A 115,073-nucleotide genomic window follows, 5' to 3' on the forward strand; every position below is an offset into this window, starting at 1 on the left:
GGCGACCGCGACGCCTGGCAGGCCGAGTGGAAATGGGATGGCATTCGCGGCCAGCTGATCCGCCGCGCCAGCGAATGTCACTTGTGGTCGCGAGGTGAGGAACGTATCACCGACCGGTTTCCCGAGATCGTCGACGCGGCAGGCACGCTGCCCGACGGCGTCGTGCTCGATGGCGAAGTCGTCGCGTGGAAGGACGGACGGATCCAGCCCTTCGCTTTGTTACAGCAGCGCATCGGGCGCAAGAAGCTCACCGCCGCGATTCTGGCCACCGTGCCCGTGCAGTTCCTCGCCTATGACTTGCTCGAATTCAACGGCGAGGATCTTCGCGCGGCACCGCTTCGAGAACGCCGCGCTCACTTGGAAAAACTGCTGACGAACGCGTCGCCCATCCTGCAGGTCTCGCCCTTGGTCACCGCGCCGAGCTGGGAAGAACTCGCTCTGGCGCGCGCCGACTCACGGCAACGCAACGTCGAAGGCTTGATGCTGAAAGCGCTCGACTCGAGCTACGGTACCGGCCGTCAACGCGGCGCGTGGTGGAAGTGGAAGATCGAACCGCATTCATTCGATGCGGTCATGATCTACGCCCAACCCGGTCAAGGGCGCCGCTCGAACCTGTACACGGATTACACGTTCGGCGTCTGGCGGGATCGAGAGCTGGTGCCGGTCGCGAAAGCCTATTCAGGCTTGAGCAATCCCGAAGTGGAACAGCTCGATCGCTGGATTCGTGCTCACACCGTGGAGAAATTCGGCCCGGTGCGTTCCGTCGAGCCGAGCCAGGTGTTCGAGCTGGCGTATGAAGGCATCGCCGCTTCCGGCCGTCACAAATCCGGCATCGCGCTGCGTTTTCCACGAATTCTGCGCTGGCGCACCGACAAACCCGCCAGCGAAGCCGACACACTCGCGAATCTGCAAGCCGTGCTCACGCCGGCGCCCGACGCACCGGCTAACATTCGATAACAGGAGGCGATCATGAAATACACAGGCAGCTGCCATTGCGGCGACGTCGCGTTCGAGTTCGAGGGAACATTCGACGAGGTGATGGAGTGCAACTGTTCTCACTGCAGTCGCAAAGGTTATCTGTTGACCTTCATCCCGCACGAACAGTTGACAGTGAGCAAAGGCACCGAGAGCTTGAGTACCTACACTTTCAACAAGCACGTCATTCAGCATCACTTCTGCCAGAAGTGCGGCTGCGCGCCGTTCGGTGTAGGCATGAACCCGAAGGGCGGCAAGATGGCCGCCATCAACGTGCGTTGCCTGGAAGAGTTCGATCTGGCGGGCATCAAGCGCAAGCCAGTGGACGGCAAATCGTACTGACCGGCACATCGAACGAGGGATCGGGCATTCTGCCACGCCCCTCGTGCGAGTCGGCAAAAGGCGCGACTTTTGCCTCTCGCCGCCGCCTGCGGCGTCGAGGTACATCCATGTACCCGGTGGTGCTTCTCAGCTCAGGATCGCGGTCTGATAGTTCTGGGCAAGCGGCATCGGCTCCATCGCCAGTGCCAGCGCCTCGCGCGCCAGTTCGACCAGGCGCCGCGTGCAGTATTCGTACTCGCCGCGAGTGACGATGATGGACCAGGACACCGCGCCGGCCTGCTCCGTCACACGCAACATCGCCCGGGCCGGATCGAGGCGGGCCGGATCGCGGCCCGCCGTCTGCGCGGCCCGCGCCAACCCCTTCAATTCCCGATACAACGCCGAGCCGGCGCCTGCTTCCATCAAGCCGGCAAATGTGAGTGTCGCGGCTTCGATGTCGATGCGCAGCCTGCTGACACGGCCGTCCGGCCATTCGATGTCGATGGGCATGCGGCCGACGCGCAACTTGCCTTCTTGAAAGCTTCGCAGCTCGCCGCGTTCCACCAGGACGCGCAGGGCCGCGCAAACCGCCTTGACCTCTTTCGAGCGGCGGATGGGCGCGACAAAGTCACAGGAGTGGGTCATGTCCGTGGTGATTACTCATAACCTGATTCGCCTACCGATTGGTAGACGACGCATAGGATAGGCTGTCACGGCGGCCGGCTCCAGTACCCTTTCGCAACTTGTATCCAGACCTGTGGGAATGGAATACAGTGGCGCCCCCAAATCTGCATGAATTTATCTCCAGGTCAGCAAGAGTTCGGGTGAATGAGTCAAGACAGCTCCTTGTCAGCAAACGCGCGCGATAATCTCCGCCAGGCGGCCCTCGCCTACCACGAGCACCCGACCCCTGGAAAACTGGCCATCACGGCCACCAAGCAGTTGACCAACCAGCGCGATCTGGCGCTGGCGTATTCGCCCGGCGTGGCCGCGGCGTGCGAAGCAATTGCCGACGATCCTCTGGCGGCATTTCGTTACACCGCCCGCGGCAATCTCGTTGCGGTCATCACCAACGGCACGGCAGTGCTCGGTCTGGGCGCCATCGGCCCGCTGGCCGCCAAGCCGGTGATGGAAGGCAAGGCGGTGCTGTTCAAGAAATTTGCCGGTATCGACGTGTTCGATATCGAGCTGGACGTGAACGATCCGGACCGGCTGGTCGACGTGATCGCCGCGCTCGAGCCCACGTTCGGCGGCATCAATCTCGAGGACATCAAGGCCCCCGAGTGCTTCATCATCGAGCGCCGCCTGCGCGAACGCATGAAAATCCCGGTGTTTCATGACGATCAGCACGGCACCGCCATCATCGTCGCCGCCGCCGTGTTGAACGGTCTGCAAGTGGTCGACAAGGACATCAAGTCGGTGAAGCTGGCGGTCAGCGGCGCCGGTGCCGCCGCGCTGGCCTGCGTCGATCTGCTGGTCGACATCGGCCTGCCCCGCGAAAACGTCTGGCTCACCGATCTCGCCGGCGTCGTGTATGCGGGCCGCAAGGAATTGATGGATCCGGAGAAGGAGCGCTTCGCGCAGCCGACCGACAAGCGCACGCTCGCCGAGATCATCGTCGACGCTGACATATTCCTGGGCCTGTCGGCCGGCGGCGTGTTGAAGCCGCCCATGGTCGCCACCATGAAGCCGCACCCACTGATTCTTGCGCTCGCCAATCCGACGCCGGAAATCCTGCCGGAAGAGGTCGCGGCCGTACGTAGCGACGCGGTGATGGCCACCGGCCGCACCGATTATCCGAATCAGGTGAACAACGTGCTGTGCTTCCCGTACATCTTCCGGGGCGCGCTCGATGTTGGTGCAACGACGATCACGCGCTCGATGGAAATCGCCGCGGTCCATGCGATCGCGGAACTGGCCCGCCAGGAACAGAACGACATCGTCGCCAGTGCCTACAACACCGAAAATCTTACCTTCGGTCCCCACTACATCATCCCGAAACCGTTCGATCCGCGGCTGATCGTGAAGATCGCGCCGGCGGTCGCGAAGGCGGCGATGGACAGCGGCGTGGCGAGCCGGCCGATTCAGGATTTCGACGCCTACAGCCAGAAGCTGCAACAGTTCGTGTATCACAGCGGCACCTTCATGCAGCCGGTGTTCGCCGCGGCCCGCCGCGTCGATCGCCAGCATGCACGCATCATCTTCGCCGAGGGCGAGGAAGAGCGCGTGCTGCGCGCCGCTCAGATTCTGGTCGATGAAAAGCTGGGGCAGCCGATTCTGATCGGCCGTCGCGCCGTCATCGACAAACGCATCCAGAAGTACGGCCTGCGCCTGAAGCGTGACGAGCACTTCACCAATGTCGATCCCGAATACGATCCTCGCTATCGCGAATACTGGGAAGAATATCGTCAGCGCATGGGCCGCGAAGGCGTGACCGCGCAGTACGCCAAGCTCGAAATGCGCCGACGCACGACACTGATCGCGGCGATGCTGCTGAAGAAGGGCGAAGGCGATGGCTTGATCTGCGGCACGATCAGCAGCAGTGGCCGACATCTGAAATACGTCGATCGCGTGCTGGGCAAGAAGCCTGGAACCACCGTGTACGGCGCGATGAGCGCGCTGGTATTACCCGGCCGGCAGCTGTTCATCGTCGATACGCACGTGAATCTGGATCCCACTGCCGAGCAGCTCGCGGAGATCACGGTGCTCGCCGCCGCCGAAGTCAGAAACTTCGGCATCGAACCGAAAATCGCGCTGATCTCTCATTCCAACTTCGGCACCAGCAATGCGCCGTCGGCGGTGAAAATGCGTCGCGTGCTCGAGCTGGTGCGCGCGGCTGCACCGGAGCTGGATATCGATGGCGAAATGCACGGCGACTCGGCGCTCGACGAAGCGATCCGCAAGACCGCGCTGCCCGAGTCGACGCTGCATGGCTCGGCGAACCTGCTGGTGCTGCCGAACCTCGACGCCGCCAATATTTCTTATAACTTGCTGAAGACCGCGGCCGGTCAGAACGTGGCCATCGGGCCGATTCTGCTGGGCTGTGCCGCGCCGGTCACCATCCTGACGCCGTCGGTGACGGTGCGCCGGATCGTGAACATGGCGGCGCTGACCGTCGTGCACGCCAACGCCGCGAAGCAGGTTCAACTGGGGCTGTCCTCGCCCTGAGCTGGATGCGCGGCGGTCCCTCCCGGATGGGAGGGACCCGCCTGCAACGTTACTTGCGCCAGCGCTTGTGATCGTCGTCCTCGTATTTATGTGACAGCGTCTCGCCATTGCGGCGATCGATCACGATCTCGATCTCACGGCCCTGCGCGTCATAGCCCTCGACCTTGGCAATCAGATCGCGGACCTTGATCTCCTTGACCTTGATGCCCTGGGCGCTGAGCCGGCTCTCGATGTCGCCGATGCTCAAGGCGTTGGCCGGCACGCTGACCACGCCCGAAGTCGGGCTCTGCGCCCAGGCCGAGGCGCCGGCCACACCCGCCAGCGTCACCACCGCCGCCATCACCAGCGCTCGCGCGCCGCTCGTTCCAATAGTCATATCTGCGCTCCTGTGTAAAACTGCCTGAATCTTGGCGACCCGACGCCGCAAACGATCGATTTCGGGCTGCCATGGCGACGTAATCTACGTGCCGCACGCTGACGACAGCCCGTCAGCCATCGTCAGCTTCACGTCAGCGCCTGGCAGTCACAGTAGTGCCATGAAATCCAGACACTGGGTCACCCTCGCCTTGCTGCTCAGCGCCCTGCCGCTGGGGATGTCCACGGGGCTGGCCGACAAGAAGGACAACGAGCGCCAGATCGTGCGAGACGCCCTGCTGCGCGGCGAAGTGCTGCCACTGGTGAAAATCCTGGCCATCGCCAACCAGCAGGTGCCCGGCGACGTGATCAAGGTCGAGCTCGAGCAGGAAAAGATCGGACTGATCTATGAAATAAAAATACTCACTGGCACCGGCCGGGTCCGCGAAGTGAAAATAGACGCGCGCACCGGCAAGGTGATCAAGATCGAGGACGATTGATTGCGTGCCCTGGTGATCGAAGACGAGGCGGCGGTCGCTCAGGACGTAGCTCAGGCCCTGTCCGGCGCCGGCTTCGTCGTGGACATCGCCACTGAAGGCGAAGACGCCTGGTACAAAGGCAGCGTCGAAGACTACGACGTCGCGGTACTGGACCTCGGCCTGCCTCGCATCGACGGCCTGTCCGTGCTGAAACGCTGGCGTGGCGCGCAGCGCACCTTCCCCGTGCTGATTCTCTCCGCCCGCAACGACTGGACCGAAAAGGTCGCGGGCATCGAAGCCGGTGCCGACGATTATCTCGGCAAGCCCTTCGAAATGGGCGAGCTCATTGCACGCATTCGCGGCCTGGTCCGGCGCGCCGCGGGCCGCGCCTCCTCGACCATCGAAGTCGGCGAGCTCGTGCTCGACACGCATCGCATGTCGGCCACGTTCGCCGGCCGGCCGATCCGATTGTCACAATTGGAATTTCGGTTCCTCGACTATCTCGCTCACCAGAGCGGCCGCGCCGTCTCGGCCGGCGAGCTTGCGGAACATTTGTATGGTGCCGACGAGCCCGGCGATTCCAACGCCATCGAAGCTCTGGTCGTGCGGCTGCGGCGCAAGATCGGCCCGCAGGTGATCGAGACCCGGCGCGGCTTTGGCTATCTGCTCGCGGGTGACGGTGGGTGAAACCCCGATCCCTGCGCGTTCGGCTGCTGCTGAGCGCCGCGATCGCCATCTTCCTCGCACTGGCCGCCGCCTGGATGGCCATGACGGTGCTGTTCGAACGTCACATCGAACATCGCATCGAAGCCGATCTGATTCGCGACGGCTTGCAGCTGGCCGCGGCGCTGTCCGTCGGCGCGGACGGCACGCCGGCACTGGAGCATGAGCCTGGCGACTCCCGTTTCTTCGAGCCCGCGAGCGGCCTGTATTGGCAGGTCTCCACACTGCAGGGAGCATTGAACTCACGCTCGCTGTGGGATCAGCATCTGCCCGAGCCGAAGAATGCGACTTCGCTGCAATGGAAGAGCCGCACCGTCGAGGGGCCTTTCAATCAGCAGGTGCTGCTGGTCGAACGTTACATCCGCCCCGAACGCGCCGGCGCCGACGTGCTGGTCCAGCTCGCCCACGAGCAAAAGTCGCTGCACGAAGCGCGAGAAGAATTCGGCGAGGAGCTGGCGCTGTTCCTGGCGATTCTGTGGTTCATCTTGTCCGCGGCCGAGTGGGTGCAGGTCGAACTGGGATTGCGACCGCTGCGTCACGTGCGCAACGAGGTGGAAACATTGAAGCGCAACCCTCGCGAGCGCATGGCCGCGGCACACGTTGCAGAGATCGAGCCGCTGACGCTGGCAATCAATGAGCTTGCCGATGCCCGCGAGAAAGATCTGAGTCGCGCGCGTCGACGCGCCGCCGATCTCGCTCATGGATTGAAGACACCGCTGGCTGCGTTGTCGGCGCAGAGCCGCCGGGCTCGCGAGGCCGGCGCGACAGACGCCGCCGACGGATTGGATCACGCTATTGCCGCAGCCACGTCGGCCATCGAAGGTGAGCTTGCTCGCAGCCGAGCCGCCGCCATTCGTGCGGCTCCGAGCGGCGACACCACCATTGCGCTGCCATTGATCGAGTCGCTCGTCGGCGTCGTGGAGAAAACCGAGTTCGGTGCGCGGCTGGTGTTCGAAGTGAACATTCCCGAGGAGCTGCGCCTGCCGGTGGCCGGTGAAGATTTACTCGAGATCGCCGGCGCTCTGATCGAGAACGCCGCGCGCTATGCACGCCGACGCGTGCGTATTACGGGACAGGCGGTCGAAGGGGGCGTGTTGTTGGTCGAGGACGACGGCCCGGGCATCGAATCGGAAAAGGTCGCCGAAGCACTGATGCGCGGCGGACGACTCGACGAAGCCGGCCCGGGCCACGGCCTGGGCCTCGCCATCGCTCACGATCTCGTCGACGCCACGCGCGGCGCCATCACGCTGTTACGATCGGAACTCGGCGGACTCAAGGTCACTGTCGCCTGGCGAGCGCCAGAGCTCGTCACCCGCGGCCAAGAAAGCTGACGATCCAGCTGGCTATTCTCAGCGCGACGCGCTGAGGAAGTTACGAATCCATCCCGCCACGCGCCCGCCATCGTTCGGCTTCTGCAACGACGCCACCGCCGCGTCGGCGAAATCCTTCTGATAACGCGTGCCCCGACGCAGATCGATCAAGGCCGTGGCGTACTCCGGCGAGAACTCCGGATGGCCTTGAAATGAAATCGCACGACGCTCCGGATACTCGAGCACCGCGTACGGCGTGAACTCGCTGGCGGCGAGCACCTTCGCGTCCGGCGGCAGATCGATGATCTGATCCTGATGCGATACCGGAATGCTCAGCGTCAGCTCGGCATCCGAATTCATCCAGTCGGCGCGGCGTGTGATGTCATAACGGTGCAGCCCGGCGCCCCACCCTTTCGGCGACTTGGTCACATGCCCGCCGTAGGCTTCGGCCATGATCTGATGACCGAAACAGATGCCGACCACGGGCGCATGCCCGGAGGATTGCTGAATGAACTGTTTGAGCGGCTCGATCCAGGGCTCGCCGTCATACACACCGGCGGCGGAGCCGGTGATGAGATAGGCGTCGTGGCGCCCCACCTGCTCGGGCAGTTTCCCGCCGCGCACGTCGTAGTACGAGTAGTGATAGTCCGGCCCCAACATCTGCCGGAACATGTCGCCATACGAGCCAAAATGGTTCTTCAAATCGGCCGGCGGAGCGCCGGTCTCGAGAATGCCCAGGTCCATCGCGATCCCAAGAAAAGGACGATGGCCCATAGCTTAGCAAGCCGACAGCCCGCTGCGCCTAAGACATTCCCCGCGCTCACGGACAGCCCCATCCTTCACCGCCTTCGGCGGTGGGATGTATCGTTTTGGTTGCGGCGTGGAGCTGCACGCTGCGCCGCTGTGGCTTCGGTGCCAGCCATCGCGAGCGTGAGCCCGCCGGCGGCACCGAGAAATGTTCGGCGATCAAGATCGGATTGTGACTCTCGACTCATCGTTGGTTGTTCCTAGTACGACAGCGTCACTCGAATACCACCGTAGCGCCACCTTCGCCATGTCCGCGAACTCATGCACACCGGCGCTTTCCATTTGGCCTTCGGACACGACCGAGACAGCGAGCGGCACGTCCTGCACATTCTCGACGCGCTTCTGCGCCGTCACGGCCACCTCTTCGAGCTGGCGGCCGGACTCTTGATTGGTTTGAGCTTGAACCGGGACCACGACGAGGGCGCACGCAACCGCGCCCGCTCGCACAGCGAACTTATTCATCTTTTGTACCCCCTGGCTCGAACGACCTCATGTCGTCCTTTGGCGAGCCGGTCCTGCGCATCCATGCGCTCCCGGCATTCGGGCATCCTGCCCAGCACGGACCGTGGCAGTTGGCCTGACCAATTACAAATCTAAGGTAAGGCCGATACCCAGGACCGCCTCTAAACGAGCAACCCTTGGTACCGGCCATTCAGCGGAATTTGCCGAGCCGGCCGCTTGTGGCAATTGGTCAAGCCAGCAATAATCGACCCCTCCACGACTACCGGCCGACGCCTGACGAAAATGCCAGCAGACACTCAGCGACTGTACGAGCGCATCGCTCAGAAGCTGGCGGCCGGCATCGCGCGCGGCGAGTACAAAGTCGGCCAGCGCTTGCCTTCGGAGCGCGAGCTTGCGCAGTCCTTCTCGGTGTCGCGCCCGACCATTCGCGAAGCCATCATCGCGCTGGAACTGGATCGTCTGGTCGAGGTGCGCGTCGGCTCCGGCGTGTATGTCATGAATACCGAGCCGCCCGGGGGCAAAGCGGGCGCGACCGACATCGGCCCGTTCGAATTGCTCGAAGCGCGACGCTCCATCGAAGGCGAGGCTTGCGCGCTCGCCGCCACTCGCATCGACGATTCGCAGCTCGCCGAGCTGGCGACGCTGGTCAATGAAATGCGCACGGAAAACGAGCACGACGTGGTGCTCAGCGAAGACGCCGATCGGCGTTTTCATGAGCTGATCGCGGCCGCCACCCAGAACAGCGGCATGATCGCCGCGGTGAAAATGCTTTGGGATGCGCGCACCCGTTCACCGCAGAGTCGCTCGCTGAGCTCCAAGGTCCGCGCCACCGGCGTCAAGCCTCGCATCGACGAGCACACCGCCATCTTGAAAGCGCTCAAGCAACGCGATGCCGATGCGGCTCGCGAGGCCATGCGCGAGCATCTGTCGCGCGTCATCGACGCCCTGCTGAAAGCCACCGAGGTTCAGGAGCTGGAACGAGCCCGTCAGCAAATCGCCGAGCAGCGCAAGCGCTACGCCACGAAAAACTGAGGCGATCTTCTCATCGGTGAAAAAACCGTGAGCTGGCCGTGGGTTGGAGGATGCCGGCGTTGACATCGGGGATTGGTCAGGCCACAGTGGCATGACCAATATTCAACCCGACCCGCGACCCCGACCGCATGCACACCATCGTCGACGCCCGCGTCATCATTAGCTGCCCGGGCCGCAACTTCGTCACTCTCAAGATCACCACCAAGAGCGGTGTCCATGGCTTGGGCGACGCCACGCTCAATGGCCGCGAGCTCGCGGTCGCGAGCTATCTCACCGACCATGTGATTCCTTGCCTCATCGGCAAGGACGCGCGACAGATCGAAGACATCTGGCAATTCTTTTATCGAGGTGCCTATTGGCGCCGGGGGCCGGTCACGATGACCGCGATCGCCGCCGTCGACGTCGCGCTGTGGGACATCAAGGCCAAGAACGCGAACATGCCGCTCTACGATCTGCTCGGCGGCGCGAGTCGCACCGGCGTGATGGTCTACGGCCACGCCAACGGCAACGATCTCGACGAGACCATCGCGCAAGCGAAGAAGTACCAGGAGCTGGGCTACAAGGCGATCCGCTTGCAGAGCGGCGTGCCCGGCCTGGCGTCGACCTACGGCGTTTCCAAAGACAAGCTCTACTACGAACCGGCCGACGCCGCGAAGCCGACGGAAAACGTCTGGTCGACCAGCAAGTACCTGCCGACCGTGCCGAAATTGTTTGCTGCCGCCCGCGAGGCGCTCGGTTGGGACGTGCATCTGCTCCACGACGTGCATCACCGCCTGACACCGCTCGAAGCAGGCCGCCTCGGCAAGGATCTCGAACCGTTCCGTCCGTTCTGGCTCGAAGACGCCACGCCGGCGGAAAATCAGGCCGGCTTCCGCACGATCCGCCAGCACACGACGACGCCGCTCGCGGTCGGCGAAGTGTTCAATTCAGTGTGGGACGCGAAGCAATTGCTCGATGAGCAATTGATCGACTACATCCGCACGACCATCGTGCACGCCGGCGGCATCAGCCATGTCCGTCGCATCGCTCACCTCGCCGAGCTCAACAATGTGAGAACCGGGTTCCACGGCGCCACCGACCTGTCGCCGGTGTGCATGGGCGCGGCGCTGCATTTCGATCTGTGGGTGCCGAACTTCGGCATTCAGGAATACATGCGCCACACCGATGAGACCGATGCGGTGTTCCCGCACGCCTACACGTTCTCGAAAGGCGATCTGCATCCGGGTGAAGCGCCCGGACACGGCGTCGATATCGACGAGGCGCTGGCCGCGAAATATCCCTATCGCCCGGCGAGTCTGCCGGTCAACCGGCTCGAGGACGGCACGCTGTTCAATTGGTAACGGTGTCGGTCTCGGGCGTCGAGAGCGGCAGCGTGAAATGCACGGCCGTGCCTTTGCCCAGCTCGCTGTCGATCCAGATGCGCCCTTCGTGCGCTTCGACGATGCGCTTGGTGATATACAACCCGAGGCCGGTGCCATTGCGCCGGTTCTTGGCGCCCGAGAAATAGGCGTCGAACACCAGCGGCAGATCCTCGCTGGCAATGCCCGGCCCCGTATCGATCACCGACGCCTGCATCTCATCGCCGATGCGCTGCACGCTGACGCGAATCTGATCACCATGACGACAGAACTTGATCGCGTTCCCCAGCAGATTGGAGAACACCTGCAGGATGCGCTCGCGATCGCATAACACGACGGCGGCAAGCGCATCGCACTCGGCGACCAGCCGAATGCCTTTCTGCTGAGCCAACGGCTCGTGCACGGCGACGGCCTCATTCACCAGGTGCGCGGCAATCTCAGGGCGCAATTTCACCTCGATACGACCGGTACGGATGCTCGCCATGTCGAGCAAGTCCGCGATCACACGACTCATCAAATCGACGGTGCTCGACAGCCGGCCATGAATCGCCACTCGGGCATCGGCGCCGAGCTTCTCCGGCGGCTTGTTCAACATCTGCACGCCACTCTTGATCGCCTGCAGGAAGTTGCGAATGTCATGCGAGACCACCGCTAGCACGTCTTCGCGCGCCTGCACGGCGTCGCGTAGCAATCCCTCGCTCTCCTGCAACTGCTCGTATTGCTCAGCGAGCTTCTTGCGCTGCTGATCCAGACCGATGAAAGTATCGGTCTTGTGACGCAGGATGTTCGGATCGACCGGCTTGAACAGAAAGTCCACCGCGCCGGACTCATAGCCGCGAAACACTCGATTCGCTTCGCCCGTGCCCGCGGTCAGGAAAATGATCGGAATGTATTTGGAACGCTCGGTGCCGCGCATGTATTCGGCCAGCTCGAAGCCGTTCATCTCCGGCATCTGCACGTCGACGAACGCCAGCGCGAACTCATACTGCAGAATCAGCTCCAGCGCCTCGTTGCCCGAGCGGGCGGTGACGATATCGGCATCGTCCCGGCGCAGCAGCGCTTCCAGCGCGACCAGATTCTCCTCGATGTCGTCGACCACCAGGATGCGTGAACGCTCGGTCACGACGACCTCCGGCTCAACAGTTGTGTCAATCCAGAGGCTATCTCGTTGGGCGACCATACGTAGGTGGGCTCGAACAGGGCCAGCGCGGCCGCCGGCATGATGGCGACCTCGGCGGAAAGCGGCGATTGCACGATGGTCGTGCCACCCGCCGCGTGAATCTCATGTAATCCGGCGGCGCCGTCTTCGCTCGCGCCGCTCAGCAGAACGCCGACCAGCCCGGCGCGATACACGTCGCTCGCCGTCTCGAACAGCACGTCGATGGACGGCCGTGAGAAATGCACCGGCGGATCGACCGAAAGCGCAAAGCTGTCCCGTGACTCCATCAACAGGTGATAACTCGGGGGCGCGATGTAGATCGTGCCCCCGACAATCGGCTCTTTGTCTTCCACCTGCTTGACCGTCAACGACGTATCGGCACCCAGCAACTCGGCAAGACCGCTGGGATGCGGCGGCAGATGAATGACGATCACCACCGGGCAGGCCAGCGACTGCGGCAACTCACGCACTATCATGCGCAACACGTCGAGCGCGCCGGCCGAGCCACCGATGACGACCGCGGCGGCCATCAATCCACCCTCCGGTAGATCCTCTGCTCGCCGCTCAGTTCCTGGAATCGCTGCGCGTAAGCCGAAAATCGCACGGACTCCTTGGTGCCCAGACACAGAAAGCCGCGCCGGCACAGGGCGTCGTTGAACAGGCCCAGCGCCCGATCCTGCAAGGTCCGATCGAAATAGATCAGCACGTTCCGGCACGACACCAGCTGCACTTCGGAGAAAATGCTGTCGGTCGCGAGACTGTGATCAGCGAACGTGATGCGCTGCTTGAGCGTCGGCGACATCACCGCGCTGTCCTGAACCGCGTGATAGTGATCGGACAGCGAACCATGACCGCCCGCGCCGCGATGGTTCATCGTGAATTGCTTCATCCGGTCGAGCGCGTACACGCCCTTCTGCGCCTTGCGCAGGCTCTGATCGTTGATGTCGGTGGCGTAGATGCGTGAGCGCTCCAGCAGTCCTTCTTCGGCCAGCAGGATCGCGTACGAATACGCTTCCTCACCGGTACTGCAGCCGGCCACCCAGATCTTGAGCGACGGATAAGTGGCGAGCAGCGGAACTACCTGCTGCCGCACGGCCAGGAAGAACTCGGGGTCGCGAAACAAATCGCTGACCTGCACGGTGAGGTATTCGAGCAGGCGTGGAAATGCGCTCTCATCCTTCAGCAAACGATCCTGAAGCTGCCTCAGCGTGGCGCATTGAAAGTGCGTCAGCGCCTGCTGCAGCCGGCGCTTCAGCGAGGCGGTGGCATACTGGCGAAAGTCGTAATGATAGCGCCGGTAGATGATCTCCAGCAGCTGGCTGATCTCGGACTCTGAGATATCCAGCCTCAACGCGGCGCTCCTCGCCGCATCGGCATCCAGATACGCAGCAGCGACAACAGCTTTTCGATGTCGATGGGCTTGGTGATGTAATCGTTGGCGCCGGCCTGCAGACATTTCTGCCGGTCGTCCGGCATGGCCTTGGCCGTGAGCGCGATGATGGGCAGGTTGGCCCAACGACGTTCGGCACGAATCGCGCGCGTCGCCTCGAAGCCATCCATCTCGGGCATCATGATGTCCATCAACACCAGATCGATCTCGGCATTGCGCCCGAGCACTTCGAGCGCTTCGCGACCGTTGCGCGCGATCTCGATGATCGCACCGTGCGGCTCGAGCACTCGCGTGATCGCGAACACATTACGCACGTCGTCTTCGACCAACAGAATATGACGCTTCTCGAACACGGAGTCGCGGCTGCGCGCCACCCGCAACATGCGCTGCTGTTCCGCCGGCAACGACGCTTCCACCCGATGCAGGAACAGCGTCACTTCATCCAGCAATCGTTCCGGCGAACGCGTGCCTTTGATGATGATGGACTTGGAGTAGCGTCGCAGCTGCTGCTCTTCATCCGCGGACAGCGTGCGGCCGGTATAAACGATCACTGGCGGGAACGAATAGGCTTCGTCGGTCGCCATCTTCTCCAGCAGCTCGTAACCCGAGGCATCCGGCAGCGCCAGGTCGAGCACCATGCAGTCGAATGTCGACGAGCGCAGCTTCTCCAGCGCATCCGCCGCCGAAGCGACCGCCACGGTCTGCACCTGCTCGGAACGCAACAGATGTTCGATGCTGTCACGTTGCATGGCGTTGTCTTCGACGATCAGCACTGCGCGCGTGGCGTCGTTGGCTTTGCTCGCCAGCTTGGTGAGCGAGCCCAGCAGCTCCTCGCGCTCCACCGGCTTTCTCAGCACGTTGGCGGCACCCATTTCCAACGCGACGTGCGTGTAGTCGTGACCGGAGATGACCTGCACTGGAATGTGCCGCGTGGCCGGATCGTGCTTGAGCCGGTCGAGCACGGTCAGGCCCGTGTGATCCGGCAAGCGAATGTCGAGCACGATGGCGGTCGGCCGATGTTTGAGCGCCAGCTCGATGCCTTCATCCGCGGTGTGCGCGATCATGCATTCGAACTGCAGCCCGGAGGCGAGCGTGGCAATCGTATGCGCGAACGTCTCGTCGTCTTCGACGATGAGTAACAGGCGCGCGCCATTGGAGACGGTCGGCGCCGACTCATTAGTGCGCTCCACGAGCCGGCTTTCGCGAGTCCGCACTGGCACGCTGGCCGGCGGTGGCCGCGGAGTATCGAGATCCGCCTTCCCTTCCTGCGCCGGCATGGTTCGCGGCAACACCAGAGTGAACGCGCTGCCCACGCCCAACTCACTGTGCAATTCGATATGACCGCCGAGCATCGCCGCCAGCTCGCGCGAGATCGACAAGCCCAACCCGGTTCCACCGAAGCGTCGATTGGTCGTGCCGTCGGCCTGACGGAACGGTTCGAAAATGATTTCCTGCTTGTCCGGCGGGATGCCGATGCCGGTGTCTTCGACCGTGAATGCGATATCGCCCGTGCCGGCCCGCGTGAAGATCTTCAGGCTGACCTTGCCCTGCATGGTGAACTTCAACGCATTCGACAGCAGATTGCGCAGGACCTGGCGCAGCCGCTGCGAGTCGGTCTCCAGCTCGGCCGGCGCATCGTTGGCGAGCGTCAGCTCCAGCTCCACCCGCTTCTGACCCGCCATGGGACGAAACATCTGCCCCATGTTGTCGACCAGCGCCTGCAAGCCGACGCGCTCGCGCTTCAGATCGATCTGGCGCGCTTCGATCTTGGACAGATCCAGGATGTCGTTGATCAGCTCGAGCAGGTCGTTGCCGGCCGAATAGATGTTGCGCGCGAACTTCACCTGCTCCTCGGTGAGGTTGCCCGACGTATTGTCCGCCAGCAGCTTCGCCAGAATCAGCGAGCTGTTGAGCGGCGTGCGCAGCTCGTGCGACATGTTGGCGAGGAATTCGGACTTGAACTGATTGGAGCGCTCCAGCTCCGCCGCCTTGCCCAGCAGCTCGCGACGCGCGGCGTCCAGATCGTCGTTCTGATGCGCCAGCATCTGCATGTGTTCTTCGAGCTGAACGTTGCTCTGTTCCAACTCGGCCTGCTGGTCTTCCAGGCGGGCCTGGCTGTCGCGGAGCATGTTGCCTTGCTGTTCGAGCTCTTCGTTGCTGACGCGCAGCTCTTCCTGCTGAGTCTGCAATTCCTCCGCCTGCTGCTGGGTGGCACGCAGCAGCTCTTCGCGCTCGTTGCGCAGCCGGGCCGTGCGAATCGCAATACCCATCGACTCGCCCAACAGCTCCAGCAATTCCAGGTCGGCGCGACCGATGGCTTCGAGGAAGCCCAGCTCCAACGCACCGACAGCGACACCGTCGGCGATCACGGGACTGACGACCAGCGTCTTCGGCCGGATCGTGCCGAGCGCCCCGCTGATCTCCAGCTCACCGGCAGGCACGTCCTTCAAATGAATGGCCTTGCGCCCCTTGAGCACCTGACCGATCAAGCCCTCGTTCGCCACAATGCTGACGCGGGCGGGATGCGCAGCCGGTATGGCGTAGCCACCGATCAGCACCGCGCCGGTCGCGTCCTGGCGTGCATACAAAGCGCCGACACTGGCACCCAGGTACTCGCTGACGAACGCGGTGATGCGCTCGCCCACATCGGTCAGCGTCAGCTCGCCGAGCATGCGCTGTGAAAGCGTCGACTCCGCGTTCCGCATCCACTCGTCTTTACGTAACGACTGACGCGTGACGATCTGCATGCGCGTCTGAATCGCGAACGCCCAGATCACGACGGTCGCGAACGAGCGGTTCAGCTGGGCCACCCATTCCGTCCCGCCGGTCGGCGAATAAATGTAGTCGACCACGATCAGCACGGTCGACAGCGCCGCCACCAGCAGCGGCGCGCCCGGCCGGGTCAGGAAGATGCAGGCGCCGAGCGGGATGAGATAGAACAGCCACGTGGCTATGCCGATCCGGGTCTGCAGGTCCACCGCAAAGATGGCGAGCATGCTCGCGGCGATGAACACGTACCAACCGTCGTGCGTCTCTTTCTCGAAACGTTTACGCATTTTTTCGCTGGATTTCGTCGGGCCTGTCGCGGCGTCAGGAGCCTGGCCGCGACTTAGTATTTGGCATCTCGCCGAACGAGCGAAACCGTGGAAAAGTTCCCGAGGGCCGGCGCCTTTTTTACGGCCCGGGCTGCAGCCTCTTATAGAAAATGTGAGTGGCGCAGAACGCGCCGTCGGGCATGAGCGCGTAATCGGGAATCGTGCCGCTGTATTGCCAGCCCTGTCGTCGATACAGACGTTCGGCATCGTCGCTCGCCGTATCGAGCACGAGCACGGTCTTGCCCGCAGCCAATGCGCCCTGCTCGGCGGCCGTCAGCAAGGCCGCCCCAACACCGAGCTTGCGCGCCTTCCGATGCACCAACATCTTCGACACGTCACCCCGATGCGGCTGATTTTCCGGCAGGTCGAGCACCACCTGAACCGTGCCGACGATGGCACCTGAACCGTCCTCGGCGGCGTAAATGAGCCGCTCGCCCCGAGCCGCGCTTTCTGCTGCTTTCGCCCAGAAGGCGCGCGCCTTCTCGACCGTCATGGGCCACATGAAGCTCACCGACGCGCCGCCCTCGACGCAATCGATCAGCACGTCGCTCAAGGCTCGAATTTCCCGTTCGCCAATGACTTGCAGGCGACGGATCTGAATGCCATCCGGCACGGAGCTTCCTTTGCAGGCCTGGCCTGCGAGTGCGGAAAAGATATACAGGCGCGGATAGGTGTTCAATGGCTGGCACAGTCGGCGGGCAATGGTGATACTGTATATATCCACAGACTTTCCGTATCCCCATGTCGACCGCGCCGTCCATTGCGAACACAGCCTCCGCGAGCATGTCGGTCGCCGTGCGAGTGTTGTGCCAGTTCACCGCCAAGCGCGGCGATCTGGATTTGCGCTTCACTCCCGCGCCGAGCGCTCGCGAAGGCGTCGCGGGCCACATCATGGTCGCCTCTCGCCGCAGCAGTCGCGACTATCAAGCGGAGATGCCGCTTGAAGGCATCCACGACGGTCTGCATGTGCGCGGCCGCGCCGATGGCTACGACAGCAAGACGCGGCGTCTCGACGAATGCAAAACCTATCGCGGCGATCTCGCCCGCATGCCCGACAACCACCGCGCGTTGCATTGGGCGCAAGCAAAGATGTATGGAGCGATGCTGTGTCGAAAGCAGCAGTTGCGCGAGCTGCGCGTCGCGCTGGTGTATTTCGATGTGGACACCGAGGACGAGACGGTGGTGGCGGAAGATTTCCGCGCCGATGAGCTGGAAGCATTCTTCGAGGAACACTGCGCCAGTTACGGCGTGTGGGCCCGTTCGGAGCTGGCGCATCGTCAGGCTCGCGATCGAGCGCTGCTCGCACTGAGCTTTCCGTACGATTTCTATCCAACGCAACGTCAGCTCGCCGAGACGGTTTATCGTGCCGCTGCGATGAACGAGCATCTGCTCGCCCAAGCCCCGACGGGCGTGGGCAAGACGATGGGCACACTGTTTCCCATGCTCAAAGCTATCGGCGCACGGAAGATCGACCGGATCTTTTATCTCACGGCCAAGACCACTGGCCGTCAGCTCGCGCTCGACGCCTTGCAGGCGCTGGCACCCCCCGATCTGAAGCTCCGCGTTCTGGAGATCACGGCGCGCGAAAAGGTTTGCAGATATCCGGACTCCGCGTGTCACGGCGATTCCTGCCCGCTCGCCAAGAAATTCTACGACCGCTTGCCCGCCGCGCGGACCACGGCGCTGCAGCTGGGCACGATGACCCAAAAGGTCATTGGCAGTGTCGCGATCGAGCACGGCGTGTGTCCTTATTTCCTTTCTCAGGAACTGGCGCGCTGGAGCGATGTGATCATCGGCGACTACAACTATTACTTCGATCAAAGCGCGTTCTTGTATGGGCTCGCCCAGGAACAGGGCTGGCGCGTCGGCGTGCTGGTGGATGAAGCGCACAACTTGATCGAGCGGGCGCGGCGCATGTATTCGGCGTCCATCGATGCCGAGACTCTGCAGCGGGCGAAGAAAGAGGCGCCGACATCGCTGGTTCGCGCGATCGGACGACTCGGCACGGAATTCCATCGCATCGCCAATGCGCAACAGACGCCGTATCAGGTTTATGAGAATCCGCCGAAATCGTTCCTGAAGGCGCTGGACACCTACCTCAGCCAGCAAAGCGCACTGGCCGATCAAGCGGCGCTGTTCCCGGAACACGTGCAGAAGCTGTTCTTCGATGCTCTGGGGTTTTATGGACTCGCGGAGGAGTTCGCCGAGCATTCGCTGTTCGACATCACTCATCCCGAGCATGCGACGTTCACCCTCCGGAACATCGTACCCGGGCCGTTTCTGAAACTTCGTTTCGCGAACACGAGCTGCGTGGTGCTGTTCTCCGCCACGCTGACGCCGCGCCAGTTTTATCTGGACTTGCTGGGCCTGCCGGACACGACCCGCTGGCTGGACGTGGAGTCGCCGTTCACGCCGGATCAGCTCGACGTGCAACTGGTGCCGCACATTTCTACCCGTTATCAGCATCGCAGCGATTCGATCGCGCCCATGGTCGAGCTCATCGTCCGGCAGTTCGAGCGCAGGCCGGGCAACTATCTGGTGTTCGCCAGCAGCTTCGATTACCTGGCGCGGATCGCGGAAGAACTGGATCGGGTCGCTCCGCATATTCCCAATCGGCTGCAATCCCGCAACATGTCGGAGGCCGAGCGCAAACAATTCCTCGACGGCTTCGCTCCCGAGGGCCGCAGTCTCGCACTCGCTGTTTTGGGCGGCGCGTTCGGCGAAGGCATCGATCTGCCGGGCGAGCGCATGATCGGCGCGTTCATCGCCACTCTCGGCCTGCCGCAGCTCAACGAAGTGAGCGAACAGATGCGCCAGCGCCTGGATGAGTTGTTCGATGCCGGCTATGCGTACACGTATTTATATCCAGGCCTGCAGAAAGTGATTCAAGCCGCGGGACGCGTGATCCGGACCCGGCATGATCGCGGGGTCGTGTACTTGATCGATGACCGGTTCGGACAGCGCGAGGTCAGGAAGCTGTTGCCGAAGTGGTGGCGGTTGCAGAAATTGCCGGCTCCCGGCCGGAAAGCGACAAGTTCTGACCGGACGAGTTAATCTAGGCGCATGACGACTGCGCCCAGCACCTTCGCTATCCGGCGTCCCGCGGGCGGGCTGGCGCGCCATGTCAGTCAGTACTGGCTCAGTCTCAACAATACGTCGAGCGTGTACGCGGCCTTGCCGGACGGATGTGTGGATCTGGTGCTCGAAGTCACATCGAGCGGCTATCGCTCGTGGATCTATGGCAGCACGACCCGACCCACCGCGATTCCTTGCAAGGCTGGCACTCATTACCTGGGCATTCGATTTCGTCCCGGGCAGAGTCGTCACTTCATTAACGCCGCCGCGCATGAGATCACGGACGGTCGTGAAGACTTGCGAACACTGATGCGGTTTCCGGCGGCGCGCGTTGCTGCTCACATTGCGAGCGAGGCATTGTTCGATGAGCTCGATGCGATCTTGATCGCCGCGCTGAGCCGCACGCCGCCGGTCGAGAGTTACATCGATGGCATCGTTCAGCACGTCGACGCTCACCGCGGTGTCGCGAGAGTCGATGATATCGCTGTTCGCTTCGGCAAGAGCCGGAGGCAGATGGAGCGCGTGTTTCTGCAGACCGTCGGCGTGCCGCTGAAATTCTTTTGCATGATCTCGCGGCTCAAGCACGCCGCCGATTTGATCGTCCACCCGGCATCGCGCTCTTTGACGACGGTCGCTCACGACGCCGGTTATTCCGATCAAGCCCACATGACCCGCGACTTCACCCGCCTCGCCGGTGTCTCTCCCGGCCAGCTGCGGGTCGATGACGCATTTTTTCAATACCACTCGCCCCGCTGAGCGCATGCTCGCGTTTTCTCCCCGCGAGGTCCCGTCATGCACCTGGAATCCGCCTATCCGGTCATCGTCACCGATGCCATCGGCGCCTGCCGCGACTTCTATGTGCGGCACTTCGGATTCGACGTGGTGTTCGAATCGTCGTGGTTCATCTATCTGGCGTCGAAAGCCAATCCCGTGCTGGCCATCGCCTTCATGTCACCCGACCATCCCTCCTCGCCTCCCGGGCCCGAGCGGTTCAACGGCCAAGGCATGTTCTTCACCTTGCAGGTCGGCGACGCCGCTGCTGAATTTCACAAGCTGCGAACGTCGGGCGCACGCATTTCATATGAATTGCGCGACGAGCCTTGGGGGCAGCGCCGGTTCGGGATGGTCGATCCGTCCGGCACCTGGGTCGATGTGGTCCAGCAGATCGAGCCTGTGGCCGGGTTCTGGGATCCTTATATGAAATAGACGCCGCCGATTGAAATGTGATTGTCCACACACTGAAGGAGTCGCCGCGCGGTCATAATCCCGACAATTCAGGACGAATCGTCAACGGATCAACCATGTTCAAGACCGGCGCTCTGGTTGTCGGCATGCTCGCCGCGGTTACCTGCCAGGCTCACGACGGCACAGTCAACGCCGAAGAGCTGGAGCTCATTCGCAAGGCCAAAGTGATCGTCATCGTCCCGCAGGACAAGGTCCTGGCGGGCTTCACCGAGTCGCGCGCCGGCAAGGACTATGGCCTGATCGGCTTTGCCATCGACGTATTCCAGACCAAGGGAATGCTCGACAAGATGCATGAGGCGCTGAAGCCGGTTCAACAGGCGAGCAGCGACCTGGATTTCCGCCGCGATTTTCTCGCTCAATTGAAGGGCCTGGGAATCTTCGATTCGAGCCGCATCGAAGTCATCTCGAAAGCCCCCGAAAGCAAGTCGCAACGGCTGAAACTCACCGAGGCCGGCGGCGAGCCCGTGGTGCTGATCGACGCCGAATATCAATTCGCTCAGGACACCTACCGGACGCTCATAGTGGAGCTCACGATGACGTTGTGGGCGGACGGCAAGAAGAAGCCGCTGCACACCAACGGCATCAGCCACATCTCTGTGCCCGTGAATCTTTCGCAGGCCTGGGATATCGGCCCGATATCGATGCCGCTTTGGGCCCGAGACGGCGCACGCCGCTATCGAGCGGCTTATGCGGAAGGCATTGCTGGATCGATCGACCTGCTCGGCAAACTGATGGGGACGACGCTTCCACCCCGGGGATCGCCCACGGAGACCCGCATCAACTATTGCGATCTCACGCTCAAGAACGTACAGCGCGGCTTTGTGATCGAGGAGGCGGACGAGCGGGTCGTGCTGTTCGACGATGTGGGCATGACGATGCGATCCCTGCCCGTCGTTCCGACTTTCGCCAAGCGGCAGGCGGATATGAGACCCGTGAAGGATTCCGCCGCACGCGTGTACTTCTACCGGCCGGCGGATTCGGGCGTTTACTTCATCGAGCCGAGCGTCTACGCAAGCGGCTCGAAACTGGGCGAGCTCCCCGTGGCCACTTACGCGTCCATCGATGTCCCTCCCGGCAACTACTCTTTCCGCGTGAAATACGACGGCGATGCCCCGAGCGCAGGCATCGCCCGCAGTCAGATGGACCAGATCGCCCCGGTGACACTCGATGTGCAGGCCGGCAATGAATACTTCATCCAGTTCGAAACCTACAAAGGCATCCGGACCAAGAACGACGTGCTGAAGAGCATGGACCCGGCGGCTGCGCGCGAGGACCTGCAGGCGTTGTTGCCAGTGTGGTGGACGCTTTAGAGCGACTGACTACCGGCACGCTCGGTATGGACCGCTGACTCCGCGTCGCATTCGCCCGGCCATATACGTTACGGCAGGAGTAACTGCCGAAGTGCTCCAGCGTCGCGACCTTCTGCCCGAAGTGCGCCTGCGCGGCGGGTTCCAGAACATGCCGCTCCCATAACGCCAATGAGACCGCCGCCCGGCAGCTCAATGAGAACGGCTTGCCGACCCGGCTCGCTGTTCTCTAGCAAAATCAGTGGGCGCATGGATCGAGAACCCGTGCCCCGCTACAAAGGTTTCATGCGCGGCGCCGCTCGTGGATGCTGATCAGGTTGTTCCCGGCGTCGGCCGATCGCCTCGCAACGCCGCGGCTGCAGGCGTTAACGGGAGATTCGACGGCAACATGCGAAGTACGGCGCGAGCGACGCCACGATCCCTGATCATGACGTGCAGCTGTTCGCCGCGGCCGGCGAAAGTCACCTGCGTGCCGTGGAACAGCGATTTGTAAGCTTCGACTCGTTTGAAGTCGGCAAAGCTCCGCTCGTTCGGTTTGAAAACCTTGAATCGAAGTCCGCTATGGGTCAACCACAGCTTGGGGGAGATGCCGTTAGTCGTATGCCCCCACAGACGGCGATGTATTAGCTGGGACACCGGCACAATCATAGCGCCATCGCTTTCGCGCTCCAGCACCACACCATTCGGCACGTCACCCCAGTCGGGCACGCGACGCCGGTGCCAGCGCACGATCACTACAAATAACGCAACGATGAAGAGCGGCCAGATCTGGGCGATGACGGAACCTGTCACTGCGTCGCACCTGTTCAGTTGGACGCCGCTTCGCGAGCTTGCGTTACGAGACCGGTGATGGCGTCGAGAACGAGCTGCGGCTCATCGAGCTGAATATTGTGGCCCGCCTTGCTGGCGATGATGTGCCTGCCGTCCGTAGAGACAGCAACGAGCTCTCGTTGTAACTGCTGATGCACCGATCCGATGGCGATCTGCCACTCGCGCGGCAATGGATTTTTGTCGCTCGGCGCCTGGGGCGCCGCCGTGAGGACGATGAGCGGAAGGCTGCCGACGCTCATATGATCCCGGAATTGTTCGCCATTCTTCGCGAAATCGAACCATTCGCCGCCCATCGCTGTTCTGCCAGGCCCCTCGCGAAACCCGCGCATCAGCTCCGACTCATCCGCTCGCCGCTCGGGTAGCGCTGCATTCATGCGCGGCAGTTGCTGGGGATGCGAGGAGTCGATCAATACGAGTCCCACAACTTCATCGCGATAACGATTCGCGAATGCCAGAGCGTTCATTCCGCCGAGCGACTGACCGGCCAGCACATAAGGAGGAGCAACTTTCTCGACGGAGAGCAGCGCATGAAGCTCAGTCGCCACATCGAAACTCGTTCGCGCACGCTCCGCCTTGCTGCTGTGGCCGAGTCCGACGCGGTCGTAAACACAAATGCGCGTCAGTGACGCAATCTTCGGCGCGAGGGCGGCCCAGCCGACCGGCTGCTTCCAGGAAAAGACGGCTTCGACGGAGATCCCACCGCCCTGTTCAATGATCACAGTCGGGCGGCCCACGCCTTGACAGTAGTAACGAATCCTCAGGCCTTCGACTTGCGCATCCCGGAAGCCAACGGTCGCGGCGGGCGCCGGATCTGCTGGCGTTGCCAGTGGTACGACGAGCAAAGACAGGGCTGCGATCAACCGGCTCATGTTGGCTCCATTGTCAGGCGCAGACACTTTACTCATTTGCCGCACGCTCCGCCGCTGCCAAAAGAACCGGAGAGCAGCGACGGGCGGCGCGCATCGGCCTAAACCGCCGCGATCTCCTTGACGAAATCAGCATACGTCCGCAAAGGACGTCCCAGAATCGCCTGCACTCGATCCACCGCGTCCGCCGCACCGAGCATGCCGAACTTCTGGATGCCTGCCATCATCAGGCGCATGTCATAGGCCATCCAGGCAGGAGCGAACGCAGCCATCTGCGCTTCGAACGCGGCCACGTCGTCTCCGGCGTAAGTCACATTGCGCCCCAGAGCTGAACTCCAGATCTTCGCCGCTGACTCACCCGTGAGCGGCTCCGGACCGACCACATCCAACATCGTTCGCGGCAGCGGAGCGGGAGCGCGGTCGCGACGGAGCAGTTCTGCTACCGCGATGTCGGCGATGTCTCGCGTATCGACCATCGACACGCCAGCCGAGCCGATCGGCATCGGGTACACGCCGTACCCCTGAATAGCCTGATGAACGCTATGTTCGTTCTGCATGAAGTAGGCAGGACGCAGCACGGTCGCCGGCATGTCGAAACTTTCGATCATGCGCTCGACCGTATGTTTGCTGGTGAAGTGCGGCACATTTGTGTACTGGTCCGCATGGATGACCGAGAGATAGACGACGCGCTCGATGCCCGCGTCGCGAGCCAGGTTCAATGCGATGAGCGCCTGAGTCACTTCGTCGGGCGTCACTGCATTCAAAAGAAACAGCGTTCGTACCGACGACAGCGCGGCGCGCATCGAAGTCACGTCCGTCAGGTCGCCGACAACTTCAGTGACACCAGCCGGGAATGTCAGCTTGTCTGGCTGGCGAACCAGCGCTTTGACGTCCGCACCGGCGGCGGCGAGGCGTTGAACGACGAGAGAACCGACGGTGCCGGTCGCACCGGTAACGAGAATGCTCATGGGAGTCTCCGGGGAAGAAGGGGTTGCCACGGCGATCAAGATAGGCCGTTGCTTTGGTAATACGAAGACGCGAAAATGAAGACAGACCGTTTCAATAATGGAACAGCATGGATCTGAACGCTCTGGCCGATTTCGCGCTGGTCGCATCGAATGGCGGGCTGGGAAAGGCGAGTCGCGCGAGCGGCCGTTCGAAGGCGACCTTGTCCCGGCGCATCGCGGACCTGGAACAGCAGCTCGGCGTGCGGCTCATCGAGCGAAGCGCGCGCGGACTGAAGCTCACCGAAGCGGGACAGTCGCTGATGGCGCGAACCGAAGGACCGATGCTTGAAGTGGCCGAGGCCATGACGGCAACCCGCGAGGGACAGTCGGCGCCTCGCGGACGTTTGCGGGTGGCTTCCCCGATGTTGTTTTCTCAGCTGGCGATGGGCCGCATCAGCGCCGAGTTCTGCACGGCCTATCCAGAGGTCACCTGCGAAGTCGTGGCGGAAGACCGCTTGGTGGATCTCGTCGAGGAACAGTTCGACGTCACCATTCGCATCAACCCACGCCCGGACGGCAACCTGGTCGGCCGCTGCTTCGCCAAGGATCGGCTGGTCGTGGTGGCCGCGCCTGCCGTGACGCGGCCGAGACCCGGCGCGATCAGGCAAGTCCCTGGCATCGTGTTTTCAAATTTTCAACCGACGACCTGGACCCTCGACGGTGGCCGTTTGATCCTGGATCCTCTCCCCAAGCTCAGACTGTCCTCGTTCCTGATGATTCGCGACGCCGCGGTCGCCGGCGCGGGCGCCGCTCTCCTTCCGCAGTCCATCGCATGGAGTCAACTGGCTCGCGGAGAACTGGTTCAGTGGGGAGTGATTTCAGGCGTAGAGATCGAGCTCTGGGTGTTACATACGTCGCGGCGCCTTCCCGCCCCGAAGGTTCGTGCGTTCGTCGACTTCATGTGCGACCAATATCCGGACGTGTCTCTGGTGCTGAAAGGATAGACGTCGCTCAAGTATTCAAACCGCCCGACGTTGATATCCTGCGGTTCGCCGTAGCGTTACGCCGAGCTCGAGGGCGTGGCCCGGTTCGCGATGCGATGCTGGGACGATCGCACACTACAGAAGAAACAAAAGAGTTCGGTTCCATGACAGCCGCTGTCAGCGACCGAACGCTACCATTGCCGGCATGCAAACCATCTACTACGCCGCCGCCACCCTCGACGGCTTCATCGCCACCGAGGACGACTCGTTGGAATGGCTGTTCTGCCTGGGGACTTTGAACGACTCCAGCTATCCCGAGTTCATTGCAGGCGTGGGCGCGTTGGCGATGGGATCGGCGACGTACGAGTGGATGCTCGGGAACGCAGACAAAGTCGCGGCGGAAACAGGTTCCGCATGGCCCTACAGTCAGCCCGCATGGATATTCTCCACTCGCAAGCTGCCCGCGATAGCGGGAGCTGACATCCGCGTCGTCAGCGGAGATGTTCGAAACGTACATGCGGAGATGAGAGCGGCTGCCGGCACCAAGAACCTCTGGATCGTCGGCGGCGGCGATCTCGCCGGCCAGTTCCACGATTGCGGTCTGCTCGATCGACTCATCATTCAAATTGGATCGTGCACGCTAGGCACGGGAAAACCGCTGTTGCCGCGCAGGCTGCTCGGCCCGGCACTGCGCCTGGAGTCTGTTCGTCAGATGGGCTCGGGCATGGCCGAATTGCGTTACGAAGTACGGAAGCCGTGAGGCTGGCTCAGATCAGCGCGCGGATGATGCGTCCGAGTTCGGCGACGGCGTCCTCGACCTGGGGGGTCCAGGGATGGCCGTAGTTCAGGCGCAGACAATTGCGGAACTGCCGGCGCGCTGAAAACATCGGGCCCGGTGCAATGCTGATGTGGGCGTCGATGGCGCGGCGATGGACTTCGAGTGCGTCCACTTGTTCCGGCAATTCGATCCACAGGAAGTAGCCCCCCTCCGGCGTTGCGACTCGAAAGCCCGAGGGGAAATGTTGCTTGAGAGACGCCAGCGCCGCGCCCTGCTGTGAGCGCAACGCCTGGCGCAATTTCTCCAGGTGGCGGTCGTACCCTTCATTGCGAAGCATCTGCGCGATGCCGTTCTGAATGGGCACGCTCGTGGCGAGTGAAGTCGTCACCTTGCGGCGTTGGACCGCCGGCGCGAATCGTCCCGCCGCCGTCCAGCCCAATCGATAGCCGGGCGCGAGACACTTGGAGAACGAGCCGCAGTTGAGCACCAGCCCTTTGCGATCGAACGCCTTCGCCGGCTTGGGTCGCTGCTCGTCGAAATGCAGCTCGGCGTAAACATCATCTTCGATCAACGGGATCTCGTGCTCGGCGAGCAGGTGCACGAGGTCGCGCTTCTTTTCTTCCGGCAGCGAGGCGCCGAGTGGATTCTGGAACGTCGTCATGAACCAGCACGCACGTACATTGTGCTTGGTGATGGCCTGCTCCAACGCACCGAGATCGATGCCCTCGCGCGGATGTGTCGGAATCTCCACCGCTCGCAAGCCCCACGTTTCAATGGCCTGCAGGCAAGCGTAGAACGCAGGCGCTTCAATCGCGACCGTATCGCCGGGACGTGTGACGGTTTGCAAACACAACGTCAGCGCTTCGAGCGCGCCCGAGGTGACGACGATCTCATCCGCCGGCACCCGCGAACCAAACTGCAAATAGCGACGCGCAATCTGACGCCTCAATTCCGGGCTGCCGGGCGGCAGACTCTCAACAGTGCTCCACGGATCCATGTTCCTGGCGCTGCTACCCAGGTGTCGTGCGAGCTTCGCCCAAGGAAACAGCGTCGGACTGGGGAAAGCCGAGCCCAGCGGCACCACATCGCGATCACGCGATGCTTCGAGAATGTTGAAGACGAGATCGCTGACATCGACCTGCGTCGTGCGTGACGACGGCCGCGAGGCGCGCGGCTCGCTCGGTGCCTGTTGCCAACGATTGCTGACGTAGTAGCCCGAGCGGTGACGGCTTTCGACCAGACCGTTTGCTTCGAGTACGTCGTAGGCGCGCATCGCCGTGGCAGGACTCACTCCTCGCTCACGGCACAGCTCGCGCACCGATGGAATCCGCTCGCCCGCTTGCAGCGTGCCTTGCTGGATGAGCGATGTGAGATCGGCGGCCAGCTCCTGATACAGCTTCATGCGCCTGTTGTCAGTTGGGTTCCAGCGCCCCCATGTACCAGCCAATCATGAGGAAGGCAAACAACGCGACCGACAACGCCACGCGCACCGTCAGCGCCTTCACCATGGCTTTGGAATCGGTGGGACCGGACACCATGCTGAACATGGCGTGGCCCAGACTGATGACGATACCGATGATGGTGAGGATGATGAGTTCTTTCATGACTGCTCCGATGCATTCGCCTTGGCTGCAACACGCCGCGCTTCTTCGGCGGCCTCGCGACGGATCGTGTAGACCAGCGAGCTGAAGGCGACCGCGATCAATCCCATCAGCGCCACCATCAGGATCACCAGGCCACCGGCCTGCCGGTACGCCTCGTAAATCGCGCCTGCCACGCCGATGGGCGTCGTCACCAGCAGCAGAGGTTTGGCAATCCGCATCGCTTGTCTCCTTAGGTCGGAGGCCATGGTAGGGCTCATCTGTGCTGCATAACAGATGCAGATCGGCTCAAAAAAAGTGACACAGCAGGCACTGAAATCCCTACGGAACCGACCCCGACGCGGCCCGTTACTCCTGCATCGATCCATGGAGAAACTCCAATGCGCCCATTAACTTACGTTGTAGCGATTGCAGCCCTCGCAGGCTGGGCGAGTGTCTGTGCTCAAAGTACCGGCGGCCCGGGCGGCGCCCAGAACACGGCAAATCCGAATGCGACGCCTGGGGCGCAAGCGCCGGTGAATCAGCCTCAGACTTCCACGCCGCCATCGACGCCGACACCGGCGACCCGCAGTGTGCCTACACCCTCGTCGCAGTCTACCCAGCAGCCTGCGCAGACGACGCCGACGCAACCCACTCAGCCAAACGCAGCTCAGCAGACCCAGCCTGCGCAGCCGAGCTCGACGACTCAGCAGACGATGCCGGCTCAGCGCAATTCGACGCCCCAGCAGACCGTGCTCCCGCCCAACTCACAGAACACGACTCGGAACAATCCCACGACCAATAACTCGGTGAACAATCAGCAGCGCGTGCCGCCAGCTTCGCGCGGCGTGGGTACGACGGCCAATCGACCGGACTGTTCCAGGCTGCGGGGACTCGAGAAATCAGAGTGCGAGCGACGCGACACATCGCGTGACGATCTGCCGGCAGGCGTAACTACGACGCAGCCTGAGAAACCGCAGCAGTAACCGTAGCTACGCCTTCGCTGAAATGATGCCGAGGCGGTAGGCGGCACTGACCGCCTCGGCTCGCGTTGAAACATCCAACTTGGTGAAAATCGCAGCCAGGTGATGATCGATGGTTCTCGACGAGCGATTCAGTCGTTCGCCGATCTCCTTATTGCGCAAGCCTTGTGAAAGCAGGCCCAGCACCTCGATTTCCTTGGTCGTCAGTCCCGCAAGATTGTTCTGCGTGCTCTCCCGCGGGCCTCGCCGCAAGCCACGAACGCCTGCGGAGCGCAGTTTGTAACGCATCCGTTCGATCATGGGCCGCGCACCGAATGACTCGAACACGGTGAGGGCTTCGCGCTGCGCGGACTCATCGCCTTCCATCATCGCGCGCGCCGCTTCGAACGGACACTTCAATTCGCGCCACTTCTCAGCGGCCTCCTGCCAGCGGCCGTGGATCTCCATCGCGAAGGGCATCTGCATGCAGAACTCGGGCATGCCGCCGGGCAGCGAGCCTTCGCCTTGCCAACACCAAAACAATAGCTCCGACGCAAACCACGGATGCTGCTTGCGTACTGCCAGCTCGACGCCGGCGCAGCCTTCACTCGCCGCTTCAGCCGTTCGTCCTTCGAACCACGCCGCCTCGGCACGCGCGGCCTGCATCAGCGCAACTCGTTGCAAGGTTTTGGTATTGCCCGCGAGCTCCTGCGCTTCATGCAAAGCTTCCCACACCGCTGGATCGCCACGACGCGCTCGCACGCGCCCCAGCGCGATCAACGCAGTGATACGAGCAATCACCGGCGAGCGTCGATCGGCGAGCACGACATGCGCCGTACCGGATGCCTCTGTCCACCGCCCACGATACATCCACACCAGCGCCTGCCACGACAGCTGATATAGCCGCGAGAAATCGATGTCGCGCTCGCTGCAAAAGTCGATGCCACGACGAAGATAGTTGTCGGCGAGGTCGAATCGATAAACCTCGCCACACGCCGAGCCCAGATTGACGAAGGCGCTCGCAACCCACGAGTCCGACCGGATCTCCTCGGCAAGGGCACGGCTGCGTTCCAACTGCGCGCAGCCCTCGTCCACCCGACCGGCGATGATCAGCGACGAACCTATCGTGTTCAGACAATGAACGATGGATTCCCGATCGCCGAGTCGTTCGGCGGCCGCCTTCGCCAACTCGCCTTCGTGAATGGCCTGCGTCACGTCGCGATCGAGCATGCGCAGATGTGCCGCCCAACGACGCACCACAACCGCCGCGGCGCCCGACGCGTCGTCCGCGACCAACGACGCCGCCTCGCGCATCGTCACCTCGCTTTCCGCATTCTTTCCCGAAACCACCAGCGCATGCGCGAGCCGCGCAAGCGAGATCGCTTGTTTGCTTCGCTCGCCGAGAGTTCGCCAGAGCTCTACAGCGCTGAGTCGTGCGTCGATCGCATCGCTCACCATTCCGCTGAGCTGACATTCGGACGCATAGTCATCCAGCAATGCCGCGCGCTGAGCGGTCGATGCCGTCGCAAACTTCAGCGCCCGCGCCAGCTGCTGAGCCGCCTGTCGATGCGCCCCCTTCGCCGCCGCTTCACGAGCCGCCGCCGGAGCCAGCTGTAACACGGCATCTTCAAACGCGGCGCCTTCAGCGTGATGCGCGAGCCGCGCGAGATCCGGCGTCGCGCGTGATTGCAGCGCCTGTAACACCATGCGATGCAGGCTCATGGCTTTCGTGGGAGTCAACGCGTCGAGCACGGCTTCGCGAGCCAGCTCATGACGAAACATGAAGGCGCCGTTCTGTGCACACAGCACGCCGGTCGCGAGACATTCGTCGATCCAGCCACTCTCCGCCGCGGTCAACTCCTGCAACAACCACGGCTCGACTCGTGGACCCGCAACAGCAGCGGCATCGAGAATCGCTCGTGCAGATGGTCGCAAGCGGCCAGCGCGCGCAAGCACGGCGTCTCGCACTGTCGCCGGCATTGCAACGCCGCCCGCGGCGACGACTTCAGTAACAAAGAAAGGATTGCCGCCCGTCTTGGTCTGTAACTCAGCGGCATCGACGTCGCGATCGCCAATCAGCTCCTGAATCGCGGCAATCGACAAAGGCTGCAGTGACAGGCGCTTCGCACCGCTGGTGGCAAGATCGCCGAGCACCAGACGTAACGCGTGCGACGGCCCCACTTCGTCGCTACGAAAACTCACGACCAGCAGCGCATGAGTGCGACCGATGCGTCGACCGACATAACGCAGGAAATCCAGCGTCGCTTCGTCGGCCCAGTGCAGATCCTCGAGCACGATCAACGCCGGTGGGCGCGCCAGTTCGGTCAGAAAGCTGCTGAAAATCTGCAGACGCTCGACGTTGCTGTTGAGCGCGATCTGCCATTCGCCCTGGATTTGTGCGGCGATATCGAACAGGGGACCGAGCGGCCGAGGCGTCTGCAGAGCGTCGCAGGCGCCCCAATACACCGGCATCTGAGCGCGCTGGGATTCGGCGAAGGCTCGTAGCAGCGAGGTCTTGCCGATGCCGGCCTCGCCTTCGAGAAACAACAAGCTGCCCTGGCCCGCCGCGGCATTACGCAGCAGTCCCTGTAGCGAGGTCAGCAGTTCATCCCGCTCCAACAGCTTCATGCCCGGGCCCGCCACGCCGACGCCGTCGATCCTCGAAAAGCCTCGGGATCATAGCGCGGCTGACAGTGCCCGGGCGCGAGCCCTCGGGGTCAGTACAGGAAATACGGATCCAGCACCCGGACTTCGGAGATACGGTCGACCGGCAAGCCATTGCGACCGGCCACGGACCGGATCGCCTCGGGTGACGGGCCGTCGTAGATGCAGTAGGTCTTTTTGCGATCCGGGGTCACATAGGAATGGATCCAGGTCACGCCCTCCTGGGCGTTATTGCTGACCACATTCGACGCCGCCTTGGCGCCTTCCGCATTGGTGGGCAGGCCGAGACCGTCCGGGAAAGTACGTTCAATCAGATAACGGGGCATGTTCGTCTCCTCGATAGGGGGATGCCCGGTCACGATACGAATCCACCCCGCCGGCCAATACGGCGGGATTGCCTATATTGCGGACCTTACTTTGGTCAGGCCTCGGGCCCGCAGCGAAATGCCATGCAAACCGGCTTTATTCTTGATCGCGGACGGCGAGCGGCCCAGGGTCGTGGCAATCGCCTCGATCGACAGATTGCGGCCAGCGAGCTCTCTCAGGCGACGAACATCGGCGACGGACCAGGCATTGGGAAGCGCGGCGCGACGTGCCGCCGAACGAGCGTAATCATCGGACCAGAACATCACATCTCCACATCTGCGGTATCCCTCACGGGACCGAAGCCGGGCTTCGTCGCCAAAGTTCTACGGCAGTCGGCCCGGAGCGGCAAGTGAAAATCCCATTAGGTGCGCTCGCGGGAGCGCGCTGGATCTTCAGGAGATTGACGGGATTTCAGGCCGCGGGCCCGCTCATCCGCAGCTTGGCGATGTGGCCGCCGAGCACGGCGGCGGGCAGGCTCAGGATCAGGCCGAGGATTTTGAACCACAGCGGCAGATCGCCGGTGCCGATCATGCTGATGAGCATGCCCAGCACCCCGAAGGCCAGCGCATTGAAATACGGCATGCTGCGTGCGAAGCGGGCGGCGAGATAGCCGCCGAGGACGGTGGACGCTGTGCCCAGGATCATGCCCAACGTCAGATAGCGGACATCCTGCATCAACACCTGATAGGCATGCCGGATTTCCTCTTTCGACAGGTCGGAGCTGAACCCCGGGCCGCCGAACATCTGGGTCAACAGCATGCCCGAGAGGATGTCGACGCCCATGACGGCAAGAGTTGCAAGAATGACGGCGCGGATGCTGATGTTCGGCATACCGCAAGAGTAGGAGCCTGCCGGCGCTTTCGCCAGCACCCGCTAGCCGCGGCCGTTCATCCTGACGCCGAATTCGGCGGCACTTTCAGACAAGGCACGCCAGAAACTTTCGGCAAGGCTGCGGAACACCGCAATTTCGAACACCGCGTGACCGCTCGGGTCATCGTCGAGCCGCCATAGCGTCGCGCCGACATGGGCTGCGACGGTCGCCGCCACAGCGCCGCTGCGAAATATGCGCGGATGCAAATCGATGGGCACGATCTTGCACAGCGCCTCGCGCGCCTTCGGCCCCGACACACGCAACACCGCCTGGCCGTCGCTCTGATCGGAAATGGCGGCGAGATCACCGAGCGCATCGGTCAACGATGTGACACAGCCGTTACTTGCCCTTTCTACTGTCACAATCCACGCACCCGGCCCCGTAGCGATGAACGCGCACCCGCCGGCAGCCGAGCGTCTTGGCCCGGGCGACAGCTCGATACCAAATCGTTCGCGGACCCGCTTCGTCAACGCCTCATGCTGTCCACGCCTGGCCAGCACCGAAGCGATGCCCAACTCATCGCGCTCCTGCACGACCACACCGCTGCCAGGGGCTGTGATCGGCAGATCCGCGAAGGCCGCACGCGGCGTGAGTTCAATCTGTGAGTGAGCCATGCCTTCAACCTTTCAAGCGTGCGCCTTCGGGATCGAAGAACACAGGCGAGACGACCTCGACTTCGATTTCGCCGCTACGCAATGGGTCATACGCGCGCAGCCGTTCGCCGACACGTGCCTGGCCCCGAGCGAGCAAGCCCAAGCCAATCCAGTGATCGAGCATCGGCGAGAACGCGACGGACGTGAGATAACCTTGATCGTTGTTCAATGCCACCGTCGCGCCGCTCGAAAGAAAGTGCGCGCCGGCGAACAATCGTTTGCTTCGATCCACCGGTTTGAGACCGACCAAGGCGGGTCGATTCGCATCCACCAACCCTGGCCGCCCCGCCAGCACGCGCCCGATGAAGTCTTTCTTCGTCGACATCATGCGACCCAGGCCGAGATCGGCCGCGGTCGTCATCCCGTTCAACTCGTTGCCGGCGACATGCCCCTTCTCGATGCGCATGACGCCAAGAGCTTCGAGACCGTACGGAACGACGCCCCACTCCTGGCCCGCAGTCATGAGCGCGCGAATGGTGGCATCGCCGTAGCGCGCGGGCACCGCCAGTTCGAAAGCGAGCTCACCCGAGAACGAGACGCGGAACAGACGGGCTCGCATGCTCTGCCATTGAAACTCGGCGCAGGCCAGATAGGGGAATGCCTCGTTGGACACATCGATGGCGCCGCCGAGCAATCGCTCCAGCAAACGTCGCGAGTTCGGCCCTGCGATCGAGTATTGCGCCCATTGCTCTGTGATTGAGACGATCTGTACGTCCAGCTCCGGCCAGGTCACTTGCCGCGCATGTTCCAAGTGCTGCATGACCTTGCCGGCGTTCACGGTTGTCGTCGACATCACGTAGTGGCCGGGCGCAATGTGAGCCGTCGTGCCGTCGTCCATGACGAAGCCATCTTCACGCAACATGATTCCGTAGCGCGTCTTACCGACCGGCAACGTCGAGATCATGTTGATGTAGACCCGATCGAGAAACGTCGCGGCATCCTTGCCTTGAATATCGATCTTGCCCAGCGTCGATACGTCGCACACGCCGACGCTCGAACGCACCGACTTCACTTCGCGGTTCACCGTTTGCAGCCAGTCGGTCTCGCCCGGCTCGGCAAACCATTGCGCTCGCAGCCATTGCGCGGCTTCAACGAATGTCGCGCCTCGCTCCGCTGCCCAGCGATGACTGGCGGTAAGCCGCGTCGGCCGAAAGTCCTTGCCGCGATGATGCCCCACGAAAGCGCCGAACGAGACCGGCGTGTATGGCGGACGAAACACCGTCGTGCCCACTTCAGGAATGGTTCGTCCGGTAGCGGCTGCCAGCAACGCGAGACCGTTGACGTTGGACGTGCGGCCTTGATCGGTCCCCATGCCGAGCGTCGTGTAGCGCTTCAGATGCTCGACCGACGTGAATCCTTCGCGCGCCGCGAGCGTCACATCGTCGGCGGTCACGTCGTTCTGAAAATCGACGAACGCTTTGCCTCTCGAATCGGCGATGCGCCAGCAGGGCGTGACTCCCGACAGCTCATCATCCACTGTCGGCGCCGACCAGGCTGGCGCGTCATGACCGGTTGATTGAGCCGCCTCGGCGCCAGCTGCAGCGCCTTCTCTGAGCGCGGCAGCAAGCGTGAACGAACCGCGGGCCGCGCCTGCGACGATCGTTCCGCGTAACTCACTTGGCAGGAAGACCGAGAGCTCATCGCTCCAACGCGGGCGGCCACCGAGATGCGTCGACAAGGCGATGTTCGGATTCCATCCGCCGGACATGCACAACGCATCAGCCTTCAGATTCTCCATGCCGCCATCGTGCTTTCGGACCGTCACGCGAGTCAGCCCGTGCGAGCCCTGCGTGGCGACCACTTGCGCGCCCAGCAACGTGTAGATGCCGGTTTGCTTCGCGCCGGAGAGCAGCGACGCCGATATTTTCGTTCGCGTGTCGATGACAGCCCGAACCGCGATGCCGGCACGAGCCAGATCGAACGCGGTCACCCAGCCATCATCCGTCGATGTGAACACGACGGGGCTGTGGCCGACAGCAACACCAAATCGATGAAGATAGGTGCGAGCGGCGGAGGACATCATCACGCCCGGCCGGTCGTTGTCACCGAACACCAGCGGGCGCTCGATCGCGCCGGTCGCCAGCACAATGCGCCTGGCCACGATCTTCCACAGGCGCTGACGTGGCTGATGCGGTGACGGCGTCGGCAAATGATCGGAAACCCGCTCGACCGCACCGAACGTATTGCCGTCGTAAGCACCGAACACGGTCGTTCGACGCATCACTCGCACGTCCGGCAAGGATTCGAGCTCAGCTGCCGCCCGTTGCGTCCACTCCACGCCGCTGCAGCCACCGATCTCGCGACGATCGCCATTCAAGCGGCCCCCTAAAACGAAATCCTCGTCGCAGAGAATGACGCGAGCGCCAGCGCGTGCTGCGCTCAGCGCTGCTGCCAATCCAGCCGCGCCACCACCGATCACCAGCACATCGCAAAACGCATGCGCCTTCTCGTAAATGTCGGGATCGGATTGTTCGCTGGCACGCCCCAGACCGGCGGCCTTTCGAATCAGCGGCTCGTACACCTTTTCCCAAAACGCCGCCGGCCACATGAAGGTCTTGTAGTAGAACCCGGCGACGAAGATGGGTGAGAGCAGCGAGTTGATCGCGCCGACATCGAACCCGAGCGACGGCCAGCGATTCTGGCTGGTGGCTTCCAGGCCATCGAACAGTTCAGCCACCGTGGCCCGCGTGTTCGGCTCGCGACGCGCCCCGGTGCGCAGCTCGACGAGTGCGTTCGGCTCTTCGGAGCCGGCCGTGAGAATGCCGCGTGGACGATGGTATTTGAATGAGCGACCGACCAGTTGGACGCCGTTCGCGAGCAGCGCCGACGCCACCGTGTCGCCCGCATGCCCCGTGAAGCGACGGCCATCGAACTGAAACGTCAGCGCACGCTGACGATCGATCAGGCCGCCTTTGCCGAGCCGATGACCGCTCATGCGCGTGCCGCTTCCTGGTTTGTTTCGGTGGTCGCGTCGTTATACATCTCGACGGTGAATATCTCGTGGGTGCGCGTATCGCGAGTCACGCGCAGCCAGCTGCGACACCCGAAGCCGTGATACCACAGCTCCTCGTGGCGGCCCGCCGGGTTGTCACGCAGGTACACCGCCTCGAAGTATTGCTCCGGCGCACTGGGATCCGGACGGCGCACCGTCGCGTCGCCCAGATAGGTGAACTCGCTGGAATCCCGCTCGCCGCAGAACGGACATTGGATACGCATCAGTGCAAGTTGGGCTGCGCGCCCACTCCCTTTTCGTCGATCAGATGGCCGATGGCGAAGCGGTCGAGGCGATAGTCGCGCCCGACTTCATGCAGTTCATCGCGAGCCAGCAGATGAGCGAAACACCAGCCCGACGCCGGCGTCGCCTTGAAACCGCCGTAGCACCAACCGGTATTCAGATACAGGCCGGACAGCGGCGTGCGATCGATGATGGGCGAACCATCCATCGACATGTCCATCACACCGCCCCATGAGCGCAGCACACGCACGCGCCCCAGCGATGGAATGACGGCCATGCCGCCTTCGCAAACATCTTCGACCGTGGGCAGGTTGCCGCGTTGAGCGTAGGAGTTGTAACCGTCGATGTCGCCGCCGAACACCAGCCCGCCCTTGTCCGACTGGCTCACATAGAAATGCCCCGCGCCGAAGGTGATCACGCCCGGAATGCGCGGCTTGATCGACTCGGATACGAATGCCTGCAGGACGTGACTTTCGATGGGCAGCCGCAGACCGGCCAGATTGGTCAGCCTGGAGGTGTTACCTGCCACCGCAAGGCCGATCTTCGCTGCTTTGATTTCACCGCGCGAAGTGGTCACGCCGGCGATGCGGCCCGCCTCGCGAATGAATCCGGTGACTTCGCAGTTCTGAATGATATCCACGCCGCGATCGCTGGCCGCGCGTGCGTAGCCCCAGACGACTGCGTCATGCCGTGCCGTTCCACCGCGCCGCTGTAGCAAACCGCCCTGGATCGGAAAGCGGGCGTTGTCGAAATCCATGAACGGCGCGATGCGCCGGACCGCGTTCGCATCGAGCAGCTCGGCGTCGATGCCATGCATGCGCATCGCGTTGCCACGTCGCGCATAGGCGTCGCGCTGGGCGTCGGAGTGATACAAATTCAGAATGCCGCGCTGACTCACCATCGCGTTGTAGTTCAGGTCCTGCTCCAGCCCTTCCCAGAGCCGCATCGAGAACTCATAGAACGGCACATTGCCGGACAGCAGATAGTTGGAACGAATGATGGTGGTGTTACGGCCGGCGTTGCCCGAACCGATCCAGCCCTTCTCGAGCACGGCGACCCGGGTGATGCCGTGCACCTTGGAAAGATAGTGAGCCGTCGCGAGCCCGTGCCCGCCACCGCCGACGATGATGACGTCATAAGCCGGTTTGGGAACGGCGTCGCGCCACGCGGGAGTCCAGTCGCGATGACCCCGCAGCGCCTGACGCATGAGACTGAAGATGGAATAGCGCATATGTGTGCTAGGGCTGCGCTTTGCGCCTTGCTGCAGGCGATTGGAGGCGCAACGCAGCCCACCCAATGAGTGTTCACAGGCCTTGCATCTTAGGCAGGGGCCTGCGCGGCAATTGCTCATTTGCGACACGCTCTGTACAGTTTCCGCCATCGTGCCGCGACCCAAACCATTGCCCGGCGAATTGCCAGGGACCGTTCCGCCCGTAGAGTCGGTGGGCTTCCTGTTGATTCCTGGCTTTGCCTTGATGAGCTACGCCTGCGCGGTCGAGCCGCTGCGGGCAGCCAATGTACTGGCGGGCAAGACACTTTATAAATGGTGGAACGCCGCGCCCGCCGATAAACCCGCGCTCGCTTCGAATGGCGCGGCGGTGCTGCCGGACTTCAAGTTCGGTGCCGAGGTGGGTTCGCTCGATCTCATGCTGGTGTGTGCCGGCGGCAATCCGGCGACCTTCAACGATCGGCGGACATTCAGCTGGCTGAAGAAACTGGCGGCACGCGGCATCACCATCGGCGGCATTTCCGGCGGCCCGTTTATTCTCGCCAGGGCCGGCCTGCTGTCCGGCCGCCGCTGCACCGTGCATTGGGAACACATGCCCGCGTTTCAGGAAGCGTTCCCCGATGTGAAACTGACCCGTTCCTTGTTCGAATTCGACCGCGACCGCGCGACGTGTTCGGGCGGCGTTGCCGGGCTCGACATGATGGTGGCGTTGATCAGACGCGATCACGGCCATGAGCTGGCCGCCGCCGTCAGCGATTGGTTGTTACATACGCAGGTGAGAGAAGGCGCGGGGCCGCAACGAATGGATCTGCGCTTTCGACTGGGCGTGGGTGACGCGAAGCTGCTCAAAGCGCTGCGCGCGATGGAGGCGCACATCGAAACGCCGTTATCCCGCGACCGACTCGCGACGCTCGCGGGTGTGTCACTTCGGCAGCTCGAGCGCTCCTTCAACGGCGAACTGGGGCGCGGCGTACACGAGCACTATCTGGTCGTACGGCTGGCCAGATCCAGGCAACTGTTGCGTGAAACCTCGCTGTCCATCCTTGAAGTCGCGCTCGCCACCGGCTTTGCCTCCGCCAGTCAATTCTCGCGGGCGTTCCGCCGCAGCTTTGGATTCACGCCACGCGATGCTCGTGAACGCGAACAACGCGTCATCGATCCAAAGTAAAGCCTTCATCCAGCCAGCCGGTGATGCCGCCGATCATCAGCTTCACGGGGCGACCGAGCCGCGCCAGTCGGATCGCGCCACGGTGCGCGCCATTGCAGTGAGGACCTGCGCAGTACACCACGAAGACAGTGTCGGCCGGATAGTCGCGCAGCGTTGCTTCGATGATCTTTCCATGCGGCAGACTCACCGCGCCCGGCACGTGGCCCGCCTCGTAGAGCGCGTGACTTCGCACGTCGAGCAGCACGAAATCCTGCTTGCCGCTGGCCATCACGTCGTGCACATCCCAGCAGTCCGTTTCAAATTCGAGCGCGGTCGCGAAATGCTTCAGGGCGCGATCGCTGCTGGCAGGAGCGACGGCGGTGACGGCGGTGGTCATAAAATCCTCCAGGCTCGGTCGATGCAGGCATTCTGCGCAAAATCAGCCCTGGAGCCCACTGGCGCCGACGCCATAGATCGGTAACATCGCGCCATGAGCAAGCAATCCCGCTCCAGCCGGCATCGCGTCGTCGCCCTCGCTTACGACGGCCTGTGCACGTTCGAATTCGGCTGTGTCGTCGAGCTGTTCGCGCTCGACCGGCCGGAGCTGGGCGTGGAGTGGTACGACTTCGCGGTGTGCTCCGCCGAGCGCGGACCATTGCGCGCCGCCGGCGGCATCGAGGTCCGAGTACCCAACTCGCTGGCCTTGCTCGATGAGGCCGACACCATCGTGATTCCCGGCTGGCGAAATGCGGATGAAGTGCCGCCGCCTGCCCTGCTGCGTCGGATTCGCGCGGCTCATGAGCGAGGCGCGCGCCTTTGCACGATCTGCTCGGGTGTCTTCGTGCTCGCGGCAGCGGGTGTACTCGACGGCCGGACGGTCACGACCCATTGGCGCTACGCCGAGCGTCTGAGCAAACGTTATCCGACCGTGACGGTGGAACCAAACTCGCTTTATATCGATTCGGGACAGGTGCTCACCTCGGCCGGCTCCGCCGCGGGATTGGACATGCTGCTGCATCTCGTGCGACGGGACTATGGCGCCAGAATCGCAAATCAGGTCGCGCAACGCCTGGTCATTCCGCCTCACCGCGAAGGCGGCCAGGCTCAATATCTGCCGCGGCCCATGCCGCAGGATGAGCGCAATCGTCTTTCGAAACTCATCGACTGGGTTCGCGCGCACCCTTCGCAAGCTCACACGTTGCGAACATTGGCACGTCGCGCCTCCATGAGCCCGCGCACGCTGCAACGTCAGTTTCAGGAAACGGTCGGCTTTGGACCGTACGAGTGGCTGATTCGCGAGCGCGTCGCGCTAGCCAAGGACTTGCTGCAAACGGGCGGCCATTCACTGCCACGAGTGGCCGAGGCGGTGGGCTTCAAGTCACAAGAGACATTCCGGCGCCACTTCCGCCGCGTCGCCGGCACCAGCCCGGCCACCTATCGTCGCCAGTTCGCGAGCCCCTGACGGCCACTCCATGTCACGACCGAACCAGTTATTGCTGGTCCTGAGCTTCGTGGGATTCATCGCACTGGGCCTGCCGGATGCGGTGATCGGTGTCGTGTGGCCCGCGCTGCGCGTCCACTTCGGATTGAATCAGGATGCGTTGGGCCCGCTGTTCATCACAGTGACCGTGGGCTCGGTGATGGCGAGCACGGCCAGCGGCGTCATCCTGAGTCGAATGGGTATTGGCGACCTGCTCGCGTTCTCCTGCGCTCTGACGGCCGTCGCGCTGTTCGGCTATACGCTTGCGCCTTCGTGGACTGTTTTCGTCGCCATTGGGTTGCTGACGGGTTTCGGTGCGGGTGCCATCGACGCGGCAATCAACACTCACGCGGCGACGCGCTACTCAGCGCGGCTGGTCAATGTACTGCATGCGTTCTATGGCGTCGGCGCAGCGGCAGGACCGGCGTTGATGACCACCGTGCTGACGACAGGTCGCCCCTGGCAGCTCGGTTATCAAATCATCGTCGTCGTCGAGATCCTGCTTGCAGTTGCATTCGTTCTGTCGCGACGGCAGTGGCCGCCACCGGTGGCCTCGCATGAAGATCCTCTTCGACCGGCGCGTTTGATCGAGACGTTGCAGCTCGGCAAAGTTCAACTCTCATTGCTGGTGTTCCTGATCTACACAGGTTGCGAAGCTGCGGCGGGCGCGTGGGTATTCTCGTTGTTATACGAGGCTCGCGACATCACGACCGCAGCAGCGGGCACAGCCGTCACCCTGTATTGGGGCGGTTTGTTTGCGAGCCGACTCGGGTATGCGTTCCTGCCCTCGACCGTCAACCCGGAATCGATCGTCAAGCTCTGCATGATCGTAGCGCTTGCCGCTGTCGTGACGTTGCTGCTCGATCTGCACCCGAGGGTGGACACCGTGGCCATCGCCGTGATGGGCTTCGCCGCCGGACCGATCTTTCCCTCGATGATCGCAACCACTCCAGCACGCGTCGGTCCCCGCCACACGGCGAACACCGTCGGCTTGCAGGTATCGATGGGCGCGGTGGGTCTCGCAGCATTGCCCGCGCTGTGCGGCTTGATCGCTCAGTACTGGGGATTGGAGCTGATCCCGGTGGTGCTGATCATAGGATGGACGGTACTGCTGTCGACCTACCTCGCACTGCGCCGCCTATAGATCCAGCACCAGTCGCGACGACTTCGCCCGCGAGCAACAGGGCGTCATCTGATCGTTCCGTGCCCGTTCCTGATCCGTGAGGAAAGAGTCTCGATGATCTGGCACGCCGGAGATCACGCGCGTCAGGCACGTGCCGCACACTCCCTGGTCGCACGACGTCGGGATCTCGATGCCCTGATCGAGCAGCACTTCGACTATAGGCTTGTCGGCGGGAATCACGAACACCTGGCCGCTGCTCGCCAACTCCACTTCGAACTGCCCGGCCGGCGTGGCCGACTGCTCCGCCGGCGCGAAATACTCGCGATGCGTCTGCCCGTCCGGCCAGCCTCGAGCCTTGGCCGTCTGCAGCACATGGCTCATGAAGCCGCTCGGCCCGCACACATAGATATGAGTTCCCGGCAGCGGCTCGCCGAGCACCTGGTTCGCGTCGAACCGTTGCTCGTCCGGGCCATCGTCGAAGTGCACGCAGGCCTGCTTCGCGAACGTCGATTGTCGAATGCGCTCCAGGAACGCAGCTCGCGCCCGAGACCGCGTGCAGTAATGCATCTCGAAGTCGAGGCCGCGACGCGATAGATACTCGGCCATGGCCAGCAGCGGCGTCACGCCAATGCCGCCGGCAAGCAACAAGTGACGATCGGCGTTTGCCGCGAGCGGGAAATGATTCTTCGGCTCGCTGACTCGGATCACATCCGCCACTTTGACAGTATCGTGAAGCGCAACCGAGCCGCCACGCCCTTCAGGCTCACGAAGCGCGGCGATGAGGTAACGATGTTGTTCGCTCGGGTCGTTGCATAGCGAATACTGTCGAATCATGCCCGGCCCGAGCTCCACATCGACGTGAGCACCCGGCGTGAACGGAGGGAGCGCCCGCCCCTGCGGATCGATCAGCTCGAACGAGCAAATCTGTTGCGCTTCCTCACGGCGCGCAGCGACTTTCAGTTGCAGCCAGGAATGAATCATCGTGATACCGCTTGCGCAACCGGCTGCACGAACTGCATCGGTTGCTCACGCCTCGGATAGGGCCCCAGGGAAAGAAGAATCAAAGCGCCGACAGCGAACACCGCCGACGCAACGTAGAAGCTCACATCGTAGCTGGCGGTGCGATCGAACACGGTCGCGAACGCGACGGGAGCGACGCCCGAGCAAATCGCCAGCACCGCATACAGCACGGCGTAGATCTTGGCGTAGTGTTTCAAACCGAAGTAACGCGCGGTCAGGAACGACATCAGATCGAGCTCGGCGCCCGCCGCGAAACCGATCAGCAGCGCCGCGAAGCAGGCCAAATGGAACGACGGCGTTCCCACCAACATGAAACAGCCCACCACTGGCAGACACAACGCGACAGCGGCGACGCCCGGCGCCCAGAAGCGATCGATCAGATAGCCGACGACCAGGCGACCGAGCACGATCGCGAGGCCATACATGCCTTGCACGCTCGCCGCATCGTGAGCGGACATGCCGTTGTCCGTGAGGGCCGGAATCAGGTTGGGACTGATGCCGGACACGGCCATGTACACACATAGAATGGAAATGAACAGGATCCAGAACTTGTAACCGCGGAACGCTTCGCCAAGCGTCAGCCCCCAGCTCGCGTCGGCTACCGGTCGTGCTTTGCCAGCGCCGGCGCCTTCGGGCCGGAAGCCGAGATAAACGATCGGCCCCGCGAACAGAATCGGCAGCAAGGCAAGGCCGATGTACGCCGCCCGCCAACCGAACGATTCAACCAGCCAGACGCCATACTGAGGCGCAAGCACGGCGCAGATCCCCGTACCCGTCAGCGTCAGCCCGAGCGCGATGCCTCGCGTGCGATCGAAGTTGGCGGTGATCGCGCTGGTCCACGTCACTGGCGTGGTCCCGGCGCCAAACACCGCCATCACGCCATACGCGACATAGAGCATCCAGAGCTGTCCCTGGATGAACGCCGCGAAAATGAATCCCAGGCTCAATCCAAACAAGCCGACCAGCGCCGTGCGCCGCGCGCCGTAGCGATAAATGAGCCAGCCTACGACAGGTGCGATCAACGCGCCGAGGCCGGCGCTGAACAGGATCGAAGACTGGAACTGCGCTCGCGTCCATCCAAACTCTGCGGTGAGCGGCTTGACCAGCACACCGATGGAATAGAACGGCAGCACCACCGAGCTGCAGGTGACGCCCGCGCAGGCTGCCAGGATCAGCAGCCAGCCGCGGCGCAGTTCGTCAGTGCGTCCGGTCAAAACGAGTATCCCACCGTCACGCCGTAGCTGCGGGGGGAGCCGCCGAACGCTTGGTAACCCACACCCAACGAGCGAATATCGACGTAGTCCGTGTTGGTGATATTCCGGCCGAACATCGAGAACGACCACGCGCCGAGGTCGTAGCCGATGCTCGCGTCGAGAATGCCGTACTCCGGCATCACCAGCGCGTCGAAATTTCTCACGTCGGTGTCGGCCTCGGCACGACGCTCGTAGGCGAGGCGAGTTGCCAGCTTGCCTGCGCCGATATCGACCGTGTACGTGGCGGCGACATTCGCCTTCCACGGAATCACTCGATCGAACTTCAGATCGGTCGGATCGGTCACGCCGCCGCCGCATGGCGGACAGGTGATACCGAGCAGCGTGTCGTACTTGGCATCCACCGTGCCGTAATTCACATCCAGACGCAGCGAATCGATGGGCAACCAGCTGACCTCCAGCTCCACGCCCTGGATGGTTGCCGCGCCGGCGTTGAACAGGGTCGAGATCGGCGGATTGACGCCCGGCACGGTGCCGGTGCGTTGAATGTCCTTATAGTCCTGATAGAAGTACGCCGCGTTCACGCGCAGGTTGGGCAGCAGATCGGTCTTCGCTCCGATCTCGTAAGCCGTGTTGGTCTCTGGATCGGCCGGCACTGGAATGGCGGCGGCACTGCCGCGAGCATTGTAATTACCGGCGCGATATCCCACTGCGTAACTGAGATAGGTCGTGATATCGCTGTTCGGCCGATATGTCAGCACCGCTCGCGGCGTGACCTTGCTCCACTTCGAAGAATCCTCGATCGGCTGATCGACGCACAGCGCATAGCTTGCGCCGCACGCCGTGAGCGGACGGCGCATGTGGAAGTCCTTCTCGTCCTCGGTGTAACGCAAGCCCGCCGACAGCGTCCATCGGTCGGTGAAGTGATAGTCGAGATTGGCGTAGACCGCCGAGGTCGTGGAGTCCTGATTCCAGTAAGACGCGAAGTGATTGACGATGGTCGAGGTGTTGCTGCGGATCTCGCGCAACTCGGTCACGTCGGACTTGGCATCCATGTAGAAGACGCCGACCAGATAGTCGAGATCGTCGGTGATGTTGCCGTTGAAGCGCGATTCGATGCTGAACTGCTCCGCCTTCTCGACGTTGTCCGGGAAGATGGTCAGGCTGAACGGCGTGCCGTCGACGTTGATGGTCGCCTTGTAGTCGAGGTCACGATGCGCGACCACCGTCGTCCAGGTGCCGGCGTCGAAGTCCCATTGCAGCTCACCGATCGCGTGCCATGCCTCGATCTTGGTGTAGCCGGTCTCGGCCACGTTGGTTTCGTACTTGCCGGGATTCGGCGTGAAGCCCCACTGCGTATTGAGCGCCGTCGTCGCCGCGTCCCCGGGCACGACGGAGCGTGCGACGCCGCCGCCATCGTCGAAGTTCTGATACTGAGTCAGCAACGTGAATTTGACATCGTCGGTCGGCGTGAACACGAACGTCGGGCGCACGATCAAATGATCCTGAGCCGCGATTCTGCCGGTGGAGTGCTGCACCGGAGTGCCGTCGATATTGTTCACGTTGCAGTTCGGCGTTCCCGTCGGACACACCGGCACCGCCGCGTACGTGCCCTTCAGCGTGTTCTTGATGCGGCCGTCATCTTCGTGAGTCATGACGGCGAGACGCGCCGCAAGCTTGTCCTCGATGAGACTGCCTTCGATCGCCGCCTTCACTTCGCGCGTGTTGGCATCGCCGATGGTGAAGTTGATATTGCCGTTGAAATCGCCCGTCGGCCGACGCGAGCGCAGGACGATCGCGCCGCCGGACGCGTTACGGCCGAACAACACACCTTGTGGACCGCGCAGCACTTCGACGCTCTCGGCATCGAACGTATCCAGCACCGCGCCGGCCTGATAGTCGATCACCATGCCGTCCTGGAGAATATTGACCGGCGCGTCGATGGATCGCGTGCTGTTGGTGTTGCCGACGCCGCGGATCACGAAGTTCGAGAAGCCCGGAAAAGTGCCGACCGGATCGAGCTGCGCGTTCGGCACGATGCGGCCGATGTCGGTCACGCTGACCATCTGCGCCTGCTCGATCATGTTCCCGTCGACGGCGCTGACCGCCATGGGCACTTCCTGCACGGCGGTGCCGGCGGCTTTGCGCTCGGCGTAGACCAGCACCTCTTCCAGCTTGGGCGCTTCACTGGCCGCCTCGTCCGCCGCCCATGCCGGCGTGCTCACGGTGCCGCCGACCGCGGCCAACGCCAGCCCCAACAGACCTCTGGTTTGCATCGACATGCCGATCCCCCAATGCTGTTTTCTAGGATTTGAAGCCCGCCTCGTGGGCCGGCCGCCCACTGCGGGCTCGAAGCACAGACTACACTCGTTTACATCGATTTCGATACATCATTTTTCATCGATATCGATATTTATGCGCGCGTAGCGACTTTGTGGCGCCCAGGGCACAGCGGGCCCGGACCGCGTAATCGAGAGTTTCGTGGGCCGTGTTCGGCACTTCGATGCTGAGCGGCACGCCGTCGGGCAACGCGTCCAGGAGCGCCCCCAGTGGCAATGCCCCTTCGCCCGGAGGCAGACGAGCGGTGCGCGCCTCCCGAGCCAATAGCTCGTCGGGCGGCGCAGCGGCCGGCGCGTCGCAAAGCTGCGCAAGAGCGATGCTGTCCGGTGACAGCGTCGCGACTTGTTCGGGAGTGCCGCCCGAGCGCGCCAGGTGCAACGCGTCGATCAACACCTGCACATTCGGCCGTCCAGCGAGATCTATCAGCCGCATGGCGGACTGCAGATCGGTCACAGCGCGAAAACGCATGAACTCCAGCGCAACCCCGGTCTTCGCTGCCGCCGCGATATCGGCCAGCTCGGCAAGTCGATCTGCCGCGCGCCGCGCATCTGAATCCTCGACGACGGTTTGAATGAAGCTGAATCCCAGCTCCGCCGCCACATCGACGACGGCTTGCAGCTGCGCCCGAGTCGAGACTGGAGTGAGACTGACGACTTCGGCATCGAGCAACGAGACTCCAGACTCGCTGCACGCTCGCTTGATCGCGCGTATCAGCGGAACATTGCCGACCACCGCCGGCGCGCCGGCGAGATGTCGCGGCGGCAGAATTCGCAGCCCCGCCGATTGGTAGCCCGCCTCGGCGGCGGCCGCGATGTGTTCCAACGGGCCGGCGCCATCGACGGTCAAATATGCCAGCGAGAAAGCCCCCTGCCGCCACATGTGCCGCTGCGCTCAGCTCTGACGCAGCAGCCGACGTGCGTTGTCGGCGAGCTGCTGCGATATGTGGTGCGCATCCATGTGCTCAGGCTGATCCCAACCCGCGAAGTTCGTGCCCAACACCAGCCGATCGGCACCGACGAGGCGCTCGAGCATTTGTCGTGACATCGGATCGTGAACGTGATCGTCGTACCAGAGGCGGCGCAGCCGCTGCACGAAGGCGTCCTCGTCTCGCAGCGGCCCCTGCGACCATGGCCGCTTACGCGCGGCTTGTGAGAAACGGCCCGCAAGAAACGCAATGGCGCCGCCGCCATGACTGACGCATATGTCCAGATCCGGATGCCGATCCAGTACGCCGCCATAGATCAATGTTCCGACCGCGATTGTTTCCTGCGCGGCGAAGCCGATCAGCAGATCCAGGTCGAAATGACCGACGGCGGGAAATGCCGCCGGGCCATCGATGCCCGCCGGCGCCGGATGCAGGAACAGAGGAACATTCAATTCCACGAAGCGCCGATACAAAGGATCCAACCGCGGCGAATCGAGACGAATGCCGAACTCGGTGCCCACGTAGGCCCCCCACATGCCCAGCTCCCGCACCGCTCGCGTCAATTCCAAAGCCGCCAGCTCCGGCTCCTGCATGGGCAACGCGGCGAATCCGGCGAGGCGCTCCGGATAGCGCTCGACCAGTTGCGCCAGCGTGTCGTTGTGCCGGCGACAGAAGCTCACTGCCGAGGCGGCCTCGACAAAATGAAAGTACGTCAGTGGATTCGGCGACAGCACCTGAAAGTCGATGCCCGCTTTGTCCATGGCGGCGATGCGCAGGTCCGCATCCATGAAGGCGCTGCCACGATAACGTACGCCATGCAGCTCGTAGCCGCCGACGCGAAACAGCGGCCGACCGTCGGGCGCCGTCGTCAGCTCGGGGCCATGGTGGCCCGCCGTGCCGAAAGTTTCTTCGAGCACGGCGTGCGCGTGAATGTCGATGGTGCGTGCGGTCTTGATGGACATGAGATTCAGTGTGCTGGCTTGCCGAGCTGGCGCCGATAGGTATCCATGTCAAAGTAGTCGCGCCAGGCCCTGATCCTGCCGTCCTGGATTTCGAACGTGCCCATGATGGGCAGGCTGACCTCGACACCGCCGATGCTGAAATCGTCGACGCGCTCCGTCAGCACGCGGTCGCCGTCGACCGCGATGGCCAACAGCCGCCAATTGATCCAGTCGAAGCCGCCTTTGCTGGCGAGATACTCCGCGACCGCGCGACGTCCATCGAGCGGCGCGACCGGCATGTTGTGATAGCGGACGTTCTCGTCCAGCAACGCCAGCACGCGATCCATATCGTTGGCGTTCCAGGCCGCGATGAAGTCGTGCACGACTGCAAGCGCCGTCGCCTCGCGGTGTCGATCACGATCAGCCATACGATTGCGCCGCTCCGCCGTCCACCGCTAACGCCGTGCCTGTGAGGTAACTCGCGCGTTCGGAGCTCAAGAACGCCACAGCCGACGCGATCTCATTCGGCTCGGCCAGGCGCCCGAGCGGAATTCCAGAGGCAATGCGAGCCTCGACGGCGTCGACATCGGTGCCGGCGGCGCCCGCCTGCGAAGTGAAGATCTGCTGAACCCGATCGGTCCGCGTCCAGCCGGGACAAACGGTATTCACGAGCACGTTGTCCGCGGCCACTTCGTTCGCCAGCGTCTTCGCCCAGCCCAGCATGGCCATGCGAACGCTATTGGAGAGCATCAGGCCGGGAATCGGTTGTTTCACCGAGTACGACGAGACGTTCACGATGCGCCCCCATCGCTGCTCGCGCATGAAGGGCAGCGCCAGACGAGTCACGCGAACCGCGGACATCAATGTGAGATCGACGGCGGCTTGCCATGCGCTGTCATCAAGCGCGGTGAAGGTCCCCGGACGCGGGCCGCCGACGTTATTGATCAGTACGTGAATCCTCGAGTAGCGAGCAACAACCGCATCGATGAGCTTCGCCGCCCCCGGCTCATCCGAAAGATCGGCAGCTACGGGCAGCACGCGTCCCGTGCGTTCCGGATCGAGCGCATTTGCCGCGGCCTCGATGCTCGCTTGGTTACGCGAACAGATGGCCACGTTCGCACCCTCAGCAACGAACGCGCGCGCCGACTCGAAGCCGATACCTGCGCTCGCGCCGCAGACGATGACGATCTTGCCTTGCAACCCCAGGTCCATGAGTCAGCCCGGTGACAAGCCGAGGCCAAGGCCACCATCGACTTCGAGCACCGCACCGGTCGTCCACTCGGCGCAACTCAGATAGGCGATGGCCTCCGCGATCTCTTCCTCCGTGCCGATCCTTCCCAGAACGTGGCTGCTCGCCATGGCATCTAGCCGCTTGCGAGCCGCAGCGTCGTCGAGCAACCCAGCACGCTGATTGATCTCGGTGAACACCGCGCCCGGAACGACGCAGTTCACCCGAATCTTCTGCGAGCCGAGCTCGGCCGCCAGCACCCGGGTCAGTACTTCAACCGCCCCCTTGGTCGCTGCATACGGCGACGCGCCGGGATAAGCGCGGCGGGTATGCACGGAGCCGATGAAAACAATTGCGCCTCGAGTCCTGGCCAGATGCGGGACGGCAAGTCCGCTCAGCATCATCGCGGAGACTACATTGGAGTTGAACACGTCGAGCAGTTGCCGCTCCTCCAGCTCGACCAACGGTCCGCGATACATATTGCCGGCGTTGTTGATCAGCGCGTGCAGCCCATCGCCATGCGCGATGGCGGCGCCGAGAATGCCGGCGCGATCGTTCGCGTTGGTGATGTCACCCTCGACGAAATGACACGCCGGCCCGATGCTGTTTGCGACCGCCTCGAGCTTGCCACGCCGGCGGCCGCAGATCGTGACCCTCGCGCCACGCGCGGCAAAGTGCCTGGCAGTGCCCTCGCCCAAGCCCGAGCCGCCGCCTGTCACCAGCACTGACATGCCCGCGATATCACGCATGCGCCTCGAGCCCCCGTTTAGCTTCGTTCATCATCGCGGGCTCGAGCAGCCACTGCACGGCGCGCTTCAAAATACTCAAATGGGTCGGCTCAGCGATCGAATCCGGCCCATGCCCCAGAGCGTCGTAGATCACGCGCCCCGCACCATAGCGATAGCGCCACATCACCGGATGAGATTCGTCATCGCTTGCGGCGCGAGCTCGTAACAGTGGCTCGGCTTCCGGCGCGACTTGCAGACCTCGATATACTTCGTCGAACACTTCGAAGGGCGGCGCGGCGGCAACGATGCCGTCACCATCGATCGTGCGCTCCACTCGAACCTTGCCCGCCGGCGGATGAGACGACTGACCCCACACCCAACCGGCACCAAGAATCCTGGCCCATTGCGCCCAGCCGTCGAAGCAGATGCTTGCCGTGTGGAGCCCAAGCAACGAGCCACCCTCGCGCACGTAACGCTCGACGCTGTCACGCGCACCGGACGACAACTCGAACGCATACTGTTCGCGAAGCGGCGCGTACTTCTCATGCTGGGTCATCGTGAACAACAGTGCGTCGATAGTCAGCAGCTCGCAGTTGCTCACATCGATATTGCGCAACGCCGCGTCAGCGCCGGACACAATGGTCGTCTGCACTCCCATGGGCTCGATGGCCCCCGCGAATGCCGCCGCTGTGGCCGCGAAATCGTGATAGATGCCGCCAGTCACCAAGAGTTGTCGCAGAAGCTTCGCCACCCGGATCAGTCCCGGGGCAGTTGCATCAGGATGCTGTTGACCACGCCGCCATCCACGACCAGCTCGTGACCGTTGATGTAGGCCGCCTGCTCCGATGCCAGAAACAGCACTGCATTCGCGATGTCGTCGGCGACGCCGAGCCGGCGCTGCGGAACCGCGCCGCCTCGCAGCTTGCGCACTTTTGGATCCGCATAGATCGGCGCCGACATGCCCGCATCGATAAAGCCCGGAGCGATCGCGTTGATGCGCAACCCCGCCGGCGCCCATTCCAGCGACATGTGCTGGGTGAGCGAGGCCACCGCGGCCTTGCTCGCCGGATACGCTCCGGCACCCGGGCCCGGATGCACGGCATTGATCGATGTAATGTTGATGATCGAGCCACTGCCTCGCCCGACCATGCGTCTGGCCACCGCCTTGGCGCTGATGAAGCAGCCAATCAAATTCACCTCGACCACTTTCTTGAACGACTCCGCCGACTGTTCGAGCAGCGGCCCGAAGCGCACGATGCCGGCGTTGTTCACCAGCACGTCGGGAACCTCGCCGAACTGATCGAGCACAGCCTCGACATCGGCTTCGCTGCTGGTGTCGGCGCGATAGCCGACCGCATTCGGGATGCGAGCGGCAGCGGCCTTGACACGCTGCTCATCGACGTCGACCAGACCGACCCGATAGCCCGCCTGACTCGCGCGCAAGGCGATCTGCTCGCCGAGCCCGCCGCCGGCCCCCGTCACAATCATCGTTTTCATCGCGTGAACACCACGGGGTAGCGGCCCCAATTCGGACGTTGAGTATGTGCATCGGGCACCGGCGGCTGGTCGGGATCCGGCCGCACACCCGCATCGAGCAGCGCGCCGATCAGCAGCGAGATCAACCCGTACTGATGTTTGGCTGGATCGGTATCGGGCTTCGCGATCACACCGCCGTCGAGATCACGGCCGAGACACGTGTGCACACCGGAGCTGAAGGTCAGCCCGAACGGAAAGTGACCTCGCGGAATGACACGCGACGGATTGAACTCGCCCGCATCGGCGCCGTAGATCGACGGATCGCGATTGGCCGAGGCCAGATCGATCACGACCCGATCCTGCTCGGTCAACGCGTCGCCGCCCTGCATCGAGAACGGACACGTCGGCCGGCGCCATGCCACCGGACTGGCCGGATGCAGTCGCAGGCTTTCATGCACACAGCGTTGCAGAAACAGGCGGTCTTCGACGACCCGCTGCCAGTCCTCCGGATGACGCTCGCACCAGAGGAAGATCTCGTGCATCGCATGCGCCAGGGAATTCGACGTACTGTGCGACCCGGCCTGCAGATAGAACGCCATCTCTCGCAACAATACGTCGGGCGGCAATTCGACGCGGTCTTCATTCCGAAGCAGCACAGTGAGAATGTCTCGAGGCAGCTCCTCTTCGGAAAGCTCGCCGCGGCCGAATTTCGCGATCAGCTGTTGTCGTCGGCGGATGGACGGCTGCACGAAGCGCGCATCCAACACCTGCAGCGCCGCTCGCACCTCCGACTCGACTTCACTCTTCACTCGTTTCGAGTGCACGAGCGTCGCGCCCTCGCTGAAGATCTTCACCAGCTCGAACAGCACGGCGGTTTCATCGGCGGAACCCTCCGGACGATCGATGCCCGCAAAATCCGCCGTGAGATTCATCGTGACCCGGCGACCAAAGTCGATCAGATCCATGCGGCCGGCATCGAGATACGACGCCAGCGTCGCGGTCAGCGTCGCGGGAAACACGTCGCGCTCGTAGTACGCCAGGAACTCCTTGCGGAACACCCGGTTCTCGAGCAGGCGACGCAGCCGATGCTCTTCGCCGTCGAGCGTAAGCAGCGTCTTGTGCATGATCACGGCGCCAGCGTCGTACAACGCCTGGACCATCTGCGGGTGGCGCAGCGCTTCGACGGCGCCGGCGTAAGAGCTGACGTGATGTTCTTTCATCGGGCGAACACGAGGGGATAGGCCAACCAGGTTTCACGCTCGGTGGACAGGTCCTGCTCCGCCTTGCGAGTCGGATCCGGACGCGCGCCGTGCGCGAGAAACGCCCTTGCCAGCAACGTGACCGTTCCGAGCTGATGAGTTTCCGGATTGGTCGTCGCGGTCGGCAAGTCGCCCGCCGCCAGGTTCTTGCCAAGGCACGAATGCACACCTACGCCGAACGTGATGCCGTAGGGCATGCGCGGCGGAACTCTCGTGCGATGCGGATTGAACGATGCCGCGTCGTCACCGAAGGCATCGACTTGACGATTGGCCTGATACAGATCGATGACGATCGTGTCGGTGGTCGTCGCCGCTTGCCCGTTCGGTAGCGACATCGGGCACATCGCCTTGCGCTTCGACACGGGGCTGGACGGATGCAGCCGGAAACTCTCGTGCACACAGCGCTGCAGGAACAGCACGTCTTTTTCCAGACGCTCCCGCTCGGCCGGATTGCGCTCGCACAGCGCGAAGATCTCGTGCATGGCATGCGACAACGAGTGGATCGATGTATGCGCGCCGGCCAGAAAGTAGAACGCCGTCTCGCGCAGCACCCGCTCGCGTGGCAGATCGAGATTGAGCTCGTTGCGAAGCAGCAGCGTCAGGATGTCGCGCGGCAAGGCCGCTTCGTCGATCTCCCCGTTCCTGAACTTCGCCAACAGTGCTTCGCGCCGGGCGACCGACGGGCCGAAGAATCGTTCGTCGAACTCGCGCATGCCGTCGACGACCCGCTTCTTCAACTCCTCCGCCTCACTCGGCGTGCCCTTGAACTGCCCCATCGTCGCGGCGTGCCCGAACACGCGCAGCAGTCTCACCAGATCCGCCGTCTCCTCCGGCACGCGCCGCTGGCGATCGATTCCCGCGAAGTCGGCGGTCAGGCCGATCATCGCTCGATAGCCGATCTCGACCACGTCACCTCGGCCGGCCGCGACGAACGGACGCAACGTTTCCTCGACGACCGGCGGCAGGACCTCCTTTTCGTAGTACGAAAAAAAGTCCCGACGGAACACACTCATTTCCAGCGCGCGGCGTTGCTTGTGATCCTCGCCGTGCAGATTGACGAGCACGTCGGCCATGAGCGCCGCGCCCTCGTCGTACAGCGCCTGGCTCAGGTCCGGAATCGACAGCGTCTGCTGTGCTTCCTTGTAGCCGGTGACGGTGATGGTGCTCATCAATTGGAATTCCTGGAACGCATGGCCAGCTCGCGCGTGAGAATGGCCTTGGAGTAATTGCTGGTACGCCAGCCGCTGATGAGCTGGCGCGGCGGAATGGGTCGCTGCAGATCGATGAACCGGCCATCCGCGATGACATGCTTGAGGCGGGCGCGGTCGCCGAGGATGGTCACGTCCTTCGACGGGTCGCCATCGACGATGATGACGTCGGCAAGTTGATCGGGCGCGATCAAGCCGACTTTTCCCTCGAGTTTCAGCGCGCGGGCCGCGTCGAAGGTGGCGGCACGAATGGCCTGCAATGCGGTGAAGCCAAGATCGCGAACGAACACTTCGAGCTCGCGATAGTTCCAATCGCCGAGCGGCGTCAGCGAGAAACCGCCTTCGGTGCCGCACAGGATGGGAACGCCGGCAGCATGCAGACGCTGCAGCGTCGCGGCGCTGTCCGCGATCTCGCGACGGAACATTTCCTGGAGCGCCGGATCGGCTCCCACTGCCGAACCGAAGTCCGCCAGGTTGGCCTGGAACGTGAACGTCGGCACCACCGGAACTTTCCGCTCACACACAGCTTCGATGGCTTCCTCGTCCATATATGTGCCGTGCAGGATCATGTCGAAGCCCGCTCTGGCGGCATCTCGAGCGCTGCTCGCGTTCCGACAATGACCGACGACAGGAATACCCAGCGCGTGAGCGGTATCGCAAACCGCACGCAATTCGTCGTAAGTCCAGACAGTGAGCTCACCGCGAGCGCGCTGGCGCGGCACCAGTCCGGTGACATGGACTTTGATCCAGTCGACGCCATGTTTGATCTGCCGCCGCACCTCGCTCACGATCTCGTCGCGAGTCCGCGTGATCACCGCGTAGCCGCGTACGCCTTCATCGGGAATCAGGCGGCCTGCCGTGCCGCCGACCGAAGTCATCAACGCGTAACCGCCAGTGGCCATGCGCGGGCCTTCGATCACACCGGTTTCAATCGCGTCGCGCAGATCGACGCCGATCTCGAAGATGGAGTCGGCGTCGAAGAATCCGGTGACGCCGGCATACAGGAGCCGGCGCACATCCACGGCGGCGATGATCGCCGACAAGCCATGACGCCGGTGAAAAAACAGCTCGTCGTTGGAAATGGGGGCGTCGAAGGTGACGTGACAATGCGCGTCGATCAATCCGGGCATCAACGTCATGCCCGGCGCCGCCAGCCTGCGAACGTCCTGCAGGGTCGCGGCGCGGGTCGCGGCGGAAACGCCAACCGCCTTGATGCGCGAGCCTTCGATCAGCACGTCCGCAGCGAAGGGTGCGGAGCCGCTACCGTCGATGACGTTGCACCCCGTGATCAGAGTGACATTACTCAAGCACACCCCCGAATCCGATTTTGGCCGGACCGTGGCCCGTCCGATTCTCGTGTGCCGCTTTTATACCGTCGCGCCTTGGGCATTTCAATCGATTTCGATATAAATTCTGGTCGGCGCCCGCAAGCCGATGATTCGTCACATGGCGGGCACGGGCGCGAGATCCCGCAACTCGTACAACACGACTTCGTTCGTAAGCACGGCTATCGGCTCGTCGCCCTCGCACGGGGCGGGCAAGGCATGGCGCAACTGCGTCCGTGCTCGAGCTGCATCCGACACCCGGTCGAACCAGAGCTCCTCGATGTAATCGTAGGGCAGCCCCCAGGGGCGGCCGGTTTCAGTGGGCTGAGCCTGGTTCTGCACGAAGCCGCGCATGCTCTGCCCGATCGGTGTCGCCAGCAGATTCATTGCGTGGAGCAACGCATCGGCGTCGAATTCTTCGCGCATCACGCCTGCCTGGAGCTTCGCGAATCGAATCAGCTTTACGCGCGCCGACGGACGCGGCTCTTGAACCGTCCGCTCCTCCATCAACGCGCAGAAATTCACGACGAGCCGGTCGAATGTTTGCACTTCGTCCGCCTCCATCGCGCCCTGCGAGCTCGTGTCTTCGCGGTGCGCGCGCCGTGATTCCGGCGACTTGTGCCACACGATGCCGACGCCATCGTAGTCGTCGCCAGACTCGGGCAGCACGTCGCAATGAACGTAGCGCCAGATGTTCTTCCACCGCGGCATGCTCATGCCGAGCGCGCCGTGCTGTCGCCACCGTGGAGTGAATTGTTCGCGAGACAGCGCCGGGTTGCGACGCGCTAGATACATCAGCTTGGGTCGGATCATGCGAGCCCCCGTCAACGCACCGTCCGTCCTCCGTCGACGATGAGTTGCTCACCCGTGATAAAACTGGCGCGATCCGATAGCAGCCAGGCCGCGGCTTCCGCTTGTTCCTCGGGCGATGACACGCGACCGAGCGGAATGCCCTTGGTTGTCTCCTGCTCACCGCCCGGGCGCGTTCGCATCTGAAGCTCCATCATCTCGGTGCGCGTCGTGCCCGGGCAGATGCAGTTCACTCGCACGCCAAACGGCGCAGCGTCCAGCGCCACCGACTTGGTCAAGCCGATCACCGCATGCTTGCTCGCGCTGTACAGCGACAGGCCAGGGAAACCTCGCGTGCCGGCGATGGAGGACGTGTTCACGACCGCCCCCGCGCGTTGACGCTGCATGATTCGCAACTCGTGACGCAGACACAGCCATACCGATCGAACGTTGGTATCGAAGACCTGCTCATACATCTCGGCCGGCGTATCGACGAGCGGCACGGCATCCTGCGTCATGGCTGCGTTGTTGAAGGCGCCGTCGAGTCGACCGAACTCGCTTTCAATGAAAGCGAACAGACCTTCGATGCTCGACGCGTCACGCAGATCGGCGGATTTGAAGCAAGCACTGGCGCCAGCGGCAGCGATTGCCGCCCGCCCCTCCGCCTCACGCCGAGCCGTCGCGATGACTCGTGCGCCCTCACGGACGAACAAACCGACGGCAGCGCGGCCAATGCCGGCGCTCGCACCGGTAACCAGAATGACCTTGCCTTCGAGCATGCCCATACAACACCCCCTCAATGCAGCCGATCGAGCATGTCGCGCGAGAACGGCTGCAACGCCTCGGCGCCGCGCTCGGCAACTGTGCGCACCCAGTCGGGATTCGCCAACAACGCGCGCCCAACGGCGACCAAGTCGAACTCGCCGCGCGCAAGGAAATCTTCCAGGCGATCGATAGCTGCCTGATCGATCGCCGCGAACTGTTTGCCCTGAGGAGATTTGAAATCGTTGCCGAGCGTCACCGAGCCCACCGCGATGGTCGGCCGTCCCGATAGTTTTCGCGTCCAGCCCGCGAGCGTCAGATCGCTACCTGTGAACGCCGGATCCCAGAAGCGTCGGGTCGAACAATGGAAGACATCGACGCCGGCATCGACCAGTGGGCGCAGGAACCGCGTCAATTCATCCGGCGATGTGAACAGCTTCGCGTCGTAGTCGAGCTGCTTCCACTGCGAGAAGCGCAGCAGCACGGGGAACGACGGGCCAACGCGCCGGCGAATCTCCTGGACGACTTCGACGGCAAAGCGGCCACGCCGTTCGAGCCCGCCGCCATAGCGATCGGATCGCTGATTCGTGGTCGACCAGAAGAATTGATCGAGCAAATAGCCGTGCGCGCCGTGAATCTCGACGCCATCGCAGCCCAGCCGTTGCGCCAATACGGCGGCGGCCGCGAAGGATTCGATCGCCGCATCGATATCGGCCTGGGCCATCGCGCGCCCGATGGGACGATTCGCAGCCGCGAGGCCCGACGGACTGATGCGCGTCGCGGCGGCCAGTGTATCGGTCATGCCGACCATCGAGGGTTCGAACGCACCGACGTGCCACAGCTGCGGCACCAGGCACGCCCCCTCCTCGTGCACGGCTCGAGCCATTTCCCGCCAGGCCGGCGCGGATTCGGCGTTCAATCGCGGCACGCAAGCACCGAACGCACCGATCTCATCGGGCGCGCAGCCTTCAGTGATGATCATCGCGACCCCGCCCGCCGCTCGACGCCGGTAGTAAGCCATAACCTCCGGGCCCGGAACGCCGCCGGGCGAACGTTCGCGCGTCATCGGCGCCATCACCACGCGATTGCGCAGCGACAGCGCGCCGAGCTCGACCGGCTGCAACAGCCGGGTCACGGCACTGCTCATTACCACCCCCTGCTGGTCTCGCCCCAGCATACCCCATTTTAAATCTATTTCGATGTATTTATTCCGGCGCGCCCGGACACGCTACTATCGCCGCCCCGGAAGTGGAGCGAGCAATGATCAAGCACATCGTCCTGTGGCGGCTGAAAAACAAGGCGGACGTGGCGCGCGTCAAGCAGGAGCTGGAGAGCATGCGCGGCAGGATTCCAGGCCTGCTGGGCCTGGAGGTGGGCGTCAATTTCGCGGCGGGCTCACCGGTGGACGTGGGGCTGTACACCGAGTTCACGGACCGGGCGGCGCTGGCCGCATACGCCGACCATCCGGTGCACGCACCGGTGAAGCAAACAGTCGGCGCTCTGGTGGCCGAACGCTGGGTGCTGGACTACGAGACCTGAGCGACTATTCTTCGGTCTGCTCGGCCTGCTCGGCCAGGCGACGGCGCTCGGACTCGAACGCGTCCAGGCGATCGAAAATGTCGCGGAGCTGCTGACGCAACTGCTTCAGCTCAGCCTGCGACATGCCCTCGACCATTGCCTGATAGACATCCGAGCTCAGGGTGTTGCAGAGCTGCGCGACTTCCCGGCCCTTCTTGGTCAGCGAGACGGTGACCGAGCGGCTATCGTCCTCGGCGCGCTTGCGTTTGACCAGCCCGCGCTTTTCCAGCTGCAGGATCTGGTGAGAGATCGTCGATTGCGGCAGCACCATGCGGCTGACCAGATCGCCGACCCGCGCCTCTTCGTTTTCCATCAGGATGACCAGCATCCTCGAGTTGTGCAGATCGATGCCGTATTCCCGGAAATAGGGATTACAGATCAGAAACACCCGGGCGCTGATGCGATGGATGAGAAAGGAGATACGTTCGTCGAGCGGTGGTAGCGGCTTGTTCGATCTGGCCATTTCGCAGTTGCTATTCTTCGCAGATCCCTGCAACTGCGCCGCACTCTAGCACACGGCCGCCATACAAATAAAAGCACCCGTTGAAAAGCCAGCCGATCGCTCGGCTGGCTTCGAGTTGCCGGATCGACTCAGCGACGATCCTTGTCCTGATCGCGGTCCTGTTGCTCGGTGCGGTTGCCACTGCCACCTTGCTGTGGCGAACGCATCTGGCCCGATTGACCGGGTTGATTGCGCTGGCTGCCTTCCTGGCTCTGCTGACCCGATCGCGATCCGCCGCCTTGCTGATCCTGACGGACCTGGTTCTGACCCTGCTGCTTGTTACCCTGAGACGTCTGCTGCTGCTGGTTGCGATTGGCATCGCTGCCAGCCTGCGCAGTGCGATTCCGATCCTCAGGATTGTTACGCTCGTTCGCCATGAAAGTCTCCTCGAGTTGGCGCGTTGACTTCTCTATGAGGCCCGCCGCGAGTATCACGGAGGGGAAATTTCCCTCATCGATGTTGCGCCCGACATCGCAGACCTAAACGCGCGGCGCCTCCTGGAGTTGCATGCGGAGATGCGCATAGCCCGCAACGGGATATCCGAGACTGACGTAGGTTATAGCTGTCGTGCCAACCACGTCAGCCTGTGCGGACTGTCCACAATTGAACTCAGTGACTGTGCCCCGTCCAGGCCGGACTCCAGTCGATGCCATGTCGATCGCCGAGCTCCCAGTAGAATTTGCTACGCGGCCGATTGTAATTACCGATCTCGTTCATGCTCTGCGAATCGTACAGCCGGCCGTTCACCATGGTGTAAAGCACACTGTTGGTGTTGCGGATGTCGGCGAGCGGATCGCGATCCAGCACGATCAGATCGGCCAGCTTGCCGGCCTCTATGGAGCCGAGCTGATGATCCAGGCCGTACGTATGAGCGCCATTGATGGTCGCGGCACGCAGGATTCGCATCGGCGACATGCCGCCTTCGGCGAGCAGCTGCATTTCCCAATGAATGGCGATGCCGGAGGACTGGCCGTGCGAACCGACGTTGATGGTCACGCCCGCATCGTCGAGACGTTTGATGGAGCGCCCCACCGAACGGAAGCCCACGTCGTACAGCTCATCCGCATAATGAATGGACTGCATGCCACGCACGTACAGCGGCGCCTCGCCCGCGCCAGTGATCGGGTTGTACGCGTTGTTCACGCCCGGAATGTAAGTGCGAACCTTGCTTTCCTTCCAGGGCTCCTGGTGCTGATAAATGTAGTTTTCGCCGAACAGCTCGCCGAACGTGACGATCAGCGTCGGTGTGCTCGACATCGACGCGTTCTTGAACAGCTGCAACAGATCGTCGTAATACGTCGCGACCGGCAGGTTGTGCTCGAGGTTGGTGGTGCCGTCCAGAATCATGCTGACGTTATCGTAGAAGTGACCGGCGCCTTCCGCGTCGACCATCAACCCGCCTTCCGCCGCCGCCTGCAACAACCATTGCTTCTGTTCGCGCGTAGTCAGCTTGTAGCTCTTGAGAATGTGGCCGCCGATGGCTTGCTTGCGTCGCACGATGGCGCGCGCGTCTTCGAGATTCCGGATCTGATTGAACACACGATCCGGCTTGCCGGAGCGCCCGTAGATCACAAAGCCGGTGCTCAGCCAGCGCGGACCGACCATCTCACCCGCCTGCGTCATCTCAGTGGCTTCGTAGCTCGTGAGCTCGTTCGAATACGGATCGAAGTTCGTGGTCACGCCATACGCCAACGCGGCGTAGTGCGTCGGACGCTTCACCGGCGTTACGCCAGTCATGTAGCAGCAGTCGATGTGACCGTGCGCGTCGAACATTCCCGGCATGAGCGTCTTGCCACCGAGATCGATGACCTTCGCACCGCGCGGAACCGCGACGCTATCCATCGGACCGACTGCCTTGATCCGATTGCCTTCGACGACAACTGCGCCTCGTTCGATGATGTCCTGCCCGGTCATCGGCAGAATGCGGGCGTTCACGAAGGCGACGGTGCCTTCAGGAACATCGCCCTTGACGCTCAGAGCGATTGCACGCTGAGCTTTTTCAACGACACCGCGCTCACCCGGCGAGCTCACGAACAAATCCCGGCCAAGCGTCCAGATCATTTTCGAGGAGTCCGGCGTCCACACCAGCTCGAAGCCGTCTGTCGCAGTGAGCTGTCGGGCCGAGCTGTTTCCCTGCGCAGTGACTTTGAGTGCCTGATCGCTCTCCTGGTATGGCATCACGTACAGCTGGTTGAACTCTTTGAACGCCAGCCACCGACCATCCGGGCTGAGCACGAAGTCGCCCGTATCGGCAGTCTCGGCGTACGCCACATCGCGAGCATCCTTGCCATCGACACCAATGCTCCGGAGTAGCACGGCTTTGCGACCGGCGAAGTCCGATGCGCCGAAGAAATAGATGCGCTTGTCGTCAGGTGAGAACTGCGCGAGGCCGCTGGCTTCGGTGAGGAACTTCCCGCCAGTGCCGTCCGAGTTCACGAGATAGAGACCGACCCGATCCGCGGCACCGCCCATCGCGTTGTCAGGATCCATGATGCGATAGGCAACGCGGCGACCGTCGCGCGAGAACGTCGGCTGACGAATCGCACCTCGGCTGCTGACAATTACTTTCTCTTTGCCGTTGGCGGAACGCAGCTTGAGCGTCGAGCCGGTCTCATCATTCCACTCGACATACGCAAGCGTGCGCCCGTCCGGCGACCACATCGGCTCGCTCTCCGCCTGCACCGACTTGGTCAAACGTTGCGGAGCGCGCTGCCCCGCCAGATCCTGCCGCCAGAGCTTGCCGAGCGCGCGAAACACCAATTCACCGCTCGGCGAAACAGCGAGCTGCCTGAAGATACGCACGTCGAATTGACCGGGCGCCGATTCCAGCCGAGTGCGCAGCGTCTTGTGAATGCGATGGTGCGCGGGCGCCTGGAACGGAATCTGCGTCGCCTGACCGGTCTGCACATCGACCTTCAGCAACTGACCTTTGCCCCAGATGGCGACGTGACGATTGTCGGGGAACCAGCCGAACGCGGGGTAGTAGTGCTCTTGCGGGATATAGTCGCCCTGCAGATCGCGATCCAGCTCCTGATACACCGGGTGCTGCGTGTTCGACGCCACGTCATAACGGAACAACACAGTTTTCGAACCGACACGGCGAATGAATGCAACGGTCTTCGCATCGGGCGACACCTGCGGCGTCGTCGCGCTGCCGAAGCCGGCAATCAAATCCGAGCTCTCGCCGGTTTGCATATCGAGCCGGCGAATGACGAAGTTGCTGAGCCCCGTGTTCAAGTACACGTAGTGCTCGCCGCCTTTGCGCTCGGTGTAATAGAGATAACGACCGTCGGACGCGAGTCGCGGTTCCTGCACATCCTTGCCGCTCTCGGGCGGAGTCACGACGACTTGCTCGGCGGTGCCGTCGAGGAAGAAGCGGCGGACCTCCGACATCTTCATCTCATGCACGCTGGCGTTGGTTTTGATGGCCACGATGGAACGACCGTCATGCGACCACGCCGGCCCGGTGATCATCGCCAGGTTTTCCTTGCTGATCTGCCGTGCTCCCGAACCGTCGAGCGCCGAGATCCAGAGGTTGTCGGCACCCGTTTCATCGCTGAGATACACCAGCGACTTGCCGTCGGGACTGAACTGCGGGCTGCGCTGCACGGCCGGGCCGGAGTGAATGGGCCTGGCGACGCCGCCTTCGGCGGGCATCACATAGATGTCATTGAGCAGATCGAACGCGATGGTCTTGCCGTCGGGGCTTACATCCAGACTCATCCACGTCCCTTCGGTCGCGGTGAAATCGATATCGCGATACGCCGGCGCTTGATCGGCAGCGCCACTGAGTTGAGCCGTAAGCACGGCGCACAGCGCTCCGGCGAGCGTGAGCGCACGCCGGGCGTTGCTTCGTCCACTCATCGATGACCCCTGTTGAATATTGTCGGGTCATCTTATAGAGCCGGTTTCTCGCGAACCGGCGCGTTCTCGGAGCGGCTCGGTGCCCAGTGGGCACCAGCCGCCCGAGACTCAGGCGGCAGGCGCCGCCGGCTTGCGGAACTTCAGCGTCATGCGATCCGATTCGCCGATCGCATCGTACTTGGTGCGATCGAAGTTCGGATCGTTGGCATCCGGGCCTTCGCTGTAGGGGCGCGTGCGCTTGGTGGGCGGCAAGGTCCACACACCGAACGGATGATCCTTGGTGTCCTTGGCGTTGGCATTGATCTGCGACTTCTCGACCAGCTCGAAGCCGGCCTTCTGCGCCTGCTCGATCACGTAGGCTTCGGTGACATAGCCGCTCGCGGCCTTGGGATCCTGCTCACCCGGGTTGGCGCGATGCTGCTCGATGGCGAGAATGCCGCCAGGCTTGAGCGCGCCGTACAGATCCTTGAGGAATTTATCGGTGACGCCGCCGCCCATCCAGCCATGGAACGAGCGCGCCGACAGCGCGAAGTCGAACGTGTTCTCCGGCAGCGGCGCCGACCTGGCACCGAAGTTCACGAACTGCACCGAGCCATACACGTCGGGCCTGGCAGCAAAGCGCGCTTCGAAATCCTTGCGTCCCTGTTTGGCCGCTTCGGACAACTCCGGATTCGCGAGATCCGCAGCGGTCGCGTAGTACTTGCCGCCGGTCGCATTCGCGTATGGCGCGAGGATATCGCTCCACCAACCGGCACCGGGCTGCACTTCGAGCACCGTCATGCCGGGCGCGAGCCCCCAGAACTCCAAGGCTTCCTTCGGATGACGAAACTCATCGCGCGCCTTGTCATCGGCGCTGCGCCACTCGCCACTGAGACTCGCAACCAACGGATCGGCGGCGGCTGGCTGAGTCGCTTCGGCAACCGGCGGCGTCTGCGTCGTGGGCTCCTGCTTCGAGCAAGCTGACAGCGCTGTAAGCAAAGCGAGCGCGGACACGCCCATCAATGACTTTCTCATTTGTTCTCTCCCGGTTGGTGGCAGACGGCTTCGAGATTCACTCCGTTGAGATCGACCACGAAGGCGCCGTAATAGTTCGGATGATAGTGCTCGCGAATGCCCGGCGGACCATTGTCGCGAGCGCCAGCCGCCATTGCTGCTTTATAGAACGCATCGACCTCCGCACGCGTCTTAGCCGTGAAGCACAAGTGCATGCCCTGCGGCGCCACGCCCTGGCCGATCCAGAAATAGGGTTTGTGGTCGGTGCCGAAGCCGGTGTAGTCGCTCGCCCGCCCGCTCTCCTCCTTGGGCACGTTCATGACCACGCCGATGCCGAGCGGTGCCAGTGCCTTCAGATAGAACGCCTTGGACGCCGCGAAGTCCGGGACGGAAATGCCAAGGTGGTCGAGCATGGGAGAGTCCCCTGAATGAATGGGCGCCAAGCATGGCATCGCCGCGTCGACCGGTTCAATCTCAGCGGTTGCGCCCTGTCGCGCCAGAGGCTCACTTGGTCGGCCAGACGGTCGACCTACTCAGGTGTGCGCGAGGCCGCCACCCCGTAATATCGACGGTACGGATCGCGTCGACGAACCGCCGCGGCGGAAGTGGTCTTCGAACGCTGGCAGCAAGATCGAACTTAGTGACCCGTCGTCGGGGTTGCCAGGCGTTGTTCCGGCTCTGCGGATGTAACCTTGCAGCCCCACACCGCGTAGAACAGCACATATAGCTCGCACACCGCGGTCAACAGGAACGACGTCTGCAGACCGAACATGTCGGCCAGTCGTCCCTGCACGACCACCAACGCGCCGCCGGCGATTGCCATGATCAACAGGCCCGAGCCTTCTTCGGTCAGCGGACCAAGACCGCGAATGCCGAGCGTGAAGATCGTCGGGAACATGATGGAGTGGAACAAGCCCACGGAAATCAGGCTCCACATCGCGACCTTTCCGGTCGCAAACACTGTGAGCACCATGACGATGAACGCGCCGGTAGCGGCCCACGCCAGCACATTCTCAGCCGCGAACTTACGCATCAGCTGACTGCCGGCGAAGCGCCCCACCATCATTCCACCCCAGAGCAGGAACAGATAGTTCGACGCCTGCGCGTGCGTCAGGTTGCCGATCTCCGGCGATGAGACGAAGTTGATGAACAGGTTGCTGACGCCGATCTCGGCGATCAGATAGATGAAGATCGCGGGAATGCCCAGCAGCAGATTGCGATGCTTCCACAGCGAATGGTTCTTGCGATCCGCAGCGTCGAGGCGGCGTGTGGCGGCATCGAGGTCCGGCAGTTTGTAACGCGCGATCACGACGGCGAGCACGACCAGCACCATCGCCACGATGAAATAAGGCAGCTGCACCGACTGCGCGTCGGCCAGGCGCTGCTCCATCGTCAGGACGGCGGCACCGCCTTCGACGTTGCCCGAGGCGCTGCGGCTCAGAATCAAATAGCCGCCAAACAACGGCGCGAACGTCGTACCCATCGAGTTGAACGCTTGCACCAGATTCAATCGTGACGACGCACTCTGCGCCGGGCCGATGACCGCGACGTATGGATTCGCTGCGACCTGCAGCAGCGTGATGCCGGCAGCGATGATGAACAGCGCCGTGAGCACGACGCCATAAGAAGGAATCCTCGCGGCCGGAATCATCAGCAGCGCGCCAACCGACATGATCAGCAGCCCCACCACCATCGAGCTCTTGTAGCCGATGCGCTCGATGAGCTTGGCCGACGGAATCGACGCAACGAAGTAAGCGATGAACCACACCGACTCGATCCAGGTGGTCTGGGTATAAGTCAGATCGAACACGGAGCGCAGGTGGGGCAACAACGTGTTGTTGATGACGGTGATGAAACCCCACATGAAGAACAGACTGGCCAGCAGCGTGAGCGCCGATTTCTGGGTGCTGGTGATACCGGCGCTGGGGCTGGCCGGAAGCGAAGACACGGGTGACGCCATGAACTGCTCCGAGGGGCGGGCGAATTGTCTGAGTATAGCCCAGGTGCCGGGCTGCCCAGCAACAGGTCGCCTCGGCCCCGCGAAGCCCGAGTCAGAGTTGGTAGCCGCCCAAGAACACGTCGAGGGCGCGGTCGACCATGCCTTTGATCTGCGCAGGCGTGGGGCTCGGCGCCTTGCGCAAGAAATATTGATGCCAGGGCTCGCCATGCGCGAGCAACGCCGCCAGATGTTGAGCTGCAATCTCAGGATCCGCGCGGCGCAGTTGATTGCGATCCATCGCGCCGGCGAGATAGCGCCCGATGGATTCGATGGTGCGCTTCGGTCCCGTCTCGAAAAACGACTCGCCGATATCGGAGTGCGCAGCTTCGCTGATCACCACGCGATACGCCGCCACCGCCTCGGGATCGGAAATGAACGCGAGGAATTGCTCGCCGAACCGCTGTAAAGCCGCGCGCACATCTTCATCGGCGCTTTCTTCGAGGCGCTGCACGGCCGGCGACACATACAGCTCAGCCAGCTTGTTCACGATCGCCAGGAACAGCGCCTCCTTGGACGGAAAGTAGCCGTACAAGGTCGCCTTCGAACCGCCCAAGCGGCTCGCAATCTCCGCCATCGAGGCGCGCTCATAGCCCAGCTCAAGGAAGGTTTTCCTTGCGATTTCAATGATTTCGTCGCGCTTGGCGTCGGTGCGGACTTTCATGTCGACCCCATCACATAACTGAACCGAGGTGTACATTTTTGCTTGACGGCCGGCGACTGTCAATTCTAAACTAAACCGTACAGTACGCTTTTGGTCATAGTTTGGAGCCCTCGTAATGACCCGCCCCTATCGCGCACCTTTGGCCGCCGCCGCGCTGAGCCTGATCGGCATGGCCGTGTTGACCGCTTGCGGCAAGCCGCCGATGGGACATGCGCCCGGCCCACAGGGAACCCCGAAGGTGAGCACGGTCGTCGTGCAGCCGCAGCCGGTGGTTCTCACGACTGAACTGCCCGGTCGCACCAGTGCCGTGCTGGTTGCGGATGTGCGGCCTCAAGTCACGGGCATTCTGCAATCACGAAAGTTCGTCGAAGGCAGTGCTGTGAAGAAGGGCGATCTGCTCTATCAGATCGATCCCGCCACTTATCGAGCCGCCGTCGACAGCGCCGAAGCGGCGCTCGCGAAGGCGCAAGCGAATCAGCACACGACGAAATTGAAAGCCGAGCGTTATCGCGAGCTCAAAGCGATCAACGCCGTCAGCCAGCAGGACGCCGACGATGCGGACGCCGCGTTGTTACAAGCGAATGCTGAGGTTGCATCCGCTCGCGCCGCGTTGGAAACCGCTCGAATCGATCTCGCCTACACACGCGTCACCTCGCCCATCACCGGCCGTATCGGCAAATCGTCCGTGACTGCCGGCGCGCTCGTAACCGCAAATCAAAGCGCCACGCTCGCGACGGTTCAACAGCTCGATCCGATGTATGTGGACGTCACGCAGTCGAGCAACACCGTGCTTCAGCTGAAGCGCGCCATCGCGCAAGGCCAGCTCGGCGATGGCACCGCGAAGGTGAAGCTCGTATTCGATGACGGCACGACTTATCCGATCGAAGGCAAATTGCAGTTCTCGGATGTCACGGTGGATGCAAACACCGGCTCAGTGACCTTGCGCGCCGAGTTCCCGAATCCCAAGGGCGAGCTCCTGCCGAATCTGTACGTCCGCGCGATCATCGAGGAGGGCACGATGTCGCAAGCGCTGCTCGTGCCTCAGCAGGCAGTGAGCCGTGACTCGACCGGCAAGCCGCACTCTTTCGTCGTCGGCAGCGACGGCAAAATTCAGCAGCGCCAACTGCTCACTCAACGAGCCATCGGCAATCAATGGCTGGTCACCGGCGGCCTCCAGGCCGGCGACGTGCTGGTCGTATCGGGCCAGCAGAAAGTTCAGCCCGGCGCGCTGGTCGAAGCCTCGCCTTATCAGCCGCCCGCCAGCGATGGTGAGCAGCTCGCGTCGCGCGTCGCGATGTAACCCAGTCAGACATCGAGAAACATCATGGTCCGCTTTTTCATCGATCGTCCGGTCTTCGCCTGGGTCATTGCGATCATCGTGATGCTCGCCGGCACGCTGGCGGTCACCACGTTGCCCATCGCCCAGTATCCCGACATCGCGCCGCCGGCGATCTCCATCACGGCGAACTATCCCGGCGCGTCCGCCAAGACCGTCGAGGACACGGTAACGCAAGTCATCGAGCAGAAAATGAAAGGGCTCGATCGACTCGCTTACATGTCGTCGACCAGCGAATCGTCGGGCCAGGTGACCATCACGCTGACATTCGAGAACGGCACCGACCCGGATACGGCACAGGTGCAAGTTCAGAACAAGCTGTCACTCGCGACAGCCTCGCTGCCCGAGGAAGTGCAACGTCAAGGTCTCACTGTCGCGAAGGCGGTGATGAACTTCGTGAGCGTGCTGGCGTTCGTCTCGAAAGACGGCAGCATGAACGCGGCCGATCTGAACGACTACGTCGCCGCCAACGTTCAAGACGCGCTGAGTCGCGTCGAAGGCGTCGGCGACACGCAGCTGTTCGGCGCGCAATATTCCATGCGCATCTGGCTCGATCCCAGCAAGCTCAACAACTATCACCTCACGGCGCTGGACGTGAGGAATGCCATCGCGGCCCAGAACACGCAGGTATCGGCCGGTCAGTTGGGCGGACTGCCCGCCGTGTCCGGTCAGCAGCTGAATGCGACGATCACTGCGCAGACCCGCCTGCGCACGGCCGATCAATTCGAAAACATCCTGCTTCGTACCCAAACCGACGGCTCGCAGGTGCGCCTGCGCGATGTCGCCCGCATCGAGCTCGGCAGCGAATCGTATGTCAGCGAGGGTCGTTACAACGGTCAGCCGACCGCCGGCCTCGCTCTGAAGCTTGCGACGGGCGCGAACGCGCTCGACACGATCAACGCCATCGACGCGCAGGTCGAAGAACTGCGCCCGTTCTTCCCACAGGGCCTGGAAGTCGTCAAACCGTACGACTCCACACCGTTCGTGCGCATCTCCATCCAGGAAGTGGTCAAGACACTGGTCGAAGCCATCGTGCTGGTGTTCCTGGTGATGTATCTGTTCCTGCAGAACTTCCGCGCCACGCTGATCCCGACGATCGCGGTGCCGGTCGTGCTGCTCGGTACGTTCGGCGTGCTGGCGGCTTTCGGCTTCACTATCAATACGCTCACGATGTTGGCGATGGTGCTGGCCATCGGCTTGCTCGTGGACGACGCCATCGTCGTCGTGGAAAACGTCGAGCGCGTGATGTCGGAAGAAGGGTTGCCGCCGCGTGAGGCCACCCGTAAATCCATGAGCCAGATCACTGGCGCGCTGGTCGGCGTTGCGCTCGTGCTCGCTGCCGTGTTCGTGCCGATGGCATTCTTCAGCGGCTCGACCGGCGTCATCTATCGTCAGTTCTCGATCACCATCGTCGCGGCGATGACGTTGTCCGTGCTGGTCGCGATGATTCTCACGCCCGCGCTGTGCGCGACGCTGCTCAAGCCGGTCGATCCTTCGCACGCTCGAGCAACCAAGGGCTTCTTCGGCGCGTTCAACCGCTGGATGGACAAGGGCACCGCTCGTTACGAAGGCGGGGTGCTCGGCATCCTGAATCGCCGTCGTCGCTTCATGATTGCGTATGCGGTCATCGTCGGCATCGTCGCGATGGTGTTCACCAAGATTCCGACGGGCTTCCTGCCCGATGAAGACCAGGGCACGATCTTCGCGATCGTTCAGTTGCCACCGGGTGCCACGCAGGACCGCACGCTGGACGTGATCAAACAGGTCGAGCACCACGTGCTCGAGGATCAGAAGGACTCAGTGGAATCCGTGCTCACAGTCGCAGGCTTCAGCTTCGCGGGTGGCGGACAGAACACCGGTATGGCGTTCATCAAATTGCGTCCTTGGGACGAGCGTACACACCCGGATCAGCAGATCGGCGCGGTGATCGCCAAAGCCTCGCAGTATTTCGCGACCATTCAAGATGCGCAGGTGTTCGCCTTCGCACCTCCGGCGGTTGCGGAGCTGGGTAACGCGAGCGGCTTCGATTTGATGCTCCAGGACCGCGCCAACCTCGGTCATGCAGCGTTGCTTCAAGCTCGCAATCAGCTGCTCGGCGCGCTCAGCCAGGAACGTTCGCTGGTCGGTGTGCGACCGAACGGCCAGGAAGACACGCCCGAGCTGCGCCTCGAGATCGATACTCACAAGGCCGGTGCGATGGGCCTGTCGCTCGCCGACATCAACGACACGTTCTCCAGCGCCTGGGGCAGCGTGTACGTCAACGACTTCATCGATCGCGGTCGTGTGAAGAAGGTGTTCATGCAGGCCGACGCGCCCTATCGCATGCTGCCCGAAGACATCAATCGCTGGTACGTGCGCAATGCCACCGGCGACATGGTGCCGTTCAGCGCATTCGCGAGCACCGAGTGGACGTCCGGCTCGCCGCGATTGGAACGCTACAACGGTGTGCCCTCGGTCGAGATTCTCGGCATGGCGCTGCCCGGCGTGGCGTCGAGCGGCGAAGCGATGGACATCGTCGAGCGTCATGCGAAGGAACTGCCTCCGGGCATCGGTTTCGAATGGACCGGCGTGTCCCTGCAGGAACGCGCGGCGGGCTCGCAGACGCTGCTGCTCTACACGCTCTCGATCGCGGTCGTATTCCTGTGTCTGGCAGCGCTCTATGAGAGCTGGGCGATTCCGCTCTCCGTCATTCTCGTCGTGCCGCTCGGTGTGCTCGGCGCGCTGATTGCCGCGATCCTGATGTGGAAGATGAACGATGTTTACTTCCAGGTCGGCCTGCTCACGACCATCGGCCTGGCATCGAAGAACGCGATTCTGATCGTCGAGTTCGCGAAGGATCTGTATGCACGCGGCACCGACTTGCTCGAAGCCGCGGTCACGGCGGCCCGCATGCGCCTGCGACCGATCCTCATGACCTCGCTCGCCTTCATCCTGGGCGCGCTGCCGCTGATGCTCAGCACCGGCGCAGGTGCTGGCGCTCGAAGCGCGCTCGGCGCGGCCGTCATCGGCGGCATGGTCTCGGGCACCGTGCTCGCGATCTTCTTCGTGCCGCTGCTGTTCGTGGTCGTGATGAAAGTGTTCACGCGCCGCCCTGCCCCGCAGGGTGATGCGCCCCTGGCCCTCGCCACTCCGGCGGAGACGCACTGATTATGAGTTACAGCAAACTGTTGATCGGCGCCGTGGCTGCCTCGTGGCTGGCCGGTTGCACGATGGCTCCCACTTACGAACGCCCCGCCGCGCCGGTCGCGGCGGACTATCCGGATGCAGGCAGCGCGTCGAGCGCGACGATCGCCGACATTCAGTGGCGCGAGTTCTATGCCGATCCGAAGTTGCGGGAGCTGATCGATCTGTCGCTCGCCAACAACCGTGACCTGCGCGTCGCAATTCTGAACATCGATCAGGCTCGCGCGCAGTATCGGATTCAGCGCTCGCAGAGCTTTCCGCAGCTCGATGCGGTTGGTAACGAAAGCGTGAATCGCGTTCCTGCCAGCGTGTCGCAAACTGGCAGCTCGATGACGACGCGGCAGTTCAACGCGAACATTGCGCTCAGCGCTTACGAGCTGGATCTGTTCGGTCGCGTGCGCAGCTTGAATGGCCAGGCGCTCGAGAGATTTCTTGCGACCGGCGAAGCGCGCAAGGCGACGCAGATCAGCCTGATCGCGGAAGTCGCCAATGCTTATCTCACTTGGTCGGCGGATCTGGAACAGCTCGCGCTCGCTCAACAGACGTTGCAGAGCCAGAGCGAAAGCTATGATCTGACCAAGCGCCGCTTCGAGCTGGGCAGCGCGTCCGAGTTGACGTTGCGCCAGATTCAAACGAGCGTCGATACAGCACGCGTGAATGTCGCGACCTACACGCGACTGATCGCTCAGGATCGAAATGCGCTCGTGTTACTGCTCGGCACTGCCGTGCCGGAGCATCTGACGCCTGCTTCCTTGAGCGACACGGTTAGCACGGTCGCTGATTTGCCTGCGGGTCTTCCTTCGGCTCTGCTGACTCGCCGCCCTGACATCTTGCAGGCAGAACACGAGCTCAAAGCCGCAAACTTCAACATCGGCGCAGCGCGCGCGGCCTTCTATCCACGCATCACACTGACTGGCTCGGCGGGTAGCAGCAGCAATGATTTGAACGGCCTGTTCGAAAGCGGCTCCGGCGCGTGGAGCTTCGTGCCTCAGATCAGCATCCCGCTGTTCGCCGGCGGCGCCAATCGCGCCAACCTCGACGCGGCTCATGTCGGCCGCCAGATCGAAGTCGCGCAGTACGAGCAGGCAATTCAGACGGCCTTCCGCGAAGTCGCCGACGCCCTCGCCGAACGCAACACCCTCGGCGACCAGCTCTCCGCGCGCCAGTCGCTCGTCGAAGCCACCGCCACCAGCTTCCGACTCTCGCAAGCCCGCTTCGAACGCGGCGTCGACAGCTACCTGGACGTCCTCGACTCGCAACGCTCCCTCTACACCGCCCAACAAGGCCTGATCGACGCCCGCCTGCAGAAGCTCACCAATACTGTCACCCTGTACAAGGCGTTAGGCGGCGGCTGGTCGGAGTAGAGGTTCCCGCCGGGGCGGTTCTGGCTTACAATGCCGCCCCTTCGCTTTCCGCGCACCGCTTCTCGGGTATAGCAACCTGCTGTATCCCAAAGGGAAATGCCGACTTAGCTCAGTTGGTAGAGCTACTGATTTGTAATCAGTGGGTCGGGGGTTCGAGTCCCTCAGTCGGCACCACTTCCGCACGCATCGCTTAGCTGAGGGCAGCAACGCGTTCACTCGTTACAGGCAAGACTTCCAGTCTGTGCACCAGAGCAAGTATGTTGACGCGGACCTTCACCCCCCGTTGATCGGGATGGCGATCGTCACAACGTGACCGCCATCATCCATGCTCCCGCCTAGGCTGCCACTGTCAGCCGGACTCCGAGTGAATCCAACACCTTCCGGACTGTTTCGTATCTCACCTTGGCACCGGGCGCCAGCGCCTTATACAGACTCTCTCGCCCCAACCCGGATGCCTTCGCGACTTGAGAAACGCCGCGGGCCTTTGCCACGTTGGCCATGGCGCGAAGAAACGTATCAGGGTTCGGATCTTCCAGTGCTGCCGCGAGATACTCGGCGATGACTTCCTCATTATCGAGAAATTCGGCGGCATCGAATGGCGCGAGCTCCGCAGCGCGCGACCTGGTCTTCGTGGAATGCTTCGCCTTCTTCATACTCATTCCTCCAATTCGCGCGCAAGCTGAATCGCACGCTTGATGTCACGCCTTTGCATGGACTTGTCTCCGCCCAACAGCAGCACATACACGACTCTTCCCTGTCGCGTGAAATACACCCGGTAACCCGGCCCGGTGTGAATGCGCATTTCACTGACGCCCTCACCTACTGGCTCACAATCACCGAAGTTTCCTAACTCCGCCGCATCCAGCCGCGCAACGATGCGCGCCTTGCCTCTGGGATCGCGCAACTGCCGCATCCATTTGGCAAACTCCGCCGTCCGGACCAGGGTGTTGACTACCTCCATTGTATCCGCCCGGATACAGGAATACCAGACTGAAAGAACATGTCCGCCTCTCATGATCATTTGGTCCTCGAACCCCATGATCGTGGCATCTCCACACCGACCCGCAGACAGCTGAAAAGGGGCTTGAACCGCTGGGTAAGCCACTTTCTTTTTTCTGAAATTGTGATTCGAAATGCCTCTCGAGAACGCCACCTCCGCGCGATTGCCCCAGACGATCACCCGCGCACCAGGCACACGCGGGCAGCCCACGGCAATCACGCCGAGGCTTCTGGTCCGCTTGCATCCCCCGCCGATATCATTGCGCCCATGCCACTCCCGGCAGGACGCTAGAAGCAACTCATGACCCGGCGAGCTCTGACCTTCCTTGCCTGTCTCACCCTCTACGCCACAGCATCGGTCGCAGCGACGCCCGTGTTGAAACTCTGGCGCCTGGACTGCGGCGCCATCCTGGAAAGCGATCTGAACTTGTTCTCCGACACGTACGCATACGTCGGCCAGTCAAAAGAGTTGACAGTGAGCTGCTATCTCATCAAGCACGGAGACAGGTACATGCTGTGGGACACAGGCTTAGCCACCGAAGCGCTGGGCAAGCCACTGCAAGGTCCAGGCGCGACAGGCGAGAGTTTGAGCAAGTCGATACCGGATCAGTTGAAGACGCTGGGCATCGAGACGAAGCAGATCGGGATCATCGGGATCAGTCACTATCACTACGACCACACCGGACAGGCCGCAACGTTTCCACGAGCACGACTGCTGATGGGCAAAGGAGACATCGCCGCGCTACGAACGCCGGGAAGTGAACGGGCAAAGCCGCTGGCGCATTGGCTGAGCGGCGAAGGCAAGTTGGAGGAAATAAACGGGGATAAGGATGTGTTCGGCGATCAAAGTGTAGTGATGATCGACCTGCCGGGACACACACCCGGGCACCACGGCCTGCTCGTGAAGCTCTCGAAACAATACGTCCTGTTGTCCGGCGACGTGGCGCACTTCGAGCAGAACTACGCCACGAACGGCGTGCCAGTCTTCAACACGGATCGAGCGCAGTCGCTCGCATCGTTGGATCGATTCAAGGGGCTCGCGAAGAATCTGCGCGCGGCCGTGGTGATTCAGCACGAGCAGGCGGACATCAAGAAGCTGCCCGCCTTTCCGGCGTACGCGGAATAAAAACAAAAGGGCCCGCGACTCACGCCACGGGCCCCTCGAACTGCTGGCGATGCAGAACTACTTCTTCTTGCGCACAGCCTTCACAGCCGCCTCGGCGTTGATGAAGCCATAGCCGTCGAGTTGGCTGTAGCCCTTGCCAATGAGGTTGAAGAACTCGCCGCGGAAGCCGCCGCCGCCTTCGTACGTGCCGAAGAAGCTCGCGCCGCCAGGAATGACATCGCCCGAAGGAAGCGACACGCCGCCGCCCAGCAAGTCGGCGGAGTTACCGCCGGCTGCGACGTTCGGTCCGGCGGCGTCGGCTTCGTCGCGATCGATGCCGAACGACAGCAGGTCGCCGCTACGGAACGAGCCGGGACGGAAAGCGAGATCGAGCTGTTTCCATTGACCCGCGACACCCGGCAGATCGGCAGGCAGCGACGCAGTGGCGGTCACATCCGACGCACTCAATCCCACCGTGCGACCGACAACGAACGGCTGACCCGGCGCGGGCAACGGCGCGCTGCGCTCATCGAACACGATGCCCTTCGGCGTCTGAGTCACATTGCCACCGCTGCCGTTGATGGAGAAGCTCGCCAGTTTTCGCAACCCGAGTTGCGTGATCGTGAACACGTTGGGATCGAACTGACTGATGGAGTTCTGATCGGCCGCTGCATTGACCGCGATCAGACTGCCGCCCGACAGCGCGAAGCCCGACGAGAAGAACGGATCGAGATCGTGACGGAAGGCGCTGTCCTGCAGGACCTTGCGCATCTTCTCCGGCTTCACCGAGCCCGGTCCGCCCGCCGCGTTGAGCACCAGCGCCGCGATCGCCGCCGCGTGCGGAGCCGCCGCACTGGTGCCGAAGAAGTTCGGGAAGGTGTCCGGATCAACGATCGAGTCCGAGGTGAAGAACGTGGTGTTGGCACCGTCCATCGCCGCCATGTCCGGCTTCTGGCGAATCTGCGGCGTGCGATAGCGCTTGTTGTTCTTGTCGAAATAAATCGTCGACGGTCCGGGCGACGTGAACGCCTCCGGAACAAACGGCGCGTAGAACGCATAGGCCGCGACACCCATCGCGCCTTCAGCCGAGTTGTGGCCGTAGGTCACGGGCCCGAGATAGCTGAAATACTCCTGCGGATTCACGCCGCTGAAGCCGACGTAACGAATGCGATCCGCGACATTCCGGTTCTTGCTCTTTGGCGTATTGGCACGCGCGACCACCATCTGCAGCGTGGCACCCGGCAACTGGCCGATCTCCACGGGCCGGTTGGTGAATCGGTTCTGTTCCGCGAAGGCGCCGATGAAGGTTCCGTTCTGGAGGAAGAACAGCAAGTTGTAATCCGACAGCACTTGCTCGACCACTTCCACCTGCTGCACGCGATACGAGTAATCGCCGAACTGCGCCGCGCCGAAGCTGTCGACCACGACCGTATAGGTACCGTTCAGCGGCAACTCCAGAATCAGCGACTCAGGATTGGTGGTGGAATCGACGAACTGGATTTCCTGACCGTTCGGATCGAGCAAGGTGAAAGTCAGATCCGGATTCGGCGTGCCGGTCGTGGAACTGTCGGCGTCGACAAATATTTCCACCAGCCGCCCGGCGGTCCCGGGGAAAGTGAAGGTCGACGTTCCGCCCGGCGGCACCGTGCTCACCCCGGAAACGATCGGCGCGCCCACCGGCGTGGGCGGAATCGGGTCATACGGCTCGTTCCACTGGAACACCATGGTGCTGCCATTGGTGAACGCGATGGTCTGGGCGATATCGACGTCCTTGCCACCGGCAAAGTTGTGGAAGCCGCCTGCATACAGCGCCGGATCGACGCCGCTGAAGTCGAGATTGGTGCCGGCCCACGACGATGAATCCGCCGGCACCAGACGAACTTTCGAGTCGTACGCCTGAGTCGCGGGACGATTGCCGGCGGACGAGAAATACGACACTCCCTTCGCCGCCACTTCATCCACGGCCTGCGCGACGATGCCGTCCTGGAAGAACGGTTCGGACAGATAGATGATGTCGTCGACGATGACGTCTGCCTTGAAACCCGGCACCGCGTTCGGCGCACTGGAGATGCCGGCGAGCGCGCGAATGTTGTTGGCGAAATTGACTTCGCCGCCGTTGGCGGTCGCGAAGCCCAGTCGCGCCTTCGGCGCCAGGTCGTGCACGATTTGTAACATCGCGCGGCCTTCGTCCGAAGCAGCCGGCCAGTCCTGGAGTACGACGACCGGTTCGGTGTTGCCGAAGGGATTGCCGGCGCCCGGCAAATCGCCGGTCGCGATGTCGGCCGCGGCGCTGTTGGGCGCAACGTTGGTATCGTAACTGTCCGACATCACGCCGACGGTGATGCCCTTGCCGTCGATGCCGGGAATCTTGTCGACGCGATGTTGAACGATGCCCTGGCTGTCGGTGGAACCCACGTTGGTCACCATCGGGCTCGACGGCACCACGGCCAGCACGCCCTTTTTGCCGGCGACACTCAGCAGCGAACTGCTGGGAACATAGGCTTCGACCACACCCGCGCGATAGCTCAGGTCCGTGGCCATGACTTCCACGCCCGCCGTACTCTTCAAGCTTGCGATCACGCTGGCAGCGGGCACTTTGCCATCGAGTGAGATGCGGACCAGCGCGCGGCCGGCGTCGTCGAACTGCACTGGATGGATCAACTGAACTTCAGAAACTGCAGCCCGGCGCGCGGCGGCGGCGGGTTGTGCAAGTTGTTCAAGTCCGCCGCCCAGATTGGCTGCGGTGGGCTTGGCATCGGCGGTGAAGGGCAAGAATCCCAGCGCGGCTGTTAGAACCAGCCAGCGCAATCCCTCATGACTGTTCATGAAACATGCTCCGTGTTCGTGTTCCGACGGGTGCCAGATCGTTGTTGTTGTCGGGGCGGCGATGCGCCCGAAACACATCGGATCTTCCTACGTGAATGCTCACGTTCGGCCGACGCTACGCCGACCGCCGATCCGATTCAAGCCGCATTCCTGCCGATGCACCGAATGTTTGCTAAATGCTTTACGCGACTGCGCCGACGTTGTTACATATGGGTCATGACTCGTTCCAACCATCGACTCTTGTTCGTGTTGCTCGCCCTCTATGCGGTGGCCAGCTTGCTGCATTTTGTACACAACGCCGAATTTCTCGCTGACTACCCGGGACTGCCGGCCTCGTGGTCCAGCGCCGGCGTCTACTTGGCTTGGGTGACAATGACTGCCGTCGGTGGAATCGGAGCGTTGCTGGTATACCGGGCGCGCGAGTGGATCGGGCTGCTGTTGCTGGCGGTATACGCCGCGCTCGGGCTGGACAGCCTCGGCCACTACGTAGTCGCGCCCCTCTCGGCACACAGCGCGATGATGAACACGACCATCCTGCTCGAAGTCGGTGCGGCGGCACTGGTGTTATTGGAAGTCACGCGCCGCATGGTTGGATTGATGGCGAGCCGGCGCGCGCTGATCAAGTAACGCGCACAGCAAATCCGCCCGCGTTGGAGTACCCTCCTGGCTTTCGAATCCAGGTGAAAAGCGATATGTCCATCGACGGCCGGCACGACATTGAAGGACTGCAGCGGATTGGTGCCATCGTGGCGGAAGTGCGCGAGGCCTTGGGTGCTCGCGTGGCGCCTGGCGTGACCACCGGGGAACTGGACGATCTGGGCAAGGAGATTCTCACTCGCCATGGTGCCCGCTCGGCGCCGCAACTGGCGTATGGATTTCCGGGCACCACCTGCATCAGCGTCAACGACAACATCGCGCACGGCATTCCGTCTTCCTCGCGCGTTCTGCAGGAAGGCGATCTGGTCAACATCGACGTGTCCGCTGAGCTGAACGGCTACTGGGCCGACACCGGCGCGAGCTTTCCGGTCGGCGCCGTCTCTGTTCAGTCCGCGCAGCTGTTGAAAGCCACCAAGCTGGCGCTGGAAGATGCGATGGAACAGGTAACGGCCGGCGCGCCGATGCACGGCATCGGCCGTGCGGTCGAGCATCGCGCCAAGAGCTGTGGATTCCGGGTCATCCGGAATTTATGCGGGCACGGCGTGGGCCGTTACATCCACGAAGAGCCGCAGGTCCCCAACACGTTCGATCCGCGCAATCGAACCGTGCTGAAGGAAGGTTGGGTGATCACCATCGAACCCTTCCTCACGACCCGCGCGACGAAGGCAGTGACCGCCGAGGATGGTTGGACACTGCGCACCCCGGATGGCAGCCGAGGCGCACAGTTCGAGCATACGATGATCATCACGCGCGATCGTCCCATCGTCGTGACCTGAGCCGTCACCACTCGTAACGCAAAGTTCCGATGACGGTGCGCGACGCGCCGAAGTCATAGCTCAGGAACGTCGACCCCATCCACACCGGCGCGCCGAGCAAACGCGTGCCTGTGGTCGTCGGCGTCACACCGCTCGCCGGCGCGGAACAACCAGTGCCCCTCCGCATCGAGCGGACAAGTGACGTCTAAGTTGGCGAGTTGCGTGCCGTAGTTGCCCGTCCCGTCGTGGGCGCACGATGCATATTCATTGAGCACTGGCTGGCTGTTCGGCGCGGGGCTGTGGGCGGGCTATGGAGCGCGGCCCCTGCTTTTAATAAGAAGGGGCCGCGGCGGCCGAGATGATAATGGCTTGCATCCGGGATGTAAGTCGCGTCTATCGGTTCAGCACCACCACCGAGATCGCGCCGTCCACATTGACTCCATCGCTGCTGTTTCTCAGCTCCAGCGGCCGCCCGAGGATGCCCTGATAGGTGTGGCTGAACGTGATCTTGCCTCGGTCCTTATCCGCCTTGGTCGGCGTCACCGTCACTTGCAGCTCGTAGTTTTCCGCGTTCAGCCGACGCACCGCCATCGCCACCACATTGGGTGGCAGATCCAGGGTGAAGCGCTCGCCGGGCCGCGTTTCGAAGGTGGAACGGATGGTGTTGTCGGTGCCCTGGCTGGCGACGCGAATTTCGTAATGCGCTCGAAACACTTCCGTGGCACTGGCCGCGCCCACCCCTAGAAACGCAGCGCCCAGAAGCACTGCCAGCGTACCGATCGTCTTCATTGCTTCTCTCCGTGCTCAGTCTTCCCGTCCGGCTATTCGCGATCTCACCGCATCTGGAGGCGCGCGGAACAGTCGTCGGCGAGCGACGCCGGCAGCCGGCGACGCCCCTATTGAACTGATCCAGGCACCTGTATATAACAACAGTTCCCAGCCACCTTCTCCGCCCGCCATGGACTACCGCGATCCCATCGTCGTCATCGACGACACCATTGAGAATCTGGTGTATCTCGTTGAATGGTGGTTGGAAGACCTGGACATCGCGGTGGCGCGCGATTTCGATTTGTTGACCCGTGAAGACGCGAAGACGATCTCGGCGTTGCGCGCGACGCGACGATTGCTGCCACGCCTGCGCATCGTTCGTTCCAACTACGAAGGCAGTCCGCTACTTCCCGACGCGCAGGGCTTTGCGCGCGATCGAGCGATGGATGAGTTCTGCGAGCGCAGCCGCATTCAATTGCGTCACCTGTTGAACCCACCCGGCGAGGATTCGCCGCCAGGAACTTGATTCTCACCCATGGCGATCGAAAGCATGGGCCATGGGCATCGTGAGCGCGCGTGTCGAGAACACGGTGCCGGACTTCAAGAAGTTCATCGAAGAACGCGGCCGGGAAACCGGCGCCTGGCGCGGCGAGGTCGACAACAGCCGGCCCGTTTGAAACTTTCACACTCACCCGCGCCGTCACGTCGTCCGGAACCGACGCGTGCACGGCGCGTTCGCTTCCTGTCGAACAAACGAATCGTCCGGCTCGCGCCGGCGATTCATGTCTCAGGTTTGGAAAAAGTTATAAGTGAGGTGGATCATGAAAGTTGCGACCATGCTGCTGATGGCGGCACTGAGTACGGCGAGCGTGGCCGCGCTCGGTGCGGACGCGATCTCTGCGGAAGATTTTGTGAAGAAGGCCGGCGAGTCCGGCGTGGCTGAAGTCGAAATGGGCAAGCTCGGAGCGGCGAAATCCGGCAATGCCGACGTGAAAGCCTTCGCGCAAAAGATGGTGACGGATCACACCAAAGCCAACAAGGAGCTGATGGCCGCGGCCAAGGCGAAGAACCTGAAGGTACCCACTGAACCGGGCCTGATACACAAAGGCATGAAGGAGAAATTCGAGCATCAATCCGCCGACGCGGACTTCAACCACGACTTCATGCAACAGATGGTGAAGGATCACGAGGCGGCGGTGGAGCTGTTCCAGACGGCGGCCAACGATACGACGCTGGATCCCGATCTGCGTGCCCTGGCGAAGAAAACATTGCCGACCTTGCAACAGCATCTGAGCGATGCCCAGAAGCTGGAAGCGAAGCTGGCGAAAAAGACCTGAGTGAATGAGTTGCGTGGAAGCCGACCGGAACCGGTAGGCTTCCCGCAACTCGCGTCGATCTGGAATGATCCGGATCAATCGCCCTTATCGCCCTGCCCCGGCCTGGCCTTGCGCCTGGCGGTCTTACGACGATCCCTCGATAACGATGCACTCACATCGTCGCTCTCCTTGAATTGGCCGCTCGCCACGGTGCGTTCGATCATCCGCCGCTCGGGCCAGATGTCCGAATCGCCGCGACGCCCGCGTGTTCATTCTCAAGAAGATGGATCACACCATCAGCACGCTGGCGCCTTCGTCGGTGACGATGCTGTCGCGCGAGGCCATTCTGGATATCACATCGCGTTACCCGAGGCTGACGCGCGCGTTCTGGTGGAACACGCTGGTCGAGGAGGCGATCGGCCGTCAATGGCTGGTGAGCATCGGTCAGCGCACGGCGCTGGAACGCATCGCGCATCTGTTCTGCGAGATCTACGTTCGACTGCAGTCCGTGGGCCTCGCGACGCCGGAAGGCTGTGAGCTGCCGGTCACTCAATCCGAGCTCACCGATACGGTTGCGCTGTCCACCGTGCATGTGAATCGCACTCTGAAGGAGCTGCGTCGCGTGGGATTGGTCTCGATGAGCAGCAAATCGCTGGTCATCCACGACTTCGCCGGCCTGCGCTCGCTGGCCATGTTCGACCCGGGCTACCTGCATCTGGAAGGCGAAGGACTGGTGAAGGACCGCTTCAGCAACGTGCTGCTGAAAACGCTGTAAACGTCACGACGCGGCGGCACTCAGCCCGCTCGCAATGGCAGAGCGCGCATTGAACGGGCCCCGCGCCTCACTCAAATAGTTCATCAGTTCCCCGGCACGAACCACGCTGCTGTCTTCGGCACAGACGCGCTCTCGTGCCGCGACCGCCATCTGCTCCGCTTGCGCATCACTGACGTTTTCCAGGTGCTGCGTCACCTCGTCCGCCGAGCGGGCCAGCAGGATTTCCTTGCCCGGCTCCAATACCTCATCGATGCCCTCCCACTGATCGGCAATGATGGGCGTGCCACAAACAGCCGCTTCGAGCAAACGCGTGCTGGGCGAGTAACCGAGCTGTCTCACGTCCGCGCGCGTGAGATGCAAGGTGAATCGTTGCCGCCCATAGAGCTGGGCGTGCGAGCCCGGCGCAATGTGATCGATGCGCAATACATTCTTTGGCCAGCTCAATTGCGCCGGAAACTCCGCGCCGATCACGGCGAAGCGCCGCTTCGGCAGACGCCGTGCCGGCTCGCTCAGCAACTGCTGCAGCGCTGGCTGACGATCGTCGCTATAGATGCCGAGGTAACCCAGATCGATGTCACGTCGCACTCCCGTGGGCTGGTGCTGATCGACATCCACACTGCAATACAAACGCCGGACGCCTCTCGCGCCAGACTCTCGTTCCAGTCGCTGCAGGACCGGTCCGCCAGTGGAACTCAGGATCATGTCGAATTCGGGCACGTGCGCCGCCCGCAGATATTCACAGCTGTCGTCCTGCAATCCCGCGAGAGTCGTTGGCGCATCGAGATCGTAGAATGCTTTGACGCCGGTGGCGCAATCGAGCGCCCAATCGCAAACGCGCCTGCCGTCATCCACGCGAGAACCAACGATCACGGCAGCCGCGGCGCGAATGCGAGGTGAGTATCTGGCACGCAGCTCCTCGACGTCCTCGTACAGTCGCGACTGGCAGTACGACAGCACCGGTGCATCCCGATTGCTCGAATACCACGGTTGTTCCCGCTCGAGAAACACCACTTTCTGGCCGAGCTGCTGCAGGCCGTGAATCAAGGCCCGATACGCTGGAGCATGTCCATTGCGCCACGACGAAGTGATGGAGAGGCCGATGAATATGATTTCGTCAGAGCGCCGCACAGTGCACCTCCACATTGGTAACGCACGGCAGGGTGCGAAGTTCTGTTACGGGCGGGTCAGCGGACGCTGTCCTGAAAATTCCAACCGTGAACCAATATCCCAGGTGGGTCCGGGTCATCGAAATCCACCGGTGCCGCCCCCACTATGCGGACATGAGACAAGCCGATTTCTTTCAGCCCGCGTTACCCGCCGGTCTGATCTATCGAAAAGACTTCATTACTGCGGTCGAGGAGCAGGCTCTGGTAGCGGAGATCCAAGGGCTGCCGCTGCAAGAGGCTCGTTATCAGCAATACACCGCGCGACGGCGCACGGTGAACTACGGGTTCTCTTACGACTTCACTCACTTGAAGTCCGACGCCGCGCCGCCGATCCCTGAATTCCTGAGCCCTTTGCGTACACGGGCGGCCGAATGGCTCGGCCTGCAGCCGGGAGATTTCGTGCAGGCATTGATCGCGGAATATCGGCCCGGCACGCAGCTCGGCTGGCATCGCGACGTACCGGATTACGAACAGATCGTGGGCATCTCGCTCGCGGGGCACGCCCGGCTGCGCTTCCGGCCGTATCCCTGGTCGCCGGAGAAAAAATCTCAGATGTTTGCGTTGGAGCTGGCGCCGCGCTCAGCGTACATCCTGCGCGATCAAGCGCGCTGGGGCTGGCAGCATCACGTGCCGCCGACCAAGGAATTGCGATATTCGATCACCTTCCGCACGGCCGGCGACGAGGTTCAGAAACGGACCACGACTTCGGCACCATAAGTGCGGCCTTCCTGCTGTAGCAAGGTCTGCGTGTGCTCTTCGGAGCCGGGGAACGGACGGTCCTCGTCGAAGGCATTGTAGATGCCCGCGGTCAGCTCGACCTTCGACCAGCGATCGTGGGTGTTCAACGTGAAATTGGTGATCCAGAACGCAGGGCTGCGGGTTCGGGCCAGCGTCAGGCTGTCGCTGTTGTATTGAACTGCCAGGTTCGCGAACACCTTGCTGCTCAACACCGGCACCGACGCGCTCAACTTGCCCAACTGGCGCGGCGAATTCGTGAGCTCCAGCTTCGTGCCGATGTCTTTGGCACGCTGGACAGTCCAGCTGCCGCGCAGGACGGTGCCGTTTTTGTAGGAACCCTCCAGCTCGAGCTCGACCCCGCGGGCGTGCACATCGTCCAGGTTTTCGTAATAGGGCTCGGCGTCCGCCGTTTCCACCTGCGTGATCAAGCCGTCGATGTAATAGGAGTAACCGGACAGACTGAAGCGATACGTCGAATTGAAATAGTGCTCGTACACCAGCTCGTAAGTATCGATCGTCTCCGGACGCAGCGCCGGATGATTGGCCTGTTCCGCGTTGTAATGACGCTCATACGGATTGGGCGCTCGGAACGCTTCCCCGTACAGGGCCTTGATCGCGGAGCTCGGTGAAGGATTGTAGATGGCGGCGAGACGAGGGTTGGTAGTGCCGCCGAAGCTCTCACCGTAGTAGTCGTAGCGCAGCCCCGCGGTCAGGCTGAAATCCTTGCGCAACTTCGCCTCTACTTGGCCGAACACACCGACGACGGCGCTGGTGTCGTCGCGGTCGACATAGTAGATGCGCGGCTCGACCGCATCGTACGAGACCTGGTACTCGCGTATGTTCGCCCGATATTCCGAGCCGAGAACAAACGTATATCGGTCCGTCGGCTGCAAGGTGAGCTGCACTTCGCTGTTCAACCAGTCGCCCCGCATTTCGTCACGGAGTATCGCTTCATAATCGCCTTCGCCGAGCAGCGCGTAGTTCATCGGGAAGTCGCCTTCGTACTGATACGAATCGTACGAGGCGCGCACATTCAAATGCACCTTGTCGCTGAACGCATGTTTGTAGCTCAGCTGCAGATAGCCACGCTTGTCGTCCGTCATTTCGCGCGGATCGCCAAACACCGTGTCGAATGACGCGGTCGGAATCTGCTTGCGCCTGTCGCTCAGATACAGCGAGGCCGCGAAACCGCCGTAGCGAACGCTGCTGAAGAACTTCGCAGCTCTTTCGTCGTCGAGGCCGCTCGCAAAGCCGTTGTTCGCGGCGAACGGACTGTCGGTGGTGCGCTGATCGAACTCGGGATAATGAAAATTCATTCCGTCGCTCGAGTAATGGGTCAGCGACACCAGCCAGTCGGCACCGCTGTCGAATGTCGTGCCATAAATGGCGCGCATTTTCTGAGTGTCGTAACTGGCAGTGTCGACCCCGAGCTCCGCGCCATCGACCCCGCGGCCCCGCTTCGTGATCACGTTGATCACACCGAAAAACGCGCTACTGCCATACAAAGACGAGCTCGGACCGCGGATGATCTCGACGCGATCGATCAGCTCCACATCGAGCATGGATTCCAGGCCCACCGAGCCGCTGTCGTAGACGTTGTCGTTCATGCGGTGACCGTCGATCAGCAGCAACACTCGCGTGCTGTAATCGCCCGGACGCAGGAAGCCACGCACGCCCACATAGGTGTAATTGCGATCGTTCGTGACATACAAGCCCCGAACGTCGCGCAGGACATCCGCCAGGCTGGTGTAACCGAAGCGACGAATGTCTTCGGCGGTGACGATACTGATGGATGACGGCGCCCGCGTCACGCGCTGCTCGTATTTCGAGGCGCCGTGGACCACATGAACATTCATGTCCATCAGCTGTTCGAGACTGAGCGTGTCGAGATCGCCACCATCGGCCAACGCGCCGACGCACACCAGCGTGAGCACGCTGGCGCCGGTCAGTGCACGCAGGAGATAACTTAAGTTAATCGTCATTTGCAGCGAGTTCGCCTCGATGTCCTGGATCTTCGGCGCAGCGGCGCACAGCATGCATAAGGCTTCTCCTTAAGCGGCCGGCAGGCGACCCGCAAACGCAGCAAAGTGAGATCCGAGTAGCACTCCGTCGCGCGCAGGCGGCCGATGACTCACGCACAATGGCGCAGGAATGGAGTGCGCGCCGACGCACGGACCAACGACCTGAATTCGATCGAAATGAATCGCATCCTGCACATAGTCGCGATGCTCGCAGCCCTCACGGCTGCGAGCGGCAGCGCCCATGCCGATGCAGCCGGGCAACGGGAAGATCAGTTCAAAGCCGCCTACGTGTTCAATTTCGTCAAATTCGTCGCCTGGCCCGGCAGCGACGCCTCCGACACGTTGACGATCTGCTTCGTCGGCGGCGACGGCGTCTACACCGCGCTCACGACCGGTATCGCGAACAAACGTGTCGGCACGCGCTCGCTATTGGCCGTGCAAGTCACCGAAACCACGCCCGCGCCACGCTGTGAAGCGATCTACATCGAAGCGTCGAGGGCGGCGAGCTATGCGCTGCCTGTGGAACGCGCCGTGCTCACGATCAGCGACGCCGCGAACTTCACCGCACGGGGCGGAATGATCGGATTGTTCACCGAGAATCACCGGCTGCGCTTCGTCATCAACGTGGGGAACGCGCATCAGGTCGGGCTGCACATCAGCTCCGACCTGTTGAAACTGGCCGCCGACGTGCAACGGGGCCCGCGATGAACGGCTTGAAACAATGGTTCGAACGGCTACCCATCGGCAGCAAGCTCACCATGCTGGCGATTCTGGTCGCCGGCATGGCACTGCTGCTGGCCGGCGTGGTGCTGACCATCGCCGACTATCGCGCCGATCAACAGGACATGTGGGTGCGCCTGGAGACACAAGCCAAGATCACTGCTCGCGACAGCGCGGCGGCAGTCGCTTTCGACGATCGCGAAGCGGCCACTCGCTCGCTGTCCGCATTGAGCGCCGACGCCTCGATCGTCGCGGCGGAAATTCATTACGCGAGCGGCGGGGTGCTGGCGCGTTTCGGTCGCGACCTCAGCGCGGCGCCCGATCGCAATGAATTGGTCCATGTGCGGACCGACATCGAGCTCGACGGCGTCATCGGCTCGCTGCAGCTGTGGGCCAATCGAAATGAGTTGAAAGAGGGCATCCTCCAGCGCGCGTGGTTGCTGGCGGCGGTGATCGTCGGGGCACTGGGATTCGCCAGTCTCGCGGCACTGGGCATGCAGCGATTCATCTCCAAGCCGATTCTCGCTTTGTCGCGGGCGGCCGAGAGTGTCACGCGCGTACGCGACTACGGCTTGCGCGTACACGTCCACAACAACGACGAGATCGGCCGACTCATCGTTGCATTCAACGACATGCTCGGGCAGATCGAAGCCCGCGACGCCGAACTGCTGCGCGCCCGGGATGAACTGGAACAACGCGTCGCCGCTCGAACGCATGAGCTGGCAACCAGTAACAATCGACTGGCCGACGCCACCCGGCACGCGACCGAATCGGCGGCCCTCGCGAGCGCCGCGAACAAGGCGAAGAGCGAGTTCCTTGCCAACATGAGTCATGAGATCCGTACGCCCATGAATGGCGTGCTCGGCATGACCGATCTGCTGCTCGACACGCGGCTCGATACGACTCAGCGCGACTACGTGCAGACCATCAAGGACAGCGGCGCCGCGCTGCTGACCGTGATCAACGACATTCTGGACTTCTCCAAGATCGAGGCCGGCAAGCTCGAACTGGAAGCTCACGACATGGACCTGCGCGACACGTTCGAAGACGTGGCCCGGCTGCTGTCCGTGCAAGCGCATGCGAAAGGCCTGGAAGTCACATTGCAGATCGATCCGGATCTGCCGGCCGCCGTGCGGGGCGACGCCGGTCGCGTCCGCCAGATCCTGTTGAACCTCGGCGGCAACGCGGTGAAGTTCACCAGCAAGGGCGAGGTTTCACTCGCGCTCAGTGTGCTGTCGCATGACGCGCAAGGCGTGTTTGTTCGCTGTGAAGTCCGCGACACGGGCATCGGCATTCCAGCCGACCGGATCAAGGCGCTGTTCTCGCCATTCACTCAAGTCGATTCGTCGACCACGCGCCGCTTCGGTGGCACCGGGCTGGGCCTGTCGATCGTGCGTCGCCTGGTCGACCTCATGGGCGGCGAGGTCGGTGTCACCAGTCGCGAAGGCGCGGGCTCGACATTCTGGTTCACCGCGCGCTTCAAGCAAGGTCATCCAGTAACCGGCGCGTTCTCGATATTGTCGACCTCGATTCGTGGCAAGCGCGTGTTGGTGGTCGATGACAACGCCACCAATCGCAAGGTGCTCACGGGGCAGCTGCAGATCTGCGGTATCGAGCCCGCTACGGCGAGCAGCGCGGAGGAAGCGATCAAGCTCATGCGCGAGGCGCACGTGAAGGGTCGTCCGTTCGATGCGGCGTTGCTGGATTATCAAATGCCGGACTGCGACGGCGCCGAGCTGGGTCGCAAGATCAACGCAGACCCCGGGCTCAAGGCGACTCGCCTCATCCTGCTGACCTCTTCCGGTCGACGCGAAGACAGCAGCAACTTCGCCGAGCTCGGTTTCGCCGGTTATCTGCTGAAGCCCGTGACGCAGCGGGATCTGGTGACATCGCTGCAGCTGGTGCTCGCTCAGCAGCCCGAAGTCTGGCATCTGCAATCGCAGCCCCTCATTACCAGCGATCGGCTGCAATCCGCTGCGCTTGCCGACAAGCAAGCCCGCATCCTGCTCGCCGACGACAACATCGTGAATCAGAAGGTGGCGGTACGGTTGCTCGAGAAATTGAGCTATCGGGTCGATGTCGTCGGCACCGGGCGCGCCGCGCTCGATGCCTGGCGGACGGGTGATTACGATTTGATCCTGATGGATTGCCAGATGCCTGACCTCGACGGCTACGAGGCCACGCGCGCGATCCGGAAAGTGGAGAACGGCGGCAAGCGCACGCCGATCATCGCGCTCACCGCGCACGCCATGAAAGGCGCCGACGAGGAATGTCGGGCGGCGGGCATGGATGGCTATTTGTCCAAGCCCATCGATCGTGCCTTGTTGAAAACCACCCTGGCAGGCTTCCTCGGCCGCTGACGATTGCGGATACTCGGCTCATGAGTATCGGCAGACTCCTGGTCGCGCTGGCGCTGATCGGTCTGGTCGGTTGCGCGACGATTCCGAATCGCCCGGCGCGGCCCGCGAAATCTTCGTACGGCTGCATGGAATCAGTCGTACAACAGAAGGTGCCGACGAAAGCGCCCGACAAGCGACAGCACTGTCTCGCCGCCGGCTTGATCGCTCGCTATTGCAGCGGCACCGAGGCTTACATGGCAGGCGCCGGCAAAGAAATCAGAGATTTGTTCGGTGGCGGCGATGCCGAATGGGGCGATTGGCGTGCCGATCGCGTCGGCATCTCGTGCGCTCGCTCAGTCAACGACGATGACGAGCTCGCCAGGTGTTGCGAGCAACGCGGCTATTGAGTCGTCAGCCCGGCGCCGGACAGCCGCGCAATTCCAGCCGCAGGATCCGACTCTGCCCGACCTGAAACAGGCTGGTGTCGATGTTCTGACCCGGCTCTTTCAAATCCACGTCGATCCAGAACACCGAGCCGGCGCGCTTGCGATCGCTGATCTGCGGGGACAAGCCGATGGCACGCACTTCCTCGGCCCGGCGCTGCGCACGCTGATAATCGGAGAACACGCCCAACGACAGCACATTCGGCGGATCCGAGCCAGGCATCAAATAAACATCCGTGATGCCATTGTCGTTGAGGGTCTTGAGCGCCACTTCCGCTGCGTCACGCGTCGCGAGATCGCGCACACTCACCCAATAACCCGTCCACAACTCACCCTGCTCCACGCGCTGGCGTGGCTCGAATCCCTGGGTGCGCAGAGTCGCCTGAGCTTGCGAGGCCTGACCCAGATCGGCGAAGGGGCCGACGCTGGTACAGGTCATGGGGTCTTCCTGGCGAGCGACCGGCGGTTGCACCGTGCCTGGCGATTCCAAGGGCTCGACGCGAGGCGGCTCGATGGCGCGCACGTCGGCGACCTTCTCCTCCTCTTCTTCGGCAGCCTGTGGTTGGGCCGGTGTGTTCTGCGCTTCCTTGGCGAGCACGATGCGGGGCGGCGGGGCGGCTACGCGAATCGGCACGCGATCGAGGCTGCCGACCTGCACATCGATCACCGCGGACCAGATGAAATACAGGGCGTTGACCAGCACCAACAGCAAACAGAACGCGCGCATGCAGTAGTTATATTGAGCGGCTAACGCCGCTTCTTTCCCTTCTGGCTGCTCTGGCCCCAGTACGCGGCGATGTCCGCCACCTCGGCCGGCGTCAATTGCAACGGCCGCTTATGCTTGACCTTGCCGGCGACGATATCGCTGATCAGGCTCTGCAGCGAGGCGGCGCTCTCGCCTTCCCAGTCGTCGGCCTCGTGGCACTCGACGCATTTGGCCTGAGAGACGGCCTTGCCGGCCGCCAGGTCGGCGGCGAATCCCGACAGCGGCCAGCAGCTCAGCGCCATCAGCGCTGTGACTGCGGTCAACGGTCGGAATCTCGAGCTGGCCATCCAAGCGTCCTCAATTTGCTCACCGTCGGCGAACGAGCTGGATCATACACGAAGGTACTGCACAGCTTATCGAAGCCGCCCGGGTACATGGATGTACCCCGCCGCTCCCAGCGGCGGCGAGAGGTAAAAGTCGCGCCTTTTGCCGACTCGCACGAGGGCCGTGGCAGGATGCCCGATCCCTCGTATCAATCAGTCAGGGAGGGTCGCTATGACCGCGAGGCCGCGCAGCACCAGGTCGGGAATTTCTCTGCCGGCAGCACGAATCGCCCCCTGCAGACGGGCACTGGCGCCACCGGTGAGCAACAGCACGGGCGGCTCGCCAAGCTGCTGTTCGAGTGTTTCCAACGCGCGATCCACCAGCGCCGCGAGCGCCTGGACCGCGCCCTGCTGAATCGCACCCAAGGTGTTGTCGGCAAATAGCGCGTCGCGGGTCTGGCCGCCGGCGGCACGCTGAGCAATGTCGCTGGTGTTTTTCAGCAAGCTGGACACCATCAAGTCCGGCCCCGGCACGATCACTCCACCCAGGTGCTGACCGCTCGCATCCAGACCGTCGATGGTCATGGCCGTCCCGACACTGACCACGCACAGCGGCCGAGGTTCGAACGCGCGTGCTCCCAGCAGACACAGCCATCGATCCACCCCCAGCTTGGCGGGTTCTGGATAGGCATTGCGAAGCCCGGCCTGGGCCGCCGGCGAATGCACGAAACGAGGCTCGATGCGCCACGTCGAATCGATGGCCGTCTGCGCCAGCTCACCCATGCGCTTGCCGCCGACGTTGGCGATGAGCACGCGCTCGGCACGAGGACCTGAATTCAGGATCTGCTGAACGAAGTCATCCGGCGTCCAGTTGGCGTGCACGGCGGCGGACTGCGGGCCCAGGCCCCGTTCATCCGAGCGCGCCCACTTGATGCGCGTGTTGCCGATGTCGATGAGCAACAGCATCGCGATCAGCTCTTCACCGCGCGCAAACTGACTTCACCCGAAACGAACTTGCGCAGCTCGCCATCGACATCGACCAGCAAGGTGCCGTCGGCTTCCACGCCCCGCGCGAAGCCCATCGTGGTCTGGGAACCGCTGATGACTTTGACCGGTGCGTTGGCCAGCGTGTCGAGCTCGTGCCATTCATCTTTGAACGCAGCGAAGCCGCTGACCGTGAACGTCTGCAGCATCTGCAACAGCTCGGTGGCGACGGCGCCGATCAACGCGTTCCGGGTCGGCGTCTGCTCACGCATGATTTCGTGAATGTCGGCGATCAACGCGGCCTCGCGCTCAGCGAGCTGCATGCGGATCGCGGAAGGCATCTGCATGTTGATGCCGATACCGATGATGACTTGCGCCGGCCCGGCCGACTCGCCGCGCATTTCAATGAGAATGCCGCCGAGCTTGCGGCCCTGCCATTGCAGATCGTTGGGCCACTTCAAGCCGACGCCGGCGATCCCCAGGCGCTTGAATGCCTTCACCACCGCGACGCCGACCGCGAGACTGAGCGCCGAGAACGTCGGCGGCGCCTCGACGAACTGCCAGCCCAACGACATGCAGACGCCGCTGCCAAAGGGCGCGATCCAGCTGCGACCGCGGCGGCCTCGACCCGCGTTCTGCACTTCGGCCGTACACAACTGGAAACGTCCCGCCTGCGGCGGCGACAAATCGGCGACGAACCGGTTGGTGGAATCCACCGTCAGCAGGACATCGGCTCTTTCCAGTTGTGAACGTGTGGTTGCCGGCAATGACGAAACAATGGCGTCCTTGTCGAGCAGATCGACGGCGCGCGGCAAGCGATATCCCTGGCGCGCGACCGACTCGATATCGACGCCCAGCGCCTTGAGCGAGTTCATCAGCTTCCAGACGCCGGCGCGCGAGATCTTCAGTTTCTTCGCCAGTTGCTCGCCCGAATAGAACGAACCCTCCGCCAGCATGGCGAGCAGCCGCTGCCGGCGTGCCTGGGCTTGAGCCTTGGGAGTCTGGGCCTTGCTGCTGGTGGGCATGAGATTAGCGGGGTTTCAGCAGCCACAGCCGCTTGGCCCTGCTCTCGGTGCCGGCACGCATGCGCTCGATGTTGCCGCGATGGGTGTAACAGACGAACAGCGTCATCGCGCAGCCGAACACCAGCATGGCTCGCGACGGCTCGGCTTCAGCGATCGCCAGATAAGCGGGGAAAAAAGCGACCGCGATCATGGTGCCGAGACCCACGAATCCGCTCAGCATCACGACCGCCAGCCACACCCCGAACACCGGCAGGATGGCGACCGGCTTCAGGCCCACGAGCACGCCGATCAACGTCGCCGCCCCCTTGCCGCCCCGGAAGCCGTACCACACCGGATAAACGTGCCCGAGCACGACCGCCGTCGCGCAGGCCACCGCCAGCCAGTCGCGCTCGACCTGAGGGTCGATGCCGATGCCGGGCAGAGTCATCGGTGCCAGCAGGCCGGCGGCGAGCCAGCCCTTGCCGATATCGATGATCATCACCCATAGCGCGAACGACCAGCCCTGGGTGCGCAACGCATTGGTGCCACCGGCATTGCCGCTGCCGAGCTTACGAATGTCCACACCACCGCGCAGCTGGCCGACCAGCAGACTGCCGATCAGCGAGCCCAGCAGATAGGCCAGCAGGGTTTTGACGCCAAGTTCCAACATTTGGCCAAATTATAGTCGTTTCTTCATGGGCAGATGCAGTTCGGCGAGCATGCAGCGGACGCTGCCGCCGCCCAGCTTCTCGATGGTGGGGATGGGCGTGGCGACGATGGGGCCGGCATGCGATTCCAAGGTCGCCCGCTGCTCGGCGGTCAAGGCACCGCGCGCCTGCTCGGACATGGCGATGACACTGCCGGTCAGCGACGAACCCAACTCCAGCATGTTGCCGGCGAACGAATTCATCTGTTCATGCGACAGGTCCACGACGACCCGGCCACCGCCGCGCAACTGATTCAGCACGCCATCGCGCTCATCTTCGCGAATGGCACTCAGACACACGGCGGCAAAACGCTCGCCTACCGACATCAATACGTTGGTGTGATAGATCGCTTTGCCGTTGGCATCGTTGGCCTCGAACGCGACGATGTCGTAATCGAGCTGCTGGGCGAAATCGCCGAGCACATCCAGGTCGGTGCGGGGAGAGACGCAGGCATAAGCCACTCGATGCATGCGATCCAGCACCAGGCTGCCCGTGCCCTCGAGATAGCGACCGGTATGTTCGTGACGGGTCAGGTCGATGACCCGGGCCACGTGAAAGCCGTGCTTCGCGCTCAATGCTTCGATCAGATCCAGCCGTCGCTCCAGGCGGCGGTTCTCGGCCAGCATGGGGTACAACACCACCGTGCCGTCGGCATGAAAGCTCACCCAGTTGTTGGGAAAAATCGAGTCGGGCGTATGGGGGTCGGGAGTGTCCTCGAACGTATGAACGGTCACACCCGCCTTGTCGAGCGCGTGCGCCAGGCCGTCGAACTCGCGCAGGGCCGCCGCCTGATTGACCGAATCCACGCTGTTCGGATCGACCTGCTGGAACGCATTGGACGCCCGGGTCTGTGGATTGCCGGCGAAAGCCACCGGGCGAATCATCATGACGTGCGATGAAGTCTGTCGATCTGCCGCGCTCATACCCTGCCCCCTCGATAGAGGGGCGGGATTATCAGCTCTTGAAGTCGATATTGAAACGTGTGACGAGGCGGGCCGCGCCGTCGATACGGCCGGTGGCGATCAATGTGGTAGTCGGCACCTTGGCGTCGAAACTGCGCGAGATCCAGCCGGTGGGCTGCGGCTGTTCGACCCCGCGATGGACATTGCAGCGCAGTTCCTCAGGCAACGTCATCGATAACATCACGTCGCCGCAGGACACGCGCACGTCACGGCCATTGGCCACCACCGCGCACTGCTCGGCGAAGTGCCAGAACATTTCCACCTGATGCGGGCCGCTGCCGAGCAATTCATCGGTCACTTGCAGACGCGAATGCTGCTTCTCGAATTGGATCTCACGACGATGCGTCACCGGATGCTTGAGTCGCGAGTAACCGTCGTGACTGGCGGTCCAGCGATCGACCATGGGCGTCCGGTCGAGGCCGACGACCTGCGCCTGCGCGTGCTTGACCCACAGAAAGTTGCCGCCGCTGACCGATTGATCGACGCCATCGATGCGCACGGTGTTGTGCGCCGAAGTGCCTTTGAAGTAATCGCGCCAGATTCTTTGGGTGTGATAGGCGTAGGTGCCTGGATCGATCAATATCTCCTTGCCCCCCACGCTCAGCGTGAAAGACAGCGCGTCCGCATGTCCGTGCGCGGCGATCGAGAGATAGCCGAGCGGGCCGGCATCGGCGACGATGCGTACTTCACGATTGGTTTCGAAGCGGTCACCGAGCACGTAATAGCCCGCGTTCGGAAAATCTTTGCGAATCGGCAAGGTCACGCGCGACAGGTCGATGCGCTCGAACTTCGCCGCCGCCTGGTCTCCCAGCAGCCAGCGAGTCTTGTCGTCGATATTTCGCGCCGGCTGGCCGACACTCGCCTTGAATCTGAACTCCGCGGAATCGAACAACACCGCGCCAGTCGCGAGCAGCGAGCGATACACATCGCCCACCTCCGGATCCAGTCGCGCGATGATGGCGTCGTCGGCATCGCCGAAGTTCGGCACACGACCGCCGGCATCCATGATGCTCGCAATGTACTGAAGCATTCCTCGCAGGCGATGCCAGTACGCCGTACTGAAGTCGCAACCGTTGGCCCGCGCGATCAAGCCGCTGACGATCATCATGTCGGCGACTTCATGGTGATACCAGTTCGCCTGCTCGCGATTGACGCCGTCCTCGCCGTTCTGGAGCAGCATCTGATCCTCGAGCTGACGCTGCGCCGTGCTCTTCCAGCGACGGCTGCGCTTCCACAACGGCCACGTGAGCGAAGCGATGAACAACCCCATCAACTCGCCGAGCAAATGATTGTTCGCCGAGGAGTAGCGCGAGAAGTGCCCGGCGATGAACTGGCAATGCTGATACACGCTGGTCAGCCAGCGCTGCTTGAACGCCTCACCCACCGTCCCTTGAAAGACCGGCGCAGCGTCGCCGCCCAACAGGTGCCAAGCGAACGACCAGTTCACCAATCGGATCGAATGTTCCAGGCTGCTGGTCCAATGCACGCCCGACGGATACGGACACTGATCGAACCAGGATGTCAGCAGCGTGCGGCACCCTTCGGCATATTTATCTTCGCGCGTCAGGTGCCACGCCTGAGCCAGCGTCACGAGTTGCGCGTGACGGCTCGGCTCCCAGAGATATTTGATGTCGCCGACGATGGACTCGTCGCGATAGTTGAGCGTCTTGCCGAATTGCAGCGGCGCCTGGCGGCCCGTCTTGGGATCGCGATTCCACTGCGGCGGGAAACCCAGAGGGGCCGCGGACATCGCGAACACCGGGAAACGCCCGTCGAGAATGTCATCGGCTGCACATCGATATTTGTCGGTGTTGAATGCAGTGGGCAGCGTCGCAACCCACGCAACTCCGGTTCGCTCTGGCGCGGGCGGCGGCGGCACGGAGGAATGCAGGCCGAACTGCTCGACGCTGGCCTGAACGCGTTGCTTGACCCGGTATCCGACTTCCCACCCGCTCATCGCCGACAGACGCTGCAGCTTCCACTTCAGACTCATGGCTGGCGCCTCACGCAATGTTTCCGTGGGCACGCGTATTGTTCAGCAACTCCTTCACCGGCGGCCGATGAATGACGAAAGGCGTCTTGCCGCGTGCCGTGCGCTCCAGCGCGGTCACACTGCGAATCTCGACGTGCATGTTCCTTGGCAGCTTCTCGCGGGCGTTGTGCATCAGCCGGTCGCGATCTCGATCCGAATATTCCTCCATCGGCAACACCAAGATCACGACTTTGCCGGCGCTCTCCTGAATCACCTGGATGCGCACGATGTTGGCCACGTCGCGCTGGAAGTGACTGATGCCGGTCACCTTCACCCCGTCCGGCGTCACGAGGATGTCGCTGTCACGGCCGAGCACACCCGGGAACGGGCGTAAACCCAGCGCCACTTCCTCGAGCTCACGTTCACCCCACGCAGCGGGCAGGCGAACCAGATCGCCGGTGCGATAGCGGATCAACGCCATCGAACGATTCCACAGCGGCGTGCCGATGATTTCGTAGAGCTTGTGCTCGCCTTCCATGCCGGCCGGCTCGAATTCCACATGCGCATAGCCGGGCAGGAATCGATACTCCTCCGGCGCCGTCGCGTAAGCGAAGGCAACGCGCTCGGCCTGACCGTAATAGTCGAGCAGCCGGCAATTCAGAGTTTCTCGCGCCGCCTGCCAGACCCGGGAATGCAGCACTTCGGAGGAACACAACACGGCGGGAATGTGCAGCCGCCGCTTCGCCCGCTTCAGCAGGAAGCACAGCGCTTCGAGTGAGGTGGGATAGCCGAGCAGACATTCCGGATTGAACGTGTCGATCATCTGCGCGTAGTGCTCGATCGTGGCGGCGTTCAGATGCGTCGATGACAGCACCAGCCGATTGCCGCCGCCGGCAAATACCCAATACGGCGGCTTGAAATCGTTCGGGTCCTTGATGCTTTCGGTGCGCAAGACCGCGCATCTCGCCGAGCGAGCGTCGACGCCGACCTTCTTCATCATGCGATCGATGCACACCTGCTCGACTACCACGGACCGCAACGAACGCACGATGTCCAGCGGTGCACCCGACGTGCCGCCGGTATTCGCTTTGATCGTAAAGAGTTGCGAACCGATCGCGAACACCTTCGGGGCGCCGCGCACCTCGGCCTTGGTCAGCAACGGCCAGCTGGCAATATCGCCACCGCCTCGTACGACGCGTCCGTAGCCGCTGCGGCTCGCCGGAAAGAGCAATTCGCTCAACCGCTCGTTGGTCCATTTGCGGCGCTCGTTGAAACCGGCGCGTTCCAGCCGCTCGAACTCGCGCTGCGCGTCGGCATAGAACAAGGGATTGCGACGTACGGCGGTGTCGCCGACCTGGAGCAGCTTGAGTTTTTTTACCAGCGCTTGCATGCCCGACCCCAGTGACATTCCGCTCAGCGTGCGACCGCCCGCCGGCCATGACCGTTGGCGACGGAGCGGTACACGGCGCACATGCGATCCGAATACTGTTTGACGCACAATGGTTCCACTGTGGCGCGCGCGAGCCGGCCCATGTGGACGCGATCCGCTTCCTGCATCACCAGCTTCTCGATGGCCGCTGCCAGTTGAGAAACATCGCCCGGCGCAATCAACAATCCGTTCGCGTCGTTCACTACATATTCCGGAATGCTGCCGACGGGTGTGCAGATGGGTGGCAGCCCCCAGGCCATCGCTTCGAGCAACGACATTGGCAGCCCTTCGGTATGCGACGGCAATACGAACGCATGCGCGGCCGCCAGCAACCGGTCGCGTTCGGCTGGATCGACCCATTCGCGAATCTCGACCACATCCTGCACGGCGAGTTTGTTCGCATGCTCACGCAGCTGCGAAACATCGCCGTTGCCCGCCAGGACAAACTCAACCCGGGCGCGACACTCCGCCGACAGGTTCGCGATGGCTTGCATCAGATCGAACACGCCCTTGCGCCGGGTGATCATCCCGAAATAAACGAAACGGACCTTGCCGCCGACGGCTCGCTCCGGCACGGACTCCGGCAACACCACCGGATTGGGCAGCACCACGATGCGATGCTTCGGCACGCCGATGGACTCGAAGAACGACTTCCAGCCTTCGCCGAGCACGACCAGACGCTGCACTCGTTGCAGAGTGTTCAGCGTGATCGATCGGGCCGCGGGCGACATGCTCGCCCAATGTTTCTGATAACCGCCGCCATGCGCATGCATGATGACGCTGGCGCCGCGAGCCAATGCAATGCGGGCCAGGATGATCTTGCGAATATTGCTGGCCCCGCTCGCAAAATGAATATGGACCACATCGGGATGCTGACGCAGCTCCAGGGTCAGCTTGGCCAGGGACTGCGCGAACGTGACAGCCTTGGTCCACTTGCCCCCTTCGACCATGGTGGCGATATGAGTGGCGTGGACCTCTTCAGGCAACGCATCGAGCAGCAGCCGTTCCACGCCCGACACGCCACCTCGGACATTCAGCCCCGGCCCGAGCATCAGGACGTTGGAAGACTCACGCATGGCTGACCGCCTCGCGTGCGCCGAGCATGTTCTGGTAGGCGGTGAGCATCCCTTCCCAGGAGAACTCCCGCTGCGCTCGCATCGACGCGGCTGCAGCCATACGAGTGCGTAACATGTTGTCCAGCCGCAGCTGATTGATCAGCCCGGGCAACTGTCGCGGTAGCTCGGCCACATCGACGATATAACCCTCGCGGCCGTGTTCGATCATTTCCGCGGCGCCACCGGTGCGTGTCAGGATCACCGGCAGTTGCATCGCCATCGCTTCGAGCGCGGCATTCGAGAATGTTTCGGACAGTGAGGGCAGAACGAAAACATCGAATACTTTCAGCGCCGCGCGGACATCCGGTAACGCGCCCGTGAATGTCACAGCCGAGCAGATGCCGCGCTCGGCCGCTCGCTGTTCCAGCGCCAATCGCAGCGGGCCATCGCCGACGAGCATCAAATGCACGTCTGCACCGGTCGCTCGCAGGTCGGCGACCACATCGATCAAGGGCAGCTGATTCTTCTCAGCCGCCAGCCTCCCCACGCTGCCGACGACGAACGCGTTCTCGCCGATGCCGTACTGGGCACGCTGGACAGCGGCGCCATTGCGCGCCGCCGAGAACCTGTTCACATCGACGCCGTTGTAGATGACGCTGGAGCGCGGGCGCATCGGACTGTTGGAAGACAGCCAGGTGTCTCGCTGCAGTTCACAACCGTACACCGTCCAGTCGAGATATCGAAGGACGTGCGTATAGAAACCACGTTTCCATTTGGCGCCCCGACGCAGCTCCGTCGTGTTCATCAACCCGATGGTTCGCGGACGATGCCGCGCCCAACGCGTGGCCGTGACGACATAAAGCGCGGGATACAGATTCACGGAAACGACATTGCGCGGGTTCTGCTGCTCGATGAGTTGTCTCAGCGCCGTGTTAGCCTTGAGCGAGAAGCGGCCCTGTCGCGACAGGAAGAACGTCGCCACGCTGCTATCGATGTTCTTCAGCAGCGTCGTCGGTTCGTTCAAGTACGCCACGCCGACGTGCATGCCCCGGGCGCTGAGCGCATTGGCCAGCTTCACCACCTTATTCTCGGAGCCGCCGACCGCCAGGTTGTTCAGTACGAACAAGACATCCAGCCCAGCGGTGCCCGCAGGCCGGCGCGAGGCGATGTCACGGTCGAGCTTTGCTTCCACGCTCGCCATGGTCAACCACTGGTGCCGTAATGCAGGACTTCGGACGCGTCCTGCGTCCCCAGCATTTCCAGATATCGGGTGGCGATATGCGTCGGCCCGAACTGAGCAATCGCATACGCGCGCGCACGCTCACCGATGCGATCGCGCTCATCGTGATCGGCCAGCAATCGGATGATGGCGCGGATCATGTCTTCCAGATCGGTGGCGGTGTGACCGAGCTGACGCTGCTTGATCAGCGAATCCGGATCGAAGAACGCGACCACCGGCACTCCCCGCACCCACGCCTGCAGGAACGTGTTCGGAAAACCTTCGATCTGCGAGGTGTTCAAGAAAATCTTTGCGCGACTGAACATCGTGCCAACCTCGGTGTAAGGCACCGCGCCAGGACAGGTGAGATTCGGAATCGACCTGGCCGCCTCGGTCACCGTCCGGTAATAGTCCTCCGACCCAGGCAGCGCACCGCCGGCCAGCGTGAATCGAACATTCGGCAAGCGGCGCGCCAGATCCAGCACGATCTCGGGACGCTTCACCGGTCTTAGATTCGATACCCACAGCACGTCGATGTCCTTCGCCGGTTGCGGTCCGCTCGGCATCTCCACCGCCATGTCGAGCACTTCGCTCTTCAGGCCGTAGTTCTGCTGTAACAAAGTCCGCTGCTGTTCGCTCTGCGCGACGATGAGGTCGGCATTGCGTAACCCGTACTCGTAAATCTTGCGATCACGCCAGTAACGGATCAGTTGCTTGCCGGGAATGCAGGCCAGATCCGAAGCGATGCGTGAAATGAAACGTTTGCCATGCCGGCGACAGAACCAGGCGGTGATGCCAGTGGCGGCGCCGGCAGGCGATTGATAATAGAGGTCGGCATCGATCTCGCGCATCGCGCCAATCATCCCCGTCAGTCGTGGATGCGCGAAGCGCAATACCGGAATGCCTTCATCTCGCGAGTAGGGAGCGACCGCGCGAATGCCGTCGACGTAGGTGACCCGGCCCTGACCGTGGTCGTGCACGATCATCGACACCTCGTGGCCGAGTTCATGCCAGGCCTTCGCCAGCAACACGTGCTGTACCGATTCGCCCCCCACATATTTCGCTGTTTTCAACTTCGCCAGCTGCGGAAAGTCGTCGAGGCCGACAATACAGATCTTCATCGGTGCTTCCAGGTCGAATCAATGACGGACGGCGCCGACCCAGCCATACGGATCCGCCTGTCGTGGCGCCAGCACCGGTTGGTTGACGGTCACCGGCAGCGGCGCGCTCTCCCGGGCGATCATTGCCAGACGCATGCTCACGCCGGTGTATGCCCAGAAATAGATCCAGGGCACGTAAAGATCCACAAAGAACGTGGCCGTCGCATAGGCCAGGGTCGAAACCACGAAGCCGGCGAGCGGAATCTTCAAGTGGATCGGCGCGACCGCGAACGAGCGCATCGCCGTGCGCACCGGGATCACCAGCAACAGCACGCTGCAGATCAGCCCCACCAGCCCCAGGTTGAACCATTGCGCCAGGTAATAGTTATGGGGCGAATACCGGAACGGCATGATCCAGTAAGCATTCCAGCCGAACCCGGTCAGCAAGGTCTGCGGATGCTGGAACATCATCTCGATGGCGGTCGCCCAGATCTCGGTACGACCCGACGAGGTGCCGCCCATGTCCTTGCTGCTGAAGCCGGCCACCACTCGTTCGTAGAGCAGATCGCCGAAGCTCAGACTGACGATGAGCAGGATGACCAGCATGGCACCGCCGGCCGCCATGCCCCAGGTGACGATCTTGCCCAACGACAGGTAGCGTCGGAACATGTAGGCGCCGGCGATGGTGGCCACGAAGGTCGCGACGAACGCGCCGCGCGACACCGTCATCAACAGCGTTCCGGCCGTGAGCGCCGAAGCCCCGACCCAGAACCAGCGACGCCAGCCCTTCGCCGCCACCGCCATCGCGACCGCGGCCGGCAAGGTCAGCGCCACGAATGCGCCATATTGATTCGATTCGCCGACCGCGCCCTGAACGCGACCGTCACCGCGACGCTCGATGTCGCCGATGTGCACGTAACCAAAGGCATCCAGGACTGCAACGAAGTGCGATACGACCCACGATAGCAACAGGCACTTCAATACGAACTGCGCGTCCTTCTCCGAGCGCACGCCATAAAAGAAGGCCAGGAAGAACAGCAGATAGTCGACGCCTCGATTCTTCAGATCGAAGGCGCTGGTCAGCATGTTGTAGCGGGGATAGTCGATGAACAGGACGATGGCGAGATACGAGAAGATGCAATAACTGATCAGCACGATGAAGGTGATGTTCATCGACGGCAGCTGGATCTTGAACTTGCGCCCGTTGGCGTAGCTGAACACCAGCCCCATGATCAGCAGGTACAACAGAAAGTTCTTGATCTTGACGCCGGGCGCCGGCCCCGGATCCCAGCTGAACACACTGCTCAGGGTCAGAAACAGCGTGAGCGCGGCCAACACGTAACGCATCAGCGCAGCCCTCTGTCGATACAAGATTGCAAGTACACGTCGGCCTCGGTGGAATCCGCTGTCAGGATCACTAGAGCAAGTTGCATACCAGCAAAGATCGCTTACACGGGCGCATCGTTCCACGCCTCGAGCCCGCGCGAGCGCAGGGGCGTTGTAATAATTGCAACGAGCGCTTTAGTACTTACACTGAAGCGCGCGGCCAGACATTCCCTCACCCAGCCATGCGCCGGTGAGTCGCATGAAAACGCACCGCCGCCGCGACGCCTCGACGAGCCATGCCGCTCTTGACCAGCTGTGCGCCATCTTTCAACTTGAGCATGTATTGCATCAGCGAGGACATCTCACGCTGACGGGTCGCACGCACCGGCGTGTAGCCCAGGGCATGCATGCAGTCCCACGAAAGCGATTCGATCGACGCGATCTCGCCCGGCGTCAGGCGAGTCTCGAACTTGCGGAAGTTGTCGCGCATGATCTCGGTCCGGCCCGCGGCATAGCCTCGCTGCTCCACCGACTGCGACAGCTCGGTGAGACCGGCGAAGAAATCCAGATCCAGGAACAGACAGATCCGGCGCATCTGCGTGTCCGGATTCTGTAACAACTCCTCGAATCTCACTTCCAGACAGCGTTCCGGCATGCTCAGACACTGGCGATGCGCGTTCAGCACATCTTTCCCCCAGCGCCACGCCGAGCGCCGGATGTCCTTGCCCCACGCATTGCGCATGGAAACGCAATGATCGCGCACGTCGCGCACGATGTGCAGGATCCGGCCGTTGGGGAAATGCCTCATGATCAGCGGAATCTGTCGAATATAGGCGGGTGACTTATCGGCCCAGATGGCGCCGGAACTGCGCTCGGCATCGAGCTCGTAGCGCGCGAAGCCCTCGAACAGACCGCTCACATCGAAGCGACCGTTGCAGGCGGCACGCCAGTCCTGCCAACGAAACGGTCCGCGCGCCGTGGGGCGAAAATTGAAATAGTTCGCGCCGCTCATGGCGTTGGCGAATTGTTCGAACGCCTCGGGCGTCGACGGACTGCCTTGTCGCTCGACCCACTCCGCGATGAAGGGCAGGAAATCGGTTTCGGCCGCAAGGATCCGGATGCGGGGATGTTTGCTCAACAAACCGCGCAACAGCTTCGTGCCCGACCGCGGCATGCCCACGATGAACAACGGGCCTTCCCAGGCAGTGTCGTTGTGCTCGATGCCAGAGCTGGTGGATCCAGTCTGTTGTTGTTCCAGCGTCATCGGGTAACTGCCTCGTTACGGCGGAGTGACCAAGATATAACCACTGGAAACCAATGCATCGTCCGTGCCTAAAGTTCAGGCACGGAGCGTCGCCGTGAAGCGTCAATTAAGGTTTGGCGGCAACCGTTTCGGTTTTACGCAGGCGGCCGACCATCGCCGCCACTTCCGGCACGCGGAAGGCCACCAATAGCGCCAGGAACAATGCCATGAATACCGCGGAGCCGAGGACTACGCCGGCGAGACCGAAGTAGTCGATCCAGAAGGAGCCGATGAAAACCACCGACGCCAGCAACGCGGCGAGTGCAACTTTGCCCAAGTCCGCCCAGCGCGCCAGATCTTTCAGGCCGATGTTATATGCACGCATGGTGCTGCGACTGAGCACCAGACCCTCAGTCCAGCGCGAAATGACGAAGGCCAGCGCCGCGGCTGGCAATCCCCAGATCGGCATGATGGTCAGGAGCAGCAGCAGGTTCAGGACGATGGCGAACAGGCTGCTCGTAACGATGGGCGCGGTCCGGTTGACGGCTCGCAACGCCACGCCGAAATCGAACACCTCACGCACCAGCACCAGCAGATAGATCTGGAAGATCAGCACCGCCGGCTCATAACTCGCCGAGAACAGCGTGACGACAAAGGTGTGCGCGAACTCGAACAGCACGACGCCCGCCGCGGTCAGCAGAATCATGGACACCACCGTCGAGCGGCGCCACAGCCCCAACGCGGCCTCGCCTTTCGTGCTCTTCAGCGCGGCCAGCTCAGGCAGCACCGCGTCCGATATCGAATTGCGAAGCACGCCGATGACCGGCTGAATGTGAGTGCCGATCGCGTAATGCGCCAGCGCGACGACGCCCAGCGTCTTGGTCACGAACAGGTTGCCCAACGATTTGTTGAGCGTCACCAGAATGAGCGCCAGGCCCACCGGCCAGCAATAATTGAACTGCTCGCGCCAGCACGATTCTTCGCTCGTTTGAGTGATGCTGCCTCTGGCCCGGCGCCACGCGATCCAGGAGACGCCGATGCGAACCGCCTCGAGACAGATCAGCGACCAGATGATGGGCATCACATCGCGCCAGATCGACGCCGCGGTCACCACCACCAGAATGCGTGCGATCAAACGACCGGTCGTGTAAGCGAACACCGGCACTGGCCGCTTCTGCGACAGCCAGTAGAACTCCCAGAAATCCAGATTCACGAACAGCAGCACATAGATCGCGACCGGCAGTTGCAAGCCGCCGAGGATGGCGCCATTGAAGAGGAAATCCGCCAGCAGCGTGCCGCCCACCACCGTCACACTGGTGCCGAAGGTCATGGTCACCGCCTGTCGCACCATCTGTCGCACGCTTTCCGGCCGCGACGGAATGAAATACAGCAGACTGTTGTTGATGCCGAAGGCGCAGATGGTCGTGAGCAGGCCCGCATACAGCAGGAACTCGCGATACCGGCCGAACTCCTCGACCGTGAGCAGCCGTACCAGCAGGATGGGACTGATGACGACCAGTCCCTGATTCATGAACCGCGTGATCGAGATGATCGCGGTCCGGCTGACTAACCCGGCGATGACGCTACTCCCGCGGCGTAGATGAAGGTTGCGACGGCGGTGCGCCCGTGGCGCGCCACACCTGTGTCAGGCCATCCCTGCCCTCGTAAACCACTTCGAACTGATCCGAATGCAGCACCGGGTCCATGTCGCCTCGCATGCCTCTGCGCTTGTCGCTCTGATTCTCGCCGCTGCCGATGACGAAAATTCGATGGCCACGCGCATCGCGCAGCAGGTCTTCGAGCATCGCGGCGCTACTGATAACGCCCGAACCGGTATAAAAGTCCTGGATCCGGCCATTCTTCAGCTCGACGTAACGGCGCGCGTGATTCCGGCTCATCAGCCAGTAGTCGACGTGGCCCAGGTAGTACGTCTGCTGCAGGATATCCTCCGCAAGAACCACATCGCCGGGGCCGATGTTCTGAGATTTCATGAACTCCGCCGCACCCTTGTGATCCGGATTCGATTCGTACCCGGAATTCACGTTGGCGACCACTTCCATGGGATTCACCACCAGAACTGTCGTCACCGCAGCCGCCACGAGCTGACCCGCCCTGTCCTTGAGCGGAGATATATTCCGCGCTGCCGCCTTTGCTTGCAGCCAGTCAGTCCCCTTCTGTGCGAAGGCGAAGGCGCACACCATCATGGGCAACAGCGACGCCACCGTATAACGCGGCGGCATGCTCCAGACGAAAAAACCGATGGTGAACATGGGAATCCATACCGCCAGCACGCCCAGCAGCACGTAGTCGGTGACCCGACGGCGCTTCATCAATTGCCACAAGCCCCATACCACCGAGGCAAGCGCCAGCAGACCGGCGAACTCCGAGAAATCGAGGATGCGCGCGTAAGGCCAGATACTCGGTTGCCCGACCAGCGCGCCGATGACTTTTTTCAATGAACCCGGGGTCGATGCCAGCAGGCTGAAATGAATCAAGGCCAGCAAGCCGCTGCCCAGCGCGAAGATACTGAGCCTGCGCCAGACGCGCGGACCGCCAAACCTCCGCGCCACCACCACCCCGGCGACGAACAGCAGGACAGCCATGTGATAGTAGAGCTTCAACTGCAACAACAATCCGACGAGCAGCAGCGTCGCCACACTGATCGCCGCGAACCGCTGAGGTATCACTCGCGACAGATGAACCGCGAAGAACGCGATCGCCAGCCCCGCGATCCACAGTGCAATTTCGAATGTCAGTGCGAAGGCTTCCGGTGCGCGACTGCGATCCCACATGGGTGCACCGAGATCCGCGGCATATTCCGGCGGCGGCACGGGATAGTGCGAATCGACCCAGCCATTGATCAACAGATACGACACCATGACGATCGCCGCGGCGACACCGCCATAGAGCAGCTTGCGGAAATCGCCTTGCAGGATGCCTGGCATCAGAAACAGCAATACCGTGGTAACGGCGAGCGCATGCAGTTCGATGCCGATCACCAACGCCAGCACGCCGCCGATCAACCAGCCGAGACGTCCGCTGCGCTCCCAGGCAAACACGCAGACCATGCAGCCGGCAACCGCCGCCAGCAGGAAGATATACATGCGCGCCGTTTGCGAATACACGATCATCGACGGCAGCAGCGCGACAGCCGTTGCGAACGCCAGGTTCCAATACGGACGCAGGAAACGTCGCCCCGCGAGCCACGCCCACCAGATCGTCAATACGCCGCAGACAGCCGATGGGACACGGAACGCCCACTCGGACTCACCAAACAACTGCACCGAGCCCGCCATGAGATAGAGCTCGGTCATGCCGCGCGGATAAAACATTCCGCTGGGAAGGATGGGGGCGCCGTCGCGCACGATGGCCATGGTCGCCATCGCCATGGTTTCTTCATCGCCATGCAAGCCGACATTGCCCAGCCCCCAGAAACGCAGCCAGGCACCGATACTGACGATCACCAGCAGCATGATCCGGTGCGCCTGCTGATCGCGCTCCAGCGGCACGGTGATACGAAACAACTCCGACAGCGAGCGCATGAAGCCGCCGACATGATCGGTCAACGTCGGACTCACTGGAAACAACCCGCGATTGGCCGCATCCGAGAACATGGACGACCCCTCCACCAGTTGTCCTAGTAAGCCTTATCGGTCTTGAATAGTTTCGGCACGGTCAGCACCAGAATCTTCAGATCCAGCCACAGCGACCAGTTGCGCAAGTACTCCAGGTCGCAATGCACCCGGCCCTGCATGTCCTGCAGGCGGGGCGTTGGCCCTCGGAAGCCGCTGATTTGCGCCAGCCCGGTGATTCCCGGCGGGACTTTGTGCCTCACCATGTAGCCTTTGATCAGACGCCGATACTCTTCGTTGTGACCGACGGCATGCGGGCGTGGGCCGACCAGGCTCATGCGCCCCTGCAGGACATTGATGAGCTGTGGCATCTCGTCGATGGAGCAGCGTCGCAGGATGCGTCCGAGCGCGGTGATGCGCTCGTCGTTGCGGCTGGCTTGATCCAGCCAGCCGGAATCTTCGGTGACGGTCATGGTGCGAAACTTGTAGATCGTGATCTCACGGCCATCCAGGCCGTAGCGCCGCTGCCGGAACAGCACCGGACCTTTGCTGGTGAGTTTGATCGCGGCCGCGATCGCCAGCAGCACCGGCGCAGTCACGATCAATGCGGTGGCGGCGATGACCAGATCCATCAGCCGTTTGGCCGCGCCACGATAGCCGTAGAACGGACTTTCGCGCATGGCGATGACGGGCACGCCCAGGATCTCGCCGGTGCGCGCCTGGAATTGATCGGAGACGAGCACATCGGGCAAGTAATAGAGCGACGCAGTCGTGTCGCCGAGCTTGTCCAGCAGATCCTGCACGCGACGGATGTGACGCAGCGGCAAGGAGATGAAAATCACGTCGATGTCGTTTTGCTTGATGAACTCGGGCAATTGCGACAACGGGCCCAGCAACTTCTGGTTGTCAGCCGCTTCGAGCCGCTGCGCGCTGCGATCATCGAAGAAGCCTTGTACCCGCATGCACAGCTCGGCGTGCCGCGAGAAACGCTCGGCCAACTGCTGACTGGTCTTGTTATAACCGGCGAACACCACCTTGCGCCCGTTGCTCGGCCGGCACAGCAGACGCCGCGCCAGTTCGTCCAGCACCAACATACTGGGAATCAGTAGTGCGGGCGTCGCGACTGCCCAGATCAATATCACTGGCGTCGAATACGCGCGCGGATAGCCGGTGATGGAGCCGATCGCCAGCAACGCCACCAGCAGTACCGACCAGCGAATCAACAATCCCTTGGAGATTACCAGGCGCGGCGTAATCAATTCGGCCGCCGGCGTGCGCGGCGATTGCAGCAAGGTGATCGAAAGAAGGGTGACGATGATCGTCACCGCGCTGAACGCATCAGTCGATGCGGTGCCGCTCAGCTCGGCCAGTACATATAAAGTAAGAATCGAAACGGCGGCCGGAGCGGTCGCGCGCAACGAGAAATAAATCGCCGCCAGCCCCGACTGGCGCTTGAACAGCAACGGCGGCGTGATGTCGTAGGCGGCCGTCTGCTGAGGGATGGGCGTGTCGGGAAGCTTTACTTGTGACAGCCGCGGCTGCGGCGCGCCCGTCAGCTTCACTGTGCTCCGGACCGCGCTGTCGGGAACTGCGCTCATTCAATGGATCCACGAACTCTTGAGAACATTCGACGGGTCGCCAGGACCTATCGATAGGTAACAGCAAGATACGTACCATGAACGCGGCGGCGCGAGAGATGGCTGTCTCCCGCGCCGTGCTTGAGCGAAGTTATCGGCTGAGCCCGTCGCTGTCGAGCGGGCTCACCGAATTTACAAAGAGAGGCTTGTAGAAGTTACCGATTCAACGTCGGCGCTTGCGGAGAACTCGGCGCGCGCCCCTCCACTTCCGCGGCCATGCGCTGCAACCACAACTCCAGATTGGTGTAGCCACTCGCAGTCACTTCATTCGGATTCGCCGGCAGCGTCAGCGCGCGACGATTCTGAGCGAGGTTCGGATAGCCGCCACCATTACGCTCGCATCGGGTTGTGCCATTCGCGGCCACGCAGTTGATGATGCGGCCCGTGCCAGCACGCGTCTGACTGATGATGCGGGCGTCCACGGCATCGCGATCGGCCGGACGGGCACCGGCGTACTTGAGCACGTGCTCCTTCACGACGTTCTCCGAAGTCGGCAGCGTCGTCATCGTGGCCGGCCAGGCGAGCGGCGACGTCGACTTGAAGTTCGCCAGGGTCAACGAACCGTAGATCGAGCCCGCGACCGACGAGGACCACGCATCGGTCGTGTTGGCGGCACCCGGTGCCAGGTTGTCCTGCAAGAACACCTTCGCGCCCGGACGCAGCGTCGCCGAGTCGGCACGCAAGCCGACGGGGGCGTGACTGCCTGCGGTATCCGGGCCGCGCAGGAACACATTACCCACCACCGAGTTCTGCGTGACCAGGCCACGGCTCTGCAGATCGACCGCCGTATTGCCCCAGTTATAAATCAGATTGTTCACGATGACGGTGCGCGACGCGGCCGTCATCGGGTTGCGCGACTGCATGTCGGCGAACAGGTTGCCCGCCAGGGTGGCGTTGCCGTCGACCGGTCCGATCAGCACGCCGAAGCCGTGATTGCCTTCGGGATGAATCGACTGATGCAGCGGCTCGGCAAAAATGTTGTTGAGCAGGCTGATGTTGTTCCAGTACTGCCAGGCACTGGCGATCTCGTCGATCGACCAGGTGAAGGTGCAATGATCGACGACCACGTTGCTGATCGGCGCGGCCTCCGGCGCTTCGATCTTCAGAGCGTCGCGATTGATCGGCGGCTCGCCGCCAGGGCCGTCGCCAGGACGAACGCGAATGTGCTGAACCAGCACGTCCGAGGCTTTGATCAACAAGCCCGAGCCACGCAGCGTGATGCCGGGCGACGGCGCGGTCTGACCGGCGATCGTGATGTAACGATTGCGAATGGTCAGGTCGTCGTCGAGCGTGATGGTGCCGGACACTTCGAACACGCAGACGCGAGGGCCGCTCGCGTCGACGCAGGCTTTCAGGGAGCCGGCGCCCGAGTAATTCGTGTTGGTGACGCGAATCACCTGACCGCCGCGACCGGCAGGCGTAGTGATGCCGTGACCGATGGCTCCTGGGATCACCGGTACAGCGTGGGCAAGCGGCGCCATTCCGCAGGCAAGCGCCACGGCGGCGGCGAGTCGGCGAATCGTTGGCTTCATGGCGGAAATCTTCGCAGTCATTAACGTCATAGCTCCATTGAGAGTTTCAGCAGCGGCGCGCGGAGCCAGCCGAGGCCTGCCACCAAGCATTTCGTGCACAAGAAAAAAGGGCGAGCCGCGTAGCAACTCGGGAGAAAAGTTACAAGTTGGCTTGCAACGATTACATCGGCTAAGCCCTGAAGCCCCACCCAGCCGTACCGGGTTCGCGTAGGTCGATTCCCTGCGCTCGAACAACGACAGTAGTCGCTTTCGCAAACGCGCCCTGCGCCCTCGTCGCAACGGGCAGCGAGCCGTGCCCAAAAAATCCCTGCGCGGTGGGCACTGAAAGTGCATTGCATGCGTTGGTAGCGAACACCTCGGGTAATCGTCGGATGCAACGTACGACAGCGACGCTGGCACGAAACGAATATGACTTGCTGATCATCGGTGGCGGAGCCTTCGGTGCCGCCGCCGCGCGCGATGCAGCCTTGCGTGGCCTGAGGACGGCGCTGATCGAGCGCAACGATTTCGGCGGCGGCGCCTCGGCCGAATGTTTCAAGATGGTCCATGGCGGCATTCGTTATTTGCAGCACGCAGACATTCCTCGTCTGCGAGGCTCGTGCCACGAGAGATCGGCGCTGTTGCGAATCGCTCCGCATCTGGTCAGCCCCCTGCCGATCGCCATCCCCACCTATGGGTACGGTCGCAGCGGCAAAGTTTTTCTGGGTACAGGAGCACGCGTATACGACCTGTTCACACTGGATCGCAATCGCGGCATTCGTGATCCTGATCGTAAGATCGGCAATACGAGGCTGCTTTCCCGCGATGAAGTGCTGCGTATGTTTCCTCATCTGCAGACGCCCGGCCTGAGCGGTGCAGTGGTGTTCGAAGACGGGCAGATGTACAACGCCGCGCGACTGGTGCTCGCTTTCGTCAAGGGCGCGACCGAGGCCGGCGCCGATGTTTGTAATTACGCCGAGGCGGTCCGCTTTCTTTGGTCGGGCAGCACCGTACGGGGCGCGCGGGTTCGCGACCAGCTCACCGGCGATGAATTCGATGTACGCGCCCGCCTGACACTCAACGCCGCCGGCCCGTGGGCCGACTATCTGCAGAACGACGCCCAGCATTTCGGCACCCCGAAGCGCCTGCCGTTCTCGCGCGATGCGTACTTCATCATCGATCGCGTGCCCTCGTCGTCTCACGGCATCGCCATTCAAGGCCTGAGCCGGGACAAAGACGCCCTGCTCGGCCGTCAGACGCGCCATCTGTTCGCCGCGCCCTGGCGCGACAAGACCTTGCTCGGGGTCTGGCACAAGTTATTTCCAGAGTTTCCGGATCGCGCCCGCGTGCTGCCCGAGGAGATCGAGGAATGGATGGCGGAGATCAACACCGTCTATCCGACCCTGCAGCTCAAACCCGAGGAAGTGAGCTTCGCGCACTGTGGCCTGGTGCCGTTCGGTGAAACCGCGACCGCCACCGAGCTGAGTTTCGGCAAGGAATCGCGCCTCACCGACCATCGGCAGGCACATAACGTCAATGGCCTGGTCAGTCTGGTCGGCATCCGCTTCACGATGGCGCGTGTCGATGCGGCTCGCGCGCTCAACCTGCTGTTGAAACAAGCCGATCGCGCGCCGGCTGAATCCGCCAGCGATCGGCTGCCGCTGCCGGGCGGCGACATCGAGAATTTCGCGAGCTTCGAGGCCGATGCCTGCCGCGCATCGCCGCCGGGCGTCAGCATGCAGAGCATGCAAGCGCTGGTTCGCAACCACGGCACTCAGTACCGCAGCGTGCTCGACGAAGGCAGCAACGCCACCATTGCAACTATTCCGGGCACAGGCACTCTCACCGCTGAAGTCCGTTACGCGGTGAGCCACGAGATGGCCGTGCATCTGGACGACGTAGTTATGCGCCGAACGGATCTTGCCGCCGGCTCGCATCCAGGCCGGGCAGCATTGCTCGCCACCGCGGCTGAGATGGGCCGACTGTTGTCGTGGTCAGCCGAGCGTTTGAATCAGGAGATCGCCAGGACGGAACACACTCTGCAAACGCATTTAGCGCGCGACTCCAGCTCGAGGGTTGCATCAGATCGAGCGGCGCATCGAACAGCTGTTGACCCCGCCAGTGAGACTGCATCGCCGAGTCATGGCGCGATGCTTGCAGAAACCACGGTAAGAGCGACTGCATGACTTCATTCCCGACTTCAACTTCTCCCCAGAAACTGCTCGTAACAGGAGCCACGGGCTTCATTGGCTCGCGACTCGCGCTACGCGCCCATCAACTCGGCATCGATGTCCTGGCCACTGGCCGTGCCGAGATCGCCATAGAGAAGGAGCGGCTGCAAGAGTTGCGCGCCGCCGGCGTCCGCGTCGAAGCGGGTGTGCTGCAGGATCTGGCGTTGGTCGATCGACTGCTGCAAGGGCGCGATACAGTGATTCATCTGGCCGCCGCTCAACACGAGGCCGAGATGCCCGAGAGCTATTTCCGCGCCGTCAACGTGGACGCCGTGCGTACGCTGCTGGGTGCCTGTCGGGACCACAACGTCCGCCGCTTCGTCTATGGGAGCACCATAGGCGTTTATGGCGAAGCAAGCGAATCGTTGCTGGACGAAGACAGTCCGTTGCGTCCGGAGAACGTCTACACGCAGACCAAGGTCGAGGCCGAAGGCATCGTGCAGTCGTTCGCGCATCACTTCGAAACCTGCATCGTGCGCATCGCCGAGACATACGGGCCCGGCGATGGCCGACTGCTCAAGCTGTTCCGGAGTATCGCGCGCGGTCACTTTGTCATGATCGGCAGCGGCACCAATCGTCGGCAGTGCATACACGTCGACGATCTGGGTCGCGGCCTGCTGCTGGCCTCGCAACACCCGCAGGCGGTGGGCGGAAAATTCGTGTTCGCCGGCCGCGAGATTATGACCACCGAGGAGATGGTGCGGCAGATCGCGCTCGTACTGGAGCGCAAACCGCCGCGACTGCGGGTGCCGATGTTGCCCTTCATCGCCGCGGCTCGCGTGATGGAGACCACGCTGCCACCCCTGCACATTGCGCCACCCTTGCACACTCGACGACTGGATTTCTTTCGCAAGTCTTTCGTATTTTCAACAACCCGGGCACAGTCGTTGCTAGGTTTTCAACCGGCGATCGATTTCCGGACCGGGGCGGCCGACACCGTCAGCTGGTATCGGGCGCGCGGCCTGTTGCCGCGCCCCGCCATTACGGAGGTCGCCGATCGACAATCGGCTTAAGAACACTATGTCAGCGAATTTTCACGGCTCATTTCGTGCGCGCGCGCGCCAGCTGCGCCAGCGACGCTTCCACCAGCGGCCCCCGAGTACCGACCTCGACTCGACGGCCGACGTGCACGACGAATTCACGGCGGACCTGGAGCCCAGCACCGTCGACATCGCCAAGAGCGATGCGCACCCCTCGACGGCTGCGAGCCCGTCGCCGCAACCCGAGTCCCTCGACGAGCCGACCCGCGCGCCCACAGAAGAGCCACACCCGGCGACCGTCGGTCGCGCGCCCACACAGGAATCACACCGCGCGACTACTCGCGATCCCGAGTCGACCCCTCGCGATCCCGAGTCGACCGCGAAGTTCGCAGCTCCGACCGAACCGCCGATCGTGGCACGCCCCACCGACGCGCAGTTCGACGCGACCGGCCCCATCGCTGCTCGCGACGCCGCGTCGACCGCGAAGTTCGCAGCTCCGACCGAGCCTCCGATCGTGGCGCGCCCCACGGACTCGCAGCTCGACGCGACCGGCCCCATCGCTGCTCGCGACGCCGCGTCGACAGCGAAGATCGCGGCTCCAACGGCGTCGCCGATCGTGGCGCGCTCCACCGACCCGCAGTTCGACGCGACCGGCCCCTTCGCGACTCGCGATCCCGAGTCGACAGCGAAGTTCGTGGCTCCGACGGAGCCGCCGATCGTGGCGCGCCCCACCGACGCGCAGTTCAACGCGACTGGCCCCTTCGCGACTCGCGACCACGCGTCGACAGCGAAGATCGCGGCAGCGGAGCCGCCGAAGCCGGCCATCGATGCGACGGCGCGCATGCCTTTGCCGTTCGGTCGTCGCGAGCCTTTCGTGTCCGCGCCGCCGGCGGCCACTGGCTCGGCGACGGTCGATGTGCCCGCACGCGCAATGGCCCTCGATGCCCTGGAGCCCCAGGCACGCGCGCCAGCTCCTCCTGCCCTGGAGCCCCAGGCACGCGCGCCAGCTCCTCCTGCCCTGGAGACACAGGCACGCGCAATAGCTCCTCCTGCCTTGGAGACTCAAGCACGTGCGATGGCCCCTCCTACCCTGGAGACTCAAGCACGTGCGATGGCGCCTCCTACTCTGGAGACTCAAGCACGTGCGATGGCCCCTCCTACCCTGGAGACCTCGGAACGCGCAATCGCTCCTCCTGCCTCAGAGACTCCAGCACGCGCTCCTGTCCTGGAAAACAAGACTCCATGGGACAGCACCGATGAAACCGACGACGTCTCCGGCGAGAACGTCAAGCTCGCGACGACCACGATCCCGCGCAAAATCTCCGCGCTGAAGTCCGCTGAACCGCCGCGACCGGCGGCGCTGGCGCCTGGCAAGGTGCTCTGTGATCGCTTCCTGCTCGAGCAAGTCATCGGTTGCGGTGGCACTGCCATCGTCTTCCGTGCTCGCGACATGCTGTCCGCTAAAGGCACGGCTCCCAACATGCAGGTCGCAATCAAAACACCGCGACCCGAGCTGGGTCATCCAGAGCGCGCGGCAAAGCGCCTCAAGCACGAGTTCGAGCACGCGAAGCTGCTCTCTCACCCGAGCATCGTCCGCGTACTCGAATTGCACGAAGACGAAGGCCACTGCTTCATGACCATGGAACTGGTCCACGGCAAGCTGCTCTCGCAACTGCTGCGGGACTGGACCATGGTGCCCGCCTCACTGGCCTACAAAATCCTGAACCAGAGTGCCGAAGCGCTCAGTTACGCGCACAGCCAGAACGTCGTGCACGGCGACTTCAAACCCGGCAATGTTTTCATCACGCCCGAAGAAGG

The 115,073-nt window shown here is 62.7% G+C and carries 107 protein-coding genes, 1 tRNA gene and 1 pseudogene (2 of these 109 running past the window's edge); 36 read left to right on the forward strand and 73 right to left on the reverse strand.

What is annotated here, in order from left to right:
* Positions 1-957, forward strand: the 3' portion of a protein-coding gene (locus EKO19_RS05325; protein ID WP_129775332.1) for an ATP-dependent DNA ligase. It extends 666 nt beyond the left edge of the window; only the last 957 of its 1,623 coding nucleotides appear in the window; its start codon lies beyond the left edge, outside the window; it ends in the stop codon at positions 955-957.
* Between the two features lie 12 nt (positions 958-969).
* Complete coding sequence (locus EKO19_RS05330; protein ID WP_129775333.1) at positions 970-1,317, forward strand: GFA family protein; 348 nt, start codon at positions 970-972, stop codon at positions 1,315-1,317.
* Between the two features lie 126 nt (positions 1,318-1,443).
* Here EKO19_RS05330 and EKO19_RS05335 read toward each other — a convergent pair whose 3' ends face one another.
* Positions 1,444-1,941 (reverse strand): hypothetical protein, encoded by a 498-nt coding sequence (locus EKO19_RS05335; protein ID WP_129775334.1) that lies wholly within the window; start codon positions 1,939-1,941, stop codon positions 1,444-1,446.
* 183 nt (positions 1,942-2,124) lie between these two features.
* Between EKO19_RS05335 and EKO19_RS05340 the strand changes: the two genes are divergently transcribed.
* On the forward strand, positions 2,125-4,464 hold the full coding sequence (locus tag EKO19_RS05340; protein ID WP_129775335.1) for an NADP-dependent malic enzyme: 2,340 nt from the start codon (positions 2,125-2,127) through the stop codon (positions 4,462-4,464).
* A 49-nt stretch (positions 4,465-4,513) separates the two neighbouring features.
* Here EKO19_RS05340 and EKO19_RS05345 read toward each other — a convergent pair whose 3' ends face one another.
* Positions 4,514-4,840, reverse strand: coding sequence for a PepSY domain-containing protein (locus EKO19_RS05345; protein ID WP_129775336.1), 327 nt, complete (start codon positions 4,838-4,840; stop codon positions 4,514-4,516).
* 160 nt (positions 4,841-5,000) lie between these two features.
* Between EKO19_RS05345 and EKO19_RS05350 the strand changes: the two genes are divergently transcribed.
* The 3 genes from EKO19_RS05350 to EKO19_RS05360 are packed head-to-tail and all read left to right on the forward strand — an operon-like array spanning position 5,001 to position 7,351.
* Complete coding sequence (locus EKO19_RS05350) at positions 5,001-5,318, forward strand: PepSY domain-containing protein (protein WP_217705126.1); 318 nt, start codon at positions 5,001-5,003, stop codon at positions 5,316-5,318.
* Positions 5,319-5,984: a response regulator transcription factor gene (locus EKO19_RS05355; protein ID WP_129775337.1), complete on the forward strand. Its 666-nt coding sequence runs from the start codon at positions 5,319-5,321 to the stop codon at positions 5,982-5,984.
* Entirely contained in the window at positions 5,981-7,351 is a 1,371-nt protein-coding gene (locus EKO19_RS05360; RefSeq protein WP_217705127.1) for a sensor histidine kinase, read from the forward strand. Before EKO19_RS05355 ends, EKO19_RS05360 begins: the two co-directional genes overlap by 4 nt.
* 18 nt (positions 7,352-7,369) lie before the next feature.
* Here the strand turns inward: EKO19_RS05360 and EKO19_RS05365 are convergent, their stop codons facing one another.
* Complete coding sequence (locus EKO19_RS05365) at positions 7,370-8,074, reverse strand: glutamine amidotransferase-related protein (RefSeq protein WP_129776003.1); 705 nt, start codon at positions 8,072-8,074, stop codon at positions 7,370-7,372.
* Between the two features lie 222 nt (positions 8,075-8,296).
* Positions 8,297-8,599 (reverse strand): hypothetical protein, encoded by a 303-nt coding sequence (locus EKO19_RS05370; RefSeq protein ID WP_129775338.1) that lies wholly within the window; start codon positions 8,597-8,599, stop codon positions 8,297-8,299.
* A 282-nt stretch (positions 8,600-8,881) separates the two neighbouring features.
* On the opposite strand from EKO19_RS05370, the gene EKO19_RS05375 reads away from it, so the two are divergent.
* Together EKO19_RS05375 and manD are read left to right on the forward strand one after the other, a co-directional pair.
* A complete protein-coding gene (locus tag EKO19_RS05375; protein WP_129775339.1) occupies positions 8,882-9,631 on the forward strand; it encodes a FadR/GntR family transcriptional regulator in 750 nt (249 codons plus the stop codon).
* A 128-nt stretch (positions 9,632-9,759) separates the two neighbouring features.
* Positions 9,760-10,971, forward strand: coding sequence for a D-mannonate dehydratase ManD (gene manD / locus EKO19_RS05380; protein ID WP_129775340.1), 1,212 nt, complete (start codon positions 9,760-9,762; stop codon positions 10,969-10,971).
* On the opposite strand, the gene EKO19_RS05385 is transcribed toward manD, so the two are convergent.
* The 5 genes from EKO19_RS05385 to EKO19_RS05405 form a co-directional block, all read right to left on the reverse strand.
* Positions 10,961-12,112 (reverse strand): hybrid sensor histidine kinase/response regulator, encoded by a 1,152-nt coding sequence (locus EKO19_RS05385; RefSeq protein WP_175596960.1) that lies wholly within the window; start codon positions 12,110-12,112, stop codon positions 10,961-10,963. The genes manD and EKO19_RS05385 overlap by 11 nt on opposite strands.
* The gene (locus tag EKO19_RS05390; protein WP_129775342.1) at positions 12,109-12,678 is read right to left on the reverse strand and encodes a chemotaxis protein CheB; all 570 of its coding nucleotides are present in this window, start codon (positions 12,676-12,678) and stop codon (positions 12,109-12,111) included. The genes EKO19_RS05385 and EKO19_RS05390 overlap by 4 nt, the downstream gene beginning before the upstream one ends.
* Entirely contained in the window at positions 12,678-13,499 is an 822-nt protein-coding gene (locus EKO19_RS05395) for a CheR family methyltransferase (protein WP_246038831.1), read from the reverse strand. Before EKO19_RS05395 ends, EKO19_RS05390 begins: the two co-directional genes overlap by 1 nt.
* Entirely contained in the window at positions 13,496-16,594 is a 3,099-nt protein-coding gene (locus EKO19_RS05400; RefSeq protein ID WP_129775344.1) for a response regulator, read from the reverse strand. The genes EKO19_RS05395 and EKO19_RS05400 overlap by 4 nt, the downstream gene beginning before the upstream one ends.
* A gap of 118 nt (positions 16,595-16,712) precedes the next feature.
* Positions 16,713-17,246 (reverse strand): GNAT family N-acetyltransferase, encoded by a 534-nt coding sequence (locus tag EKO19_RS05405; RefSeq protein ID WP_407676639.1) that lies wholly within the window; start codon positions 17,244-17,246, stop codon positions 16,713-16,715.
* 128 nt (positions 17,247-17,374) lie between these two features.
* On the opposite strand from EKO19_RS05405, the gene EKO19_RS05410 reads away from it, so the two are divergent.
* The 4 genes from EKO19_RS05410 (at position 17,375) to EKO19_RS05425 (ending at position 22,263) form a co-directional block, all read left to right on the forward strand.
* Positions 17,375-19,687, forward strand: coding sequence for an ATP-dependent DNA helicase (locus EKO19_RS05410; protein ID WP_175596961.1), 2,313 nt, complete (start codon positions 17,375-17,377; stop codon positions 19,685-19,687).
* Between the two features lie 9 nt (positions 19,688-19,696).
* Positions 19,697-20,464 carry a helix-turn-helix domain-containing protein gene (locus tag EKO19_RS05415; RefSeq protein ID WP_129775345.1) on the forward strand — a complete coding sequence of 256 codons (768 nt, stop codon included), beginning with the start codon at positions 19,697-19,699 and terminating at the stop codon, positions 20,462-20,464.
* A 36-nt stretch (positions 20,465-20,500) separates the two neighbouring features.
* The gene (locus tag EKO19_RS05420) at positions 20,501-20,914 is read left to right on the forward strand and encodes a VOC family protein (protein ID WP_129775346.1); all 414 of its coding nucleotides are present in this window, start codon (positions 20,501-20,503) and stop codon (positions 20,912-20,914) included.
* A gap of 95 nt (positions 20,915-21,009) precedes the next feature.
* Entirely contained in the window at positions 21,010-22,263 is a 1,254-nt protein-coding gene (locus EKO19_RS05425) for a DUF2846 domain-containing protein (RefSeq protein WP_129775347.1), read from the forward strand.
* Here the strand turns inward: EKO19_RS05425 and EKO19_RS39755 are convergent.
* From EKO19_RS39755 to EKO19_RS05445, 4 genes and pseudogenes are all read right to left on the reverse strand, one after another.
* A pseudogene (locus EKO19_RS39755) lies at positions 22,145-22,462 on the reverse strand (extensin family protein); the annotation flags it as partial. The gene EKO19_RS05425 and the pseudogene EKO19_RS39755 overlap by 119 nt on opposite strands.
* 110 nt (positions 22,463-22,572) lie before the next feature.
* Complete coding sequence (locus tag EKO19_RS05435; protein WP_129775349.1) at positions 22,573-23,052, reverse strand: hypothetical protein; 480 nt, start codon at positions 23,050-23,052, stop codon at positions 22,573-22,575.
* 14 nt (positions 23,053-23,066) lie between these two features.
* Entirely contained in the window at positions 23,067-23,960 is an 894-nt protein-coding gene (locus tag EKO19_RS05440) for an alpha/beta fold hydrolase (protein ID WP_157995124.1), read from the reverse strand.
* Between the two features lie 98 nt (positions 23,961-24,058).
* Positions 24,059-24,925: an NmrA family NAD(P)-binding protein gene (locus tag EKO19_RS05445; RefSeq protein WP_129775351.1), complete on the reverse strand. Its 867-nt coding sequence runs from the start codon at positions 24,923-24,925 to the stop codon at positions 24,059-24,061.
* Between the two features lie 107 nt (positions 24,926-25,032).
* Between EKO19_RS05445 and EKO19_RS05450 the strand changes: the two genes are divergently transcribed.
* Together EKO19_RS05450 and EKO19_RS05455 are read left to right on the forward strand one after the other, a co-directional pair.
* Positions 25,033-25,908 (forward strand): LysR family transcriptional regulator, encoded by an 876-nt coding sequence (locus EKO19_RS05450; protein WP_129775352.1) that lies wholly within the window; start codon positions 25,033-25,035, stop codon positions 25,906-25,908.
* A 184-nt stretch (positions 25,909-26,092) separates the two neighbouring features.
* Positions 26,093-26,647: a dihydrofolate reductase family protein gene (locus EKO19_RS05455; RefSeq protein WP_129775353.1), complete on the forward strand. Its 555-nt coding sequence runs from the start codon at positions 26,093-26,095 to the stop codon at positions 26,645-26,647.
* 7 nt (positions 26,648-26,654) lie between these two features.
* On the opposite strand, the gene EKO19_RS05460 is transcribed toward EKO19_RS05455, so the two are convergent.
* Genes EKO19_RS05460 through EKO19_RS05470 form a run of 3 tightly spaced genes read right to left on the reverse strand, consistent with a single transcriptional unit; the run spans position 26,655 to position 28,487 of the window.
* Positions 26,655-28,067 carry an aminotransferase-like domain-containing protein gene (locus EKO19_RS05460; RefSeq protein ID WP_129775354.1) on the reverse strand — a complete coding sequence of 471 codons (1,413 nt, stop codon included), beginning with the start codon at positions 28,065-28,067 and terminating at the stop codon, positions 26,655-26,657.
* A 10-nt stretch (positions 28,068-28,077) separates the two neighbouring features.
* Positions 28,078-28,269: a twin transmembrane helix small protein gene (locus tag EKO19_RS05465; RefSeq protein ID WP_129775355.1), complete on the reverse strand. Its 192-nt coding sequence runs from the start codon at positions 28,267-28,269 to the stop codon at positions 28,078-28,080.
* Positions 28,266-28,487 carry a hypothetical protein gene (locus EKO19_RS05470; RefSeq protein WP_129775356.1) on the reverse strand — a complete coding sequence of 74 codons (222 nt, stop codon included), beginning with the start codon at positions 28,485-28,487 and terminating at the stop codon, positions 28,266-28,268. The genes EKO19_RS05465 and EKO19_RS05470 overlap by 4 nt, the downstream gene beginning before the upstream one ends.
* Positions 28,488-28,646: 159 nt before the next feature.
* Here EKO19_RS05470 and EKO19_RS05475 point away from each other — a divergent pair, with 159 nt between their 5' ends.
* Positions 28,647-29,231, forward strand: coding sequence for a hypothetical protein (locus EKO19_RS05475; protein ID WP_129775357.1), 585 nt, complete (start codon positions 28,647-28,649; stop codon positions 29,229-29,231).
* A 6-nt stretch (positions 29,232-29,237) separates the two neighbouring features.
* On the opposite strand, the gene EKO19_RS05480 is transcribed toward EKO19_RS05475, so the two are convergent.
* The 8 genes from EKO19_RS05480 to EKO19_RS05515 form a co-directional block, all read right to left on the reverse strand.
* Complete coding sequence (locus EKO19_RS05480) at positions 29,238-31,835, reverse strand: AAA family ATPase (RefSeq protein WP_129775358.1); 2,598 nt, start codon at positions 31,833-31,835, stop codon at positions 29,238-29,240.
* Positions 31,836-31,924: 89 nt separating this feature from the next.
* On the reverse strand, positions 31,925-32,197 hold the full coding sequence (locus EKO19_RS05485) for a DUF4242 domain-containing protein (RefSeq protein ID WP_129775359.1): 273 nt from the start codon (positions 32,195-32,197) through the stop codon (positions 31,925-31,927).
* A 72-nt stretch (positions 32,198-32,269) separates the two neighbouring features.
* On the reverse strand, positions 32,270-32,500 hold the full coding sequence (locus tag EKO19_RS05490; RefSeq protein ID WP_129775360.1) for a hypothetical protein: 231 nt from the start codon (positions 32,498-32,500) through the stop codon (positions 32,270-32,272).
* A gap of 148 nt (positions 32,501-32,648) precedes the next feature.
* Positions 32,649-33,107, reverse strand: a complete 459-nt coding sequence (locus EKO19_RS05495) for a hypothetical protein (RefSeq protein ID WP_129775361.1) — start codon at positions 33,105-33,107, stop codon at positions 32,649-32,651.
* A gap of 3 nt (positions 33,108-33,110) precedes the next feature.
* On the reverse strand, positions 33,111-33,722 hold the full coding sequence (locus tag EKO19_RS05500) for a sarcosine oxidase subunit gamma (protein WP_129775362.1): 612 nt from the start codon (positions 33,720-33,722) through the stop codon (positions 33,111-33,113).
* 4 nt (positions 33,723-33,726) lie between these two features.
* The gene (locus tag EKO19_RS05505) at positions 33,727-36,696 is read right to left on the reverse strand and encodes a sarcosine oxidase subunit alpha family protein (RefSeq protein WP_129775363.1); all 2,970 of its coding nucleotides are present in this window, start codon (positions 36,694-36,696) and stop codon (positions 33,727-33,729) included.
* Entirely contained in the window at positions 36,693-36,977 is a 285-nt protein-coding gene (locus EKO19_RS05510) for a sarcosine oxidase subunit delta (RefSeq protein ID WP_129775364.1), read from the reverse strand. Before EKO19_RS05510 ends, EKO19_RS05505 begins: the two co-directional genes overlap by 4 nt.
* The gene (locus EKO19_RS05515) at positions 36,977-38,227 is read right to left on the reverse strand and encodes a sarcosine oxidase subunit beta family protein (protein ID WP_129775365.1); all 1,251 of its coding nucleotides are present in this window, start codon (positions 38,225-38,227) and stop codon (positions 36,977-36,979) included. Before EKO19_RS05515 ends, EKO19_RS05510 begins: the two co-directional genes overlap by 1 nt.
* Positions 38,228-38,378: 151 nt before the next feature.
* On the opposite strand from EKO19_RS05515, the gene EKO19_RS05520 reads away from it, so the two are divergent.
* On the forward strand, positions 38,379-39,392 hold the full coding sequence (locus EKO19_RS05520; RefSeq protein ID WP_217705128.1) for a GlxA family transcriptional regulator: 1,014 nt from the start codon (positions 38,379-38,381) through the stop codon (positions 39,390-39,392).
* Here EKO19_RS05520 and EKO19_RS05525 read toward each other — a convergent pair.
* Positions 39,376-39,768: a rhodanese-like domain-containing protein gene (locus EKO19_RS05525; protein ID WP_129775366.1), complete on the reverse strand. Its 393-nt coding sequence runs from the start codon at positions 39,766-39,768 to the stop codon at positions 39,376-39,378. The genes EKO19_RS05520 and EKO19_RS05525 overlap by 17 nt on opposite strands.
* Before the next feature lie 93 nt (positions 39,769-39,861).
* Between EKO19_RS05525 and ftrA the strand changes: the two genes are divergently transcribed.
* Complete coding sequence (gene ftrA / locus EKO19_RS05530) at positions 39,862-40,833, forward strand: transcriptional regulator FtrA (protein ID WP_129775367.1); 972 nt, start codon at positions 39,862-39,864, stop codon at positions 40,831-40,833.
* Positions 40,834-40,843: 10 nt separating this feature from the next.
* Positions 40,844-41,995, forward strand: a complete 1,152-nt coding sequence (locus tag EKO19_RS05535) for an MFS transporter (protein ID WP_129775368.1) — start codon at positions 40,844-40,846, stop codon at positions 41,993-41,995.
* Here the strand turns inward: EKO19_RS05535 and EKO19_RS05540 are convergent.
* From EKO19_RS05540 to EKO19_RS05615, 16 genes are all read right to left on the reverse strand, one after another.
* On the reverse strand, positions 41,990-42,955 hold the full coding sequence (locus EKO19_RS05540) for a PDR/VanB family oxidoreductase (RefSeq protein WP_129775369.1): 966 nt from the start codon (positions 42,953-42,955) through the stop codon (positions 41,990-41,992). The two genes, EKO19_RS05535 and EKO19_RS05540, sit on opposite strands and share 6 nt — an antisense overlap.
* On the reverse strand, positions 42,952-44,208 hold the full coding sequence (locus tag EKO19_RS05545; RefSeq protein ID WP_157995125.1) for an MFS transporter: 1,257 nt from the start codon (positions 44,206-44,208) through the stop codon (positions 42,952-42,954). Before EKO19_RS05545 ends, EKO19_RS05540 begins: the two co-directional genes overlap by 4 nt.
* Positions 44,205-46,481 (reverse strand): TonB-dependent receptor, encoded by a 2,277-nt coding sequence (locus EKO19_RS05550; RefSeq protein ID WP_175596962.1) that lies wholly within the window; start codon positions 46,479-46,481, stop codon positions 44,205-44,207. Before EKO19_RS05550 ends, EKO19_RS05545 begins: the two co-directional genes overlap by 4 nt.
* Positions 46,482-46,602: 121 nt before the next feature.
* Positions 46,603-47,424 (reverse strand): sugar phosphate isomerase/epimerase family protein, encoded by an 822-nt coding sequence (locus tag EKO19_RS05555; protein ID WP_129775372.1) that lies wholly within the window; start codon positions 47,422-47,424, stop codon positions 46,603-46,605.
* A 12-nt stretch (positions 47,425-47,436) separates the two neighbouring features.
* Positions 47,437-48,432, reverse strand: coding sequence for an amidohydrolase family protein (locus EKO19_RS05560; RefSeq protein ID WP_129775373.1), 996 nt, complete (start codon positions 48,430-48,432; stop codon positions 47,437-47,439).
* 5 nt (positions 48,433-48,437) lie between these two features.
* Positions 48,438-48,839 carry a limonene-1,2-epoxide hydrolase family protein gene (locus EKO19_RS05565; protein WP_129775374.1) on the reverse strand — a complete coding sequence of 134 codons (402 nt, stop codon included), beginning with the start codon at positions 48,837-48,839 and terminating at the stop codon, positions 48,438-48,440.
* Positions 48,832-49,623 (reverse strand): SDR family oxidoreductase, encoded by a 792-nt coding sequence (locus EKO19_RS05570; protein WP_129775375.1) that lies wholly within the window; start codon positions 49,621-49,623, stop codon positions 48,832-48,834. The genes EKO19_RS05565 and EKO19_RS05570 overlap by 8 nt, the downstream gene beginning before the upstream one ends.
* A 3-nt stretch (positions 49,624-49,626) precedes the next feature.
* Positions 49,627-50,388, reverse strand: coding sequence for an SDR family NAD(P)-dependent oxidoreductase (locus EKO19_RS05575; RefSeq protein WP_129775376.1), 762 nt, complete (start codon positions 50,386-50,388; stop codon positions 49,627-49,629).
* Positions 50,381-51,118: a ThuA domain-containing protein gene (locus EKO19_RS05580; RefSeq protein WP_157995126.1), complete on the reverse strand. Its 738-nt coding sequence runs from the start codon at positions 51,116-51,118 to the stop codon at positions 50,381-50,383. Before EKO19_RS05580 ends, EKO19_RS05575 begins: the two co-directional genes overlap by 8 nt.
* A gap of 5 nt (positions 51,119-51,123) precedes the next feature.
* Positions 51,124-51,864 (reverse strand): SDR family NAD(P)-dependent oxidoreductase, encoded by a 741-nt coding sequence (locus tag EKO19_RS05585; protein WP_129775378.1) that lies wholly within the window; start codon positions 51,862-51,864, stop codon positions 51,124-51,126.
* Entirely contained in the window at positions 51,861-53,063 is a 1,203-nt protein-coding gene (locus EKO19_RS05590; RefSeq protein WP_129775379.1) for a cytochrome P450, read from the reverse strand. The genes EKO19_RS05585 and EKO19_RS05590 overlap by 4 nt, the downstream gene beginning before the upstream one ends.
* Positions 53,060-54,271 carry a cytochrome P450 gene (locus EKO19_RS05595; RefSeq protein ID WP_129775380.1) on the reverse strand — a complete coding sequence of 404 codons (1,212 nt, stop codon included), beginning with the start codon at positions 54,269-54,271 and terminating at the stop codon, positions 53,060-53,062. The genes EKO19_RS05590 and EKO19_RS05595 overlap by 4 nt, the downstream gene beginning before the upstream one ends.
* A complete protein-coding gene (locus EKO19_RS05600; protein ID WP_129775381.1) occupies positions 54,271-55,617 on the reverse strand; it encodes a metal-dependent hydrolase family protein in 1,347 nt (448 codons plus the stop codon). Before EKO19_RS05600 ends, EKO19_RS05595 begins: the two co-directional genes overlap by 1 nt.
* A gap of 135 nt (positions 55,618-55,752) precedes the next feature.
* Positions 55,753-56,448, reverse strand: a complete 696-nt coding sequence (locus tag EKO19_RS05605; RefSeq protein ID WP_129775382.1) for an EthD domain-containing protein — start codon at positions 56,446-56,448, stop codon at positions 55,753-55,755.
* 11 nt (positions 56,449-56,459) lie between these two features.
* Positions 56,460-57,209, reverse strand: a complete 750-nt coding sequence (locus tag EKO19_RS05610) for an SDR family NAD(P)-dependent oxidoreductase (protein WP_129775383.1) — start codon at positions 57,207-57,209, stop codon at positions 56,460-56,462.
* Between the two features lie 11 nt (positions 57,210-57,220).
* Positions 57,221-58,333, reverse strand: a complete 1,113-nt coding sequence (locus EKO19_RS05615) for an oxidoreductase (RefSeq protein WP_129775384.1) — start codon at positions 58,331-58,333, stop codon at positions 57,221-57,223.
* A 113-nt stretch (positions 58,334-58,446) separates the two neighbouring features.
* Here EKO19_RS05615 and EKO19_RS05620 point away from each other — a divergent pair, with 113 nt between their 5' ends.
* Positions 58,447-58,725: a Dabb family protein gene (locus tag EKO19_RS05620; RefSeq protein WP_129775385.1), complete on the forward strand. Its 279-nt coding sequence runs from the start codon at positions 58,447-58,449 to the stop codon at positions 58,723-58,725.
* Between the two features lie 4 nt (positions 58,726-58,729).
* Here the strand turns inward: EKO19_RS05620 and EKO19_RS05625 are convergent, their stop codons facing one another.
* The 7 genes from EKO19_RS05625 to EKO19_RS05655 form a co-directional block, all read right to left on the reverse strand.
* On the reverse strand, positions 58,730-59,227 hold the full coding sequence (locus EKO19_RS05625; RefSeq protein ID WP_129775386.1) for a MarR family winged helix-turn-helix transcriptional regulator: 498 nt from the start codon (positions 59,225-59,227) through the stop codon (positions 58,730-58,732).
* A gap of 128 nt (positions 59,228-59,355) precedes the next feature.
* Complete coding sequence (locus EKO19_RS05630; RefSeq protein ID WP_129775387.1) at positions 59,356-59,643, reverse strand: hypothetical protein; 288 nt, start codon at positions 59,641-59,643, stop codon at positions 59,356-59,358.
* A gap of 232 nt (positions 59,644-59,875) precedes the next feature.
* A complete protein-coding gene (locus tag EKO19_RS05635) occupies positions 59,876-63,130 on the reverse strand; it encodes an LpqB family beta-propeller domain-containing protein (protein WP_129775388.1) in 3,255 nt (1,084 codons plus the stop codon).
* 108 nt (positions 63,131-63,238) lie between these two features.
* The gene (locus tag EKO19_RS05640; protein ID WP_129775389.1) at positions 63,239-64,144 is read right to left on the reverse strand and encodes a class I SAM-dependent methyltransferase; all 906 of its coding nucleotides are present in this window, start codon (positions 64,142-64,144) and stop codon (positions 63,239-63,241) included.
* Positions 64,141-64,536 carry a VOC family protein gene (locus EKO19_RS05645; protein ID WP_129775390.1) on the reverse strand — a complete coding sequence of 132 codons (396 nt, stop codon included), beginning with the start codon at positions 64,534-64,536 and terminating at the stop codon, positions 64,141-64,143. The genes EKO19_RS05640 and EKO19_RS05645 overlap by 4 nt, the downstream gene beginning before the upstream one ends.
* Positions 64,537-64,760: 224 nt before the next feature.
* Complete coding sequence (locus EKO19_RS05650; RefSeq protein ID WP_129775391.1) at positions 64,761-66,083, reverse strand: sugar MFS transporter; 1,323 nt, start codon at positions 66,081-66,083, stop codon at positions 64,761-64,763.
* Positions 66,084-66,174: 91 nt separating this feature from the next.
* Complete coding sequence (locus EKO19_RS05655; protein WP_175596963.1) at positions 66,175-66,783, reverse strand: TetR/AcrR family transcriptional regulator; 609 nt, start codon at positions 66,781-66,783, stop codon at positions 66,175-66,177.
* Positions 66,784-66,898: 115 nt separating this feature from the next.
* Here EKO19_RS05655 and EKO19_RS05660 point away from each other — a divergent pair, with 115 nt between their 5' ends.
* The 4 genes from EKO19_RS05660 to EKO19_RS05675 all read left to right on the forward strand — a co-directional run bounded on the left by EKO19_RS05660 (position 66,899) and on the right by EKO19_RS05675 (position 72,840).
* Positions 66,899-68,083 (forward strand): efflux RND transporter periplasmic adaptor subunit, encoded by a 1,185-nt coding sequence (locus EKO19_RS05660; protein ID WP_129775393.1) that lies wholly within the window; start codon positions 66,899-66,901, stop codon positions 68,081-68,083.
* Between the two features lie 24 nt (positions 68,084-68,107).
* Positions 68,108-71,266 (forward strand): efflux RND transporter permease subunit, encoded by a 3,159-nt coding sequence (locus tag EKO19_RS05665; protein WP_129775394.1) that lies wholly within the window; start codon positions 68,108-68,110, stop codon positions 71,264-71,266.
* Between the two features lie 2 nt (positions 71,267-71,268).
* Complete coding sequence (gene adeC, locus EKO19_RS05670) at positions 71,269-72,666, forward strand: AdeC/AdeK/OprM family multidrug efflux complex outer membrane factor (RefSeq protein WP_129775395.1); 1,398 nt, start codon at positions 71,269-71,271, stop codon at positions 72,664-72,666.
* A 98-nt stretch (positions 72,667-72,764) separates the two neighbouring features.
* A tRNA-Thr gene (locus EKO19_RS05675) sits at positions 72,765-72,840 on the forward strand.
* Between the two features lie 161 nt (positions 72,841-73,001).
* Here the strand turns inward: EKO19_RS05675 and EKO19_RS05680 are convergent.
* Entirely contained in the window at positions 73,002-73,319 is a 318-nt protein-coding gene (locus EKO19_RS05680; protein ID WP_129775396.1) for an addiction module antidote protein, read from the reverse strand.
* A gap of 2 nt (positions 73,320-73,321) precedes the next feature.
* Complete coding sequence (locus EKO19_RS39650; RefSeq protein ID WP_129776007.1) at positions 73,322-73,627, reverse strand: type II toxin-antitoxin system RelE/ParE family toxin; 306 nt, start codon at positions 73,625-73,627, stop codon at positions 73,322-73,324.
* A gap of 339 nt (positions 73,628-73,966) precedes the next feature.
* Between EKO19_RS39650 and EKO19_RS05690 the strand changes: the two genes are divergently transcribed.
* Entirely contained in the window at positions 73,967-74,791 is an 825-nt protein-coding gene (locus tag EKO19_RS05690) for an N-acyl homoserine lactonase family protein (protein ID WP_129775397.1), read from the forward strand.
* A 57-nt stretch (positions 74,792-74,848) separates the two neighbouring features.
* Here the strand turns inward: EKO19_RS05690 and EKO19_RS38805 are convergent, their stop codons facing one another.
* Positions 74,849-77,596 carry a S8 family serine peptidase gene (locus tag EKO19_RS38805; RefSeq protein WP_217705129.1) on the reverse strand — a complete coding sequence of 916 codons (2,748 nt, stop codon included), beginning with the start codon at positions 77,594-77,596 and terminating at the stop codon, positions 74,849-74,851.
* 240 nt (positions 77,597-77,836) lie between these two features.
* On the opposite strand from EKO19_RS38805, the gene EKO19_RS05700 reads away from it, so the two are divergent.
* Positions 77,837-78,223 (forward strand): hypothetical protein, encoded by a 387-nt coding sequence (locus tag EKO19_RS05700; protein ID WP_129775398.1) that lies wholly within the window; start codon positions 77,837-77,839, stop codon positions 78,221-78,223.
* Between the two features lie 65 nt (positions 78,224-78,288).
* Positions 78,289-79,029, forward strand: a complete 741-nt coding sequence (gene map, locus EKO19_RS05705; RefSeq protein WP_129776009.1) for a type I methionyl aminopeptidase — start codon at positions 78,289-78,291, stop codon at positions 79,027-79,029.
* Positions 79,030-79,033: 4 nt separating this feature from the next.
* Here map and EKO19_RS39445 read toward each other — a convergent pair whose 3' ends face one another.
* Positions 79,034-79,156 (reverse strand): hypothetical protein, encoded by a 123-nt coding sequence (locus EKO19_RS39445; protein ID WP_281281004.1) that lies wholly within the window; start codon positions 79,154-79,156, stop codon positions 79,034-79,036.
* A gap of 245 nt (positions 79,157-79,401) precedes the next feature.
* Positions 79,402-79,797: a hypothetical protein gene (locus EKO19_RS05710; RefSeq protein WP_129775399.1), complete on the reverse strand. Its 396-nt coding sequence runs from the start codon at positions 79,795-79,797 to the stop codon at positions 79,402-79,404.
* Between the two features lie 169 nt (positions 79,798-79,966).
* Here EKO19_RS05710 and EKO19_RS05715 point away from each other — a divergent pair, with 169 nt between their 5' ends.
* Both EKO19_RS05715 and EKO19_RS05725 read left to right on the forward strand, forming a co-directional pair.
* Positions 79,967-80,302 carry a hypothetical protein gene (locus EKO19_RS05715; RefSeq protein ID WP_129775400.1) on the forward strand — a complete coding sequence of 112 codons (336 nt, stop codon included), beginning with the start codon at positions 79,967-79,969 and terminating at the stop codon, positions 80,300-80,302.
* Between the two features lie 295 nt (positions 80,303-80,597).
* Positions 80,598-81,113 (forward strand): DUF4142 domain-containing protein, encoded by a 516-nt coding sequence (locus EKO19_RS05725; RefSeq protein ID WP_129775401.1) that lies wholly within the window; start codon positions 80,598-80,600, stop codon positions 81,111-81,113.
* 74 nt (positions 81,114-81,187) lie between these two features.
* Here EKO19_RS05725 and EKO19_RS39450 read toward each other — a convergent pair whose 3' ends face one another.
* Positions 81,188-81,316, reverse strand: coding sequence for a hypothetical protein (locus tag EKO19_RS39450; RefSeq protein WP_281281005.1), 129 nt, complete (start codon positions 81,314-81,316; stop codon positions 81,188-81,190).
* 41 nt (positions 81,317-81,357) lie between these two features.
* Between EKO19_RS39450 and EKO19_RS05730 the strand changes: the two genes are divergently transcribed.
* Positions 81,358-81,867, forward strand: a complete 510-nt coding sequence (locus tag EKO19_RS05730; protein ID WP_129775402.1) for a Crp/Fnr family transcriptional regulator — start codon at positions 81,358-81,360, stop codon at positions 81,865-81,867.
* Between the two features lie 3 nt (positions 81,868-81,870).
* Here the strand turns inward: EKO19_RS05730 and EKO19_RS05735 are convergent, their stop codons facing one another.
* Positions 81,871-82,995, reverse strand: a complete 1,125-nt coding sequence (locus tag EKO19_RS05735; RefSeq protein ID WP_157995127.1) for a CgeB family protein — start codon at positions 82,993-82,995, stop codon at positions 81,871-81,873.
* Positions 82,996-83,147: 152 nt separating this feature from the next.
* Here EKO19_RS05735 and EKO19_RS05740 point away from each other — a divergent pair, with 152 nt between their 5' ends.
* Complete coding sequence (locus EKO19_RS05740) at positions 83,148-83,750, forward strand: alpha-ketoglutarate-dependent dioxygenase AlkB (protein ID WP_129775404.1); 603 nt, start codon at positions 83,148-83,150, stop codon at positions 83,748-83,750.
* On the opposite strand, the gene EKO19_RS05745 is transcribed toward EKO19_RS05740, so the two are convergent.
* On the reverse strand, positions 83,720-85,807 hold the full coding sequence (locus EKO19_RS05745; protein ID WP_129775405.1) for a TonB-dependent receptor plug domain-containing protein: 2,088 nt from the start codon (positions 85,805-85,807) through the stop codon (positions 83,720-83,722). The genes EKO19_RS05740 and EKO19_RS05745 overlap by 31 nt on opposite strands.
* Before the next feature lie 90 nt (positions 85,808-85,897).
* Between EKO19_RS05745 and EKO19_RS05750 the strand changes: the two genes are divergently transcribed.
* Genes EKO19_RS05750 through EKO19_RS05760 form a run of 3 tightly spaced genes read left to right on the forward strand, consistent with a single transcriptional unit; the run spans position 85,898 to position 89,258 of the window.
* Positions 85,898-86,500, forward strand: coding sequence for a YfiR family protein (locus tag EKO19_RS05750; protein ID WP_129775406.1), 603 nt, complete (start codon positions 85,898-85,900; stop codon positions 86,498-86,500).
* A complete protein-coding gene (locus tag EKO19_RS05755) occupies positions 86,497-88,872 on the forward strand; it encodes a hybrid sensor histidine kinase/response regulator (RefSeq protein ID WP_129775407.1) in 2,376 nt (791 codons plus the stop codon). The genes EKO19_RS05750 and EKO19_RS05755 overlap by 4 nt, the downstream gene beginning before the upstream one ends.
* A gap of 20 nt (positions 88,873-88,892) precedes the next feature.
* Entirely contained in the window at positions 88,893-89,258 is a 366-nt protein-coding gene (locus EKO19_RS05760; RefSeq protein WP_129775408.1) for a hypothetical protein, read from the forward strand.
* A 4-nt stretch (positions 89,259-89,262) separates the two neighbouring features.
* Here the strand turns inward: EKO19_RS05760 and EKO19_RS05765 are convergent, their stop codons facing one another.
* From EKO19_RS05765 to EKO19_RS05845, 17 genes are all read right to left on the reverse strand, one after another.
* The gene (locus EKO19_RS05765) at positions 89,263-90,021 is read right to left on the reverse strand and encodes an SPOR domain-containing protein (RefSeq protein WP_129775409.1); all 759 of its coding nucleotides are present in this window, start codon (positions 90,019-90,021) and stop codon (positions 89,263-89,265) included.
* A 20-nt stretch (positions 90,022-90,041) separates the two neighbouring features.
* Positions 90,042-90,347: a cytochrome c family protein gene (locus EKO19_RS05770; protein ID WP_129775410.1), complete on the reverse strand. Its 306-nt coding sequence runs from the start codon at positions 90,345-90,347 to the stop codon at positions 90,042-90,044.
* Positions 90,348-90,536: 189 nt separating this feature from the next.
* Positions 90,537-91,289: a type III pantothenate kinase gene (locus EKO19_RS05775; protein WP_129775411.1), complete on the reverse strand. Its 753-nt coding sequence runs from the start codon at positions 91,287-91,289 to the stop codon at positions 90,537-90,539.
* A 5-nt stretch (positions 91,290-91,294) separates the two neighbouring features.
* Positions 91,295-92,332, reverse strand: coding sequence for a biotin--[acetyl-CoA-carboxylase] ligase (locus tag EKO19_RS05780; protein WP_129775412.1), 1,038 nt, complete (start codon positions 92,330-92,332; stop codon positions 91,295-91,297).
* 4 nt (positions 92,333-92,336) lie between these two features.
* Complete coding sequence (gene plsY, locus EKO19_RS05785) at positions 92,337-92,981, reverse strand: glycerol-3-phosphate 1-O-acyltransferase PlsY (protein WP_129775413.1); 645 nt, start codon at positions 92,979-92,981, stop codon at positions 92,337-92,339.
* A gap of 9 nt (positions 92,982-92,990) precedes the next feature.
* On the reverse strand, positions 92,991-93,941 hold the full coding sequence (gene ctlX / locus EKO19_RS05790) for a citrulline utilization hydrolase CtlX (RefSeq protein ID WP_217705130.1): 951 nt from the start codon (positions 93,939-93,941) through the stop codon (positions 92,991-92,993).
* Between the two features lie 31 nt (positions 93,942-93,972).
* The gene (locus EKO19_RS05795) at positions 93,973-95,973 is read right to left on the reverse strand and encodes a heparinase II/III family protein (RefSeq protein ID WP_129775414.1); all 2,001 of its coding nucleotides are present in this window, start codon (positions 95,971-95,973) and stop codon (positions 93,973-93,975) included.
* A gap of 10 nt (positions 95,974-95,983) precedes the next feature.
* Positions 95,984-97,360, reverse strand: coding sequence for an AMP-binding protein (locus EKO19_RS05800; RefSeq protein WP_129775415.1), 1,377 nt, complete (start codon positions 97,358-97,360; stop codon positions 95,984-95,986).
* Between the two features lie 5 nt (positions 97,361-97,365).
* Positions 97,366-98,457, reverse strand: coding sequence for a glycosyltransferase family 4 protein (locus tag EKO19_RS05805; protein WP_129775416.1), 1,092 nt, complete (start codon positions 98,455-98,457; stop codon positions 97,366-97,368).
* Complete coding sequence (locus tag EKO19_RS05810) at positions 98,450-99,637, reverse strand: glycosyltransferase (RefSeq protein ID WP_129775417.1); 1,188 nt, start codon at positions 99,635-99,637, stop codon at positions 98,450-98,452. The genes EKO19_RS05805 and EKO19_RS05810 overlap by 8 nt, the downstream gene beginning before the upstream one ends.
* A 2-nt stretch (positions 99,638-99,639) precedes the next feature.
* Positions 99,640-100,776 (reverse strand): glycosyltransferase family 4 protein, encoded by a 1,137-nt coding sequence (locus EKO19_RS05815; RefSeq protein ID WP_129775418.1) that lies wholly within the window; start codon positions 100,774-100,776, stop codon positions 99,640-99,642.
* An 18-nt stretch (positions 100,777-100,794) separates the two neighbouring features.
* Positions 100,795-102,102 carry an O-antigen ligase family protein gene (locus EKO19_RS05820; protein WP_129775419.1) on the reverse strand — a complete coding sequence of 436 codons (1,308 nt, stop codon included), beginning with the start codon at positions 102,100-102,102 and terminating at the stop codon, positions 100,795-100,797.
* Positions 102,103-102,313: 211 nt separating this feature from the next.
* A complete protein-coding gene (locus EKO19_RS05825; protein ID WP_129775420.1) occupies positions 102,314-103,345 on the reverse strand; it encodes a sulfotransferase family protein in 1,032 nt (343 codons plus the stop codon).
* Between the two features lie 106 nt (positions 103,346-103,451).
* Positions 103,452-104,903 (reverse strand): lipopolysaccharide biosynthesis protein, encoded by a 1,452-nt coding sequence (locus tag EKO19_RS05830; RefSeq protein ID WP_322095736.1) that lies wholly within the window; start codon positions 104,901-104,903, stop codon positions 103,452-103,454.
* 4 nt (positions 104,904-104,907) lie between these two features.
* Positions 104,908-106,938, reverse strand: coding sequence for a glycosyltransferase family 39 protein (locus tag EKO19_RS05835; protein ID WP_129775422.1), 2,031 nt, complete (start codon positions 106,936-106,938; stop codon positions 104,908-104,910).
* A gap of 23 nt (positions 106,939-106,961) precedes the next feature.
* A complete protein-coding gene (locus EKO19_RS05840) occupies positions 106,962-108,494 on the reverse strand; it encodes an undecaprenyl-phosphate glucose phosphotransferase (RefSeq protein ID WP_129775423.1) in 1,533 nt (510 codons plus the stop codon).
* Positions 108,495-108,688: 194 nt separating this feature from the next.
* Positions 108,689-110,065, reverse strand: a complete 1,377-nt coding sequence (locus tag EKO19_RS05845; protein ID WP_129775424.1) for a pectate lyase family protein — start codon at positions 110,063-110,065, stop codon at positions 108,689-108,691.
* Positions 110,066-110,436: 371 nt separating this feature from the next.
* On the opposite strand from EKO19_RS05845, the gene EKO19_RS05850 reads away from it, so the two are divergent.
* The 3 genes in view from EKO19_RS05850 to EKO19_RS05860 are tightly spaced (at most 7 nt apart) and all read left to right on the forward strand, a layout consistent with a single transcriptional unit that may run on beyond the window.
* Positions 110,437-112,230: a glycerol-3-phosphate dehydrogenase/oxidase gene (locus EKO19_RS05850; RefSeq protein ID WP_129775425.1), complete on the forward strand. Its 1,794-nt coding sequence runs from the start codon at positions 110,437-110,439 to the stop codon at positions 112,228-112,230.
* Entirely contained in the window at positions 112,227-113,288 is a 1,062-nt protein-coding gene (locus tag EKO19_RS05855) for an NAD-dependent epimerase/dehydratase family protein (protein ID WP_129775426.1), read from the forward strand. The genes EKO19_RS05850 and EKO19_RS05855 overlap by 4 nt, the downstream gene beginning before the upstream one ends.
* Positions 113,289-113,295: 7 nt before the next feature.
* On the forward strand, positions 113,296-115,073 hold the 5' portion of the coding sequence (locus tag EKO19_RS05860) for a protein kinase domain-containing protein (protein WP_129775427.1). Its footprint extends 1,051 nt past the window's final position; 1,778 of the gene's 2,829 nt are visible here — the first part of the coding sequence; it begins with the start codon at positions 113,296-113,298; the stop codon falls past the right edge of the window.

Origin of the sequence: Peristeroidobacter soli (assembly GCF_004138485.1) — a bacterium.
GTDB classification, from domain to species: Bacteria; Pseudomonadota; Gammaproteobacteria; order Steroidobacterales; family Steroidobacteraceae; genus Steroidobacter; species Steroidobacter soli.

Bases quoted from the DNA above. Each gene is read 5' to 3' on its own strand.
- EKO19_RS05630 (WP_129775387.1), bottom strand. From the start codon at position 59,643: ATGGCGAACGAGCGTAACAATCCTGAGGATCGGAATCGCACTGCGCAG.
- EKO19_RS05485 (WP_129775359.1), bottom strand. From the start codon at position 32,197: ATGCCCCGTTATCTGATTGAACGTACTTTCCCGGACGGTCTCGGCCTG.
- EKO19_RS05375 (WP_129775339.1), top strand. From the start codon at position 8,882: ATGCCAGCAGACACTCAGCGACTGTACGAGCGCATCGCTCAGAAGCTG.
- EKO19_RS05765 (WP_129775409.1), bottom strand. From the start codon at position 90,021: ATGCGCGCGTTCTGTTTGCTGTTGGTGCTGGTCAACGCCCTGTATTTC.
- EKO19_RS05645 (WP_129775390.1), bottom strand. From the start codon at position 64,536: ATGCTCGACCACCTTGGCATTTCCGTCCCGGACTTCGCGGCGTCCAAG.
- EKO19_RS05815 (WP_129775418.1), bottom strand. From the start codon at position 100,776: ATGAAGATCTGTATTGTCGGCCTCGACGACTTTCCGCAGCTGGCGAAG.
- ftrA (WP_129775367.1), top strand. From the start codon at position 39,862: ATGAGCAAGCAATCCCGCTCCAGCCGGCATCGCGTCGTCGCCCTCGCT.
- EKO19_RS39450 (WP_281281005.1), bottom strand. From the start codon at position 81,316: ATGATCGAACGCACCGTGGCGAGCGGCCAATTCAAGGAGAGCGACGAT.
- EKO19_RS05665 (WP_129775394.1), top strand. From the start codon at position 68,108: ATGGTCCGCTTTTTCATCGATCGTCCGGTCTTCGCCTGGGTCATTGCG.
- EKO19_RS05840 (WP_129775423.1), bottom strand. From the start codon at position 108,494: ATGAGCGCAGTTCCCGACAGCGCGGTCCGGAGCACAGTGAAGCTGACG.
- EKO19_RS05740 (WP_129775404.1), top strand. From the start codon at position 83,148: ATGAGACAAGCCGATTTCTTTCAGCCCGCGTTACCCGCCGGTCTGATC.
- EKO19_RS05425 (WP_129775347.1), top strand. From the start codon at position 21,010: ATGTTCAAGACCGGCGCTCTGGTTGTCGGCATGCTCGCCGCGGTTACC.
- EKO19_RS05490 (WP_129775360.1), bottom strand. From the start codon at position 32,500: ATGTTCTGGTCCGATGATTACGCTCGTTCGGCGGCACGTCGCGCCGCG.
- ctlX (WP_217705130.1), bottom strand. From the start codon at position 93,941: ATGAGCGCGGCAGATCGACAGACTTCATCGCACGTCATGATGATTCGC.
- EKO19_RS05540 (WP_129775369.1), bottom strand. From the start codon at position 42,955: ATGATTCATTCCTGGCTGCAACTGAAAGTCGCTGCGCGCCGTGAGGAA.
- EKO19_RS05480 (WP_129775358.1), bottom strand. From the start codon at position 31,835: ATGAAGCTGTTGGAGCGGGATGAACTGCTGACCTCGCTACAGGGACTG.
- EKO19_RS05780 (WP_129775412.1), bottom strand. From the start codon at position 92,332: ATGCCCACCAGCAGCAAGGCCCAGACTCCCAAGGCTCAAGCCCAGGCA.
- EKO19_RS05795 (WP_129775414.1), bottom strand. From the start codon at position 95,973: ATGAGTCTGAAGTGGAAGCTGCAGCGTCTGTCGGCGATGAGCGGGTGG.
- EKO19_RS05565 (WP_129775374.1), bottom strand. From the start codon at position 48,839: ATGGCTGATCGTGATCGACACCGCGAGGCGACGGCGCTTGCAGTCGTG.
- EKO19_RS05370 (WP_129775338.1), bottom strand. From the start codon at position 8,599: ATGAATAAGTTCGCTGTGCGAGCGGGCGCGGTTGCGTGCGCCCTCGTC.
- EKO19_RS05635 (WP_129775388.1), bottom strand. From the start codon at position 63,130: ATGAGTGGACGAAGCAACGCCCGGCGTGCGCTCACGCTCGCCGGAGCG.
- EKO19_RS05570 (WP_129775375.1), bottom strand. From the start codon at position 49,623: ATGGACCTGGGGTTGCAAGGCAAGATCGTCATCGTCTGCGGCGCGAGC.
- EKO19_RS05365 (WP_129776003.1), bottom strand. From the start codon at position 8,074: ATGGACCTGGGCATTCTCGAGACCGGCGCTCCGCCGGCCGATTTGAAG.
- EKO19_RS05810 (WP_129775417.1), bottom strand. From the start codon at position 99,637: ATGGCGAGCGTGGAAGCAAAGCTCGACCGTGACATCGCCTCGCGCCGG.
- EKO19_RS05465 (WP_129775355.1), bottom strand. From the start codon at position 28,269: ATGAAAGAACTCATCATCCTCACCATCATCGGTATCGTCATCAGTCTG.
- EKO19_RS05655 (WP_175596963.1), bottom strand. From the start codon at position 66,783: ATGAAAGTCCGCACCGACGCCAAGCGCGACGAAATCATTGAAATCGCA.
- EKO19_RS05390 (WP_129775342.1), bottom strand. From the start codon at position 12,678: ATGGCCGCCGCGGTCGTCATCGGTGGCTCGGCCGGCGCGCTCGACGTG.
- EKO19_RS05510 (WP_129775364.1), bottom strand. From the start codon at position 36,977: ATGCGTATCCAATGTCCGTTCTGCGGCGAGCGGGATTCCAGCGAGTTC.
- EKO19_RS05575 (WP_129775376.1), bottom strand. From the start codon at position 50,388: ATGCGTGATATCGCGGGCATGTCAGTGCTGGTGACAGGCGGCGGCTCG.
- EKO19_RS05805 (WP_129775416.1), bottom strand. From the start codon at position 98,457: ATGCGTGAGTCTTCCAACGTCCTGATGCTCGGGCCGGGGCTGAATGTC.
- EKO19_RS05335 (WP_129775334.1), bottom strand. From the start codon at position 1,941: ATGACCCACTCCTGTGACTTTGTCGCGCCCATCCGCCGCTCGAAAGAG.
- EKO19_RS05535 (WP_129775368.1), top strand. From the start codon at position 40,844: ATGTCACGACCGAACCAGTTATTGCTGGTCCTGAGCTTCGTGGGATTC.
- EKO19_RS05770 (WP_129775410.1), bottom strand. From the start codon at position 90,347: ATGGCCAGCTCGAGATTCCGACCGTTGACCGCAGTCACAGCGCTGATG.
- EKO19_RS05640 (WP_129775389.1), bottom strand. From the start codon at position 64,144: ATGAGAAAGTCATTGATGGGCGTGTCCGCGCTCGCTTTGCTTACAGCG.
- EKO19_RS05625 (WP_129775386.1), bottom strand. From the start codon at position 59,227: ATGGCCAGATCGAACAAGCCGCTACCACCGCTCGACGAACGTATCTCC.
- EKO19_RS05420 (WP_129775346.1), top strand. From the start codon at position 20,501: ATGCACCTGGAATCCGCCTATCCGGTCATCGTCACCGATGCCATCGGC.
- plsY (WP_129775413.1), bottom strand. From the start codon at position 92,981: ATGTTGGAACTTGGCGTCAAAACCCTGCTGGCCTATCTGCTGGGCTCG.
- manD (WP_129775340.1), top strand. From the start codon at position 9,760: ATGCACACCATCGTCGACGCCCGCGTCATCATTAGCTGCCCGGGCCGC.
- EKO19_RS05515 (WP_129775365.1), bottom strand. From the start codon at position 38,227: ATGCGCTATTCCATCTTCAGTCTCATGCGTCAGGCGCTGCGGGGTCAT.
- EKO19_RS05585 (WP_129775378.1), bottom strand. From the start codon at position 51,864: ATGAAAACGATGATTGTGACGGGGGCCGGCGGCGGGCTCGGCGAGCAG.
- EKO19_RS05605 (WP_129775382.1), bottom strand. From the start codon at position 56,448: ATGATCCGACCCAAGCTGATGTATCTAGCGCGTCGCAACCCGGCGCTG.
- EKO19_RS05500 (WP_129775362.1), bottom strand. From the start codon at position 33,722: ATGGCTCACTCACAGATTGAACTCACGCCGCGTGCGGCCTTCGCGGAT.
- EKO19_RS05610 (WP_129775383.1), bottom strand. From the start codon at position 57,209: ATGGGCATGCTCGAAGGCAAGGTCATTCTGGTTACCGGTGCGAGCGCC.
- EKO19_RS05340 (WP_129775335.1), top strand. From the start codon at position 2,125: ATGAGTCAAGACAGCTCCTTGTCAGCAAACGCGCGCGATAATCTCCGC.
- EKO19_RS05450 (WP_129775352.1), top strand. From the start codon at position 25,033: ATGGATCTGAACGCTCTGGCCGATTTCGCGCTGGTCGCATCGAATGGC.
- EKO19_RS05345 (WP_129775336.1), bottom strand. From the start codon at position 4,840: ATGACTATTGGAACGAGCGGCGCGCGAGCGCTGGTGATGGCGGCGGTG.
- EKO19_RS05715 (WP_129775400.1), top strand. From the start codon at position 79,967: ATGGACTACCGCGATCCCATCGTCGTCATCGACGACACCATTGAGAAT.
- EKO19_RS05410 (WP_175596961.1), top strand. From the start codon at position 17,375: ATGTCGACCGCGCCGTCCATTGCGAACACAGCCTCCGCGAGCATGTCG.
- EKO19_RS05440 (WP_157995124.1), bottom strand. From the start codon at position 23,960: ATGAGCCGGTTGATCGCAGCCCTGTCTTTGCTCGTCGTACCACTGGCA.
- adeC (WP_129775395.1), top strand. From the start codon at position 71,269: ATGAGTTACAGCAAACTGTTGATCGGCGCCGTGGCTGCCTCGTGGCTG.
- EKO19_RS05660 (WP_129775393.1), top strand. From the start codon at position 66,899: ATGACCCGCCCCTATCGCGCACCTTTGGCCGCCGCCGCGCTGAGCCTG.
- EKO19_RS05725 (WP_129775401.1), top strand. From the start codon at position 80,598: ATGAAAGTTGCGACCATGCTGCTGATGGCGGCACTGAGTACGGCGAGC.
- EKO19_RS05505 (WP_129775363.1), bottom strand. From the start codon at position 36,696: ATGAGCGGTCATCGGCTCGGCAAAGGCGGCCTGATCGATCGTCAGCGT.
- EKO19_RS05460 (WP_129775354.1), bottom strand. From the start codon at position 28,067: ATGAAGCTGTATCAGGAGCTGGCCGCCGATCTCACATCGCTCATCCAG.
- EKO19_RS05820 (WP_129775419.1), bottom strand. From the start codon at position 102,102: ATGCGTTACGTGTTGGCCGCGCTCACGCTGTTTCTGACCCTGAGCAGT.
- EKO19_RS05835 (WP_129775422.1), bottom strand. From the start codon at position 106,938: ATGTTCTCGGATGCGGCCAATCGCGGGTTGTTTCCAGTGAGTCCGACG.
- map (WP_129776009.1), top strand. From the start codon at position 78,289: ATGTCCATCGACGGCCGGCACGACATTGAAGGACTGCAGCGGATTGGT.
- EKO19_RS05470 (WP_129775356.1), bottom strand. From the start codon at position 28,487: ATGCGGATTGCCAAACCTCTGCTGCTGGTGACGACGCCCATCGGCGTG.
- EKO19_RS05615 (WP_129775384.1), bottom strand. From the start codon at position 58,333: ATGAGCAGTGCCGTGACCCGGCTGTTGCAGCCGGTCGAGCTCGGCGCG.
- EKO19_RS05800 (WP_129775415.1), bottom strand. From the start codon at position 97,360: ATGTCACTGGGGTCGGGCATGCAAGCGCTGGTAAAAAAACTCAAGCTG.
- EKO19_RS05775 (WP_129775411.1), bottom strand. From the start codon at position 91,289: ATGCTGTTGCTCATCGACATCGGCAACACGCGCATCAAGTGGGCGCGC.
- EKO19_RS05590 (WP_129775379.1), bottom strand. From the start codon at position 53,063: ATGAAAGAACATCACGTCAGCTCTTACGCCGGCGCCGTCGAAGCGCTG.
- EKO19_RS05350 (WP_217705126.1), top strand. From the start codon at position 5,001: ATGAAATCCAGACACTGGGTCACCCTCGCCTTGCTGCTCAGCGCCCTG.
- EKO19_RS05330 (WP_129775333.1), top strand. From the start codon at position 970: ATGAAATACACAGGCAGCTGCCATTGCGGCGACGTCGCGTTCGAGTTC.
- EKO19_RS39650 (WP_129776007.1), bottom strand. From the start codon at position 73,627: ATGGAGGTAGTCAACACCCTGGTCCGGACGGCGGAGTTTGCCAAATGG.
- EKO19_RS05415 (WP_129775345.1), top strand. From the start codon at position 19,697: ATGACGACTGCGCCCAGCACCTTCGCTATCCGGCGTCCCGCGGGCGGG.
- EKO19_RS05445 (WP_129775351.1), bottom strand. From the start codon at position 24,925: ATGAGCATTCTCGTTACCGGTGCGACCGGCACCGTCGGTTCTCTCGTC.
- EKO19_RS05525 (WP_129775366.1), bottom strand. From the start codon at position 39,768: ATGACCACCGCCGTCACCGCCGTCGCTCCTGCCAGCAGCGATCGCGCC.
- EKO19_RS38805 (WP_217705129.1), bottom strand. From the start codon at position 77,596: ATGAACAGTCATGAGGGATTGCGCTGGCTGGTTCTAACAGCCGCGCTG.
- EKO19_RS05680 (WP_129775396.1), bottom strand. From the start codon at position 73,319: ATGAAGAAGGCGAAGCATTCCACGAAGACCAGGTCGCGCGCTGCGGAG.
- EKO19_RS05690 (WP_129775397.1), top strand. From the start codon at position 73,967: ATGACCCGGCGAGCTCTGACCTTCCTTGCCTGTCTCACCCTCTACGCC.
- EKO19_RS05475 (WP_129775357.1), top strand. From the start codon at position 28,647: ATGCGCCCATTAACTTACGTTGTAGCGATTGCAGCCCTCGCAGGCTGG.
- EKO19_RS05560 (WP_129775373.1), bottom strand. From the start codon at position 48,432: ATGTCCATCAAGACCGCACGCACCATCGACATTCACGCGCACGCCGTG.
- EKO19_RS05825 (WP_129775420.1), bottom strand. From the start codon at position 103,345: ATGACGCTGGAACAACAACAGACTGGATCCACCAGCTCTGGCATCGAG.
- EKO19_RS05855 (WP_129775426.1), top strand. From the start codon at position 112,227: ATGACTTCATTCCCGACTTCAACTTCTCCCCAGAAACTGCTCGTAACA.
- EKO19_RS05760 (WP_129775408.1), top strand. From the start codon at position 88,893: ATGAGTATCGGCAGACTCCTGGTCGCGCTGGCGCTGATCGGTCTGGTC.
- EKO19_RS05555 (WP_129775372.1), bottom strand. From the start codon at position 47,424: ATGTGGCGGCAGGGGGCTTTCTCGCTGGCATATTTGACCGTCGATGGC.
- EKO19_RS05845 (WP_129775424.1), bottom strand. From the start codon at position 110,065: ATGAAGCCAACGATTCGCCGACTCGCCGCCGCCGTGGCGCTTGCCTGC.
- EKO19_RS05650 (WP_129775391.1), bottom strand. From the start codon at position 66,083: ATGGCGTCACCCGTGTCTTCGCTTCCGGCCAGCCCCAGCGCCGGTATC.
- EKO19_RS05745 (WP_129775405.1), bottom strand. From the start codon at position 85,807: ATGCTGTGCGCCGCTGCGCCGAAGATCCAGGACATCGAGGCGAACTCG.
- EKO19_RS05710 (WP_129775399.1), bottom strand. From the start codon at position 79,797: ATGAAGACGATCGGTACGCTGGCAGTGCTTCTGGGCGCTGCGTTTCTA.
- EKO19_RS05850 (WP_129775425.1), top strand. From the start codon at position 110,437: ATGCAACGTACGACAGCGACGCTGGCACGAAACGAATATGACTTGCTG.
- EKO19_RS05595 (WP_129775380.1), bottom strand. From the start codon at position 54,271: ATGAGCACCATCACCGTCACCGGCTACAAGGAAGCACAGCAGACGCTG.
- EKO19_RS05750 (WP_129775406.1), top strand. From the start codon at position 85,898: ATGACTCACGCACAATGGCGCAGGAATGGAGTGCGCGCCGACGCACGG.
- EKO19_RS05550 (WP_175596962.1), bottom strand. From the start codon at position 46,481: ATGCAAACCAGAGGTCTGTTGGGGCTGGCGTTGGCCGCGGTCGGCGGC.
- EKO19_RS05755 (WP_129775407.1), top strand. From the start codon at position 86,497: ATGAACGGCTTGAAACAATGGTTCGAACGGCTACCCATCGGCAGCAAG.
- EKO19_RS05455 (WP_129775353.1), top strand. From the start codon at position 26,093: ATGCAAACCATCTACTACGCCGCCGCCACCCTCGACGGCTTCATCGCC.
- EKO19_RS05400 (WP_129775344.1), bottom strand. From the start codon at position 16,594: ATGCGTAAACGTTTCGAGAAAGAGACGCACGACGGTTGGTACGTGTTC.
- EKO19_RS05620 (WP_129775385.1), top strand. From the start codon at position 58,447: ATGATCAAGCACATCGTCCTGTGGCGGCTGAAAAACAAGGCGGACGTG.